The sequence below is a fragment of the Cohnella endophytica genome, assembly GCF_003628305.1.
In the GTDB taxonomy this organism is placed as follows: domain Bacteria; phylum Bacillota; class Bacilli; order Paenibacillales; family Paenibacillaceae; genus Cohnella; species Cohnella endophytica.
The window spans coordinates 115,343-230,685 of record NZ_RBZM01000007.1 but is presented as its reverse complement, the minus strand read 5'-3'; the positions used below and the strand labels follow the sequence as shown (position 1 = coordinate 230,685).

The window sequence follows — 115,343 nt, the reverse complement described above, 5'->3', positions numbered from 1 at the left end:
CGAGCGGCGATAGATGAAAGCACCGCCGGTAGCTTGATAAGCTAGTCCCTTAAGCTGACCGTCCTTGCTACCGATGTCAACCGAGTATTGAGCGATTTCGGCGTCCTTTACCATTTGATCGTCGAGCCCGAGATCGGCGTAATTGGCAGCATAGTCGGATGCGTCGCCTTGCGTGTATTTGAGAACGAAGGCGGATTCAGCCGCGTAAAGATCCGGGGCATCCTTGCCGCCGCTTGCGAGCGCCTGGTCGAGAGCGGGCTGATAAGCGCCGTCCGTGGTCGCGATAATCGTGGTTTTGAACTCCACGTTCGCGTCGGGATGGGTGGCAATATACTTGGTCGTCATGTTCGGAATTTCGTCCGTGAAGCTCCAAAGATTGATGGTGACTTTATCCTTGGGTTTATTGCTCGTCGAAGCCGATGGGCTTGCACTTGCGCCTCCGTTGTTGGATGAGTTCGATTTTCCGCCGCACGCGGCGAGAACGGAAGTCAACATGAGAACTGCAGTGGCCGTAGTTAAAAAACGTTTCATATCTTTATCCTCCCTTTTCTATGCTAACAGTTACTGTGTAACCGCTATCATGATTATAGTGTTTGTAATGTAAGCGCATAAGGAACTGTTCATTGGGAAAAATTCCACTATTATTGGATAAACTAATCACCAACCTAGGGATAAAATATTCCTCATGTGGAAACCTAACGATTGTATGACTTGATAATACGGAGGGAGGCCCCCACATGGCTAACAATCAAGATCAACCCACGAAAGCGGAAGTGCAGTCGACTCCTTTAAACAAATTGCCTGTCCCGGGCGAGAACGATACGGAATTTTCCGCCGAGGAAGCGGCACAAGTATTTGAGCAAAACCAATCCTCGAATCGCGCTTCCGATAGTCAGCGATAAAATCGCACTCTAACGCAAATACCACTCCGGTTAAGGAGTGGTATTTGCTGTTTCAAGGCAATTCTTTATGGACAACAATATGAAGCGGTAACCCAGGGGTTAACGCCTCATTTTGTTTAAATTAGATCCTACGTTGAAAAACCAAAACATTCCGCCTGGATGACACAAGGCGGAACCCGTGTGTCAAAAGACAACGCTCAGCAAAAGTCACACGTCTTCCGATTACCAAAAATCGGTTACAAGGTCTAGCACTGCCGGCTATACGGACGGCTGTGATAATTCTGCGTCCAGTTATTCTGCTACGTCTAAACGCAATGATTACCACATCAGTTCTTATGCAAGCCAAATCAATCACCTCGCTTCTCTATCAGTTACTATAGAGAATGCGAGAGTAACTAGAATGGTAACTGATACATAGCCAGAAGCCATACATCCACTCGGAACCTTAGGAAGATATTGATTCAATCCATTTGGATTGGTTCGAAAGTTTTTTTGATTCTACCTTAACAATGTAAGTATTTCTTTTACAGAATTATCAACAAACACTCGTTCAGGACGAGATTTCATGAACACGGTAAGTCCTATTAACGATATGACTAGTGTCTGCGCTAAACCCTTTGCGTTAATACCGCTATCAAGCTCACCTGAGCGCAAACCTCGTTCAATCGTTTCTTGGAATATTACCGAGAGATACATCTGATGTTCTCTTGTTAGAATTTCAAATTTCTCATCATGAGGCGCAAGTTCCACCATCGAATTGATGCAAAAGCACCCCCAGTTCGGACTTTTTTCATATTCCTTTGCCACCATATTTTCAAAAAAGGCACGGAATGCCTCTTTAACAGAAGAATTGTTTTGAAGATTGGCGCGAACATAGGTAGCATGGGAACTCGTATATTTTCGCAACGCAGCTTCAAATAATTCTTTTTTGTCTCCAAAGGTGGCGTATATGCTTGGACGCTGAATGCCCATTCTTGATGTCAAGTCGCTTAAAGAGGTAGCTTCGAACCCTTTTTCCCAAAATAGTTGCATAGCTGCATCCAATACCTTTTCCTCATCGAATTCGCGTCGTCGAGCCATAGCAACCCCCTCTTTTCATATCGAACGGTATATTATAATTTTATTGTGTGAAGGTTACCCTGTCAATAATATTAAGCTTTTCTTGACAGTCACCTTTTTTTAGAGTTATATTTACCAGGCAATATTTCATACCGATCAGTACTTTATTTTATAAATCTGATAAACCTAAATTTAAGGAGGCGTTATCTTTGGGGAAGTTTGTAGTATCAGAATCAGCGCCCGCATCTTTAATGTCTCGCAATGTTGCACTCTTATTTGCGATCGCTTGCGGATTGGCAGTCGCCAACATATATTACGCGCAACCCTTGCTGGACGCTATTTCAAACGAGTTCGGTATTACTCATTCATCCGTCGGCATTGTTATTACAATCACTCAAGTTTGTTACGCACTTGGACTGCTATTGCTAGTGCCCCTCGGCGATTTATTAAATCGACGTTGGCTGATCGCTGGACAGATGCTAGTATCCGTGTCGGCTTTGATTGTAGTTGGCACCGCCCCCACCAGCATGGTGTTATTCATAGGCATAGCTGCGGTTGGATTGCTTGCCGTAGTGACACAGACGCTCGTTGCGTTCGCGGCAACTTTGGCTGCCCCAGCCGAACGTGGGCGTGCCGTGGGTGTTGTGACAAGTGGAATCGTAATTGGTATTCTGCTGGCGCGAACTTTCGCTGGCGTATTAATGGATTTAGCCGGTTGGCGTTCTGTCTACCTTGTCTCTGCGGTATTAACGCTTATCATGGCATGTGTATTGTTTAGGGTACTGCCGCATTATGAGCACAAAAGAAAATCATTATCCTACCTACAGTTGCTTCGTTCGCTGCTCACGTTGTTCGTACAAGAACGAATCCTGCGAATCCGAGCTGCACTAGCCTTGATGATTTTTACCGCTTTCAGTATATTCTGGACTTCCCTAGTGCTGCCTCTCAGCGCTCCTCCGCTTTCTCTTTCACATACTGCGATTGGAGCGTTTGGTCTCGCTGGAGTTGCTGGAGCGTTAGCAGCAGCGCGAGCAGGTCGTCTTGCCGATCGAGGTTTAGGGCAGAGGACCACAGGCGTGGCATTGATTCTGTTGCTTATTTCATGGTTGCCAATAAGCTATACTCAACATTCGCTTCTCGCATTAATCGTCGGTATTGTCCTTCTTGACCTGGCAGTTCAAGCCGTACATGTCACCAACCAAAGCATGATCCTTGCTTTGCGCCCTGAGGCACGCAGTAGGCTTACTGCTGGTTACATGATTTTCTATTCCATTGGTAGCGCCACCGGGTCAATCGCATCTACCAACATCTATGTTTACTCAGGCTGGAACGGAGTGTGCTTGTTAGGTGCAATTGTCAGTGCTTTGGCTCTTCTATTCTGGGTATTGACCCATCGCCTTAAATAATTAAATTCGGGTGCCTTTACAACTATTTGTAATAAGGTTCACCGTATCACGAATAGGACGAAATTTAAGGGCATCCCGTTGGATGCCCTTTTGGAAGATGATTCTGCAGGTATGACTTAGTCGCTAGAACGTCCTAATAGACGTGTCTCAACGGCAGTGGCTGCAGCAAAGGGGCCGCCCGCTGACGTGAATCCTTCTGATACTCTTCGGGCGCCTTCGGCGCACATCATCGCTTCGCGAACCTTGACACGTAGGCGATCTGGGCTGAGTCGGCTTGCGGGTAGCCGCGTACCTGCTCCGGCTACCTCAACGCGTCGAGCTACCTCCATTTGATCACGTCCGAAAGGCACTGCGCACACAGGTACGCCGTGGGTTAGCGCCTTCTGGGTAGCCCCCATACCGCCATGGGTTATTGCGCACACCGCGCGGTCAAGCACGAGTCCGTGCGGGAGAAATGGGACTAAGCTGGCATTAGCCGATGTTCGGAATGCGGCTGAATCTTGCGAGGGAAGCGTTCCGATGATGTGGACGTTCTCCTTCGAAAGTGCGTCCAGCGCTGCTTCGATGAGGCGACCGTCATTCTGGAATTCTGAGGAAGTTGTGACTAGTACGATTGGACGTTGGATCTCGGCTAACCATTCAGGAGGCTCGGCAGGAGGGTCCCAAGCACAGGGGCCGACCATGACGACGTTTGGCGGCCAATCCGAGCGAGGATACTCGAAAGGCTCGGCTGTAAGGTAGAGTAGCAGCGGCGGGCGACCGAACATATCATCGGCATTGCTTACCGGGGCAAGCCCAAGCCTTTCGCGTACTTTGTTGAGCGGCGGCAGCATAATATGTTCGAAAGTACCTACAAACAGCGGCTTCAGGGCACGATCGCGCATCCTGCCTAGAAGCCCGCGCGCAGGTGGTAACCCGGGGCCAAAGGGCGGCACATCACGCGAGGTCAACGCCAGCGGGTAGGGGCAGAACGTTGCCCACGGGCCGCCCCAAGCCTCGGCAGCCGCGACGGCTCCCCAGCAGTTCACGTCGACGATTACAGCATCGGGGCGAGCGCTCTCGATTGCTTGCTGCAGATCAAAGCCGTCAAATTCGGCACGCGCGCTGAACATGCTTACGGCACGTTGAAGCCCTCCCCGTGCCGAGCGTGCTTTGTAATCATCGTGGGGCATGGCTTCAATCCGATTGTCGATCGGAGCGACGTCGAAGCCATGTGATCGCGCAAGCTCCAGTTGCGAGACCAATGTTCGCAGTACGATGTCGTGACCGCGCTTGTTAAGCTCATCCAGAATCGGAATCAACGGAAACAAGTGCCCGCGAGCGGGCGAGGTATAGGCAAGAATACGAGCCATCTACATACCCCCTTATCGTTCTCCACTCTCCATTGCTATATTTACCATATTAAAGCATATTCTCGGAATTAGTAAATATATGAACCGAAAAATGCAATCACCACCGGCAGAACCGAGGCGATTGCATTTATTTTTGCAATAGTAGCCATAATACAGGTCATTTCCTTCTCCCGTATTGTTCGGCAAAAGAAACAATTCGTCGATACAATCCCTTATCCTTTAAGTTCTTCAGCGGAAAAATTTGAGGCTTCGTATTCACTTCCAGAATCCAGGGCTTTCCTTCGGAATCCAGCGCGACGTCCAAACCTAGTTCTCTGAATCCCTTCGAGTGTCGGTCAAAGCAATGCCCCACGGAGACCCCCAACTGCTTCAGCTTCGCTTCCTTTCGTTGAATGGAGGCTTCATGATAGCCTGCATCCGACAAGGTTGAACGAAAGTAGCCTAGTTTCCCTCCTTGATTATAGTTCGTAGCTACCTTTCCCGGCTGTCCTATTTTCGTGAATAGAGCTGTGCTTACCCACTTGCCTTCGTTTGTTTTTTGAACCATGACACGAATATCGAAGGGCCGTCCGTTTGCCTTGGCTAATGCAATTCCCTTCTGCAACAAGTACGGCCTACGAGCGGAGTACTGCTTCAGATTATCGAACAATTGATCTAGCGTAGGGTAATCGGCTTTGACGGAATTGGATTGCGTTTGATACCCCCGCGACTGCTTATTTATCCTGATAATATTGACCCCGCCCGAACCGGTCGTAGGCTTAAAGTAGACGACGGAATGGGAGGCAAGCATAGTTGTCAGATTGCGTTTATTGAACAACAGGGTTTGAGGAATATGTTTTTGAAAATCTCGCCGTTCTAACAGCCATTTCGTTTTTGTCCATTTACTGCCGACCGTGCTGCTTGTATATCTCATCAAGTCTCACATCTCCCGTCTTTGTTAAGAACCGGCTTAATTGACCTAATGAATATCTTATGCAACGATAAAAATTTGAAGGACGGCTCTTACCCTAAATCAGCTGCTGCCGATAAAAGTAGGCCATCCCTTGCGGGATGGCCTTTGGTCTGAATGATAATATACTCCACTATTTATTCAGCTTTTTATAAAGGTTTGCTAGCTGTGCCCGCTCCTGTTCGGTTAACTTTTCGAATAAATTCGTACGCAGCCTTTGCCCCTCAAGCGATGCTCTGTTAAGGACCTCTGCACCTTTGTCGGTAATGCCCAAATAAACAATTCGACGATCGGACTCATCCACCGTTCTGACGGCTAATTTCTTCGCGACAAGTTTTTCCGATAAGTAACTGAGCGTAGGAGGGGTAAGTCCTAATATTCTTGCAATGTCCGAAGGACGGCTTTTTCCGTGTTGATTTAGATGGCCGAGCACAAGAACATGAGAGATACCGAGGTCCTCGCTAAATGTTTTGTTCCATTGGATAATCAATTGGTTCGTAAACTTATCCATATTGTGTATGAGTTCAAACAGGGTCTGTTCTTCCATAAAATCCTCCCGGGTAAGCAAAAACGCCTTCGGCATCCTTGGATGCTGAAGTAGCTCTGCGTAGGTTATACAGAAATGGATAAACGTGCAACTTAATAATTCTGTATAACTAAAATAAACGACAGCCCTCATTAAAATAAGGGCTGTCATAATCTTACACATTATTGGGCTGAGTATCCACCGTCAATGACTAATTCTGAACCTGTAATGTACGAAGACTCATCGGAAGCCAGGAACAGCGCCGCTTGGGCAATATCGATGGCTTGACCTAAACGCTGCAAAGGCGTTGCCTGGATTAATCGGCCCAGCAGTTCTTTTGAGGTACTTAATGCTTGAGTCATTGGCGTTTCGATGATCCCAGGGAATAGAGCGTTTACCCGAATGCCTTGACGGCCAAAGGTTGTAGCAGCCGCTTTAGATAATGCGCGTACCGCGCCCTTAGATGCCGAGTAGTGATTAAAACCTTGGCCGATCAAAGCGGTGTACGAAGAAATATTGACGATGGAGCCTTTATTTTGGACTGCCATATACGGAGCGACATGCTTCATCCCTGCGAATGGGCCAAATCCGTTAATGGAGAGCATTTTCTGCCAATCCTCAACATTGATTTGCTCAAATGGCTTTTCGGAAGAGATACCTGCGTTGTTGACCAGAATATCAATTTTACCAAACCGATCATTGACCTCCTTGGCCAGCGCCTCCCAGTCCTCATCAGAGGCAACATTCAATTTCATTCCGTAAACATTCTGTTTCCGACTTACGTTCTCAAGCGCTGCCTCATTAATATCTGCGGCAATAACGATGGCGCCTTCTTGCGCGAACAGATCACCCATGCTTTCGCCGATACCCGAAGCTCCTCCGGTAATGATGGCTACTTTATTGTCTAATCTCCCCATAGGACATGCTCCTCACTTGTTTTATCTGTTATTAACGCTGAGCTATTTTCATGAATTGTTCGAAATCAGGGACGGTTGGGTTAGCAATATAATGTCCGCCCTCTACCTGTATCGTCTGTCCGGTAATAAACTTGGCTTCATCCGAAGCCAGGAACAGAACGGTATGTCCGATATCATCCGGTTCTCCGTGATAAGGCAGCGCGTTATATTTCGCGAAGATATCCAATACCTCCGAAGGCATATTATTCTTGGCGGCCGGCGTCAAAATCAATCCAGGCGCGACTGCATTACAACGAATGTTATTCTTTCCATATTGGGCAGCGATATATTTAGTTAGATTTACGACTGCCGCCTTCGAGGCCCCGTATGCAACCCGAACGGCATCTCCGGTAAAGCCCGCCATGGAAGCCGTATTGACGATCGAACCTCCGCCGGTCTCGATCATATGGGGGATCGCGAATCTGCATCCCAACAACACGCTCTTTAAGTTAACGCTCATGAGCCGATCCCACTCTTCAAGATCAACGTTAACGACATCCAGATCCTTCTTTAGGTTTGTCGAGCCTACATTGTTGAACAGGCTCGTAATTTTACCATACTGCTTTACCGTAAATTCAACAGCTTCCTTGATCGAAACTGCATCTCCTGCGTCAAGAAATACGCCTACCGCTTCCCCGCCTTGGGTTTTGATATTCTCGGCGGCTTCTTTTGCTCCGTCCGCATTAAAATCGGCAATGACGACTTTAGCTCCTGCTTTTGCCATTAGATGAGCAGCGGATAAACCTATGCCTGATGCGCCTCCAGTGATAAGCGCCACCTTGTCTTTCATTCTCGCCATTATTCGTAGGCTCCTTTCTTATGGACACCTTTGATCGTTAATACGTCCATCTAGTATTTAGATATCTAACTATTAGACATCTAAATATTATCAAAGTATTCACTCCGATGCAACGGAGGAACTTGGAATATAACCGGTCAGGAGTCTATCGCTAAGGCGATCAATGTATTGGCGACACTACGGGCCGTGACTGCCACGACGGGGTTTCGATCCATGCGAGCGGCGACCATCGCGCCGTCATAAAGCAGGATGAGTTGCTGAGCTAAATTCTCGGGTTCGATGGCTCCTGCCGATTTCGCGAGCTCGACAAAAAGCAACCGAATCGATGCGCGATAGGCATGGGCTGGCTCTTCGATCGAACTGTTGGGCAGCCCCTCGGCGCTGGCGTTCATGAAGGCGCACCCACGGAATCCCGGCATTGCAAACAACTTACCGAGTACGTCGAATACTCCCAGAAGACGTTCCCGAGGAGTCTCATATGCGGCGAGTTGTCCATTCAAATATTCCAACGAGACCATATGCCTTCGCGTAAGGTAAGCTCGGATTAGCTCGTCCTTGCTTCCAAAGGCGCTGTACAGAGTTGCTTTCGCCACCCCGGCACGTTCGATCACGCGATCTATACCGACTATGTGCACACCTTCATCGTAAAATAGCTCATTGGCCGCACGTAAAAGTCGCTCTTTTGCCGATAGTCGATTATCGGATGATAAATTCGTTTTTTTCGTATCCATGTCTTGATCTTATCAAGCGAGATAATAAGGGTCAAGACACTAAAGCACGTCAGGTATGACCTGTGTCTTCGAAGCGATAATGAATCAAGAAAGAATCACTTGACGTTATCGGTTCAACTCCTGTATCTTTAATAAAGAAAAGACAGACAGGTCTGTATAGTTACTGGAGATTTTAAATATAAGGAGGAAACACAATGCCAATGATAGACGTTTATGCGGCAACTAACCTTTTTCCCGTCGGCACGGACCGACAACTTGCCGAAGAGCTAAGTTCGGCGCTGCTTAGAGCCGAAGGCGTGGAGAATCCTGGCCCCGCTCACACGAACAACACAGGAGTCTACATTCACCGGATGGAACCCTCTGCGGTACATACCGCCGCCACTGATTCCGCACGTACGGTACGTATTCAGGTTATTACGCCGCCGGGTGCATTGAATCGGGAAGGCCAAAAACAGCTCGTAAAAGAAGCCACGGAGATCGTTGCCAAGATCTCGAACGACCCCTCGCAGGCCGGGCGTACATGGGTGCTTCTTACCGAAGCTGCCGAAGGCGGCTGGGGCATCACCGGTACGGCATTCGGACGTGCCGAATTCGCTGCGCTTCTTAGCTAACCAAGGATATGTCTAACGAGCTCCCTTACGGGAGCTCTAATTGTCTAATCATCCAATCCCTTTCCATTGAGAATATGCGGCAAATATTTTTCAATCCTTGATTCTCGGGTTTTGGATTGTTTGGCTGCGGAGAAATGAAGCAGGTACCCTCTTTGCCGTCCCGGCGTCAAAGCTTCGAAAGCGGTTTTCAAGTCGGGAATTTCGACGAATTTATTTTGTAATTCCTCGGGAATCGTATATTCCGTCTCCTTTTTAAAACTCACTTGCAAGCCGGATTTTTCGACTTCGATGGCTTCATCGATATAAGTTTTCAAAATAAGCTGCATCTCGTCTATTTGTTCGGCATTGGTGAACCGAATCTGGCGCGCCGCCTGTACGTTCTCCGTTTGTTGGATGAGGATGCCATGGGGATCTTTTAGCAAGGCGCCTTTGTGAAACAGAAGCGCACAGTATTCTTTGAATCCATGGATTATAACGATGTTTTTATTCTCAAACGTGTAACAAGGATGCATCCACTTAAAATCCTCGGTCAGCTCGCAGTCAAGAACGATACTTCGCAACTTCTCGTATTCTTCCTTCCACTTTTTAGCCTTTCTTAGAAATCCATCGACCTTAGGATTCATTCTACTCTCTGTCACCAAGGAACACTCCTCTTCATCGTCCTACTATTGTGCCCTCAAAGTAACATTTTCTTGCTATGCTCGTCTATTACTTTACAGAGAGATTTAGTTAACTGTTTAAATTGAGGAATATGGAGGATTATAAATTGAAGAAAACCCTATGTGCATTATTGGGGATTACGTTGATTACATCCACATTTTTGCCTAGTCACGGTTTTGCAGACAATCAGCCATTCGTTATCCAGGGCAAAGCGGTCCATGGACGCACATTAGTGCCGGTTCGCGCCGTTTCCGCAGGATTAGGCGCCGAAGTCAATTGGAATCAGCAGTCAAAGTCGATAACCGTTCTTAAAGGAGGCACCAAGGTTCTCCTGAAAATCGGTTCCAATAAAGTTATGCTGGACGGCAAAGAAATCACGATCGATGTTCCCGCTCAAATCGAGCACGGCGTCTCCTACGTCCCCATCCGTTTTATCAGTCAGACTCTGGGGGGAACCCTTACCTGGAACGCGTCCAACGGAACGGTTGATGTTTCTTTAGACGGCAAACAAGTTCGGGTGACTACGGAGTCCACTTTTAACCATTCTAATATCCCGCAAAACACCGTTAACACGCTGATCAAACAAGCGAACGAAGCAACCGATCTTTCTTCCTTCCCGCAGATTAGAGCCCATTTTAAGCCTTATTTTACGGACTCGTTCATGAATAAACTCATTCAACAAAAAGGTTTAAAAGTCAACGCCGCATTTACCGAAATCTCCTTTAGTTATTCCGACGATAAGACAGGGTATATTACGCAGACGAGTACAAGCGCGGACAATACCGCATATGCAGTCGAACGAAGGATCGTACTCAAATATTCGCAAAATAAATGGTTGGTCGATGATATCGTCTTCACTCCCTTGTTTCCATAAATGATAAAAATCGCCGTCCGATTCCCGGCAGGGATCGTGAACGGCGATTTTTATTTTAGATATCCCTTTGCCAAGTTAGGAGGCCAATTCCGCCAGCACCTTGCCAAGTCGGTCAAGCTGCTGTTCATTCGCTTCTATTAATCCTCCCCTTCAACTACCTTGCCCAGTGCGTCCAATATGATGTTAGTACCGTGTTCCCGTATTTCCGGCGTATCGTGCCCGTCAAAGAACGCGCCTTGCTCCGTGAAAATCAATTTCGTACCGCCCTCCACCTTAATAAGCTCGACCGTTGTGATCGAGACGGAGAAGCGTACGCCACCCGAATCCAGCGTGTACGTATAGACAATGCGCTGCTCCGGAACAAGCTCCTGGTAGTTGGCGTCGAAGGTAAAGATCGGCCCTCCCGGCGGCCCTCCACTGCTGATCTCGCGCCCGCCAACCTGGAAATCGAAGCTGTCCGCCTTCGAAAACCACTTGGCTTTGGCAATTGGGTCAGCCCATGCGTGATACACCCGCTCCGGCGAAGCGGCATAAGTCCGCTCGACGACAAAAGTTCCATGCTTGACGAATCGTTCGTTCATTGTTTTTCCTCCTTAGGTTTCGGAACTCCGCTCTCCTCGGCAAGAAAGTGTCCCAACAGGTCCAAATGCCGCTCCCAACTCGTTTGCCGCTCGATGATCGGTTTCTCGAATTCCATCTTCATCGCTTGCAGAAGGCTCGTAAAATCTTCAACCGTTAATTCCGCCTTGCCCTGCATAAGCTTGGATACATGCCTGAGCTGCTCCAATAGTTTCTGCCGCAGTTTGATCTGTTCCGCGATTTGGTTGATCTGCAGGTTAACGATCTCAAGCGGACTGATCCGCCCGCCGATTAAGGCCGACTTAATCTCTTCGAGAGTTAACCCCAGCTCCTTAAGCGATAAAATCTGGTGCAATCGCGATAAGTCCGATTCATTGTACAGCCTGTGACCGGATTCCGTTTGTCCCGACGGGGAGAACAATCCGATCTGATCATAGAACCGCAAGGTTCGTACGGTAAGCCCCGTCAGCTTGGCCAGATCCCCGACCTTCCAATGTTTCTTCATGAATCCTCTCCACTCTTTGGCGCTAGCTAGATGTACCGGTAGCTCTATTGTAAAACATTACGTAACGTAAGGTGCAAGCAAAAAACTCGCCTCTCTACCGAATTTTATTGGTTGACTTAAACCCTAGTTTAAGTCGTATCCTATTGTTGTCGACAGCATACAATCCCGTTCGGAGGCCTCCAAATGAAGTATTGTTCCATTAGCGAAGCTTCGGCCAAATTCAATATTTCGGAATCTAAGCTACGCTATTATGAAAAACAAGGACTCCTAACCCGCATCGAGCGCGATAAAGCCGGGAGACGGTTATTTTCGGAAGATCAAATGGCGCTCCTCGAGACCGTTCTTTGTTTGAAAAACACGCACATGCCAATAAGCAGCATTAAGCAATATATGGACTGGATCGAGGAAGGAGAAAACACCGTCGAGCTCAGGCTTGAAATGATGAACAAACACAAGCAAGCCGTGCTCGACGAAATCTCGTCGATGACGGATTCCTTAAAAGGAATCGACTTCAAGATTACGCGATATTCGGAACGTATTCAAAATAGAAAAAACGGAGAAGAGGAACGATAATGAAGCTTTCAGGAAATACGATCCTAATCACGGGCGGAAGCTCCGGAATCGGATTAGCTTTTGCGGAACGCTTTATCAAAGCCGGGAACAAAGTGATCGTTACCGGACGACGCGAGCATGTCCTTCAACAGGCGAAGGAAAAATTCCCCAGCTTGATTACTCGCGTAAGCGATTTGGATATCGAATCCGAACGCGCAGCCTTGTATGATTGGGTAACGGCGAACTATCCGGAAGTGAATGTTCTAGTAAACAATGCCGGCATTCAACAACGATTCAATGTGCTAAAAACAGATGCGAAGAACAATTGGGAAGCTTTGAGCAAAGAGATTACGACAAACATTGAAGCGCCCTTCCATCTCTCGATGATGTTCGCTCCTTATTTCTCGGCAAAGGAAAGGGCCACTATCCTTAACGTCACGTCCGGGCTGGCTTTTACGCCGTTTGCGATCGCTCCGATCTATTCGGCTACGAAAGCCGCGCTCCATTCCTTTACGATGAGCCTGCGGCTCCAACTGTCCGAGACGTCCGTAGAAGTCATCGAATTAGCTCCGCCGGCGGTAAATACGAATTTAGGCGGGTCGGGGCTGCATGTGCACGGAGAACCCTTAGATGCGTTCGCGGACGGCATTTTCAAAGGGCTGGAAGAGGGGCAACAAGAAATCGGATACGGTACTTCCGTGAGCCGCTTGCGTATGTCGCGGGATGAAATCGATGGATATGCGGCAAATATGTATCAGGCCACGAAAAACCTCATTGAATAAGGATTAGTCGGTCACTATGATTTCTCCCACCATGCTCGGATGGGTGGAGCAATAGTACGTGTAAGTTCCCGCCTCCGCAAAGGTATACGAGAATTCGGCATTCGGAAGGATGTTGGGACTATTGAATTTGTCCTGAAGGTCGTATACCGTATGGATTTGCGTATCCTTATTCACCCATCTGACAGTTTGCCCCTTCTTGATCGTCAGCTTCGCAGGCATGAAAGAGGTGGTGATATCGACGGTCAACGGATCGGCGCTCGATGGCTGATCGACGCTGCCCGTGCTGCCGTTCCCGTTGGCCTCATCGCCCGTGGTGGCCTCGTCATGAGCGTGGTGCGACGGAGCAGACGCTGCACTCATCGTACCCGTTAAAATGATCTCTCCCGTCTTGCTATCCTTACTGAGCTTGGCGCCTAAATGGTCGGCAATGAAACGCATAGGCACCATGATCGTACCTTTGATCTCCTTGGGAGGAGCAGACAAGGATACAAGCCGGCCGTTCACCTTCGCCTGGCTGCTGTTCAGCCCTAACTGAATCGTGGTTTTATCCGTTGTATAGAGGACTGACTTCTCCTTTGGAAGCCATTTCACCTCTGCACCGAACGTCTCCCCGATGAACCGAACGGGAATATAGGTTGTTCCGTTCAACACGACCGGCGAATTCGGAAGCAGAATGGACTCGCCGTTCACCGTGGCCGAATTACGACCCGCTTTCAAACGGACGGTCATTAGCATGGACGAAGGATCAGACGTCTTTTCCTTAACATCAATCATCGTGTGCAAGCCGCCAGGATACGTTCCGTTATTCGTATTGTCCACGATATTGTGGCTGTGGAAGGGGAACATCCCCGATTGATCGAAGGTAACGAGAAGATCATACCTCTCGCCGGGACCGATCAGCACGGTATCTTTCGTTAATGGCTCAGGCAACGGCCTGCCATCGGAGGCAATGATCTGGAAGTGATAGCCATGCATATGAAAGCTATGCGATTCGTACCCCGAATTGATCAACCGAATGAGGACGGTCTCTCCGACTACTCCCTCAATATAGCTCGTAGGGTCCGTTTCCGTATCAGGATAAGCTTTGCCGTTGATCGTCCAGTATTTAGGGTGGAAGTCCGTTCTATCGTACGGTTTTCCCCCCTCCACCGCTTGGTGCCATACCGGATCGATTTCGTTTAACAGGAAAACATAGTCTTTATCAAAGGTCGGACCGCCCGTCCAATCTTGATTGATACCATTCTTGGCTTTCACGATGAACGCTCCGTACATCCCCATCTGCAAATGCTCAATCGTATCTACATGGCAATGATAGAAATAAGTACCCGCATGCTTAGCCGTGAACTGGTATTTGAAGCTTTCTCCGACTTGAATGGCCGGCGAGGTGTGCGGGACTCCGTCATTTTGTTGGTCGGTATCCAATCCATGAAAATGAATCGTATGGGCAAGCCGTTTGGTTCCCGATTTCTGGGGGCCTATGTTCGTAAGAACGATCTCGACCTGATCCCCTTCGTTCACCTCCAGTGCAGGGGCGGGAACGGTCGCGCTCCCGGGTTTGTTGGTTAAGCTATACCCCCAAATATACAACTGGACGCCATCGGGCAGCGTCATATAGCCATCGGTCGCATAGAGCTGAAATTTCTTTGTCGTTGCGGGTTCGGCTGCCGAAGAGGACGAGGGAGCTACCCAAGTCATCGTTATGACCAATACCGCCAGTAAAAGCTTCCTGAATCCCAGTAGGCGCAAGGCATGGATATTCATCGTATTCTTCCTCTCGTTAGGTAGAAATGACAAGAAGGGAGTCTTTAGGACTCCCTCCCTTTCTTCATTCATTCGGAAATCATAAGTTTCGCGATTCAGTGCATGTGATCCATAGAAGCGGCTGCAGGTGCAGTGGCTGGAGCGCCGACCGTAACCGTTAAGGATTGGGTTGCTCCATTCCAGGTATAAGTTCCGCCCAGGCCGCGTACGGTATCTTCCGCGGAAACATACGCCGTACCTTTCAGCGTGTATCCGGCCGTTTTGAACGATTTCCCGTTTACTGTGATGGTGTACAGTTTGGATTTTTTATCGAATACAAACTTTCCGCCCAAAGCTTTGGCGAAGGATGCGACTCCCACTTTCAGATCGCCGTCTTTCAATTGCGCGCCTGCGGAATTGGCAACTGCCTTGCCGTTTACGACCAGCTTGATTGCACCCTTCGGAACAACGATTACGGTGGCCCTCATCATGGAACCGGAATGCAGATAACATTCGTAAGTATAGGTTCCCGCCTTCGTAAACTTCAGATTATACGATTGCGCGTTCATGAGTATGCCCGAGTTGGTAAAGGCGGTGCCGTCAAACTCTTTGCCGCCGGCCGGAGGCATTAACTTAGGGTTGAACTCGCCCTTTTCCGTTAACATGTTCAGGTCGGCAGGTTTGTTGAAGGTAACCCAGTGGGGTTCATAAGGGCTGAGATTGGTCCAGGAAATCGAATCTCCTTCGCTTACGATAACCGTCTCGGGGCTCATGCGGTTATGCGAGAACGTGGAGTTCTGCGAGCCAAGATCTACTTTATAGCTCAAAGAGCCATCCTTATTGGTCGCATATTGGGCTGCATGAGGACCTTGCAGCATGCTCTCTTGGACGAGAAGATCATTTTCCTGTGCCTTTGCGGCTGCGGCTTGCTCTACTTTCGATGGGATCGGCTGGCCTTTCGGCAACACGACTACCGTACCTGTCATCATGGGATGCAGTACGCAATAATAGGAATAAGCTCCGCTTGAGGTAAAAGTGACTTCATAGGATTGCTTAGGAAATAGAATGCCAGAATTCAGAAGCGACTTGCCGTCCCAACTTCCGCCGCTCGGAGCGCTCGGAATCGCGTGAGTGGGATCTTGCGGAGTAAGAGGCGGTTGGCCGGCCAGAAACGTTACGGTATGCGGGGTTGCAGTAGCGCCGTTCGTGAAAACGACCTTGTCTCCTTCATGAACAAACACGACTTTCGGGAACATGGAATCGAGCGACGTGGCCGCGGTTTCTTTCCCTACGGATACTTGCCACGTTTCCGGCGTCGTTGCATCGGCGGCAAATACCGAGCTTATTAACAACCACGCCGCAGTAAACGTAAGAATCAATGCAAGAGCTGTTTTTTTCATTTCAATTCTCCTTTAAGGTTTAATAATCATAAATACGAATAATACCAAGTCCAATACTGACGCTACATAATGTATTGAATTAACTCTGGAGAGGATGCAAAATACCTGACATTACCGCAATGGAGACCCCTATTTACCAACCACTTCATTATCCAGCATCCTCCTTTCCGGACTACTTTGATCGCATTACGTTAAGAGTACCCTCTTGCTTACGTGCGTTCTATTACCCGAACGTAGCAAAATGGTCGAAATCGGGTATACTTCCCTTCTCCTTCTGAATAAAAAAAGAAGGCAAGCTTCCTCGAAAGAAGCTTGCCCTATCGTTTTGTCTAACTAATTCCTTGCTCCGAGCCACTTTGGCGTAGTGTAGTTTGACTTAGTCAAACTACACCTCCGATCGAACCTCCATTGATGCGCCGTAGTTGGAGTTAGTCAAACTAATAAGAGAACAGACAGCACGGGGTAAGGGCCGGAATTGTAAATCCCGGCTATCGTCATAGGAAGATGCCATAACCCCCAGATGATCCCGCTGATCAGCAATGCCTGATTGACATGTTAAAAAGAGCCAAGCTCCTCATTAGAGGAACTTGGCTCTTTCGGCGTTGCGGCCTGCCGGGACCCCTCTTTGACTCGCGACGCGCTTGCTGTCGCTATTCGTACCAGTACCCTTTGCTCCTGTTCTCGAGTCTCATCAGCGCTTCCAGGTAGAAATAATCGCCCCAGATCATATAGTCGTCCGGAGACAGACCGGATCGAACGCTGTAGGAGCCCCTCTCGATGAGGCCCTCCGCGTCAGGTCGATGCCGCGTCGAATACCGGTCGACCAGGCCCTTCATCGAACGGAGCACGCCATCCTCCAGATAAGCGCGATTCGGATTATCGCCCGGAAGATGCTCGAGCAGCTCCAAAATGCCGCAAGCCGCTATGGCGGAAGCGGAACTGTCCCGGTTCGTCTCCGGTGTCTCGGGTGCGTCGAAATCCCAATAAACGACGTTGTCCTCGGGCAACCGCTCTAGGAAGTAGCGCGCCATTCGCAAAGACGTCTCTAGGTACGACATGTTATGCGTATACCGGTACGACAGGGCGAATCCGTAAACCCCCCACGCCTGGCCTCTCGTCCATGTAGAGCCGTCCTCGAAGCCTTGATGCGTGCCGCCCCGCACCGCCTCTCCCGTCTCTTGGTTAAAATAGAAGGTATGGTAAGACGAATCGTCTCCTCTGACGAGAAAACGGCGGCTCTTATCCGCTTGCGCTGCGGCCACTTCGCGATAAGCGGGGTTTCCCGTAACCTGCGAAGCCCAATATAACAGCGGCAAATTCATCAGGCAGTCGATGATAATCCGACCCCCGTTCTCGTTGTCGCCCTCCGTTCCCCATGCTTGCAACAGACCCGGGCGGGGACGCCAACGCTTCATCAGCGTCTCGGCAGCCTCCAGCGTTAACGCGCGGGCGGCGCCGTCCTTCTCCAAAATCCATTGGGCCTTGGCCGACAACGAATAGAGGAAGCCGATATCGTGGTGCTCCAGCGCCGTCCCCGCCGTCAACCGATCCCGAAAGCGGTCGGTGGCGCTTCTCGCCGCCTCCCGATAGACATCCTCGCCGCTGTATTCGTAACAAAGCCACAGAATGCCGGACCAGAAGCCGTTCGTCCATTCCGTATTATCGTTCAGCAAGTACTTGCCGTTCTCTCCGACGTGCGGGAAATGATCGCCAAACCGGTCAATATTGCGGCGCGTCTTGTTCAGCGCATCTTCCAGCGCGGATTTCCATATCGTCATATCCGTCGTCTCTCCTCGTCATATTCCGGACAGAAATTGCAGGACTCTGTCAGGGAAGCCGGGGAGCCCCTCGTGACCGTAATCCGGGTAAATGTCCATCTGCTTGGGCGCTTTGATTTTGTTGAAGGCCGCGAACTGCGTGGAAGGCGGGCAGATCGCGTCCATTAAGCCGACACCCATGAGCACCTCTCCGCAAATTCGCGGCGCCAGATGCTGGATATCGATATACCCCAGCCTCGTGAACACTTCCTCTTCCCGCTTATGCAGCGGATCGAACAGGCGAAAGTAAGTGCGCAGCTCCGCGTAAGCATCCTTAGCCATATCCATCTCCCACACCCGCCTGTAATCGCTTAGGAACGGGTAGGTAGAAGCGACTCGCGCAATGCCCGGTTCCAGCGCCGCGCAAGCGAGCGCGAGACCGCCACCCTGCGAGCCTCCCATAGCCGCAACCCGCTGCGGATCGACTTCCGGCATTCGCATCGCAATGCCCGCAAGCTCGGCCGAATCCAGATAAATATGGCGAAACAACATAAGGTCCGGCTCATCGTCCAGGCCGCGGATTATGTGTCCGTGGTGCGTATTCCCCTTTATGCCTCCCGTGTCTTCCGAACGGCCTCCTTGTCCGCGACAGTCCATCACGAACACCGAGAAACCGAGCGCGGCATAGCCCAACTTATCTTGCCAGTCACCCGAATGCATCGTATAGCCGTGGAATTGGACGACGGCCGGATGCGGCTCTGCCGCTGCTCTCGGCCGGATGTATTTCGCATGGATGCGCGCCCCGCGGACACCGGTGAAATACAAGTCGAAGCATTCCGCGAACGGCACCTGGAAAGCGCTCGGTACCAGCTCGACGTCCGGAGAAACATTTCTCATCTCGGTCAAAGCCCGTTCCCAATAAGCGTCGAAGTCATCCGGACGCGGATTGATTCCTTCGTAACTTCTCAATTGCTCGAGCGGTTTGTCTAGTAAAGGCATCTGCTTATCCTCCCTGCAACAGCGAGCGCGCGGTTACGGACCCGCCGCGCCTTGCCTGATCTTGATTGTCCATTCGACGCGCGGGGATCGGCGGGAGAGCTCCATCCGGATCCGGAACAGCCGATCGCCCCACACTGCCCGCAACCGCGAATCGCGAATATCCATCCGCTCCTCCGAAACGGTGAATAGCATCACGTCGTATTCCAGCCGCAGCTCTCGCCCCTCCTTGCCGAGTAGCCGAACGACCCCGTCCATGGACAAGTCCGTCGGCCTGCACGTCATCCAGTTCAGCACGATGGACTCCGGAGTCCCGGCAAACAGACATTGTTCAGTCAGCTCGACGAAGGCGTTCGACCCGCGATGCAACGCGACCGTTCTTCGCCACTCCCGCAAGCCCGCCTCCGGTGGATAAGCTCCCGCCAGATCCAGCGATATCCGCGCTCCGCTCTCGGTAGCTTCGTATGACACCTCGCGAGCCCGAAACGCCTTGCCCGCCTTCTGGTCATACCCGTTTACGGTAGGAAGATTGTGATAACCGGACTGCATGGTCCAGATGTCATAGCGGCCGGGGCCGAACGTCTGCGCGGAATAATTCTCTACGCCCGCATCGATGAGGAAAGGCTCCCCGTCCGCATAGACGACGAACTGTCCGACATCGTTATGGTTGTGGCTTTCCCCGTTATGGCCGCCCTTAACCGCTACGTACAAACCCAAGCGGTCGGAGCGCTCCCGGGCTGTCATGACCTGAATCTGATCCAGCCACCCGTTCAACTCGTATGACGGCTCCGCCTCTAATTCCTGCTCCGCCAGCCCTCGGTCCCGGTCCCGCTCCCGCTCCAGCTCTGCAGCCAGTTCGATTCCGGCGAGTTCGCGGAACAGGAAGAAGATGCGGCCGCTGTCATAGACCGAATCCGACGCTCGTTTCCCGCCCAATCCCAGCGCCGTCATAGACGGGTCGCCGATGCGGCGACCGTACCGATAGATGAGCGCGTAATCAAGTTGGGGCATCGCCGATCCGTCCGCGAAATTGACGTAATAAGCTCCGTGGATCGACATCTTCGATATATATTGGCCCAGCCGGCGGATAAGCGGTCGGTCATACAAACCGATCGCCCCATCGGTCGCCATGTACAGCAGCTCCAGACAGTCGAACAGGCTCCCCGCCGCAACATTCCAATAAGTCGCCCCCTCGTCGCAGCCTCCGTCGGCGTATTGCACGTCGAGATAGCGATCCAAACTGCTCATGATGCGATGCGTCAGCCGAGCCCGACGCTCCTGGTCTTCCTCCAGCAGAAGGACGGCAGCCAGCACATTCGAGTTGCACCAGGGATTCCAGTTGTTCGGCTCGTGCCCGGAGAATCCCATCCACCAGAAGTCGTTTCTCGACTCATAGGGGCCAAGAACTCGCTTCTCGACCTCCTGTCGGATACGGCGGCAGACGAGCGGACTAATGCCGTCCAGCCGATCATGCAGGAGGTACGCGGTTCCTGCGAGAAGCGCGCCGGTATCTGCCGCAAACAGGTCAACGACGGGGTCATCCGAGTCCGCCAGTCCCAGCCCCTCGCCGTCGCGGGACAGGCTCATATGCGCCGGCAGGCACCAGGAAGTCTCCTCGCACAGAACGAAGACGCCGTTCGCGATGTCGTTGAGAAACCGGCCTTTGCCTTCGATGCATTCACACATGACCAGACAACCGAGAACCGACCGGCGCATCAGATGCAGGGAGTCGTAATGACGGCTGCCGGTTCTCGCGAACGCCAGAAAGTCCGATGCCAGCAGCGAAGGCCAGCGATATCCGAGGAAGGCTTCTCCTTCCCGCAGCCAGGACGTCCGCAGCCGTTCCGGGATCGTCTCCCACGCCGAACGGTCTTCCGCCGTCGGAAAGGGCCGGAAGCGCTGCCCGGGCAGAAGCACGGAAAACAGCTCCTCCGGCGTATAGCGTTCGGTCAGCAAGATGTCGCCCCCTTACTGAAGTACAAGCTGCGGTGCATTGCTCGTCGCCTCCCTGCTGTTGAACGCCACCTGGTTCTGTTGGCCGTCGCGAATCCGGGCCTGGCGTCGCCGCCCCCCCAAGTCATCGTAGTCAGCGCCACTATAAGCGACATCAGCCTATAAACCTTGCCTGCCATATCGATAACCTCCGGAATCGAATTGGAATTCCTTTCCGTTTTCTGTCTTTGAATGCCTTTAGTCGGCTACCCTTTCACGGCTCCCAATGTCAGCCCCTGCACGAAGTAGCGCTGAAGGAACGGATACAGCACGACAATCGGAGCCGACGCCAACACGACGGTCGCCATCTGCGTCGAGACCGGCAGCGGAATCACCTCGCCGGAGTCGAGATGGGAATAGATGTCGCTCTGCCCGATCAACACCACTTGCCGGAGCAGAATCTGCAGCGGCCAAAGCGACGAATCGTTCAGATACAAAATGGCCGCGAAGTATTGGTTCCAGTTACCGACCGCATAGAACAGCGTAAAGGTAGCCAACGACGGAACGGAGAGCGGCAGCACGATACGAAAAAAGACGCCTAAATCGTTGCAACCGTCAATTGTGGCGGATTCGATAATGCTCTCGTGAATCGATTCGAAGAACTCCCTCATTACAAGCATGTTGAACGCGGACACGGCGGACGGAACGACGAGCGCCCAGAGCGAATTCATCAGTCCCGTCGCTTTAACGACCAGATACGTCGGAATCATGCCTCCGCTGAACAGCATCGTGAACAGAACCATAAACAGGATCATTCGCCGGCCGCTGAACCGCTGCCGCGAGCAGACGTACGCGAGTAGCGTCGTTACGGCCAAGTTGACGAAGGTTCCGACGGCAGTAATCCAAACGGTGTTCTTGAGAGACGAGAAGAAGACTCCGGTGTTGAAAATATAGCTGTATGCTTTGAAGTCAAGATGCTTCGGCCATAGAATAAACTTGCCCGACACAATGTCCTGCAGCGAGGCCACCGACATCGCGACCACATTCACGATCGGCAGCACGCACAGAAGGGCAAGCATCGCAAGCAGCAACATATTCGCCGAATAGAAGAAATAGCTGGACTTTTTGGATGTATTCACGGCAAATCCACCTTTGCGGGAGACCGGGAAGACAGGGACGCTCCCCGCCCTCCCGTTCGGAATGTAGTATGGTGGCGCCTTACTTTCTGGCTTTCCATGCTTCGTTCATCTCGGTCAAAATCTTGCTTCCGCCCCTGTTCTTCCAATCCTCGAACATTTGATCCAAATAATCGATCGTCTTGTGACCCGTTATGACCATTACGAGGCCATCGACGACGTTCTGCGTCAGTTCGGCCCCCTTCTCCGCGTTCGTAGCGGAATAGAGACCGATGTCCTGAGAGGTGTACGGCTTGCCCTGCATGGCGACCGCGAACGAGTTCTGCTTCAACGCGGTCGTCTCCGGCGTGTCGGCGGAGACCAGAATCCAGTCACCCTCGTTGGCGTGATTTACCATCTGGTACTGGTTCGGCCCCTCGGTCTTGCCGAGATCGGTGACGACCTTCTGGCCGTCCTCGACCTTGTAGTGAACGCCTTCCACGCCCCACTTGAAGAAGGTAGCTCCTTCCTCCCCAAGCTGATCGTCGAGCATATGCAGCACTTTGTCGAGCTTGCCAGGGTCCTTCTCCAGCTCCTTGTTCAGCGCGAAGACGCCGAAGAAGCCCGCCCCTTTCACATAGCCGCCTTCCGAACCGTCCGGCGCCTTCAGCGGCGGAATCGCCACCAATTCAAACTTAGGATCGACCGCTCTCGCCTTCTCGAGGCGATCCTTGTTAAAGGCGGTGTAACCCCAGTTTCCAACGACGCCTGCCTTGCCTAGCAGGAAGTCGTCCTCGATCTGCGCGTCTTTCTTGATCGCGAAATCAGGTGCAATCAGTCCGTCCTTGTAAAGCTTGGCCAAGTAGCCTACCGCCAACTTGTTATTAGGGGCGAATTCGCCGGGAACGATGCCTCCCTGACCGTCTTCGACCCAACCGACGCTAGGGCCGGCATGCATGGCCGCCATCAGCGAGATAAACGGGAAGCCATTGCTGACGCCCGCTGCGAGACCGTAGGTATCCCTCTTGCCGTTGCCGTCCGGATCCTTCTCGCTGAATGCCTTCATGACATCGTACAACTCGTCGTAGGTGGTCGGCACCTGAAGCCCGAGCTTATCCAGCCAGTCCTTGCGAAGCACAAGCGTCGCTCCCGGAATACCGCGCAGCCGGGGAACGCCGTAGATGTGGCCGTTGCTCTTCAACGAGTCCATGACGTCCTTCGGCAACGCGGCTAGGTTCGGGTACTTGGCGCTGTCGCTCATATAAGATTCCAGCGGAAGAAATTGCCCGCTGTTGATCGAACTGAAGTAAACGGCATCCAGATAAGGAAACAACACCGCGTCGGGAACGTCTCCCGAAGCGAGCGTGACGCCCAGCTTGTTGTTATATTCGCCGGAAGCGACAGGAATGTAGTTGTACTCGATATTGTAACGATCCTCGATTGCTTTCTTGCCGGTGCTCTTATCCGGAGGCGCCGCGCCGTACAGAATGGTCATGGCGCTGATCTTGTACTTCTTCTCCGCCGCGGCTGACGACTTGCCGCTCGAATTTCCGGCGCTGTTGTCCGTACCTTTGTCGGCGCACGCCGTCAGCATCGCTCCCGTCAACATCAATGCCGTCGCAATTCTCAATCCTTTTCCGATCTTCATAGTGACCCGCCTCTCGCGATATATGGAACTGGATGAATCAAGTGTTAATAAACGCCTCTCTCGCCGAATGCCCGCGCCAGCCGGTTCGCCGTTACGATCAGCATCATGCCGACCAGCCCTTTCAGCAACCCTACGGCAGTAGTGAAGCTGAAGTCGCCGTTCACGACGCCCATTCGGTACACGTACGTATCCAGCACCTCTCCAACATCCGAGACAGACGCATTCAGCATCAGGTAAATCTGCTCGAAGCCGACGTCCAACACGGAGCCGAGCCGGAGGATAAATAGAATTAAAATCGTGGAGCGGATGCCGGGCAACGTAATATGGTAGATTTGCCGCAACCTCCCGGCTCCGTCCATCTTAGCCGCTTCGTACAGCTCCGGGGGGATCCCCGTTAGGGCCGCTAAATAAATGATCGTGCCCCAACCGGATTCCTTCCAGATGACCTGCAGGACGAGCATCGCCCGGAAATTGTCCTTGTTGGAGAGAATGTTGATCGGATGAAGCCCCCAAGAAACGAGCAAATGATTGATCTGCCCATCGCTTTGGAACAACAGGTAAAAGATTCCGGCGACCACGACCCAGGATAAGAAGTGCGGCAGATACAGAAGCGTCTGCGCGATCTTCTTGAATGCCGCGCTGCGGATCTCATTGAGCATGATCGCAATGACGATCGGCACCGTAAAGGCGAACACGATCTGATAACAGCTGATGATCGCCGTGTTGATGAAGTACTTTTCGATTTCCGGTGTGTCGAAAATGCGCCGGAAGTTGTCCAAGCCTACCCAATCGCTGCGGAGGAAGCCTTGAACGGGTTTGTATTTCTGAAAGGCTATGACGACCCCCATCAGCGGGACGTACTTATAGATGAGAAAATAGAGCAGTCCCGGCAGTGCCATCAGCCATAAATATCGTTCACTAATAAAGCGCCGCCGCCATCCGTCATGTCTTCTATTGATATTTCCGATACGTGCTGCCATCCTGAGTTGGAAGCTCCTTTCCTGTTTGTCATTGCGTCTCCCCCCTTTCGCCCTTATGATAGCCAGCGAATTCCGCCCCCGGCAACCCACCGTTCTTGCAGCAAATAAAGCGTATGAAAAACCGCGCCGTTACGGCGTTTTTCCTGGTCGTACGCTTTTTTTGCAAGCGCCGTCATTTTCGGCAAAAAGGGTTTGTCAATTGTTCTCCTAGAACCGTTCCGGCTTATGTTATACTACAAGCGCCATCATGCGAAGCGAATAAGGAGACTGAGAATGGATCATCATCCATGGCGCCGACTAAGGCGAATGCTGGCCCCTCTGACTTCGGGATGGAAGCTGAAGAATAGGCTTCTTGTCTCCCTCATTCTACTATCCAGCATTCCTGTAGCCATCACGGCCATCGCGTCGTCATTCATCAGCAATCGGATTATCGGCGACCAGACGGACCAAATGCACCAGGTGTTCCTCAATCAGGTCGAGAAAGAAATGAACGAGCAGTTCAAGAAGTTCGACGAGCTTATGCTGCAGTATACTTACGCCAATTCGGCGCTCGACCGGTTTACGCAGGAAGATCTGACCTATCAGAACTTCCGCCTGGTTAATGATTTGTACTCCGTGCTGACGAATTTGCGCAGCGGCATGGAGAATGTAGCGGAGATCGACTTCTACAACATCCCCTACGGCAAAATCGTTACCTCCGGCGGCTCCCTGATGCAACCGAGCGAATTTCTCGACCCGGTCGCACTGCGCACCTCGTTGACGTTAACCCATTACGGCGCCTGGATCGACACGCGCAATGAGCTCAACACGCGGTTAAAACGGCCCGTCATTACCTTTATCCGACCTACCTATCATGCCAGCTCGGAAGGGGTGAAGGGCGTCTTCATCGTTTACTTGGACGCCGCATCGTTAAGCGCCAAGCTCAAAGCGAACGAGATCGATCCCGCAACCTATTTGGTGGTCAACCCGTCCGGCTATGTGGTCATGCACTCCGAGCCGGCCAAGGTGGGCAGCCGAATCGAATCTCCCGAACTGATGGCCAAACTGGCCGAGGGAAGGAACCTGGCCAACCACCGAATTACGTTTAATCTGGACGGCAAGCTTTCGCTGATCAATGCGGTCTATTCCAGCAACCGCGACTGGTACTACGTCTCGATTCTGCCGGTCGCTCTCGTTCATAAAGAGACCTATCAGCTGCGCAATTGGCTGCTCGGGGTCAGCGTAACTTTCATCATCGTGGCCGTTATCATCGCGATCCGGACGTCCCGAACGATCTACCGACCGGTCCATAAGCTTACGCAGCGCGTATTCAAGATGCAAAGCGGAACCGCTCTCAAGGATGAATTCCACTTCATTGCGGATTACATACAAAATGTGGAAGAGAGCAATGATCTTCTGAAGAAAGACGTGGAGATGTATCTATCGCATGCCGAGCACTACAGCTTAATGAGCCTGCTGCTCGGCAACTTCAACGCGAGCAGCAGATCCGTGCAATTGGAGCCCTTCGACCGCAACCCGATCGGCCTGTATCTGATTGAAGTGGATCCGCAGCAGATGGAAAGCCGTTATTCGCGTAAAGATCAGTTCCTGTTCTACTTTGCCGTGGAGAACATCGCGGGAGAAATTATGCGCAAGCAAGGCACCACGCGAATCATGATGATCCAGCCCGGCCTGTTCGCCGTATTGAATCAGCCGGAAGCGACCGCGCCGCCCCTTGCCCGCATCTATGCCGGCGAGCTGCTTCATGCCATTCAAACCTATCTGAAGCTGAATTGCGTCATCTCGGTCAGCTTCTCCGAATCCGGCCTATCAGGCATCCACGAAGCTTTCCTGCAAGCGAGGCATGCCCTTCGGTACAGCTTTACGCTGGGCGCCAACAAGGTAATCATCAGCGATGAGTTGGACCCGGCCGTCTCCGGCCAGGCGGATGCTCTCGTCGAGTTGGAAAACCTTATTCTGCAATCGCTTCAGGACTTCCGGCACGAGGAGGCATTGGAGCGATTCGATCAGTTGATTCAATGGCTGCGCGACGACAGCGCGCTCACTCCCGAAGCTCTCAAAACCTATTGCTCGCAGCTTCTGGGAGCGATGATCCACTCGGTAAATAAGCAGCCGAACGCGCTCATGGAACCGGTCAACCGCCGATACTTGACGATGGAGCTGGAGAAGCAGCGCAATCTGCGAGAGATCGCGACTTTTTTCCGCAGGCACTTCTTCGACAAGCTGACCCCGCCGCAGCCGGAGGCGCATCCGGAGTCGCAACAGGTCGAAGAGGTCGTTGCGTATATCCACGCCCATTACGACGAGGACATCTCGCTGCAGCTGTGCGCCGAGCTCGTCGGACTAAGCGCGTCGCAGCTTAGCCGTGCGTTCAAGAAGACGAAGGACATCAACTTCGTCGACTATGTCATCCAATACCGGATCGGCATCGCCAAAGAGCTTCTGGCCGATCCGAACCGCTCGATTCAAGCCGTCACGGAGAAGCTGCGATATACGTCCGTCAACAGCTTTATCCGCATATTCAAGAAGATTACGGGTACCACGCCCGGACATTACCGAAAGGACATCCGAGAGGACCTGTAGGTCTCATTAAACGATTTAAACATAAGAAAAGCTGTCGAGGCTTTCTCGACAGCTTGAGGGCCATCCTTTTGCAGGATGGCCCTTTCTTTGATCTCGCATTTTTGCAAAATAGAGAAGTGACTTTAATATTGTCCTTTAATTACAAAAAACGAACCCCGAATCGTTCCGGCTAATTTAGACTTCTGCCTAGCGAACTTAAACTTCTCGGCTAACTCCTGTGGTACCTCCATCCCCTCGGAAAGCTTAAAACCAACGGCCCGCTTCTTAGGGTCATCAACCGTGTACATGACATTGACCGAGAGACCATCCTCATAAAAGACGTAGGTAAATTGAATGTTTTCCACTTGAAAACGCGACGTTTCCAAAGGTTTGGCCGCAAACGCAATATCGCGTTCTTTCAAAACACGGTTTACGTAATCCAGGTTCTCCTGACTTTCGCTAGCCGGTACAACCGTAAATTCATGTTTGTATTTGTTCATAAAGTAACGGGATTCATTCGCACGCAAACCGGCAAGCGCTTCTGCTACAGGAGAAGACTCTAAACCAACCGTAGATACATTTGTAAAATCAACAACATACGACATTTCCATCCCTCGTTTTCTCTCGCTATTTGCTAAAACAGAAATTTAACCTTCTTTATCTACCAAATATTATACCAAAAATGATTCAATATAAACGTTTCCCGTTTTGGATAGAAAAAAACCCCGTTGTTTCCCCCCACGGTGTATCACGATCGGTTATACGCTAAGATTACGCTAAAGCAAGTTCCGCCATTTTCATTATCAGTAACAGTAAGCGAACCTTGATGCTTTTTGATAATACTGTCAACAATCGAGAGACCTAAGCCTGCACCTGCTACTTGGCGGGAGCGTGATTGGTCGACACGATAAAAAGGCTCGAATATATGCTTTTTGTTTGTTTCGGGAATGCCGATGCCTGTATCTCTAATCTGAATTGAAACCTGATCCTTACTTAGTCCGTTTACAATAACTTCAACCGTGCCGCCGTCCATATTGTACTTAATTCCGTTTTCCACAAGGTTGTAAAACGCACGATACAATAAGTCGGTGTTTCCAGTAACAATGCTATTATCACAATCTAAGATCAGTGCAACATTTTTCTCTTTAGCTACGTGAGAAAGCTCGGAAATCATATCCTCGAAAATATCCTTTAAACAAATGCTGCTTTGCTCACCGTTATCGTCCATATTCGTCATATCCAACAGATCACCGACGAGTCCTCTCAAGCGATGGGTTTGCTTTTCAATAACGGAAATAAGTGCATCATATTCCTCGTTTGTATGATCTTTTTTCTTCTTAAAGACATCAACCTTTGTTTGTAACACGGCAAGAGGGGTTCTAAGCTCGTGGGCGGCGCTAGCGGAAAATCTTCCTTGCATCATAAAAGCATTATCCAACTTATCCGTCATTTCATTAAATGTTACAGTAAGCTCTGCAATTTCATCCTTTGTAGACGGCACGGATAATGTTTCGGAGAGATTATGCACATTTATGTTTTTCACTTGACCATTTAGCGTATTAAGAGGCTTTAGTGCCTTGCCCGAAATATAGTAGGTTAAGAATCCGCCGCCAACAATAACCGTAATCATATAAACCAGGCTTTCCATTCTAAAATCTGTTCTTGCTCTTTGGGAATCTACAGTTGGAACGGCAGGGATCATGATACTTGCCGGTGATTGAGGGCTTTCAACAGCCCGTCCATCTTCGCCGAACTTTTTCGCCGGCGTTACCAAAGTTGCATCAATCCTTGTAGCCATTGTATCGGCAGAAAAATTAAGTATTAAGGTGAGACCTACGCAACACACGGTCAAAAGCGCAACGGTCATAACCGTGAGTCGCAGTCGAATTGGCATTTTTCTAAGCATGAATATCACTCCCCTTAACTGCAAACAAGTATCCTTCGCCGATTTTCGTTCCAATGGGGTCGTAGTTTAAAACCGCTTTTAACTTCTTTCGGAGAGTTGCAATATGAACCCGAATGGCACCGCTAAAGCTATCCGCATTCTGATCCCAAACATGTTCAATCAGTTCTTCTTGGCTAACCACTCTATCCTTGTTAAGCAAAAAATATTCAAGCAATGCAAATTCTTTTTTTGTAAGCGATATATCATTTTCATTAACAACTGCAATACGCTTTGATAAATCCGCTTTTATTGCGCCGCAGGAAAGCATATTACTTTCTTGCACAAACTTTCGCCTTAACAAATTACGTATTCTTGCTTCCAACTCGGCAAAATCGAATGGCTTCGCCAAATAATCGTTCGCACCTATGTCTAAACCCTTTACTTTGTCATTAACACTACTTCTTGCACTGAGAATAAGTACCTTTAATTCAGGCTTTTCATCTCGTATCTTAGCTAAAACCTCAAGCCCATCCCATTGCGGGAGGTTTAAGTCAAGTACAACCAAGTCGTAATTTACTTCATATAAAAGCTCGTAAGCAGTTTCACCGTTGTCACAGGTATCAACTGCATAACCATCTATTCTAAGCCCGTCTGCAATCGCTTCTTGCAAATCAAGCTCGTCCTCTACAATAAGGATCCTCATGCGCAAATCACCTCTTTTACTATTGTACCTAAGATTAGGTTAAATCAATGTTAAGCATTTGATACAAAGAATATCACTTAACAGGGATTTAACATCGTTTGTTATACGATGGTTCCATCAAGTTTAGGAGGAACAAAACAAATGTTTGAAATCAAGAATGTATCCAAACAATATAACGGCGAATTCGCATTGAATAATATTTCATTTGCCATGGGAAAAGGATTACATTTTATAGTCGGCGCTTCGGGCAGCGGTAAAACGACTCTACTGAAAATCATCAGCGGTATGGAGCAAGATTTCGATGGCGAGGCTTACTTTTGCGGGAAGAGCATTAAAGAATTAACCTCCAATGAAAAAAGCTATTATTACAACAATATTTTCGGATTTATTTGGCAGGACTTTAATTTACTCGAAGATTTATCGGTCTTAGACAATGTGTTGGTACCACGGTATTTAAAAAATAATCAAAATCAAAAGAACGCTGAAACGATTCTAAAAGACCTCAAAATATTTGACCTTGCACATCAAAAAGTGAAATATCTTTCAGGCGGTCAAAAACAGCGCGTTGCCATCGCAAGAGAGCTTATGAAAAATCCACGGGTTATTATTGCTGATGAGCCAACAAGTGCCTTGGATGAAAAAACCGCAAAAACAACAATGGATATTTTGAGAGCTATTTCTAAAAACCGAACAGTTATAGTTGTCACCCATGATGCCAATTTAATTGATAATAAATCAAACATTTTTAACTTGGATAAGGGAGAATTGATTGCGTCGCCACAAGAAATTGTAACTAAAACAGCAGGTCTTAAATACGATGAGCGTCATTCCTTATCTATCAAAAATGCTATTGCACTCACCGAATCGAATGTTAAAAGTAAATTTGGGCGATTTATAATATCAACCCTTGCTCTAATGGTTGCAGGAGTATTATGTCTTACGACTGTAAGCGGGACAATCGGGGGCAGCAGTCAGGGCGAGTTCGACAAGCTGATTGATACGTATGGCGAAGGACTTAAAGATATTAGTATAGTTGGCAGCTTTATGAGTGCGGGAGGAACGGGCGGTAATAAGGAAGAACAGCCGAACGCTAATGTAACGCAGGATATTGGCGGCTTATATGATAAATATGTAGGCGATAAGCGTATTGATTTTACTGCTTTTTTACAAGCGTTTAATGATATAGAAGTAACGGTTAGCGGCAAAGAGTATACAGTACAAAGCACAGGCAGTACTCCTTCAATCAATAAGCTGGTAGCAGGAAAAATGCCTACAGGCAAAGTTAACGAGGTTGTTGTCCCGGAAGGTTTTGTTAAAACATTGGGAATATCAAACGAGCAAGCTATAGGGAAAGAAATTGATTTTAGCAGCAAGATGTACAATTGGGACTCCGGTGAGCCTGTATTAAAAGACGCATCCATAACCGCAACAATAGTAGGCGTTGCAGATACGACTGTCTATTATGAATATGAAGGCAAAATGACAGAGTACACCGTTGATGACTCTTTCTTCTTCAGCAAAGCGGCACTTGATGATATGAGAAAACAAGCAGAAATAAAAAAGAACACAATGAATTTTCTTATTCGAGCCAAGACCCCTGCTGATATGATTTCCATTAAAGACGAGCTTAACGAAGCAGGCATAGTCCCTCTTGGCAGATTTGAACTTGTGGAGGATATTGTTAGATTAAATAAGCAAACGACCGAACAGTCAGGTTCTGCAAGTGTGATCATAGGAATTTTTTCTGTCGTTATGGTTATTGCCATCTTCCTTATCACAGGTTTTATGAGAAAAAGAGAATTTGCAATTTATAAAGTCAGCGGCTTTAATCATGCTCATTTGAACTTGCTTAACTTGTCGGAAAGGATAACAGAAACCCTTACGGCATCTCTGTTAATGCTTATTACATCGCCACTTATCAATATAGCTACCAGAGGCTTGTTCAGCGCAAGTATTCTTAATTCAAAGATGTTGTTAACGGGCGTGCTGTTGATTGCTTTAGTAGCCGTTGTGGCTTACATGACAACAGCTATTGCCATCCTAAAGACCCATACAATCATTGCTTTGAAGACAGGTGACCGATAATGATTCAGATCAATAACCTTAGTAAAAGATATGATCATTCAATAATTCTTGATAATACAAGCATTACCTTGCCAAGCAAAGGACTGATTTGTCTTTTAGGCGCATCGGGCTCTGGTAAAAGCACTCTGCTTAATATGATTGCAGGCTTCGACAGCCAATACAGCGGTGATATTACGGTCTGGGGTACTTCGATCAGCAAACTGAACGCCGATGAACTGTGTTCATATCGCAGAGATCATATCGGATTTATCTTTCAAAACTACCATCTTTTAAGCGGATATACCGTACTAGAAAATATCTTGCTTGCTTGCGAGCTGAATCCTTCAAGCGAAGAGGAAAACGAAAAAAATGCCAAAGAACTGTTAAATAAACTGGGATTATCGCAAAAGAAGGATGCAAAAATCGAAAATCTTTCGGGCGGTCAAAAGCAAAGAGCTGCTATTGCAAGAGCGTTAATTCGCAATCCTCATATTGTGCTGGCTGATGAGCCGACAGGAGCATTAGACCGTAGCAACTCCAATGATATTATGGAGCTCTTAAAAGGAATTTCGAAGGACCGTTTGGTTATTGTCATTACTCACGATCAGAAGATTTGCAGCTTTGCAGATAACGTCATTCATATCGAGAACGGAAAAATGATTGCCAACGCTCTCGATACTCAAACAGATCGTACTGATAATAATGGGCTCAGCTTAAATAAGGCTGTCAAGGGTTCAGCGTTCAAGCGAGGGCTTAAGAACTTCAATGTTCATCTCACACGCTATATAGCTGTCAGTCTGGCCATTTCCATCGGTATCCTTGCATTTATGCTGTCTTTATCTTCGGGGAATATGATGGAGAAGTCGATTTCAGATTTTAAGGATAAGAACACCGCCTTTAACAACGGCTATATCAAAGGTGAGGATGACGGAACCGTCTACGAACTGCTGAATTCCGATAAGCGTATCAAAAATGTTTATTATCAATACAAAATAACCGATGTTACTTTAAGGTTGGGAAATAAAACCGAAGTAATAGCAGAAAAATACCCCCTGCCAAAGGCTACTGAAAATATGTCTTACGGTGTTATGCCAAAAGCAGGCGAACAGGAAATCGCACTTAGTCCGAGCCTTGCCAAAAAATTTGGGAATGATATTCGTAATTTGCTTGGTAAAGAACTTACCTTAAAGTACGGCGAAAAAAAATACACGCTTACGATAAGCGGCATTTATAATGCAGGCTACGATGATTTCTTCGTAAGCTCCGATATTGAACAGGATTTTTACAAAGATAGGGATGGCGATAAATGCTATTCCATTAGTTACGATGTAAAAGACTTTGGAGATATTGTTTCAGTGAGCCAAATGCTTGCCGACAATAAAATCGATAGTAAAACTTCAGCCAAAGAAGTCGGAGCTTTGCAAAGTACGTTCAACAGTCTTAGCCGTTTGTTCTTAATTGTTTCTATTTTAATTCTAGCGATTGGTTTGTTTATAAGTACAGTACTGCTTATCAAGCTGCAAAATTCGAGATATAAGGAAATAGGGCTACTGTCCGCTTTGGGATTCAATAAAGGAACAATAGGAAAAATGATTGTCAGCGAAAATCTGCTTTTATCGGCGATGTCGGCTATCTTTAATGCTGTCCTCGTTGGCTGTACTTATTTTATAAGTAGGGTCGTCCATTTAGAAATCCTCATTACCCCCTTACAAATGTTACTATCCATGTTTTCCACAGGCGTTGTTGTTATTCTAATTAGCATAATAGCCAGCTACAAGTTAATCCGTACAGAACCTGCTGTAGCATTGAGAAAGTGAATCAAAACGACCCTTCTGCTAAAGATGCAGGAGGGTCGTTTTGATTCCATATCTAGACCGTCACCCCACATGAAATGTGGATTTGGTCGTTTCTTTTTTTTCGATTAGTTTTCCATTCTCAAGGTAAAGCACTCGATCGCAAAGCGGCAGTACTCGGTCATCATGCGTAACCATAACCGCGCTCTTTCGCTGATCCTTTACTTGCTTCGCGATCATATTCACGATATCGAGCCCTCGTGAAGCATCTAAGCTTGCTGTTGGTTCATCTGCGAATAAGACAGCTGGGTCATTCATCAAAGCTCTTGCGATAGCTACCCGTTGACGCTCGCCCCCTGAGAGTTTCTCAGGATATGCGTTTCGCCGATGCGACAATCCCATCTTATCGAGCAACTCTTTTGCTCGTTTGGTTGCCTTTGCCTTTTCCATCCCGGCAAGCTTAGTTACCAAAACCAGTTGTTCTTCAACTTTCAAGTATGGAATCAAGTTGGCGCTTTGAAAAATAAACCCGATTTTTTGAAGTCGCAGATCAGAAAGCTCTTGCTTGTTTTTACCGATAATGGATTCTCCATCGAGTAGAACATGCCCGCTCGTTGGTTCAAGAAGTGCTCCTGCGATGGACAAAAATGTACTTTTGCCCGAGCCTGAAGGGCCCATTACCGCGACGAGTTCACCTTCGGCCACCTCAAGGTTTAGCTTATCCAAAATCGTTCTTTCGATACCGCCATCCTCAAATGTCCGTGTAATCTCCTGTAAAATAAGTCTTTTTTTCATGCTGCTGTCCTCCCAATCGCGTCTAAAGCGTCAATTTTGGCGACTTTCCACACCGAAAATAGCGAACCGGCCAATGACATGGTTACAAAGGACACGCAAGTAAGTGCCAGGGTGGAAAAGCCTAATTGAAATGGCATGGAGCTTGGCAATACGGCCTCAAACAATTGAACCAATAGGACGCTAAGGACCAAGCTACCGACCGATAAGACTAACACCTGCAGCGTCACGCTTCTGGCTAAATAGGCAGTACGTGTACCGATGGCTTTCAAAATACCAAATTGACTGGTTTTCTGAATGGTGATGACATAAAAGAATACAGCGAGCACAAAGGCAGAGATAACAAACAAGAAAACAATCATCATCAAAAGCGAGCCTTGCTCTTCTTTGTAACCAGGAATCGCAGAGACTGCCTCGGACTTCTTTATCACTTCCGTATTGGGCAGCGCGGACTGAAGCTCCTTCACTTTTTCTTTCGAAGCTTTAACGGCGATTGCATTATAAACTTTACTGTCCGCCGCTGATCCGGTTCCTTGACTCGTGAGCGTCTGAGCTTGAAGAGTAAGCCAATCCTGCTTATTTAGAAAGACAGCCGGAGTATGACTGAATGACTCGTTTTTTACAAATCCGCTTACGGTCCATTTTATTCCCGATGCTTGATCTTCAATGATTGAGCCAATTTTGACTCCAGAATCAGACAGCTTTTGATCAACAAGAACATGATCTCTTGTCTGATCCGAGATGGGTGAACCTTCTGTTACGGTTGGTGCCAGCCAGCCATCGAGATTAACCGCAAGCAGAGTAACATCAATCTTCTCCGTTTCTCCAGTTGGAACAACCGTTGTCATTTTCACGCCAAGCGACTCTGCATTCTCTTTCCCAACGATTAAGCCAGCCTTTTCTAACTGATTCTGATCGACCTGCGATCTGGTGAAACGGTGATTAGAGTCCTTTTCCAAGACAAAATGCGTTGCAGACATATTCTTAACGGAAGCGGCGTTGTCATACGCAAGCCCCTGTGCAAGCCCGGTTACAAACAGGACAAGAAATGCAACAAGCACCATAATTGTAGCGATTAACGTATACCGAGCCTTTGCAAATCTCATTTCTCGAATTGCCAGATACATTGTGCTTCCCTCCTTCGGAATGACTAAAGTATAGGAAGCGAATATGAACAACTGATGAATAACAGATTACAGTTGGGGTTACGGTAAAGTAATGGGATCCACCTATTAACGCCAAATCGCGAAATTAAAGGCCATCCTTTGCGGATGGCCCTTTTTGATCTCGATATTTTAATAGTCGCCTAAAAGTTTATTTTTGAGAATCAAGAATAAACATCGATGCATCTTGTCCCATGAATATTTTACTGCCATTATAAAAAGTTTTGGATTGAATATTCTTGTACCCTATTTTAGTCATAAGGTCAGTTAACTCATCTTGATTAAATCCGTTATGAACGATATCTGAAATTACTTTTTCATTTTTATCAAAATCTACGATTAGTAAATGTCCTCCTTCATTTAGGACATCAAATAATCTTGATAAAATTAATTCGACATCATCAATATGGAGTAAAACCTGAGCCATAAAAATAGAGTCGGCATGTAAATCCGTTAGACTTGCCTTTTCAAAATCAAAGCATAATGTATTTGCATTGCGAATATTTGAATCGGAAATCTTTTGCTTGATTTGATCAATCATGTTCGGCGAAGTATCCAGAAAAAGCATGGAATTAAAATCGTTTAACAAGTTCATTCCGACAAGACCCGTTCCACATCCAAAATCAATGGCATTCTTACTATTAGCCTCAACTAAATATTCACGAATGGCATCGGATGATACTTTTGCAATTTGGATTCTTTCGGGAGTGTCATACATATTAGCGATCATTTCAAACTTATCCGTATTTCCCATTATGACCTCTCCAATCCGCTAATATCGTCGAAATTCCGCAAAAGGCGCTGCTCTAACCCTTTTTCGTTTGTTTTTAGTTCCTGCATGATCGGAATACTCATATCGGTATTTGGGTTGTATTTGAGGCCCCAATGCATAATGGCAAATATAACCGGAAACAGATCAAGTGCCATCTGTGTTGGTCGGTACATCGTTTGTGAGCGGTTTGAATCGCCTTCTCTCTTGACGAGAAGGCCTGCTTCAACGAGTGATTGAAGCCGTGCGCTCAAAATATTGGTTGAGATGCGCTCACGTGAAGCAAGAAACTCGCGGTAATGCCGCTTGTTATGGATAAGGACGTCACGAAGTATGACTAGACTCCATGGATCGCCCCATATGTCGAGCGCATATACGATTGGACAAACTGTGGAAGATCGCTTTTTCATGAGCATGATTATAATATTCATGCTTGCATTTTGCAAGTTAAGGCTATTTATTTTACCGTACTTGCATTTTGCAAGTACGAATCGTATACTCAGGATGTTAGTCAACAAATAGCGAGAGGAGCTACCCAGCATGAATCACAATTACAGCACTTCTTTTATGGTAGAACAAAGCCCTGAAGAAATCTTTGCCGCCATTAATAACGTCCGCGGATGGTGGTCAGAAGAAATTGAGGGAAGGACCGACGAACTGGGCGAATTTAAGTACCACTACCAAAACATTCACCGTTGCACCATAGAAATCACCGAACTTGTTCCAGGTAACAAGGTTGCTTGGCACATTATTGACAACTACTTTAACTTCGTCATGGACAAGAGCGAGTGGAAAAATACCGACATCGTCTTTGAAATCACCAAGAAGGGCGACAAATCAGAAGTTCGTTTTACGCATGTAGGCCTCGTCCCCTCGTACGAATGCTACAGCGTCTGCTCTGATGCCTGGAACACCTACATCAACGGCAGCCTGCGCAACTTGATTGCCGAGGGTAAAGGCAAGCCCAACCAAAACGAGCAAATTGCAAATAAACACGGCTTAGAAAACGCTTAGACCCTTTTATAGCTAATATCAGGAAGCTGCGAGAGTTCGATCGGGCGGTTAATATAATAGCCTTGCAACCCCCAGCAGTTCATTGCCTTCAGCATGTCAAACTGACTCGCGTTTTCCACTCCTTCTGCGATAACAAGCAGGTCTAGCGCTTTAGCTATCAGCATCATAGCCGACAATAGCGATTCGTTTCTATTCTGAATAAATGAACGATCGATCTTAAGCTTATCGATCGGGAGCAGCGTCAGCATGCTTAGCGAAGAATAGCCTGTACCGAAGTCGTCTAGCGCGATCGTAAAACCAGCGGCTCTTAATTGTTTAAGCTTTTCCTGTACGTCACGAACGTCATGAATAACGATACTTTCCGTAATTTCCAGTTCCATCGCTTGAGGAGTGACGTTCTCGTTCTCCAAAATGCGAATCAGCCGATCGACGAAATCAGGTTCAATTAATTGGATTTTCGAGATATTAACGGATACCTTAAAGGAAGAACCATACTTATTCCTGAATTGATGCCAATCCTGACTAGCTTGGCGGATAACCCAATATCCGATCGGAACGATAAGTCCGGTCGCTTCCGCAACAGGAATGAAGGCGCTCGGCGGAACCACGTCATGATCCGTCCGATTCCAGCGCAACAGCGCTTCAGCCCCGACAGTAGTGTTCGAAATCGGGCAATAGATCAATTGATAGTGCAACGCTAATTCCCCGCGATCAACCGCATGAGATAGCTCAAGTTCGTGAATAAAGTTTTCAACGTGATCGTACTTCGAATTTTCTTCATAGACGTGGTGCCGTTTTCTCCCGTCGCCTTTCGCTCTGTACAGCGCGATGTCCGCCTGCTTTAACAGCATCTGCAATTCTGCTTCTTCCTCTGACCGTACGGCTACCCCGATGCTTACGCTCAAATTCATCGTCCGATCTTTTACAGTAAAGGGTGCCTCGAACGCTTCATTAATTTTGTCGACGGTGAATGCCGGCGAACGGCCTTCCTCGGTTGAAACGACAATGAACTCGTCACCGCCGAGTCTAACAAGTATGTGATCGGAGCCCAGATTACGAATGAGACGCTTCGCCACTTCCACCAGCACGGCATCGCCTGCATCATGTCCAAACGTATCGTTAATATTTTTGAAAAAATCCATGTCAATCAAAAACAACGACACCGGACTAGCGACACATTCAAGCAAGTACCGTCGGTTGTAGAGCTGCGTAAGATCGTCGAGATAAGCCAACTCGCGCAGCTTGTGTTCATATTTTTGGCGCTCGGAAGTGTCCCGCGTCACGCTGAATACGAATTCCACGTTACCATGCTCGTCAAAAATCGGGTTCAAGATGCTCTCCCCACTCACCTTGCCGCTTGGAAGCAGGAAACCTTCCTCGTATCGATTCGTTTGGCGTTCGGTCAATACGCGGGAATACTTCTGCTGCAAGTAGTTCGCCATTTCCAATGTATTGACTTCATAAAAAGTCCGCCCGACTTCATCCATTGTAATGCCGCTGAACTCAGTTGCAGCATGGTTGACGTAATAATATTTGAATTGTCCGTCATCCACCTTCATGACGAATATCGAGTCTTCGATTTCATCCAACATTAACGGAAGCATGAACGGCAACTTAGATGCATTCTGCAAAAGTATCCCACCCTACTCTTTTTTAGGATACAGTTAAGCGTATCACAAGTGAAGCGATCCGGGTCAATGGAATTACAAAACAAGGCTGCTTTGAGTTTGACCTCAAAGCAGCCTTGCTCTCGATTTCTTTACTTGCTCTTTTGCGCCATCATTTTCAACAGCACCGTTACCGCCTCTGCTCTTGTCGTTTTACCTTCGGGAGCAAATCGGTTCGCGCCTTTGCCTTCGATAATCCCCAGCTTTTTCATGACCGCCACTGCGCCTTTTGCCCAGTTCGGAATGTCTTTATCATCCGCGAAGCCAGTTGCCTCAGCCGCTCCGCCGTTCTGACCCAAAGCTTTTGCGATGATCGCAGCCATTTCTGCACGAGTGATTTCGGCATTCGGGCGGAAGGAGCCGTCTTCATAACCGTTAATAACACCCGCGTACACTGCCTGCGCGACGGACTTCTGCGCCCAAGAGCCGATCTTCTCCTTGTCGGTGAACTTCAATTCCGCTCCATCTCCTTGCGGTTTGAGCGCGTTCATTAGCATGACCGCGAACTCCGCGCGCGTCACGGTACGATTCGGCTTGAACGTGCCGTCCGGATAGCCGCTGACGATGCCGGCGCTTACCGCTTGCTTGATTCCGGCTTCGGCCCAGTGTGTGGCAATATCGCTGAAGTTCGCTAGCGGAGTGGCATCGACTGCCGCCAATACGGCGTATTTCGTGAAGTGATTGACATCTACGGTAATGTTGTTGCCGCTCACTGTACCGCCGACTTTCACCCATTCCTTCTTCGCTTCGTCATAGTAGAAGACGACCGGCTTCTCATTTCCCTTCAAGCTATTCGGATCAAATTTGAAAGTGAGCGTGACAGGTTTGTCGAAATTTTCCGTAAAGTTTTTCAGAACTTCGAATACCGAGCTGAGCAGAATTTCCTTATTCGTAATCAGCGTCTGTATGTCGGAGACTTTGTCGATCGTTAATCTCAGCTCTTTGCCGGTAGCATTAGCAGGAATGACGATCTTGATCTCATCGCCTATGCTAACCTCGCCCGATTTGCCGACAGGAAGCGTAAGTTTGCCGTCCGACGAGGTGACTTTATCGCTTATCCCGCCGGTGTTTCCGTTCCCGTCATAGGTCACAAACTTCTGGATCGCACGCAAGTAGGGATATCCGTTATTGCGCGATGAACTTATCCCCCATAGGTTTGTAAAGTCCCAGCTTGAATCTTCATAAGTGCTTTGCATCTTCATCTCTTCAGTTGTTTTGCCATCGCCTTTGTCTGAATCCGATTGTCCCGTCGTACTTTTGTCGTAGAAGCTGTTGCTGATCTCTCCGTCACTGTAGCCAATCAAACCGCCCACATCGTCGCTGCTTCCTGTAACATGTCCCGTGGCATAACTGTTGCTAACCTCTCCATAATGGCTACCGATCAAACCGCCTACGCTGGAGTCGTTTCCTGTTACGCTTCCTGCCGCATAGCTGTTGCTGATCTCTCCATCATTGTCGCCAACCAAACCGCCTACGCTGGATTCGTTTCCTGCTACGCTTCCTGCTGCATAGCTGTTGCTGATCTCTCCATAATTGTAACCAACCAAACCGCCTACACTGGATTCGTTTCCTGTTACGCTTCCTGTTGCATAGCTGTCGCTGATCTCTCCATAATAATTGTAGCCAACCAGCCCGCCTACACTGGAGTCGTTTCCTGTTACGCTTCCTGTTGCAGAGCTGTTGCTGATCTCTCCGCCAACGTTAAGGCCTACCAAGCCGCCTACTTCCTCTTTACCTGTAACATTTACATTTTCCAGTTTCATATTCTTAACGCTCGCATTAAAGCCTATAAAACCAAATAACCCAACATAATAATCATCTGGTCTATTAATCGTCAAGCCTGTGATTTTGTGTCCATTGCCGTCCATATTCCCCTGAAAAGGTTGACCGGAACCCCCGATCGGCAACCATCCTTGGACGTAGCTGCTCAAATCAATATCCGACATCAGCTTAAAATAAAGATCCGAATCCAAATAGTTCCTGACCAAATCAAGCTCCTCGCCGGTTTTAATCTGATAAGGATCGCTTAAAGTACCCGTTCCAATGCTTAAAACCTTCATCCACTGCGCGTACAGCATCACATCGGACGAGATTGTGCCCTCTTCGCCTGCTGCGTAATACGTTCCTTGTCCATTCGCCTGCGTGTTCCAACCTGCGAATGCGTAGCCCGTCTTCACCAGATTACCGGTGTTGCCGTATACCGACACCTTATTGCCGTTATACGAACCGCTGTTGGTCGGAACGTTTCCTCCTGTGCTGCCGTTGCCGTTATACGTCACCGTGTACCTAGAATGTACGGTATAAGACATAACGGACGATTCGCTTGCGTCATGGTTGTCGTCACCCGAGAAGACAGCCGTTATGGAGTGCGAACCGATCGCCAGATCGGACGTCTTAAAGCTGGCGGAGGCCGAGGCGCTTAGGAATTCTCCCAATCCCATCGTAATCGTATAGTTACCTTGACCCCAGAAGGTGATGGTTTGAGCTGTAGCATCCAGCGTAATCTGCCATAAATAACGTGCCCCGTCCTTTCTCCATTGCTGAACAATGTTTCCGGAAGAGTCGTAAGCAACAATGACCATAGCCAAGTCATTAGTCCAATAACTGTAAGCCCGATAGGTGTATTCTCCCCATTGAATAATGGGACATGTAGCACTGGTGAAGGTATCGGGTCCAGCGTAACAAGAAGAAGTCGCACCGTCAGGGATCGTAGCTCTTTTATCGGCCAACGTAATGATCGGTTCAGCCGTAGTTAATGTTGCTGTCATAAGGTTTTGATTACCATCCTTGAGTGTGACCGTACCTCTCGGGGTAGTTCCGCCCATTACTGGGTCGAGAACGGTGGCCGTGAAAGTTACTTCCTCTCCATAAGTTGATATTGAGGAATTTGCCGAAATCTTCGACGTAGCCGTGCCCTGAGCCATGGCGATCCCCGAATAAATCGTTGTGGATACTGCCAAAGCGAGGACAATCATGATCGTCAATTTTTGTTTTACCCTGCCAAAAATGTTGTACACCCCTATTTCTCCTTTGCTTTAATAGTAAAAAACCGAAAGACTGTCATAATACTCCTTACGATATCGTACAGAATTCACCTGAAAACTGAAAAGAAAGCGTTTCATGTCAGATTATGACTATATTTAAGAAATAAAACAACGAATTTTATCATAAAAAAAAGGAGCAAAACAAAAGTTTTGCTCCTTCCGCGATTGGAAATTATTCAATTCTTCCTGAGCGTACCGTTCAATGCTCGATCGTAAACACCGGCCGTTCAAGATCGTTCAAGTAAATATGAAAGCTCCCCGGTTCCACCGTACGCTGCAGATTGGCATCGAGGTACTTCAGATCTTCCAAGGAGAGGCTCATATCGACGTTAACTTCTCCATAAGCCGGTACATCTACGACTTGATAAGCTTTCATCTCGCGCATGGGACGAGCTGCCTTGGATACCAGATCCTCGATATACAAAATTACGATTTCCGAATAGTCGTATCGGCTTGGATTGCGGATCTTGAAGTTCACCTTCAAGTCTTGATTTTCCTTAATGCCGTGACCGGATATCGAGAAGTCCGAATAGGTCGCTCCGGTGTAGGTTAGCCCGTGTCCGAACGGGAACAACGGTCCGATTTCGCAGTCCTGATACCGGCTGCTGTAGCTTGAAGCGTTGGCCGGACGACCTGAGCTGTACTCGTTATAGTGGATAGGCGTTTGTGCCGAATAACGCGGGAAAGACATGGTCAATTTGCCGGACGGAGTCGATTGGCCGACGATGAGCGACGCGACGGCCGCTCCCGCTCTCGTCCCCGGGTACCAACACCACAGCAACGCCGGAATATCGTCAACGATATCCTGCAGCGCAAGCGGGCGACCCGAGAAGCAGACGCACGCATAGGGCACGTCGGTCTGCTTCACGGCGCGGATCAACCGTTTCTGCTCTTCGTCCAATTCGAGATGGACGCTACTGTGCCCTTCTCCGCTTTGTCCCCAATGCTCCCCGATCGTAACGACGAAATAATCGCAACGCTCCAGCACGTCCTTCGGGCAATCTTCCAGCGTTTCGAACGCGGACACCGACAGCGAAGCGTCCGCCAGCCGCATGCCTTCCTCGAGCGTCAAGGCATCCTCGAATTTACCTTTGCACGCCCAGTTGCCGAGCAGTTCCCGCGTACGGGCATACGATCCTAAGAGAATAACGTTCTTATGCTCCTCGCGTAACGGCAGCGCGTCGTTATCGTTCTTTAACAGTACGCAGCTTCTGCGGCCCGCTTCTTCGGCAAACGCCAGAGATCCGGCATTCAAGATGACGGTTTCTTCCGCCGACTCGTCCGCGTAAGGATTGTCGAACAGGCCCAGTTCGTTCTTGAGCTGCAGCACTTTGAGAACGGCCGCATCTACGTCCTGCATCAATGCCGGATTCCGGCTCGCGATGTCCTCGCAATGCTCCAGGTAGAAAGTAGAGACCATCTCGATGTCCACGCCCGCTTCGAGCGCCAATTCCGCCGCTTCTTTACCGTCACGGGCGACGCGGTGTTTCCGTAGCTCTCCAATAGCGCCCCAATCCGAAATCAGCAAATCCTCGAATTGGTACAGGCCCCTCAGGACGTCTTTGAGCATCCACCGGTTAGCCGTCACCGGAACGCCGTTGAACGTGTTGAACGCGGTCATGACGAACTTAGGCTTCTCCTGCAGAGCGATTTCATAAGGCTTGCCGTAGTAATCGAAGAACTCCCGGTGCGACATATCCACGGTATTATAATCTTTGCCGCCGATCCCAGCCCCGTAGGCCGCGAAGTGCTTCAAGCAAGCCGCTACGCCGTCTTGGGAGATGCGTCCTTCCCGGACCTTCTGGTACCCTTTGATCATGGCTTTCCCTAGATTGCCGGACAACAGATGGTCCTCTCCGAACGATTCCATTACCCTGCCCCATCTAGCATCCCGCACCAGATCGACCATCGGCGAGAAATTCACGTGAATGCCGGCAGCCCTCAGCTCGGACGCCGTTTCCTCCGCCGTTTGCCTCAAGATTCGTTCATCCCAGGTACAAGACAATCCCAATGGGATCGGGAATATCGTCTTGTACCCGTGGATGGCGTCGTGCATGAAGAGCAAAGGAATTTTCAGCCTGGATTTGCTTAGATATTCCGATTGAATACGATTGGTCATGACGGCGCTCGAAGCGCCGATGACGCTGCCGATCGTGTATAGCGAGTCGCCTTCTAGCATGTGCCGGGAATAAGCGGGGCCGGTTTCTACCATTTCATCGTCGACTTTGCCGACGTACAGCTCGCCGGTAATTTGCGTGAGCTGCCCGAACTTCTCTTTCAACGTCATCGATTCCAATAATGCTTGTAACTGATGGTTATCCATATTCAAGCCTCTCCAAACGCGTTTCGCCGCCGATTTATTTCCATTCAAGCGCAGGCAGAATGTCCTTCTGAAGCTCGCACATCTCGTCGATCATCGCACATGCCTGATAGTACGTCGGCGCCTGAGGGTCGAGCAGAATCGCCTGCAGAAGCTTCGTTTTGGACTTTTCCACGTAGGCTTCGAGCAGCAACTTGTGGATCGTCCCTTGAATGTGGATCGTCCCGATCACCGCTGTCGGCAGTTCGACCGTCATCGGCTTCAGTTCGATTCCGCGACCGTTCGCGACGGCTTGCGTTTCGACCGCCATATCGTCCGGGAGCCCCTTAATCGCGCCCTTGTTCGGCAAGTTGACGGCGTTGATCTCGATCTCGTCGTCGAAGAAAATCGCTTCGATGATCGGAATGGCGTACTCCTGGCTCGGTTGGACTTTCGTTTTATCGTAAGTGTAAGCTTGTTTGACCCAATCCTCTTGCGACTGCACCTGATCGAACAGCCCTTTGTCCAGACTGTTGCCGTTCGCGCAATAGACGAAATCCGGCGTTCTTGAGCCTTTTTTCCACAGCTGCTCCCGGATAGGGTCATAGCGGTATTGCAGCGACAAGCCCGCGTAGAAATCCGCCGCGTACGAGACGTACTCCCCGCAATGGTTCGTTCCCGGATACGGGTAATAACCGTAAATTTGATACATCGTGCGGGACAACGCAATATGGTCGAACTGCGCTAGACGGTTGGCCTTTTGTTCTTTCTCGCGGAAGAGAGGGTATAAGTCTTTGCCCGTCTTCTTGTCCCACACCTTCGTGAAGAAACCGAAGTGGTTCAGTCCGCCGCCTTCGAAGCCGATTTCTTCCGGTTTCATCTCCAGGAATTCGCAAAGCTGGTGTACGCCCATGTCCAGACCGTGGCATAGTCCTACGATTTTGATGGACGTTAATTTGGAGACGGCCTCTACCAATTTCGCTTCCGGATTCGTGTAGTTGATGAACCAAGCGTCCGGGCATACCTTCTCCATCATGCGGGCGATTTCGAGCATCGGGTCCAGATTGCGCAGCGTATGGAACATCGATCCCGGCCCGCCGTTCTCCCCGTAGATTTGCTTGCTGCCGTAGCGACGCGGGATGTGGAAGTCCTGCGACCAGTAGAAATAACGGTCGACTTCGATTGCGACGATCGCGAAATCGGCGCCGCGCAGCGCCTGCTCCAGATCGGTCGTCTGCCAGATGGAGGCCGAACGGGAGAAGGAATCGAACATTTCCTTCGCATACTCGTAAGTCCGTTTTACGTTGTCCGCATCGATATCCATCAATGCGATCTCGAGCTCGACTTGGGTGTTCAAACGTTGAGACAACGCGATATCTTGCAGGGCACCCAGCGCGAACGACACGCTTCCGGCTCCGATTAAGGCGATTTTCAATTTTTTCATCGTTTAAATACCCCTTTGCATCAGTTGTGATGGCGATTCGATAAGGCCGCTATTCCTTCAAAGCCCCTACCATGGCGCCGGATAAAATATTACGCTGGAAAACGATATACGTAATGGCGGCAGGCAAAGCCGATACGATCGCCGCCGTTGCGATCATCGGATAATTCATCGTGAATTTCGTTTGGAAATAATTTAGGCCTACCGGCAATGTCCGCAAATGATCGTTCTGGATCAAAATCGTCGGAAGCATAAAGTTGTTCCAAGTCCCGATGGCCGTAAATACGATCAGTGACACCAATGGCGCGTATAACATCGGCATAATGATATAGTACAAATTTTTCATTTCGGTCGAGCCGTCCATGCGGGCCGATTCAAGCAGGGCATTCGGAATGTCCTTCATGAAACCCCGCAGCAAAAATATGGCGAACGGAATGCTCATCGCGATTTGAGGCAGGATTAGCGACCAAATCGTATTTAACAACCCCATCGATTTCAAGTTGTTGAACAACGGAATAATGATCAAATCCAGCGGAATCGTCAGTCCCCACAGGACGATAAGAAAGAATATTCCTTTTGCTCTGAATTTCATATAAGCGAACGGATAAGCGCCGAGTAAGGAAAAGACGATGACGAACAACACGACGACCGCGGTAACGATCACGCTGTTCTTATAGTAGGTCAGGAATTTGCCGACCTCCCAAATTCGGGAGTAATTATCCCAATGCACGACATGCGGCAAAGACAACGGTCCGTAAATATTGATTTCATCCGTCGTTTTAAGGGACGTACTAATGATCAACAGGAACGGAGCAATCGTCAGCAATGCCGTACAAGTCATGACGGCATAAACGAGTATACGTCGGATCAACGAAGATCGGGTCATGGTCATAAGCTCATTAGTCCTTTTCCCTGATCAGAATGATGGATCTGGAGACGATCAGTATGAACACGGTCAACAGAATGGAGGCCGCCGCCGCGAATCCCAATCGATTAACGATAAAGCCTTGCGTATAGACGTAATACGAGATGACATAGGAGCTGTATCCCGGACCGCCTTTGGTCGTGGCCATGACGATATCGAACACGCTGAAGGAACCGATAGTCATCAGAATGACGACCGTCGTGATCGTTTGCCGTAACCCAGGAATCGACACATGGCGGAATTGGCCCCATGCCCCGCATCCGTCGATGTTCGCCGCGTCGTACAGTTGCGAATCCACGCCCTGCAGCGCGGCGGTGAAGATCATCGTCGTATAGCCGAAGCTGCCCCAGACGAAAATGACGAACAGCGCAATCATGACCAGATCCGGATTGCCCAACCAGCCTGCGACCGGCCGCGCGATCCCGAGCTTATCCAGAATCGCGGACAGCGGCCCGAAGGTCGGGTCGTAAATCCACTTCCAGATGACGGCCGCGATAACGGACGAAATGATCTGCGGGAAGAAAAAGCCCAGCTGATACCATTTAGTGAACTTGACCTTGCCTCTGACGAGCAGGTTGGCGAAAACAAGGCCGAGCCAGACGGGAACCGTCGCTCCGCCGAGCACCCAAAGCAGCGTATTTTTGATCGCCTTCGCGAACATCGGCTCGTCGGTAAATAGATGAATATAGTTTTGCATCCCGACAAACCGCTTAGGACTGATGCCATCCCAGTTCGTCATGCTGATATAGAATGTTTGCATAGCCGGCCACACCATGAACCAGATCACCATAGCAAACGCGGGAAGCAAGAACAAATAAGCTAGAGGATTGGTCTTCTCCGGGCTTCTGCGTTTAATGATGCGTTTAAGATAAGGAATGGCTTCTTGTTTCACTTACATCGCCTCATCATATAGGATGGATGTCCTCTAACCCGCAAGGGGCTAAAGGACATCGGTTGTCGGTTACTTATTCGGTTGCTTATTGACCTTGCGCCACTAGGACGAGCTTGTTGTATTCTTTCTTGATTTCTTCCCATGCTTGTTCGGGCGTTGTCTTGTGGAACGACATCATTTGCAGTTGTTTGTTTATAATATCCGCGAGACCCGGCACTGCGTTGTCCAAGAAGAAGCCCATTTCCGTCGATTGAATCGATTGATCCACTTCTTTCTTCAGATCGGAAGCATTGGCGCCCGACATGTCCGCCTTAACCGTCGGAGTAGAACCGCCTTCATACCAGAGCTTGACGATTTCCGGATTCATAAACGTATCGATGAAATCCAAAGCCGCTTGTTTTTTCTCGTCGCTCAGGTCCGCGTTGAGTGCCCATCCGCCGTCCGTCGCGTTGACGATCGCATGCGATTGGCTGCTCGCGTCTGCTGCCGGGAAAGCGAACGCGCCCGTCGGCACTTTCGTGCCCTCATAGGTCGGGATGTCCCAGTTGCCGCCTAGAACCATGGCAGACTGTCCTTTGGCGTAGTACGTAGGTACCGCGTTGCCATCGATCGAAGCGTCTTCTTTCCGGAAGTATCCGCTGTTTTGCCAGTCGTTGACTTGTGTCAGAGCGGAAACTATCGCTTTTTCGAATGCAGGCGTGATTCCTTTTTGGAAATAGAACTGTTGAACGTCGTCCTTGGACGTTTGGTTGTAAATCATATTAAACACGGACCACATCTTCGGCGTGTTGGACATTCCGCCGTTTTCCATCGGAACGTAGCCGGCTTCTTTGACTTTCGCCATGATTGAGTTTAACTCGTCCATCGTTTTCGGAGGCGTCAGGTTCAACTTGTTAAAGATGTCTTTGTTGTAGTAAACAACGACGGGAGCCGTCATGAACGGAACGCTGTAGTCTTTGCCCGGAGTCCGCGCGTTCTGGAATTCAATAGCGCCCGGCACTTGTTTGTCGGCCCAGCCCCGGCTATTCACTTCATCGGTGATATCTAACAAATAGTTGTTTTTTTGCAGCATCTGCTGCATCGTGTCGTCCACGTAAACGATATCTTGTCCCGCTCCGGAAGTAAATGCTAGCTTCAGGTTTTGGGCATACTCGGACCATGGGCTCGGATTGTATTCAATCGTTACGTTCGGGTGCGTTTGGTTGAATAGTTTGATCGTTTCGTTCATGATCTCCACCCGCGACTCGTCGGTCATGCTCGAAGTGACGGTAAGCTTGAATTTATTGGAACCGGAAGCGGATGCGGAAGCGTTTCCAGATGCATCCGACGTATTTTTGGAACCGCAACCCACCATGCCGGCGGCCAAGATCGATACTGCGCTTAGGGCTAGACTAGCTTTCCATTTGTTCATTTGAGTGTCCCCTTTGAAATCGGATTTGTTTGCTCTCTCGGATGATGATTTCGATGCGTACATTGAAACCTATCGGCAGTTTCATGGATCAAATGAATGCCGCTGCCGCCTCGTCCAGACAAAAGTGTACGTTCGGATGCCGCTGTAAGACCGTTACCGGAACTTCGTTCGTCACTTCATGATGCAAAGCTTGTCTCATGATTTCCGCTTTCTTTTCTCCATCGACCACGACGATGACATTGCCCGCTTGCAGCACATGTTTGATCCCCAGCGTGATTCCCCGTTGCAGATCTTTCTCCTCTTGAAAATACTTCGAGGAAACTTGTTTGGTCACGGAGTCGAGGTCAATGACGTGCGAGTATAGATCAAAGCTGACTTGGGGCTCGTTAAAGCCCAGGTGGCCGTTCATTCCGACGCCGAGCAGCAATAAATCGATTTTCCCGTGGGATCCGATCAGCTCGTCCATCTTCTTGCATTCCTCTTCCAGGTTGTCGCTTGTTCCGTTAAAGAAATGAACGTTCTCTTCTTTAATGCCGCACGGACCGAAAAAATGAAGGTCCATCGTTTGTCTACAGCTGCCTTCGTCTTTGCCGTTCAATCCGACCCATTCATCCAGGCTGATGAAGCGGCATCGATCGAAGTTCACCTCGCCATTCCGCAAGGCTTCCACTAAACATGAGAACGTGCCGATCGGCGTATTTCCCGCGGCGAAGCAAACCAGGGAATCGGGTTTCTGCTTAATATGTTGAATGATCAATTCGGCAGCCCGCAGAGACATTTCCCGGTAGTCGCGCCCGATGTACGTCTTCATGTTATCTCCCCTTTGTTAGAATTCCTATTTGTTCGAATGCAAGAGCGACCGCTCCGACGGCTCCCGCTTCCTCCCCGATGACAGTCAATTCTATCGTCGTGGGAATCGGCGTCAAACTCGCCACTTTCGAGCGTATAAGCTCCAACACCGGGAACAACGATTGAGAAACCCCGCCGCACAAGATGACCTTCTGCGGGTTAAGCAAACTTACCATATTAGCGATGCCCATCGATAAATCCGCTACGAATCGATGAATGATCGTCACGGATTCTTCATCCCCTCGGACGTATTGTTCGAACAAGGAATGAGGCGAATCGCCATGCTGAGCCAAAGCCATGCCGGATATTTTTTTCTCGAACATTCCGAATTGTCCGAAGACGTTGTCCTCGCGGCCGACTTCGTCTTGTTCCACGACCAAATAGGCGACTTCCCCCGCCATATGGTTACTGCCTTTCACCAACGAACCGTTCGCCATGATCGCGCTTCCGACGCCCGTCCCGATTGCCACGACTATGAAGTCGCTCGTATCCTTCGCCGAGCCTACCCAGCGTTCGCCGAGAGCCGCGCAGTTCACGTCGTTGTCGACGAAGACCGGCTTGTTAAAGTAACGCTGCATTTCGTCGCGGAACGGAACGTGTTTCCAGTTCAAAGCCGGAGCTTCTATGACGGTACCGTCTTCGCTGTTCGTAATTCCCGGAACGCCGAACCCTATGGCGGCCACTTGGTCCAAAGATACGGCGGCATCCCGAAGGCATTCCTTAATTTGCTCGGAGATGGCTTCGAAGTGTTCGGAGGTGTTTACCTTTTTTTTGTACACGACTTCTCCGTCTTGATTGGCAATAAGCATCATGATTTTCGTTCCGCCGATATCGACTCCAAGGCCGTATAATGGCTCGGAACGAGATGGTTGTCCTTCTATATCTCTCGCCATGTAATCCCTCTTTCAGCACTGCAAATCCAGCATTTCTGGTTAGTTTGTTGTCTGTACGTACTAACTAAACCGATTATAAATCGCTTTCACAGTTATGTCAATTACAAAACAAACTAAATAAACACGTCCAGGTTCGTGTGGAACAACCGAACCTGGACGTGTTTATAGGAATGATTATAGGACGTTCTGCTCTTGGTCGAAAGCATGCGCGATAACCCCGAGAACACCGGCTTCCGATCCCATCCTGGTGGTTTCCACTGTCGTCCGAATCGGAGTCATCTTGCCGACGGCAGATTGAATTTCGGCCAGCAACGGCTGCAAATAACCGGAAACCTCGCCGCCGAGAATCACCTTCTCCGGATTCAGCAGGCTGACCATGTTGGAGATTCCGATGGACAGATGCGTGACAAAGCGGTTCATCGTCTGAACGGCTCGGGGATCCCCTTGTTCATAACCCTTAAACAAAGCTTGCACCGAACTCTCGTCCTCGGCGAGCGACTTTCCCGATATTTTTTTCTCGAAAACTCCGAATTGGCCGGCCACGTTAACCTGATTGCGGGATACATCATCTTCCTGAATGAGATACGCGATCTCTCCGGCCATAAAATCTTTGCCAAGCACCAAGTTTCCGTTCGCGACAATCGCGCTGCCTACGCCGGATCCGAGTCCGATGTAGATGTAGATGAAGTCTTCCAAGTCTTTGGCGCCGCCGACCCAACGCTCGCCCAAAGCCGCGCAGTTCACGTCGTTGTTAATATAGACGGGCATGTCCAAATGTTTTTTCATTTCTTCGACGAAACGAACGTCTTTCCAGCCAAATTCCGGCGCGTCCACGACAATGCCTTCCTTGCTGTTCGTTAAGCCGGGGACGCAGAAGCCGACGGCGATTACGGAATCCATCGAGACCGAAGCCTTGCGCAAGCTTGACCGAATGCACTCGTAGATCGTCTTAAAATCCTTGTCGGTTTCCCACTGCTCCTTCCAGGCGACGTTCCCGTCGAGATCCGTAATGCAGATGAAAAGCCCCGTAGCCGTTAGTTCAACGCCAACGCCATAGCCGGACTGCGGGTTGAATCCAAGCTCGATCGCCCTTCTGCCGCCTTCTTTGGTCGAGGACCCCAAGCCCGTTTCGACGACGAATTTCTTCGCGATCAACTCGTCGACGATCGTTGAAACGGTCGATCGGCTGAAGTTCAGTTTCTGTGCGACTTTCGCACGGCTGATCGGCTGGTGGGAACGGATCATTTCCAATACGAGGTCCCGATTTATTTTCTTAAAGAGCTCCAAGTTCCCTTTTCTCAACTCTCATATCTCCCCGCAACCCTTTTGAACTAAATTTAATCCATTCGTCTATGCTCGTCAATTTCAAGATTCCGTATCAGGATTGTCTGGCCATCCTAACGCCTCAAGCTTACCATTCCATCTGTTCGCCTTTATTGTTCACGAACAGCGGACGATCTTCGATTTCGGCTTCGCCAAGGCGAACAATCGTATCCGCGATATAGGTTGCTGCCTGCTTGGAAGTTAATTCGGCCGTCGTATCCAGCGTACCGTTCATGTAAGTCTGCATCCAACCCGGATAGATGACGAGCACTCTTCCTCCCTCTTTCTTCAGATGATTATGAAGAATATTGGATTGAATGTTGAGCGCCGCTTTGGACATGCAATATCCGTACCAGCCTTCCCTCGTAGGCTGACGGATTTGTCCCGCCTCGGAAGAAATGTTGACGATCGTCTTGCTTTCGCTATTCATCAACAGACCGGCTAGCGCTTGGGTCATCCGAAGCGGACCGACCGAGTTGACGTTAAACTCCTTGATCATATGATCGAAATTAAGATCGTCATAGACGGTAACGTCCCTGTCGATCAGAATTCCCGCGTTGTTGATCAGCATATCGAGCTTGTCGGTACGGTCGGCGATAAAAGCTCCGGCCCGTTTGATACTGGCATCGTCCGACACGTCCATCTGAACGGGAACAATCCGATCGCCATATCGCTCCGCAAGCGCGTCAAGCTCGTTCCATTCGGCCAAATATTTGCCCGCGAATACCGTATATCCCCGCTCGAGAAAATTCAACGTCAATTCCAAGCCCAAGCCTCGGTCGGCACCCGTAACGCAAATGGATTTATTCATCTCGTAATCCTCCTGAATAGGCTTTGTATCGCCAAAATGCCGGTGCAATGGACGCGAACAAGCGCTTCATCCCATTTCGGCCTCCTAGCGAATCTATCTCCGAAGCTTGCTCGCTGGCCTGATCCTAGAGTTTGCGGGCAACCCAACGAACGGCTCTTCTCAACGTCTCGCGAACCTCGGGAACGGCATAGGCGTGACGATCGTGACCGAGCAGCGTCTGATATACGCGGGAATTCCGGTAGCCGGACGTCCACGCCAGCGGCTCCTCTTGCTTCGTAAGATTGGATACCGCGGCGTAGAGAGGGTGAATGTCCACGTCGCCTTCTTGCTTGAAATAGAGCTCGTCCTGAATATCGAACGTTGCGATACTTTGAGTAATCGGGTGGGACTCGTCCAGCATCCGCACCGTGAAGGTTCCGTATTCGTCGTGCGCGCTTTCTCCGTGATGATTCCACACCCGGGGAACGATTCGGCGGTATTCCGGCCAATCGGAAGCTCCGGCCTCCGGCAAGGAGAAATTAAACGCCCCGTTGGCGAAATGCAAAATCACGATTCCCTTCCCTTGCTCGGCGAAGCCGATCACGTTCGCTTTCGCCTGCTCGCTAAGCTCCGTCGGATCGTGCCAGTTGCAATAGTTAAACGCAAGAACATCGAACCCGTCCAAATCGCCGGCCAGTACTTCGATATCCAACGATACGGTTACCTCTATATCGTTATCTGATTGAAGCGCTTCCTGAATAAGAGGCGTGTTTTCCTCCCAGTTATGCCATTTATGATTTTCATTTCCCGAGATCAATAAGACCTTCAACGGTTGGTTTGCCATGCGGGCCAGCTCCTTGTTCATTGGATTTGTTTATACTAATATAAGAAACGACCATGCGTTCGGAACAACTTGTCGAAAGGAGCATAGACCGCCAATGACGACAGGCCATGACTTTTCCCATTTGATCGAAAACACGATTTCCCATTTTATTTTTTCCCATGCCAACAACCAAACGGTATCTTCCATCCATTTCGACGAGTGGAGGCTTCTTCCTTATACCGTGATCGTGTGCCCGATCGTCGGGGAATGCTTCTGCGAATACGAAACGAACGAGGTTGTCTCGGCCCGGAGCGGAAGCACGCTAATCGTCCCCCCTAATGTCAAGCACAAGTACAGAATGGATATCGGCAAAGTACACTACGCGCATATTCACTACACTTTTTTGCAAAATATCGATATTTTGGCATTGTTCAACGTGCCGTCTGTCGTTACGGGAGCGGAAAGCGACAGAATCTCTTCCTTGTTAAAGCAACTGTCCGAATCTACCGACAGCAACTCCTCCGACAAAATCTCGATCAAAACCGTCATTCATGCCAGAGCGCTGGCGCTTGAACTGCTGGTCGCCATCCTGGACGCTTCGAAAATCAAGCGGGAAAGCATGGATTTCTTCATTCACTTCTCGAAAATCTCCGCCGTTCTCGAATACATCGACCAGAACATCGACAAGCCGATTACCCGCGAGGAATTAGCGGGTTTACTCGCGGTTTCCCCCACCCGTTTCCATTACATTTTCAATGACATTATGAAAATTTCCCCGATTCTGTACGTTAACAAAATCAGACTACAGAAAGCGCAAACCTTGCTTGCTTCTACAGATATCCCGGTTGGCGAGGTTGCGCTCAGATCCGGATACCCCGACATTCACCATTTCAGCAAGCAATTCAAAAAATGGGTTGGCGTCTCTCCCTCCAAATACAAAGAAAACTCCCGTCTTTCCTTCCTTCATATCGAATAGCCCTGGATCGCCGCGAAGCCGTTCGTCCCCCCTCTTCCTGCCGACAGTGCCATTCTAATCCAACAAACCCGAAGGCGAAAATGGAACATCCGATTCAAGTTTTGTATATTCCTAATGCGTTTTGTGCTTTCATACTCCGGATTTGTGTTCTTGTACTGCGCCGACAATTTTTTTTGGTTATTGGACAAAAATAGGAGGGGTGCGCGGATGCTTCGCGAGAGCCAACAAAACGCGGAACACGAACGCTGAGACGGCTTCACGGCGCAAAATAATCTGTCGTTTGATTCCACAAATGCCGATTCCTATTCGAAATCGTTTGTTCCTATTCTTCATTGGAACCCGTTACCTCGAAAATGAATACACTCTTTGTATTGATATCTGCGGAATTTATGATATTATGTAAATGCGTTGTTGGAAAGCTAGTATCCAAAATATACGGCGATCTTTACAAGCAGATAATTTTTGACCACATCCGCAAGGAAGTCAAGGCCATACGGACAGCCGGGTCAAATGCCGACTGGCAACTTAAGTTGCCTTATTGATTGAGTTAAAAGCTCAAATTTTATAAGTTTGGTTGCTATTCGACCGATGCATAGCATCGCACATCAACTTGTGAAACGATCAATAAGAGTATTAAAGGCGATTATTTGCTATATAGACTCTGATACGTCACCGATATATTTTGAATATTAAAGAGCTTCCTTAGCGAGCTATGTCCCGATGATCGGTGACATTTAATATTCCTGATTATCTTAACAAGTGTGATTACGCGATTATGCGTTATTTCCACTTGTTTTTTTGTGCGAATAAAGCGATGACGCTATCCGAACCCACAACAAACCATGTAGCAAGGGAGATCGAGAAAATGGGAAAAGCGCTAATTATCGGTTGCGGCGGAGTGGCTTCGGTAGCCATCCACAAATGTGTTCAAAACAGTGAGGTTTTCGAAGAAATCTGCATCGCAAGCCGCACCAAGTCCAAATGCGACGATCTGAAAGCAAAACTCGACGGCGGCAAAACGAAAATTACGACCGCGCAGGTAGATGCCGACAACGTGGATGAGCTCATCGCGTTGATCGAGGAAGTCAAACCGGATATCGTCATGAACTTGGCGCTGCCCTACCAGGATTTGACCATCATGGATGCCTGCCTGGCAACCAAGACGCACTATATGGATACCGCTAACTATGAGCCGGAAGATACCGCGAAATTCGAATACAAGTGGCAGTGGGAATACCGCGAGCGCTTTGAGAAAGCCGGCATTACCGCTCTACTGGGCAGCGGATTTGACCCGGGCGTAACGGGCGTATTTTCCGCTTATGCGCTCAAGCATTACTTCGACGAGATTGAATATATCGACATCCTGGACTGCAACGGCGGCGACCATGGCTATCCGTTCGCGACGAATTTCAATCCGGAGATCAATATCCGCGAAGTATCCGCCAACGGCAGATATTGGGAGAATGGCGAATGGATCGAAACCAAGCCGATGCAGATCAAGCGCGAGTATATCTTCGCCGAAGTCGGCCAGAAGGATATGTATTTGCTTTACCACGAAGAGCTGGAATCCCTTGCCGTCAACATGCCGGGACTGAAGCGCATCCGCTTCTTCATGACCTTCGGCCAAAGCTATCTGACCCATCTGAGAGCGCTGGAGAACGTAGGCATGACTTCTATCGAGCCGATCGAATTCGAAGGCAAGAAAATCATTCCTCTGCAATTCCTGAAGGCCGTCCTGCCGGATCCGGCTTCGCTTGGACCGCGTACGGTCGGCAAGACGAACATCGGCTGTATTTTCCAAGGCAAGAAAGACGGCAAGCCGGTATCGTACTACGTGTACAATGTCTGCGATCACCAAGAGTGCTACAAGGAAGTCGGTTCCCAAGCGATCTCTTATACGACCGGCGTTCCGGCCATGATCGGCGCGGCTATGGTGCTGACCGGAAAATGGAACAAACCGGGCGTATTCAACATTGAAGAGTTCGATCCGGATCCGTTCATGGAAGAGTTGAACAAATGGGGACTTCCATGGGTAGAAGACTTTAATCCTGTATTGGTCGATGACGGTCAAGAATCGCCCCAAGCGGCCAAACAACCGGCGTTGGTTCGATAAGATGAGGTTTGAAGAACTGCCTACGCCTTGTTTTGTCGTCGACGAAGCTCTCATTGAGAAAAATCTGAAGATTCTCGGCGGCGTCATGCAGCGAACGGGAGCAAAGATCGTTTTGGCCCAAAAAGCATTCTCCATGACAACCTTTTATCCCCTCATCGGCGAATACTTGAGCGGCACGACCGCAAGCGGCATATTCGAAGCCCGACTTGGCTACGAGGAAATGGGCAAAGAAACGCATGTCTTTGCCCCTGCCTACCGGGAAGACGAGATGGACGAGATTATCTCCATCTGCGATCACATTATCTTTAATTCCTTCTCCCAGCTGGAGAAGTTCAAGGACAAGGCTCTTCAAGCCGGCAGGAAGGTAGGCTTGCGCATCAATCCGGAATGCTCCACGCAAGTCGGGCACGAGATCTACGACCCGTGCTCCACAGGCTCCAGATTCGGCGTCAAGCGCGAGGATTTCCGCCCGGATCTGCTGGATGGCGTAACCGGACTGCACTTCCATACCCTGTGCCAACAAAACTCCGACGATTTGGAGACGACGTTGAACGCGGTCGAAGCAAGGTTCGGAGAGTGGTTGCCGCAAATGGAATGGATCAACTTCGGCGGCGGCCACCATATCACGAGAGACGATTACGATCTCCCCACCCTTGAAGCCTGCATTAAGAGAATGCAGGAGAAATACGGGCTAGAGGTGTATTTGGAGCCGGGGGAAGCCGTTGCGCTCAACGCAGGCTACCTCGTCGCATCCGTACTGGATTTCCATAAGAACGGAATCGAGATTGCGATTCTCGACACCTCCGCGACCTGTCATATGCCGGATGTATTGGAAATGCCGTATCGCCCCCCTCTTCTAGGGGCCGGCGAGCCTGGAGAGAAGCCGTTCACCTATCGGCTTACCGGTCAAACCTGTCTAACCGGAGACGTGATCGGAGATTATTCGTTCGATCAACCGCTCCAGAGCGGCGATCGTCTCGTGTTCGGGGACATGGCGATTTACTCCATGGTGAAGACCAACACGTTTAACGGCACGCCGCTGCCGGCCATTGCCGTTCAAGGCAAAGACGGCGATTGCCGCGTGGTGCGCCAATTCGGTTATCAAGATTTTAAGACGCGACTAGCGTAGAATCGTAGATGCTTCAACAGGCCGACACCGGTATGCAACCGGTGTCGGCCTGTTTTAGTGTATCCCAAACGCGGTATCGTTACTTCCACTCGTCCGCCAGAATCGCATAAACGCAATCGTCATACCATTGGTCATTCAGCCGATAACTTTTGACAAAATGGGCTTCTTTTCTGAACCCCAGATTTTCAAGAAGTTTTATCGACTTCGCATTGTCAGGATCGACCGAACCCGTAATTCTATGTTTGCGGAGCCCAGTGAACAGATAATCGATTACGGCCCTGACCGCCTCGGAGGCATATCCCTTGCCTTGGAATTCGGGAGAAAGGGTATAGCCTATTTCAATCTGATAATCGTCATCCACGAAATGAACGCCGATATCGCCGACAAGCTGTCCATTCTTCAGACAAACAGCCAGTTGTAGCCATGAACCTCCGGTATTCGGCACAACAGCCCTATTCGCCGCGATAAACTTCTCAACTTCGTTAATCTCCTTTGGTCTCCATGATTGATACTTAGAAACCTCAGGCATGGAGCGATATTCGAAAAAAACATCCCTATCTCTCATGTCCAGCGTTCTGATCGCCAAACGATCTGTCGTAATCGTATCGAATTTACTCACTTCGCTTGCCTCCGCTTATATATTCAAGGGCCGTAGTCCCGTATACGCTTTTAAAGTGTTTATTTAAGTGGGTTAGATCAAAAAAACCGCATGCGGCTACCGCTAAATAAATATCCCTATTTTTCTCGATTAACTGCTTTGCGCGTTCTACTTTGCAATTAAGGAAGTATTGGTACGGTGAAATACCCGTATGCGCCTTAAATAATCGGATGAATTGAAATTTCGATAGATCAAGCCCTATACAAATTTCATCGAGCTTGAGGACGTGTTCTAAATTTGCATGAATCATATCCTTGGCTTTTCTTATGATCACGCTATCTTTCTTATCGTTTAACGAAAGTTCCGTTCGAACAAGGCGATCCGACAGGGATAAGAACAATTCGCTGCATAATGCCTCGTCTTTCTCGCTTAGTATGGCTTGGGAAAGGCTCAAAACTCGTTGTCCCAGACTATTATCGTACACGATAGGGGTTGGAAATCGCACAAGATCCTTTTTCCCTATACCCTCTAAGAACATTTCGGGATCAATATACAGCATCACGTAATCAAGGCCCGACTTATCGTGTGCCATACCGTCGTGTACCTGTTCCGGATTGAAGAACATAACGCCGTTTTGATGGGATAATTGTAAGCTGCCATCTATATGATAATGTTGAATGCCGCGCAAGGTTACGCCTATTGCGTACTCTTGGTGTGCGTGCTTTTTATACTTGAATTCCGTCATGCTTGCCGACAATGCAGTAATGCCTGCCGACTTTTTATAAAGAAATTTGTCCATTACAGCACCTCTGCGTAAGCTTAGCTAAATCCAGATCATAATGGCAGCGTAAACTAATAAAATGGCCATCGCAACACTTACAATCCTGTTGTGCTTCTGTATAAGCTCTTTGAAGATCGTACCGAAAAGAACCCACGTCGTAAAAGCTAAAAAGCCAATCAAGGTGATCGCAATAATACTTAGCGTTATGGCAGGGGCCGCACTATAATAGGGCATAATAAAGGTTGGAATCACAGTCAATGTAAACAGTACGACTTTCGGATTTAAAAACTGCATCATGAAGCCGGATAAAAAGGTAGCCGTTTGGTTTACAGTCGGATTTGACGAATTTGTTTTGCAGATTAGATAAGCTAGATAGAGCATATAAATGCTCCCGATAACCTGCATTGCGATTAATATTTTCGGCAGAATCGTAATTAGCAAATTATTCAACAGGGCGGAAAAAACAAGTAATAAGCCAAAACCAACCGTTGCTCCATACGAATACTTCATTGCTTTTTTTGCCCCATAACGATTAACTGTGGACAAAATGACGATATTCGTAGGTCCCGGCGTAAACGTCGCAATCATGCAGTAAATCAAAAAAGAGGTAAGATCCATGAGAACGCTCCTTCCAAGCTGTTCTCCTATCCTACATCTTATAAGATTTGCCATATAGTATATTATTGCTGATCGGACGGACTTGACTTATTGCCTCTCGACTAAATTGTAATGGACTTACATACCCTACTTGATAACATGCCATTTCGCCCCTGATGCGAAAAACATGGGAGCGAACAATCACCGCTTACTAAAATGCGGAATATACAAATGCATAGGCACTTATCCCACGCATGCTTATTCTGATCGATACCCCTGATTCTGTAAACTATGCGAATCGGAATAGGCACAAAGGAGTTTTTCAGGTTGGTGGAACAATCCTCCCATTACTTTGTCCGAGGCAACACTGCGCACGGAGCCCATTTCTTGCATAAATCCGCCTTTGATGGGCTGAACAAGATTTACGTCCTTACGGGTCCCCAGGGTACGGGAAAATCGACGGTCATTCGCAGCTTGGCGAATAGCCTGCTGGATAAAGGCCAGCATGTGCAATGCTTTCACTCTCCTCTCCGTCCCGACGAACTGGATGGCATCATTCTAACGGAATGGAAGGTTGGCATTATCGACGGGCGAGTCTGCGAGGGGATTTCGGAGAACGAGGCCGGCGAAATCGACTTTATCCATTTCGGGGAAGCGCTTGATAACGGTCTTATTTCACCGGAACATTCCAGGGCGATAGAGGATCTTAAAGGTAAGCTTGTTAGTGCTTATTCAAAAGCATATGAAACGTTCTTAACCGCACTGCGGATTCATGACGAATGGGAAAAATATTATATCGAAAGCATGGATTTCGTGAAGGCCGACCGAATTGCGCAGGATTTGATTCAAGAATTATACGCTGGCCATGAAAGTAATACGCCAACCGTTGGGCGTCACTTGTTTTTCGGAGCTGCGACTCCTAAGGGGGCATTCGATTTTATTCAAAGCTTGACCGATCAGCTGCAAAGACGGATTTTTATCAAAGGAAGGCCGGGTTCCGGAAAATCGACGCTGTTAAAAAAGCTTGCCGCCGCTGCCGAAAAGAAAGGAATCGAAGTTCAAGTGTTTCATTGCGGCTTTGATCCGAACAGCCTGGATATGTTGATATTCCCGAAGCTCCGAACAGCTATCTTCGACAGTACCGCCCCACATGAATACTTTCCGGATCGGGACGGGGATGAAATCCTGGATATGTATGGGCTTACTATGGCTCCCGGCACGGATGAAGCCTATGCAGCCGAAATAGCCGCCATTAAAGAACGCTATTCGGCAAACATGACAAAGGCCACCTCCTTTTTGGCGGAAGCCGAGGCCATCGATTCTCAAATTAAGGCCTACTATGTTGCGGCCACGAATTTTACGATCGTAGAGGAGCTCCAACTGCGATTGCAGTCCGAATTGAATGAACGGATCGGGCTCGATGCAGCTTTCATAATTTAGGTTACGGTTCTCCGCGCTATCTGCAACGGCAAGATTAAAGGCCATCCTTATACAGGATGGCCTTTAATCACATCGCCTTTTATGCTCCTTGACTGCTAACCATTAGGCAATGAGACCGTAAAGCGCACCCAGTAAGAAAGCTACATTACGGAGATGAGCAAACGGGGTTATCTAGCTGCACGGCGGACCATCATTTCCTGTCGTACGAAGCCGTACTTCTCATAGAGCCCATGCGCGTCTCGCGTACCGAGATAAATAGACGTATGGCGTATGCGAGGATGGTCGACCAAAACAGCCATCATCCATTTGCCGAGTCCTTTTCCGCGATGGTCCGCGTCGACGATCACGTCGCACAGCCAGGAAAAGGTTGCTCCATCCGTTACCACCCGCATGAAACCTACTTGAAGCCCTGCCGCGCTGTAAACTCCGAGACAAAGCGATTGTTTCCAACTCGTCGTGATGGTTTCTTCCGACCGTTCCGCAGCCCAATAACTGCCTTTCAATAATGCAAGGATCAGATCCGACTGCAGCTCTTCCGCATTGTCGCTGATTCTATAAGGCAGGTAATCATGAATCCACTCCATCTGTACGCCTCCTATCGTTCACGATACGTAATACATTTAGTATAATGGTGACAGTTAGAAGTGAAAAATGAATTATTTATTGTTTATACCCATACAGATTGAGGTGGAAGATCATGAAATACGAGAACGTGAAGGACGATCTGAAACAACGGATTAACAGCGGGTCTATCAAGCCGGGCGGCAAGTTACCGTCCATCCGAGAGCTTAGCATACAATGGGAATGCAGCAAAAACACCGTAATCCGAGCCATCGATGAATTGGAAAAAGAACACCTGATCTACTCGGTACCGAAGAGTGGCCACTACGTAATTGTTCGCTCCTCCAAGTCCGAGGATCGTCCGGAAGGGCGGATTGATTTTACCATGGCTGCTCCGGATCCCGGTATTATCCCCTATGAAGAAATTCAGCACGGTTTGAACCGGGCCGTACAGCAATACGGGGATCGCCTTTTTACATACGGCGATCCTCTCGGATTTCCATCTCTACGCGAGGCGATATCCCGGCACCTCGCAACCTCTCAAATTTTTGCCGGACCCGAACGGATCTGCGTCGTCTCCGGCGCCCAACAAGCTCTTCATTTGCTTGCCTCCATGCCGTTCCCGAATGGGAAATCGGCGATCTTGGTCGAACAGCCCTGCTATGCCGGAATGTTGAAATTAATGAGCCTCCTCGGGGTAACCGCAATCGGAATCGCCCGAACGGAATCAGGCCTTGACCTCGATGATTTGGAACGGCATTTTCGGAACAATTCCATTAAGTTTTTTTATACGGTCCCCCGGTACCACAACCCGCTCGGAACCAGCTTGTCGCGTCGGGAGAAAGAAGCAATCGCGGCAATGGCGGAGAAATATGACGTGTATATCGTGGAGGACGATTATCTCGCAGACTTGGAAACGGACAGCAAATCCGATCCCATCTGCAGCTATGATTATTCGGGCCGCGTCATCTACATCCGAAGCTTCTCCAAAATTATGCTGCCCGGCCTGCGGCTCGGTGTCGTCGTGCTTCCCGAAGCCTTAATCGCTTTATTCCGAATGTACAAATCGTCGAGCGACTTAAGCACGTCCGCCCTTTCGCAAGCCGCTTTGGAGATTCATCTGGGCAGCGGATTGTTTCAACGCCACGCCGCCGTGATGAGGGATCGCTATGGCATTCGAATGAAGGCTCTGCAGGAAGCATGCAGCCGATATTTGAACGAGGGTTTCCGTCTAAGCCAATCAGCCGGCGGCATATTTGCCCAACTCGAGCTGCCCGATCATCTGGGGGCAGAGGAGCTGGCCACGGCCCTTCGTCAGAAGGACGTGCATGTCTTTCCTACGATACATTGCTACCTTCCTAGCGTGGAAAGCGCGAACAGTTGGCGCCTCAGCATTATTCGCGCGAGTGAAGAAGAGATTGAGGACGGTATCCGGATGATCCGCCAGACGGCCGACGAGCTCATGAGCCAAAGAAGCTCAAACAAATTCAAACGATCGGCCATTACTTGGATTTAAAAAGGGAGAATCGAGGCGATTCTCCCTTGGGAAAAGCTTAATATAACCTTCTAGCGGAGGAATAGATTTTCCGGCGCCGGAATTGCCGTTTGGAAAACATAGCCGGAAGTCCCCGACTGGCCATTGCTATAGGACAGGCTCCCGTTTCCTCCTTTGCCTGCGCTGCCGCCTCCGCCGCCGCCCGGATTTGCGGTTGGGTTGGAGCCCGCATAGGCACCGCCGCCGCCTCCGTTTACATTCAGTGAGCCGGTTACAATCGGAGCAGAGGAAGAGATGAGATGAATAATTCCGCCGCCGCCTCCACCGCCGCCTCCTTCTGACAGTCCTGCATTATCGTCGAAACCGGCCGCTCCTGCGCCTCCGTTGGCATTGATGGAGCCGGCCACCTGTACGGAAACTTTCCCGAGAAGGACAACAATACCGCCTCCGCCTCCGCCCGTTCCTACAATTCCTTGGCCGGCTGTCTGCGGGTTGGTCCCGTTGGCACCCGAAGCGTTTATTATACCTGAGTTGACGATTCTGACATTTCCTTTGGCAACCAGGATAAGCGATCCGCCGCCTTCGCCGCCCGCTCCGTTAGACTGCCTGTTTCCTGCCCCTCCCGCCGTTGCCCCGGGTGAAACAATTTGCGCGGCTTGCAGCTTGGACAAGCCTATCCCGCCGTTCGGTTTCCCGGCTGCTCCCAAGGAAATCCCCGGGTGCGGAAAACCTCCGGCGCTGTCTTGCGCGCCCCGGTCTACATTGATATTCCCCGTAACCGTGATATCACCCGAAGAGCGCAGAATCGTGCCGCTAGGCAATACAAGTATTCCGGAAATATTGATGCTGGAGAACTGGAAGTTGTCCTTGCCGGGCAAAGAGTCGAAACCTGCAGCGGTCGTCAAATCCAAAGTTTGACCAGACGGGACGTTAAGCGCTCCGGCCGAGCCATCCCCATAGAGGGCGTCAGTCGAAGACGGTCCTTGCGGGCCTATAGGACCTGACGGACCTGTTGCGCCCGTCGGCCCCTGAGGACCTGTTGCACCAGCCGGTCCATTAGCCCCCGTGTCGCCCTTCGGCCCCTGCGGCCCCGTTGCACCTTCGCCTTGCGGACCCGTAGCTCCCATGTCGCCCTTCGGTCCCTGCGGCCCCGTTTCCCCCGTGTCGCCTTTCGGTCCCTGCGGCCCAGTTGCACCTTCGCCTTGCGGACCCGTGGCCCCTGCAGGCCCGACAGTTCCAGGCTCGCCTGCGTCGCCCTTCGGCCCTTGCGGCCCTGCTGCGCCTGGCGCTCCAGCCGGACCGGCCGGCCCTTGGTCGCCTTTCAGATTCAGCTTGTACATCGTCTCGTTGTTGGCACAGCTGCTTCCCGGAGCGATCAGATTCATTTTCCCGCTGCTACCAACGCAAATGTTTAACGAATTCAATACCGTAGTGGCCGCCCACGCCCCTTGCATATTCATTCCGATCAGCACGATCAACGTGGCCAGCGCCAGTTTGCCCATCCATTTCTTCACCTTTTTCCGCGCCCCTCTCGCCTATATGAATTGAACTAGCTTCAGCATCCGCTTGAGCATCGTAACCGTTTCTGCACGGGTGGAATAGCTGAGCGGTCGGAATATGCCGTCCCCGCCAACGATTCCCGCTTGCTGGGCGTACTGTACGTATTCCCTGGCCCAGCCCGAGATCGCCATCTCGTCGCCGTATGGCCGGTAAGCCGGAAGGCTTCCGGAAGGAAGACCTCCCGCATAGTTCATGGCCCTGACCATCATACCCGCCAGCTCTTGTCTCGTAATCTTCTGCATCGGCCGGAAGGTCCCGTCGATATACCCCGAGATCAATCCGGCTTGATAAGCCGTGTTGACCGCCGCAACGTACCAGCCCGATCCGGTATCGGAGAAAGGGTTCCTCGCGTCCGATTCGTTCAGTCCTAGCGCCCGAACCAGAAGCGCAGCGATTTCCGCCCGCGTAATGTCGGCATCCGGAGCGAAAACCCCTTCCCTGCGCCCTTGCACCACAAGCTTGGATCCCAGCAATTCCACATCCGCCCCGGCCCAATGCTTGGCCGTGTCAGCGAACGTGAGGGGTCGGTCGATGACGGCATAGATGCTGGCTCCCTGCCTCTTCATAACCGCCGTCCATTGGCCCCCGTCCTGCTTGGCGAAATGCGTAGGAACGAATCTCAACTCGTTCCGCTCCGGCACCCACCATACCCCCGTCGCCGTATCCGGAACGGGATCGCCTTGGACGGTCAAAATCCGCGTTACGTATTGGCTGAACGAACTCATCCATACGCTCTTTCCCGTCGAGCCAGTTATCTGAACCTCGAAGGCCAGCGGGTTCGACAACAAGCGTCCCCCCATGTCCGAGACGGAGTCGCGAATTGCCTGCCGCGTCGGCTCGTCCGGCTCTCGAATGGTAATCTCGCAACGAATCGACTCTTCCGGAATTCCGAATTGACGGCTGTAAGGCGATAGATCCAACTCCGATAGAGGAAGATTCATTGAAGCGGCGCCTTCCCTCATGACGATTATCGCTTTCGGATTGAGCGATCTTAACTCTTTCAAGTTCGCCGCAGAGATAGAGATCGTCCCGCCCCCTGAGCCTATTTGCAGCTCGACCCGGCCTTTGAGAACGTCCTCCTTGGACAGGGTCTGCCGACTGCTTCCCCCATCCTTGGACACGATTTCGAAGCTTAAGCCCGGGGAAGCGGGATTTTCGGTCGGAATGACCGGCGAAGAAGGATTCCCCGGAGTCGGCGTGCCGCCCGGATCTTCCGGCGTTGTTCCGTTGCCCGGGTCCTCCGTTACCGTAATGGTCGTCTCCGCCGTGAACCCTTCATAGGTTGCGGTCAGCTTCGTCTGCCCGCTTCTTAAGCCCGTCACCGTGCCGTGAGCATCCACGGTCGTTATTAAAGCATTCTGCACTTCATAGGAAGCGAAAGATGCGACGTTCGCGGTCGATCCGTCCGCTCGGACCGCCTCTAAGGAAGTAGAGTGAGTCCGCCCAGACGTAACCGAATAGGAGGTATGACCGAATCTTAACCCGTTAATCGGGTTTGGCGGACTACCTTCCGTGAATTCCACTTCAACGCTGGATGCCACGGGTAAGCCGTTCAAGCTCGCCGTAATTTGCGCCGTTCCCGCCGACAGAGGCGCCATAAGAACCGCTTGATAGGCTCCGCTACTTTCGTAAGTTGAAGCAATCATGACGGGAATGTCTTCTCCGTTAGGGGCTTCCGGCGGAATGGCTCCCTGTTCGTCATTCAATTCCAAGGGATCATCGACGGGACCGGGCATTCCCGACAACCCTTTCAATGTTCCCAGCTTGCCGTATTTCGCCGAAACAAGACTCGTTTCGTATCGCCCGTTGGTTGCATAGGTTACGCTGCTCAACGCTCCCAATGTCGCGGACAATTCAAACAAACCCGCCTGCTCGGATACGTCGTTTCCGAACTCGTCCTTTAACTGAACCGTTATGATGCTTTGGCTGGAACCGTCCGCAGGGACAGTCAGCCGGCTTGCGGTAATCACGGAACGCGCCGGAGACGGAGGACCGGCGGTAAAGCTCACGCTGGCCATATCCGCAACAGCCTTTCCATCTACGAAGGCACCGATATAAGCAACCCCCGCCGTAGTCGGAGCCGTCAACACGGACGTATATTCCCCCGGGCCGGTGATCGATACCCCTTCCTCCAACCGACCGCTCGTCGAACTGAATCGGATGTCTTCCGGCGGAAGAGATACCGGATTTCCTTGGCCGTCCGCCAGAGACAACGAGACGACTGTCCGGCTAGTCCCGTCGGCCGGAAGCGCCGTTTCCCGGACATCGACCGTGCCGATGACGATTCTCTGATCCTCCGCCGCGTAAGACGGCGCTTGGCCCGAAACAACGCCCGTGAGAAGCGCCATAATCAGGAACGGCGCCATCCATCTTCCCGACGGACCCGCTTTCTTTCGACTTGGATTCAACATCTCCCATCCTGCCTTCCCATTTTTCCGCTGGTTGTTAAACTATTCCTTTCTATTCTATCAGACATGATATTACACCAAACTGAAAGGATAGCGCTTCATGTCAGGTTTTGGCGTAAATTACCTAACGCCAATAAAAAAAGAGAGGCTCTGCGCCCCTCTGTCGGATTACATTCCTGTCACGTTCGCAAGCTCTCCCGCTCCTTTATCACCTGCTCAATCCCCAACAGAATCAGCTTCAATCCGAACTCGAACGCTCCGTCGGTCCCCATCAGCTCGAACAGCCCGTTCTTAAACATCCTCCGGAACAGTCCCGCTTCCGACTCGCTCATGGAGTCCAGAAGCCGAATCATCTCCTCGCCCGGAAGCGCTCCCTGATCCTTAAACATAGCGGAGACATTGCGCTCATGCTGGTAATCGTCTAGGACGAAGTAAAAGACATAGTTCACAAGCGTCGTAACCACTTGCATTTTCTGATCTTGCTCAAGCGGCGTCGCTTCCACGCAGAGCAGCATACGGTTGGTGAACCGGATGATGTCCGGTTCATGGGGCAGCGTCATCATCATGAGCTGCGTGGAGCAGGGATACCGGCTGAGCACACTCCGTACCGTTACCGCAAGCTCCGTCAGTTGCTCCTTCCAGTCCCCCTCGGAGTGGAACTCCTCCAGAATCATTTTCGATATCTGGTTGGCCAGACGCTGGTAGAGATCTTGCTTGCTCTTGAAATACCAGTATAGAGAGGGAGCTTGAATGCCCAGCCGTTCGGCCAATCGTCTCAAGCTGAATTTCTCGATTCCTTCCTCCCTCAGAAGCTCCCACGAGGTTTCCAAAATTTTATCTTCCGAAATCTGAGGCTGCTGCTTTTTCATCGGTATCCGCCCTTTTATCTAACAGTGTAAGTTTATGCTTTACAGGTTTATAAGTTCATGATATCATCTAACACTGTAAGGTTCAATCTAACACCGTTAGATAAACAAAACGAAGAAAGAAGTGATCCGCATGGATGCACAAAACCTCCATTACTTTGAAAAAGCGCCGATCTCAAAAGCCGTAGCTCACTTCGCTGTACCGATGATGCTAGGCACGTCGATGAGCGTCATCTATTCCATCTTGAATGCCTATTTCCTTGGTACGCTTCACAATACGGCCATGTTAACCGCACTCGCGCTAACCTTACCGTTATTCGCGGTTATTATGGCGCTAGGCAACTTGATTGGCATGGGTAGCGGCACATTCATCTCCCGTTTGCTGGGAGAGAAAAAATACGATGATGTAAAGCACGTGTCATCATTCGCTTTTTACAGCAGCTTGGTTCTCGGTCTTATCGTGATGGCCGTCGGCCTCCCGTTGATCGATTCCATCGTACATGGCCTGGGGGCAACCGCTGACTCCTTCGGATTCACGAAGGACTATGTCACGATTATGCTTATCGGTTCGCCATTCGTCGTGTTATTCTTCACGCTGGAGAATATGGTGCGCTCGGAGGGTGCAGCAATCACGTCTATGATCGGTATGATTCTCAGCGTTGTCGTGAATATTATTCTCGATGCGCTAGTCATCTTCGTCTTCCATTGGGGCGTGATCGGCGTTGCGTCCGCTACGGTCATTTCTAACTTGGTTGCGAGCGTATTCTACGCCTTCCACATGGGATATAAGAGCCAATTCTTAACCGTCTCCCTAAAATGGTTCAAGGCTAACAAGGACATTCTGAGCAATGTATTCAAAATCGGAGTTCCCGTCTTTGTTATGAGCATCTTCTTGGGCGCAATGTCGCTCATCTTGAACCATTTTCTTGTCGAATACGGGGATCAGTCCGTAGCGGCTTACGGAATTTCATCGCGCTTATTGCAATTTCCCGAGTTTATTCTGATGGGCTTGTGCGAGGGAGTCGTGCCCTTGATTGCCTTCTCTTTTACAGCGAATAAATTACGCATGAAACAAACCATCGGATTCACGATCAAAGCGATTGTGGCGTTAGCAGTGGTATTCGGCGTCATCGTCTATCTGATTTCCGACCACTTAATTGGATTATTTACGAATGACCCGCAATTAATCGAAATGGGAAGTTACATCCTGCATGTAACGTTCTTATCCTTGTTCATTACGGGAATGACCACGTTGTTTACGGGGATCTTCCAAGCAACGGCGCAAGGAACCGCCGCGTTTATTATGTCGGTTATTCAAGGAATTACTCTTATTCCCGTGCTCTACATCGCCAATCGAATGAACGGCTTTCACGGGGTGGTCTGGTCGCTCGTCATTGCGGATGCCGTCGCGTTCCTTGTCGGTGCCACCATGCTGTACGTTCTGCGGAATAAACTGCAGCCGGATTTGGAGAATTTAGTGCAGTAAACCATCGTCTGTTTGGAAAAATCCTCGCAGAAAAGCGCCGGCACACGATGTTATCATGTAACCGGCGCTTATTCGATTGATTCCACCTATACGTTCGTGTCAACTGCGACGAACCGTTCGCTCTATGCCATCGGCGATGACATTGTACAGCTGGTGCGGCAGGTCGTGTCCCATGCCGTCAATCAACATGAGCTCGGCGCCCGGGATGGCAAAAGCCGTGTCCTCGCCGCAAGCCGGGACGAACAGGGGATCGTCCGTCCCATGAATGACTAGTACAGGTGCTTTTATGGTCGCCAGCCGCGGACGACGGTCACCGGAGACGGCGATCGCAGCAATTTGCCGTCCGACGCTGCCTGGATCGTAAGCTCGCCGGACTTCCTCCAGAATGAGCGCCCGATAAGCGTCCTCTTCAAACGGATAGCCGGTACCGGCGATGCGTTTGGCAAAAGAGAGGCTGTGCGCCAAAAATCCTGCTTCATCCTCAAATGGATTCGGCGCCGGCTTAGTCATCATCGCCATGACATCCGGGGAAGCTTGCGGAAGGGCAGGATTACCGGAACTGGACATAATAGAGGTGAGTGATAAAACCCGTTCAGGGTACTCGCTGGCTGCAATCTGGGCGATCATTCCGCCCATCGACCTGCCAACGAAATGTGCCCGATCAATTGAAAGGGCGTCGAGCAGTCCGATAGCGTCGTTGGACATGTCATCGAGAGTGTAAGGGATGTCCGGTCGCCGTCCCGACATGAGAGCAGTCGCCAGTGCGTCGAAATCCAGCGTCCGATGCTGGTTAAAGTGCGTCGAGCAACCTACGTCGCGATTGTCAAAGCGGATCACGCGAAAGCCTCGCGCTGCTAATATCCGACAAAACGAATCCGTCCATCGGATCATCTGGGTTCCAAGACCGGCGATTAGGATAATCACCTCTTCGTTTTCGTTACCGAAACTGTCATAGGCCAGATCGATGCCGTTGACTTTCAGGATGTTCATGATCATGTTCTCCTCCAATTCGGGCGTGAATCTTCGATCGCTGCAGTCCGATGTCCGATACCGGCCAGGTAGTCAGTTCCCTTCAGAGAATGCATTTGCGGCTAGTCTTTTGATATGGTTTCTGATATCAGGTGCCCAGTCATCGATGAAGTCGTAAAAACGATCCAAATCACCCGCATATAGTTCCCGCAGAGCTTCTTCGTATTGAGGGAAGTTCCCGGCCATAGCTGTCATAAAGTGATATGTTGCTTCTTGTGCCTCTCGTACCTTGCTCTCTTTTCCTCCAGCACGGCGAGCCTCATCAACGAGTTTCCGTAATGTTACCGATGCGCCTCCAGGTTGACCCTTGAGCCAATCCCAATGCCGTGGCAATAACGTAACTTCACCGGATACAACCCCCAGCTTGGGTCGACCAACCCGCCGTGTAGGTTCGTGATCCACTTCCGTATCGGGCAAGTCGCCAAACTGTTCTCCTAATCGTTTGAGCACGTCATCTGTCTGCCCACGTAAATCAACATCTATTTGCTTCCCCGTGGAATCGTCAAATATAAGCAACTGCGTGAGATCTCTGTCATCCAGAGAATCCTTCACTGTAGAAACAACTTGATGTAACGAACCACTGGCGACGGCTCCCACACCCAAAAATGCCGTGCAGTAAAAGCGCGTAAGGTCATTTCTCATGCTGTACCTCCTTCCCTGATTGCTCTCGTTAATTATACCCGGGTAAAAATAAAATATCAATATTACCCGGGTGAAATATATTTCACCATTCGTTATGAAGGGAATAAATGCAAAAAACGCGGCCCAAGAGGAACCGCGCACCATTGTATCACTTTCTTTTCAAACAACACCCTTAGGCCATGAGACCGTGAAGCACACCCAGTAAGGAGAAAATAATCAAATGATCGCCGATCGCAATCATAAAAATGCGCTTCTTGACGAGTCCGAACAATGTATTTTTCAGATACACGATGGAAATCAGAATGCCAATGATCCCGCCAACGGCGAGGCCTTCCCGCCAACCGTCAGCGCCGGTCGCTTGAACGAGCATCGCTACGAGAAAGGAACTAATAAAGGCAACGATCGCCGAGATCACATATTTCAGTGCGCCAGGACTTTGATTTTCCTTCCCGACGAAAATGGAATAATAGATCGCTCCAAAAATCATATACAAGATTCCCCCGGCAACAATCGCAAGGTAATTCAATTCGCTCCAATGAATCGACATCCCGTTCTCTCCTTCATGGTTGTATTCCTACAGATTGTACCATATCCGAACGTTGAACGGCCTGAATGGAATCTAGCTCAAGCCGGACCGTCGGCCTCCTCGAAGAACACCTCGTCCTGAAGATCGTTCACGAACTGCTGGAGCCATTCATAGTAGCCGACGGCGTGCTTCAGTTTGTGCAGATCCTGGAGGCAGAGCTTGCGCTCATCGTCCGGCGTGCCGGCGTCCAGAATCACCTCGGACAGTTCCGGAATGGCGGCCTCGATGGCACCTCTCATCACGTCGACCTCGCGCTGCAGCTTGGCGGCGAAGAAGTTGCGGAACGCCTGGAAGAAGTCCGTCTCGGCTTTATACAGGTCCTTCCGTTCCTCCTTCTCTTTCAGCTTGGTCACCATCTTGGAGTCCAGGAGCGACCGGACTGCGTAGCTCATGTTGCTTTTGCTCATGTTCATGTAGCCCTGCATGTCCTCGAGCGTCATCGGCTTATCCTCGAAGTACATGATTCCGTATAGCTGTCCGAACGTATAATTGGCGCCGTACAAGTCCATCGTCTCCGCGATCGCGTCGATCACCTGATGACGTATCGCTTCGCGAGGCAATGACGGCTCCTTTAAGCTGCTGCTTGCTTTTTTCACGAAAAAGCCTCCTCCGCGCTCTGCCCGGCCCGCGCCTTTCGCGCCGATCTGCCGTATTTTACAAAAATTTAATTCTCTCATGATGGAGCATTAACCATACAAACCGCAATTGAACGTACAATAATTTTTGAACAGACAAGCAATCCAGCTTAAATCTATGCCTATTATAACGAAGATTAAGAGATTTTTGAATCTTATTGAAGGAGGGGCTCAAACCATCCATGAGACGGACAAGGCTCGCCTCGGAGGGGAAAGCGCTGCTGTTCACGCTGCCGGCGATGATTCCGCTCAGTCTATTTTGGTTTTACCCGCTAGGCTATGTCATCTACCTTAGCTTCATGGAATGGGACTTCATGAGTCCGGTCAAAACATCCGTCGGGCTCGACAACTATCGGTACTTGTTCGACAATCCGGAATTCTATCAGACGCTTCGAGTCACGCTGCTCTTCTGCGTCGGCAGCGTGTTGCCGGTTATGGTAGCAGGACTCGGGCTCGCCCTGCTGCTAAGCCGCAAGAGAAAGGGCGGCGCGATCTATCGAACGCTGATCTTCTCCCCGTGGGTGACGCCGACCGTGGCCGTGTCCATCGTCTGGTCCTGGATCTACGAGCCGGACGTCGGGCTCGCGAATAACGTGCTGCATGCCCTCGGTTTGTCCGGGATTCGCTGGCTGGAGGACCCGAATTGGGCGCTCATCAGCGTCCTTATCGTCACCGTCTGGAAATCCGCCGGCTGGAGCATGATCTTCTATTTGGTGGCGATCGGCAACGTCCCGCCGGATTACCTGGAAGCAGCCGAGCTCGACGGCGCGAACGGCTGGGACAAGTTCCGCCATGTCACGCTGCCGCTCATCTCGCCGACGACCTTTTTCTTGTTCGTCGTCCTGACGATCTCGTCGCTGCAGGCTTACGACCAGATCAACGTGCTGACGCAGGGCGGACCGGCGGGCTCAACGCGAACGATGCTCTACTTTTACTACTTGTCGGCCTTCGACGCCTTCCAGATCGGGGAAGCTTCCGCCGTAGCCATTCTTCTTATCGTTGGATGCGTCGCGCTCTCCTTGCTATCGTTCGTGATCGGCCGCCGTACCATTCATTACTCCTGATTCTCGAATCGAAAGGCAGGGATATAGATGCACCAACGCAGCGGCGTCCGTCTGCTCTCGCACCTTTTTCTCGCTACAGTCGCCTTGCTTATGGCCTTTCCGTTCTATTGGACGGCGACGAGCGCGCTGAAGACGAACGATGAAATCTGGCAGTTCCCGCCGACGCTATGGCCGCACGCTCCGCTATGGAGTAATTTCGCAGATGCATGGGCAGCCGCACCGTTCGCCCGGTATATTGGGAACAGCATTCTAGTCGCCTCGGTAATCGTCGTCATCCAGATTATCAATTCAGGGATGATGGCCTATGCCATGACGCATATGTCCTTCCGGCTGAAAAACGCATTTACGGCTCTGATCCTCATCGGCTACATGGTACCGGTCACCGCCGTCTATCTGCCCGGTTATATCGTGCTGAGCAACCTGGGCCTGCTAGACTCGTATGCCGGGATTATTCTCTCGAACTGTGTCAGCATTTTCTCGATCTTCCTCATCCGCCAGGCGTTCCTCCAGGTCTCTCACGAGCTGGTTGAAGCGGGACAGATCGACGGCGCTTCGCACCTGCGCATTTTATGGACCATCGTATTCCCGCTCGCCCGCTCCTCCTTTGCGGTGCTGGCGCTCATCACTTTTATCGAGCAGTACAACAACTACTTCTGGCCGATGCTCATCACCAAGAATCCGGACCTGCAGCTCGTATCGGCCGGCCTAAGAAGCTTCTTCGTGCAAGGGGGTGCATACGGGCTCAAATGGCCGCTGATCATGGCCGCCAGCGCATTCACGATCTTGCCGCTGCTTGTGCTGTTCCTGCTGACGCAGAAGACGATCATGCAGAGCGTGAACCTGTCGGCCGGCGCTAGCAAAGGGTAACGCAATCGAAAGAGAGATTCATAAAGAAACGGATAGGAACCTATATCAAAGAAAAGGTGGAGAAAACGAATTATGCTAACGATGAAGAAGACTACGGCAGGATTGGCACTTGCGGCGATTATGGCTTTGACGGCTTGCGGTTCAAACAATACGGGATCGGGATCGGCAGCACCTTCTTCTGAAGTGCCTTCCTCCGAAGCGCCCGCTTCCGCGTCCGAGACGAGCTCTGCATCGGCGGAGACGCCGAAGGAGCCGGTAACGATCGAGTTCTGGTACGGTCTGGGCGGCAAGCTTGGCGAGAACATGCAGACGCTGATCGACAAGTTCAATGCCTCGCAGCAGGAAGTCATCGTAAAGCCGGTCGTTCAAGGCGACTATTCGGAGACGGGGAAAAAGCTTCAAGCGGCGATCGCTTCCGGCACCGTGCCGGCCGCAGTTCTGTCTTCGAACGTGGATTGGGCGCACAAGGGCTACTACGCTTCCTTGGATGAGTTGATCGCTGCATCCGCCGACTTTAACCAAGGCGACGTAATCCCCACCTTCCTCGAGCAAGGCAAAGTGGACGGCAAGCAATACTTCCTGCCGATGTACGGCACGACGCAGGTGATGTATTACCGCAAGGACGCGCTGGAGAAGGCGGGCCTGAAGCCGGAGGACTTTACGACGTGGGAAGCCTTGGCGAAGGCGGCCGAGAAAATGACCGTCAAAAACGGCGGCAAAACGACGTTCTACGGCTGGGAGCCGATGTGGGGCTACGAGAACATGATGGATGCCGTGCTCGGCAAAGGCGGCAAAGTGCTGAGCGATGACGGCAAAACGGTACTCATCGACTCTCCGGAGTGGGTGGATACGTGGGAGTTGTTCCGCAAATGGATTCATGACGATAAGATCATGCGCATTCATTCCGGCGGACAAGGCTGGGAGTATTGGTATAAGACGATCGACGACGTCATGAAGGGCCAAGCGGCAGGTTACACGGGTTCCAGCGGCGACCAAGGCGATCTGGACTTCAAGGTCGTCGGCGCGATGGAACAGCCGGGCTGGGAAGGCGTCGGCGCCGGCAAGCCGGTCGCTCAGGCGATCATGGCCGGTATCCCGTCGAAGGCGAGCGCGGAACAGCAAGCGGCGGCCTTCAAGTGGTTCCAGTACTTCATGAGCGCGGAAAATACGGCGTTCTGGTCGATGAATACCGGCTATATCGCAGTGCGTCAGTCCGCTCAGCAAGATCCGGCGTTCGTGGAATACAGCAAGACGAATCCGCAGATTACGATTCCGCTGCAGCAGGCGGCGCACGGCTCCTCGCCGTTTATGGACCCAACCGGCGGCAAAATCTCCGATGCGCTCAAGGTAGCGGCGGACAACGTTCAAATCAAGAACATGCCGGCTGCTCAAGCGCTCAAGGCGGCTAAGGAAACCGCGCAGCGCGAGCTGGATCGACTGAACAAATAGGAGGAAGAGCATGGCGGTTCTGCATGCGGCGGGCGCGTCCTATCGGATAGACGGCATTCTATTCGATAAGGACGGGACGCTGCTGGACTTCATCTATACGTGGGGGAACTGGAGCGAGCATCTGCTCGCCCGGTTCTCCGCTTCGCTTCTGGAAAGAAAGCTGCCTCCGTTCCGCGTCGATCTGGACGCGCTGTGGGGCGCTTTCCGTTCTGGAGACGGCGTCGTCGTCGACTACGATCGGAACGGACCTCTGGCCATGGGGACCGTGGACGAGATGCTCGCCATTCTAGCTTGGCACGGCTACCGATCCGGCTTGTCCTGGGCGGAGGCGAAGACGCTCGCAGCAGAAGCCAAGCTTAAGGCGGACGAGCAGCTCGAGGCGACGCGTGCGGCCCGTTTGCTTCCGGGCGTGCTGGATTTCCTCGAGGATTGCCGCCAAGCGGGAATACCGCTCGCCGTCGTGACGGCGGACGAGACGGAAGCCGCCGTAAAGCATTTGACGTGGCTCGGGATTCAAGAGCGATTCGATGCGATTGTCGGGACGGACCAAGTCGAACGGGGCAAGCCGTATCCCGATATGGCTCTGCTCGCATGCGAACGGTTGGGGCTGCGCGGCGGGCGATTCGCGGTTATCGGCGATACCAAAGGCGATATGCGCATGGCCAAGGAGGCCGGAGCAGCCGCGGCGATTCTGATCGCCGAACCCTCCGCACTTGACGATAGCTCGAATTTGAACGGAGCGGATGCGGCAGTCGCAACCCTGCATGAGTTGCACATCACGAAGGAAGACAGCCCCACATGAAAGGTGCGACAACCATGGGATGGCTCTTGCTGAGCTTGGCGATCGTCTTCGAGCTCTCCGGCACGATCTCGATGAAGCTTTCGGAGAGTTTTACGCGTCTCGTTCCATCGCTGCTGATGTTTCTGTTCTACGGCATTAGCTTTACATGCCTGAACTTTGCGCTCGCGTATATGCAGGTTGCGGTCGTATACGCCATCTGGTCCGGCGTCGGCATTGTCTTAATTTCGTTGGCGGGCTACATGATTTTCCAAGAGCGATTGCCGCTTAGCTCGATGCTATGGATCGGCATCATCATCGTCGGCGTCATTGGGTTGAATATCAGCAAAAACGGGCATTGATCAATCGATCGGCAGGGGAGGCAAATTCATGAGTCAGAGCGTCAACAAACCTCTACTCGCGTTTCAAGTCATCACCGATACGCATGTGACGGCGGATCCGAACCACCTCTATAACCGGAATTTCGAGCAGGCCCTGAGGGACATTGCGGCCAACTCGCCGGACAGCGTCGGAATCATGCATGCCGGAGACGTGACCGATCATGGGTTTCCAGGAGAATACGAAGAGCTGCGGCGTATAAGCGAGCTCTATAAGGATAAGCTGCCTCCCCTCTATATGGCGACAGGCAACCACGACGTGGGGCTTGGCTTCTGGAAATCGCGCCTCGGGAACTTTCTGGACGCGACGGGCATGCCGGCCGCCTATCACGAACATTGGCTCGAGGGCTATGCTTTCCTTTTCCTCGGGACCGAGCAAGGCTTGGAGCTATTTTGCGATCTGTCCGAGGCGCAGCTCGGTTGGCTGGACGCTAAGTTAGGAGAGGCGGCATCGTCGGGCATGCCGGCGTTCGTTTTTCTTCACCAACCGTTGAAAAACACGACGGCCGGATCGATGGAAGCGCAGAAATGGTACGGCGTGACGCAGGACGACGAGCTGAAGGCGATCTTGGCGAAGTATCCGCGCACCTTCCTCTTTACTGGACACGGTCATTGGGATATGGAGGCCTTGCGCAATCATGTGGACGGAGAGGGCAAGCTACCGGCCATGTTCAATGCGGCATCCGTTGCCTACCTGTGGACAGACGAGGATAAACGAAAAGAAGGCAGTCAGGGCTACTACGTCGAGGTCTACGAGGATCGCGTGCACGTGAAGGGCAGAGATTTCGCTGCGGAGTCGTGGGTGAAGTCGGCGCAATACGAGGTGTCTCTAAGACCGATCATCTCCGTTAGTGGAGGTTGATATACGACTCTCCGCTCCGTCTGTAACGGCAAGTTTAAGGGCCATCCCATGCGGAATGGCCCTTAAACTTGCTTATTGTTCGACCTATTTCATTAAACGCCTGCGTCCATCATGACAGACGGCTGAGTCGCTTGCTCCTTAGCCGGTCGCTTAAGCGTGAACGCTAGCAACAATCCTACAGCCGCGAGGATGGCGATCAACAGATACGCGTTATGAAACGCGTGCGACATCGCATCCGGAATCGGCGCCTCCCCTTGCTTCGAATAATGATTCGTACGGCTGACGAGCAGCGTCGTCAATCCCGCTATAGCGAACGATCCGACGACCTGCTGAGCGGCACTTGTCAACGAGGTCACCTTGCCGACCAGCTCCTTGGGAGCTGCTTGAATTAAGTGCGTATTCAAGGCGATGAAGGACATTCCCATTCCGAACCCGATCAGCGCACGGGGAGCCAAGAATAACCACGGGCTATCGCTAGGATCGATGAGCGAGAACAAGTAGGCGCCCACCGTAATCAAGGCCAACCCGCTGATTACTAACGGACGAGCGCCTATTCGGTCGAACAAACGTCCGCTGAACGGCATCATGGTCGCGGAGGCTAATGCCTGAGGCAATGTCCATAATCCTGCCTCGAACGCACTCATTCCCATCAGACGCTGCATGAAATACGGGACGGCGAAGATCAGTCCGAACATGGTGAACTGTATTACCCATTGCACAACAATCCCACGAGTAAATTGCATGGACCGGAATACCCTGAGCTCCAACAAAGACTCGCTCTTCCGCCGGAGCTCGACGATGACGAACAAGACCATGGCGACGGCGCCTACGGTTAGACCGGCGATCGTCCTCGCGGAAGACCACCCCTCCCCCGCTTCGCTTAACCCGTACGACAGTCCGCCGAAAGCGAATGGCGCAAGCGCGATACCCGCGTAATCGAGCGGCGCCGACGCTTTTTTCGGGAGATTCGGCAAGTACAGAACGCTCATGATCACGCCGGCGATTCCAACCGGAATATTGATTAGAAATATCCATTTCCAATTAACGTAGTCTACTAGATACCCGGATACGACCGGCCCGAGCGCCGGCGCAAGCAGTACCGGCAATCCCATCATACCCATGATCTTCCCCACCGATTCGGGGGGACTGATCCGGTAGGTCATCGCGAAGGCGATCGGCATAACCATCCCGCCGCCAAGACCTTGCACGATGCGGAAGGCGATTAATTGCTCCGCCGTGCCGGCGAACGCGCAAAGAATCGAACCGATGGTGAATAAGATAATGGATACGATGAACGTCTGCTTCGCCCCGAAGCGATCGGAGAACCATCCCGCCATAGGAATCACGACGGCTTGAGCCAACGAATAGCCCGTGATCGTCCATTGAATGAGGCTTAATGAGCTATGCAGATCATCGGCAAGCACCGGAATCGCGACATTGACCGCCGTCGTATCCAAGATCACCATGAACAGCCCGACGACAATAGCGATCAGCGGCGCAAGGAGCGAACGGACAGGCATAGACTCGTTTGCATGAACTTGTGCGGACATGTAAAACTCCCCCAAACATAATCATTTTCTTGCCATAAAAATAGCATATCTCTGCATACAAAGTAAACTATTTTAATAAAAAAAGTTAAATCAATAAATAAAGTTTATAATGCCCGCAAGATGTTCTATACTTAGAGTTGGTTATTCTGGAGGTGTTGCGAAATGTCGGAAACCGTTTGCGATCCGTTATTCGAGAAACGGGAGAAGCTTGTGATGCGCTTGATGCCCTACGTCCAAAAGAATGGCTTCAGTTCGTTAAAAATGGATGATGCGGCCAAATATATGGATATCAGCAAGCCGACGATGTATAAATATTTCGCGTCGAAAACCGAAATCGCGGAATGTCTCATTGATAAATTCGTCATCTACGTGTCCAATCAAATGTTGGCGGAGGCTCCACCTACGCTGTCGTCGGAGCCGCTCTCGCAGCCGTCCGCCGAAGAGCTGAAGTTCTACAACGAGTCTTTCGCCCAAGCGTTCAAGCTCACGATTAAGCTGTCGTTCTACTTGACGGACGTCCTGCTTCAGGATCTGAATGGGACTTATCCCGACTTGTATGCCAAGCTTGCTCAAGCCGTAGAGCTATGCAAGAACAAGCTCGCCGACTACTTCGTCAGCGGCATTGCGCTTAGTGTTTTCTATCCGATCAATGCGCGCATTTATTTGACCCAAGTGGATCTCGTCTTCCGCAAGCTTTTGGATCCCAAGTGGCTGATGCTGCAGAACATAACGATGAAGCAGGCTTTGATGGACTTCTACAAGACGATGAAACACCAGGTTTTCTACGAGAAATGGTTGGACGAAGACAACTCCGCGATGGGCCTCTATTTCGATAAATTGATCACGGGTATGCGTTCATACGATTGATCCCCCACATCATGCGATATATGCGTTTAAGAGCCTCCTTCTCTACTGAAGGAAGCTCTAGATTTTTCTAAGTTGATTAGTCGCCGGCATTACTTCCACAATTGCACTTACCATGCGATAAGTAACGGTACGAGAATTATTGCAATCAAAGAAATAATATTTATTACTTTTATAGTCCTTCTTTTTAAGATCTTGTACAGAATCATATAAATAACAATTCGCCCTGCATATGATAAGGTTCTCCGTATCATCTATAGAGCGAAATCAAAAGGCACCCGGTTGGGTGCCTTTTTCGCGTCATCCCTTTAGAATTTAGAAACTTTATCAAAATGGAAAGTACGCTTGACATTTCTAACGTTGCACGATATATTTTTCATGTAAAGCTAGCTTTCCATAAAGGCGGTGAACGCGTTGAACAACCGTTTAGAAGAAATCCGCATGCAACGCGGAATTAAGCAAGAGGAATTAGCAAAGGCTCTTGAAGTGACTAGGCAAACGATCAGTTCGCTGGAAAACGGACGATATAACCCATCGATCCTTCTAGCGTTCAAGATTGCTCGCTATTTCGGTATGAGTATTGAAGAAATCTTTATTTACGAGGAGGATCAGGTATGAAAAAACCGATTTCGTCTTATTTTTTCGCCGTTATAGGCGTAGGACTACTGGCTAGCGGTGTGTATTTCATCAAGACAATCGAAGACCCGCAAAGTATACTGCGAGCGTTGCTTTATATATGCGTTGGGCTTGGCTGCGGTATTTTCGGTCACGGTATGGGAGAAATAATCGTCCGAATTGCTATGAAGAATAATCCCGCCGTTGCAAAGCAGCTAGAGATTGTCCAGAAAGATGAGCGTAGTTTAGCAAACGCAAACCGGGCAAAAGCGAAAGCCTTTGACTTGATGATTTTTGTGTTTGGGGCCTTAAATATAACAGTTGCCTTGATGGATATCGATTTAACAGTTGTATTGCTTTTGGTATTTGCCTATTTGTTTATCGTTGGATACTGCACCTATTACCGAATCAAGTACCATAAAGAAATGTAATAAATACAAGAATATCTCTTGTCAGAAATCCGTTGAAGCCATAAGCAAGAGCTCAGGCATCCAAATGCCGAAGGAATTCAAGTACACGCTGCAACAATAGCGTCGTCGCGTCAGCGTCATATGAAGGCAAACTGCTATCTGCGAACAAGTGTTGATCTCCCGGATACAGGAAGAGTTCGGCATGATCGGCGGTCGTCACGAGCTCGCGTGCCGCCTCAATGTCGCCCTCATCAACGAAATAGGGATCCCCGTCCATCCCATGAATCTGCACCGGCAATTCCGCTGGCCAGGGAGACCCGAACATCGAAGTCGGAACGCAAGAATAAAACAACAATGCACCGCGAGATCCTTCACGAGTCTGAGCGAGCTTTTGGGCCGCAACCACACCGAGCGAAAACCCCGCGTAAACAATCTCATGCGGGAACTCACTGGCCACACGAATACCTCGCTCGGTTATCTCTTCGAAGCCGATCTCATTGACATAGGCCATGCCATCTTCGATCGTGGTAAACAAATGACCGTCGAAAAGGTCTGGAACGTGAACAGTATGTCCCGTCCCTCTCAGCTCGTCGGCGAAAGCATGAATACCCTTTGTCAGTCCCAATGCGTGGTGTAATAAAAGTATCTCTGCCATTTCTTTCCCCTTCCAGGAACAGAGTAAAATTTTCTGCAACGCTGCGCTTAATACGATTATTACGATTACCGAACACAAAAACAAGGCTGCTTTGAAATGGACTTCAAAGCAGCCTTGTTTAATTTCCCTTACTTGTCCTTTTGCGCCAACATTCTCAGTAGCACCGTTACCGACTCTGCTCTCGTCGTTTTATCGCCAGGAGCAAATACGTTCACGCCTTTACCTCTGATTATATTTAGCTTTCTCATGGCCCCAACCGCCCCCTTCGCCCAGACCGCAATGTCTTTGTCGTCCGCGAAGTCTGTTGCCGTTGTTGATATAACCGGCTGTCCCAACGCTTTGGCAATCATTACCGCCATTTCCAAACGCGTAATTTCGGCGTCCGGACGGAAAGTGCCGTCTTTATAACCTGTGAGGATGCTCGCTTGTACCACTTGCGCGACCGATTTCTGCGCCCATGACCCGATTTTCCCTTTATCGGTAAACGCCAGTTCGGATCCATCCCCTTGCAGCTTGAGAGCATTCGCCAGCATAACCGCAAATTCCGCGCGGGTTACAATACGGTTCGGATTGAACGTACCGTCCGAATAGCCGCTGACGATGCCGGCGCTCACCGCTTGCTTGATGCTCGCCTCAGCCCAGTGTCCGGAAATATCGTTGAAGTTGATCGGCTGCTTCGTGTCTGTCGTCGAATCCGGATTTTGCCCTTCGCCGAGTACCGCATACTTCGTGAAGTGGTTAACTTTTACGGTGATGGTATTGCCGTTTACCGTACCGCCGACTTTCACCCATACCTTCTTCGCTTCGTCATAGTAGAATACGGAAGGCTGTTGACCTTTGCCCAAGCTTTTCGGATCGAAAGTAAAGGTCAGCGTGATCTCCTTGCCGAAGTTCTCTGGGAAATTCTTCAGAATTTCGAATACCGGGCTGGCCAGAACATCGTTTTTCGTGAGCAACTTTTGAGCGTCCGCCACGATTTGAATCGTTAATTTCAGCTCTTTGCCCAAAGCATCGGCAGGAATCGTGATGTTGATTACATCGCCCAAGCTAACTTTACCCGTTTTGCCGACGGGGAGAGTCAGCGTACCGTCTGTCGAGATCACTGTATCGTTTGAGGACGTAGACGGTGGAGCGCCGCCCGCAGGATTGAGCGTCCACTTCGCGTACAGAGTCTTATTTGTCGTGACCGAAGCGGTGAAATCGAACGGCGTCGCCAACTCGCTGTCGCTGTACCACCCGCCGAACGTATTCCCGCTTTTCGTCGGATCCGTCGGTTTTGTAGCCGTACCGTTATCGTTCACCGTCTGGATGCCCACTGCCGAACCGCCGTTACTGTTGAAAGTAACCGTATGAGTATTGGCCGTCCACTTCGCGTACAGAGTCTTATTTGTCGTGACCGAAGCGGTGAAGTCGAACGGCGTCGTCAACTCGCTGTCGCTGTACCACCCGCCGAACGTATTCCCGCTTTTCGTCGGATCCGCCGGTTTTGTAGCTCTATCGTTATAATCTACCGGCTGGTCGCTAATCGCCGTACCGCCATTACTGTTAAAACTAACCGTGTAAGTGTTGATCGTCCACATCGCATATAGCGTGACGTTGGACGTACTCATGGTGAAAGTCGACCCTGCGGCGTAGCTCGTTCCGCTGCCGTTCGCTGCCGTATTCCAGCCGTTGAACGTGTAACCCGTCTTCGCCAAGGTTCCGATATTCCCGTACACCGTAACCGTATCGCCTTGCGCATAGGGGCTACTGTCGGCCGGCGCGTTGCCGGATGCGCCATTGCCGTTATACGTCACCAAATATGCCGGAACTACGGTTAGGGTATACGTTATTTTCGTGGTTCCATCCCGCCCGGTAACAATGACCTTTTTACCCGTTGCCAAAATTGTAGCTTCGGTTATACCGTCCTCGTCATACACCTTAAATGTTGCATGCTCATCAGTCGGCCTGATCGCTGCCTTGAACTCATCTAACGTTGTGGCATGCGGAATGTCCGTAATGCTTTCATCCGCGGTTCCATCCGTACTTACCGTGCCGATCGTCGAGGTTAACGTTGCGTCCGCGTTCAGCGTTTGAACAGGGAGTTCATCGCTTTGCTCCGATTCGCCGATTGCATTGAATGCGCTCACCGTAAACGTATAAGAGGTATTCGGCGTCAATCCGCTCACCGTATGGGAAGTACCTGTCACAGCGGTAATTGCCGTACTGTCTCCATTCTCGTAGAGATAATAGCCGGTCGCTCCGGTTACGGCATCCCATGACAGCGTAGTCGAATCGAACGTGGTGCTGCCAGCCTGCAGATTCGCAGGCGTTCCGGGAGCGGTTAACTGTACGACACCGTTCACTCCCGCTGCGTACAGCGTTCCGCCGATTTCCAGCAGCGCATGTAGTTGGCTCGGCGATCCGCTTACTTGTTCCCATGTGCCGTTGCTGTACGACCATACGTCGTTGCTGCCGTTATCAGTCCCCGCGAATAGCTTACCATTGACGATTAGCAAAGCATTCACATCATTCGGTGCATTGCTGGTCGTCATTTGCGTCCATTCGGGTGTAGTCGCGCTAGTGTCGTAGGTCCATACGTCATTGCCGCCGTTAAAAGTCCCCGCATAAAGCGTGCCATTGACCTCGAGCAAGGAAGTCACGGTACTCGGCGCATGGCTGGCCGTCATTTGCGTCCATTCGGGCGTAGTCGCGGAAGTATCGTAAGTCCATACGTCATTTTCATCGGGGGTAGCATTCCCCGCATAGATCGTGCCGTTCACATTAAGCAACGTATTCACGTAACCCGGCATATGGCTTGCCGTCATCTGCGTCCATTCGGGCGAAGTCGCGGTAGTATCATATGTCCAAATATCATTGCTGCCGTTATTCGTCCCCGCATACAGCGTACCATCGACATTGAGCAAGGAATATACGTTACTTGGCGCATGGCTTATCGTCATCTGCGTCCATTCGGGAGTCGTCGCGGTCGTGTCATAAGCCCATACGTCATTGTCATTGTCGTCATTACAAGTTCCCGCGTACAGTGTACCGTTCACATCGGTCAAGGCATACACATAGCCCGGCGATCCGCTCATCTGCGTCCATCCGCCTCTAGTCGTATACGCCCAAACGGCATTAGTTTCTTTATTTAGCCCTGCATACAGTGTGCCATTGGCACTGTACAAGGTATTGGTATCGCCTGGCAAAACGCCCATCTGTGTCCACGTGCCGTTACTGAACGTCCATACGTCGTTGCGTCCGGTCTGCGTCCCTGCATACAACGTCCCGTTGTCATCGAGCAAGGCATATACACTGCCCGGTGCGCCGTTCATCTTCGCCCAACCGCCGCCAGTCGTGTACGTCCATACGTCGTCGTAACCGGACCCGGAGGCAGTCCCCGCATACAGCGTGCCGCTCGCGAAGCGCAAGGTTTTCACTCTGGCCGGTGCACCGGTTATTGGCGTCCATGTACTGTTGCTGTTATTGTACGTCCAAACGCTGCGGTTGTCTCCGATTGGAGTCCCCGCCGCATACAGCATGCCGTTTACATTAACCAACGAAGCTACATATTTGGGATTGCTAACGCCGTTGCTTATTTGCGTCCAGCTACCGTTACTGTTCGACCATACGCCGTTGCTTCCAGTCCCTGCATATAGCGTGCCATTAATATACGTCAAGGCTTGTGCATCGCCCGGCGAACCCATCATCTTCGTCCAACCGGCAATAGCCGTATACGTCCATACGTCGTTGCTAGAGCCGTTCGAAGCCCCCGCATAAATCGTGCCGTCTACATCGATCAAGGAATACACATTGCTCGGCGAGCCGGGCATCTCCTTCCATCCATCACTAGCCGTGTACATTGATACGTTGTTGCCGTCACCCCAAGCCCCCGCATAAAGCGTGCCATCCGCATCAACGAGCAAGCTTCGCACTCTGGCCGGCGAGCCGATCATCTGCGTCCAAGTGCCGTCGCGGTTCGACCATACGTCGTCGCTTCCGTTCCCCGTCCCCGCATACAACGTGTCATTCGATTTGAGCAACGTTTGCACGTTCGCCGGCTGTTCGGTTTGTCCCACCGCCGCCCAATCTGAAGAGGTCGCATGGACTGTCTTTCCTGCACCCATGAATGGGGCGAACATGAAGACCAGCAAACATGCCAGAGCTATTTTCCCGGATCGAAAAAAACCTATCTTGAGTCTTGATGCCAATCGTTTCATAAATTGTATACACCTCTTGATTCGTAATAATAATTGCAACCGGCAATTTAGCAAGATGACTGCTAACGACAAATCGCGGTAGGTTCCTAGCCTTGCTTGTCGAACTTTGCTACTTTTGTCCTAATATAAGACGATTTCAACGCAAAAAAAATCCCCCATCTAAGGGGGAGTAACGATAAAATATTGGGGGATATCCCCCTAGCCAATATTTATCGTATAATTACAACCAATTTAACTGTTTTCCTTGCTCCAGTGCCTGTTCTCTGCTGTTCACATGAAGTTTTCTGTACATGCTTTTCAGATGGCTCTTGACCGTTTCGGCCGTGATTTGAAGCTGTTCGGCGATCTGTTTATTCGAGAGCCCCATGTCGATCATCCGTAATATTTTTAATTCCTGCTTCGTGATAAGGGCTCGCACGCTTGCCGTCTCATTCATATGATCCGACATCAACAGAAGCAATTCCCTGGCGTAGAGTAGGCCCGCAGACTTCCGGTTAGGGTTGATCTGCCTTTGCCGGATATATTCGCGCAGCAGTTCTTCCATCTTTGCCCCTTCATCCAAGAAACTGCGGATGTATTTCCCCGGTTCCGCCAACTGGAGTGCCGCTTCCAGCTTCATTACCGCGTTCGACCTATCTCCTTTTCGATAAAAAGCCATGCTTTGCAGGATGGTCACCTTAACCTTATCCCAGGTCCGATCAGCTTTATTGACAAGCAGGTATAACTGTTCCAGCAATTGCAAAGCTTCATCGACATCCCGGCGTTCCATAAGCGTACTTGCCAAAATAAGATATTCTTTAATCGGACCGAGCGGGATCGTATCGGTATGCTTAATACCGCATGTTTGCAGCCAACGCTCATCGGAAGAACCGTTCGCAAGCGACAAATACGCCTTCTCCGCCTCTATCCTCCGCATAAACATGCTTTTATCCACGGAATCGATCTTAGATTTAAGCCCTTCAAGCAAATCAATCGCTTTGGCTGAATCCCCTTTAGCCTGACAGATCCGCGCTGCATTAACGGTAGCGCTCAACTGAATAAGAGCATAAGGCTGCATGCACGTTGACCGCAGTACCCTCTCCGCATATTCTTCGGCCTCATCCAAACGGTTCCATTCATATAACAGCAAACTGTACGTATTGTAGAAAAAGCCGACGTAGGGGTAATTGTCTCTATCTTCCCATACTTTGATCCATTTATTGAAGAATCTCTCCGCATCATGCAAATCATTGAAAAAGCTCAATAAGGTATCGAAATACATCGAATACGAGTTCGCTTCGATCATCTGGACGTAGTTGCCCTCCGGCGAATGCCGATCAAAAATCTCGAAATATTCATTCGCTCGTCGAAAGTCTCTTCGGTAAAAAGAAACGGCCGCTGACAAAAAATGAACGGTTCCTGCGTAAGGTTTCCATTCCGGGTTCGAGAGCTTGTCCTCCATTAGGCGAAGTCTTGTTTGCGCCAACTCCAACTCATTGGTTTCCACCATGACTTTGACATAAAGAAACTGAATTCTCGGCTTTCCGGTAAAACAGGACTCCGGCAGATCGCGCAACCATCGATAAAGCACTCCCCTCTTTGCATGAAGGTTCGGCAGGTGTTTGTCAATTAACGCGCTTGCTTCGAAATGATGCCCGTCCATGAACAGTTGCTCAATCGCTTCTTCCAGAAACCCGTGCTCCTCAAGCCAACGGGCTGCCTTGACATGCAACTCCTTCGATTGTCCCGCATACTTCTTCCGAAAAAGCCTCCGTAAAAACTCGGAAAACAAATGATGATAGCGATACCACTCCCGCTGATCATCCAACGAAACGATGAACAAATGATGCCGTTCCAGCCGTTCCAGCATCTCCTGACAATTCGCTTGTCCGGTAACCGCCTCGCACAACGGGCCGTTTATCCTGTCTACGATCGAAGTTGCCAATAGAAAGGACTGAACCTCGCTCGGCTGGAGACTAAAAACCTCCTGAAACAAATAATCGGATATGTTGCGGTGCTCCCCGCTAAAGGCGCGGATAAAATCAGAATAATTGTCGCTATTTTGCAGCGAAATGGCCGCAAGATACAGTCCGCTGATCCATCCTTCCGTGCGGTCGACCAGCACGGCTATCTTGTCTCCCGATAGGGGTAATCCTAAGCAATCCTGAAAGTAACGAATTCCATCCGCTAGTTGAAATCGCAGCTCCTGAATCGTGATTTTCACCATTTGGCCAGTCGTCTGCAGCCTTGCCGTAGGAAAGGGCATTTCAGCCCGGCTTGTTATATAGAGGTGGATGTGAGCGGGCAAATAAGCAAGAAAATAAGCCGCCGAAGCGTGAATGGAGGCAAGATCGATCGCGTGGTAATCGTCCCAAACCATGACCAATTCATCCGCGTAGCCGTCAAGCTCGCGAATCATGGCCGAGATGAAAGGCTCGAACGCTCCCGTCTTTAAGGATGACAAATACGGGGTGACCGCTTCCGCGAATTGGGGGTTCTTACTATTGACTGCAGCGATCGTATAGCTCCAAAAGGCAATTAGATCATTATCCTGAGGGCCCAAGGAAACCCATACGGCAGGTATGGCGGACTGCTGGAGCCACTGACTCAAAGCCGTTGTTTTGCCGTACCCCCCGGGAGCCGTTAAGGATGTAAGTTTGCTCTTTAATCCTTTATTTAATAGCTCGGTGATCGCCGCTCGCTCGACAAGGTCATCGCGCCGCGTTTGCGGGATATGAAGTTTGGTACTCAGAATCATGGATCCGCACCTCGGATTTGGCTGTTAACATCTATCCTTCATTATATCTGATTTCTAGTGAAGGGTTGCTAAATAAAAAGAGCTCTATTCTCTAGAGTAAAACAACTTCAATATAGAACCATGATAATCCTTAAAATCAATATGTCCCCCTAAAAAATACCCAATCGAAATAAAAATCGCACACCAGCACAGGGCTCCCAAGCCCGAGTAGCGTATATATTTCCGTGGGTTCATTCCGCTCATCCCTGCCAGGTAACAAGTCAGATGGCGGAGCCCTGGAATATAGTAGCCGATGCATATTGCCCAGGGGCCGTAACGCTCGAACCAGCTCTCTGTTTTCTCTATCCTTTTGGGCGTAAGCCTGACCCATTTTCCATACTTCCACAGCAACGGCTTGCCGAACTTCCGCCCAAGAGCGTAACTGCACAGCATGCCACTCATAGCCCCGAGGACGCTGATCACAAGGGATACCGGGAAGTAAAGCAGTCCAATTGAAGAAAGATAGCCAACAATCATCATGAGGATCTCATCAGGCACAGGCAAACCAATAATGCCAAGTGTAAGGCATAGGAAGATGGCAAAATAACCGTATTGGATAACGATATCTTGTATGAAAGCTATGATGTCCACACTCCAGTTCTAATGGTGTTGGGCAAGAGTCGAGCTTGTCCCTGTACGCTGCGAAGCATCTCGTCTCCTGAATGATTCATGCCCTTTCACGTATATTAATGCCTCCCTTGTCAATAAACCTAGTGCCGAATTGTCACATGACGCTTTCAAAGCGGCTCGATGTCATGGATGACGAAATGCAACTTGTTGGTGTGATAACTCCTTTGCCATGCTAAGCTCAGCCGATTGTTAAGCGGCAAATCTAATGGTCAAGGAGACATCATTTATGAAGAAATGGACTCGCACGAATCTCGCAATTCTACTATTAACTGTTCTGCTATTAACTGCTACGATCATTACCGCCATTAGCGCTATTATGAGATCAGGGAACGCACCCAATATCCCGCAGGCTTCTGCGCCAGGCGCCATAATTCTGAAAAAGTAAAAAACGGTCTTTAAAAATCTAAATGGCGGGTGTTCGATCATACGAAGCAGAATCACTCCGTAGGTCGACATCCGCCACCATAATAAATCACTTGGGGGTTATTCCAGAAGCCCAGCCTCCCTGGCTTTTTCCACCGCTTCCTCCCGGTTGCGGACCCCCAGCTTCAAATAAGCCGATGACGCATAGTTTCGAACCGTACCATCGGATAAATACAATTTAGAAGCAATGCTTTTGTATCGCAGCCCCTTGGACACGAACTGTAAAATTTCAAGCTCCCGCGGCGTTAACTCATAGGCCGATGACTCTTGGATTGGCGAAGGATCATCCCCGCTATTGTCCGCTTCCAGTTGGGCAAACAATTTGTGCGACATGACCTGATCGATCAGCGTGCCCCCGCGGTAGACGGTACGTATCGTTTCGGCCAGCTCTAACGGCTGCATGGATTTCAACAAGTATCCGTCCGCCCCGCTTCTCATCGCTTCCAGAGCCTGTCTGGAATCCTCGAACGTGGTGAGAATCAGAATGCGGATGTGGGGCCACGCTTCTTTTATCGTACGGGATGCGGAGATTCCATCCACATTCGGCATTTCCAAATCCATAAGCACCAGCTGCGGCTGAAGCTGCCTGCACAGCTCGATCGCTTGCTCGCCATCCTCTGCCGTCCCGACAACCTGCAAATCCTGCTGCTCCTCCAGCAGAGCCCGCAGGCTTTCACGGATAAAGGGCTGGTCATCGACGACCAACAGGCGAATAACTTCATCCTTAAGATCCGTTTGTCTGGGCAGCGTACAGGTAACGAGAGTGCCTTCTCCCGGCTCCGTATAGACGGCCACATGGCCTTGCAAATTCATCGCCCGCTCCTTCATGGCGCTCAAGCCGAAGCCCTCCCTCCCATGCTCCATCCCGCGGCCGTTATCTTGAATCTCCAGTCTCGTCTGCTGGGGCTCGAATTGCACGGAAACCTTAATCTCTGTCGAGTGTCCATGACGCACGGCATTCGTCAACGACTCTTGCAGGCAGCGATAGAGTGCTGTCTTCGCTTGCTTCATTACAGGGTATTCCTCCCCGTAGGCATGGAAACGAACCGTCACCTTGGCATGCTCCTGAAACTCCTCCGCCAGCTTCCTCAAAGACTGAAGCAGCGGGAGCACCTCATGCGGCGATTCGATTTGATGCACATAACCTCTGACCTGCTCCATGTTTTGTCGGGCCAAGTTCAATAGGGAATCGAGCCTTTCTGTTCCTGTATCCGTTGCCAGCTCAGGACGCATCGTTTCCAATCCCATAATGAGCGAAGTGTAGGCATGACCGACGGTATCATGAAGCTCTTTCGACAGCCGGCTCCGCTCTTCGGCAAGCGTAATGCGCTCGATTTGGGACAGGTACTGCTCCAGCACCGCATTTTGGTCGCGGATAATTTCGCCTTGACGATGATTAAGCACGAGTAAATGGAAGGAGAATCCAAAGACATACGCCAACCCGATGTGAACGGCCATGACCCAGTATTCACTCTGCTCTGCAAGCAGCTTGATTATGGCGGGCATGAGCAATATGGATACAGGCCCTGACCAGAGATAGGCCCTTTGCGCGCTATGGGCAGCAATTAAAAAGGCATACAGCAGGAATGAGAAGTAGGCTTGCGGAAAAAATGAGGCCAGATACAAGCACAACCCGCCCGAGATCACGATTTCGGTAAGCAGGTAGTATTTATAATCGAGCTGCAAGCAAAGCCATGGAACGGAAAAAGCAATCAGCTGCCACAGCAAAAGGACCACAATCGGCAGCGTGAAATGTTCTTGCAGCTCTATGGTCGTAAACACAAGAGAAATGCTGCATGCCAGGCGAATTATGAACATGAGCCAGTCGTACCAGAACCATTGCTTGACCATATCGAACAAAACCATCAACCCCTAAAAACCTTCAGTATGACATTACGTAACTAGTATTGAGTAAACGGCTATAGAGTAAACTATACCATCCGACAACTACGAGGCGAAGCCGGGCATGGCGTCTACCGGTTCACATGCTTGATCATCAGACGCGTGTAGCCGCCTATCAAACGCGCCAAGCGGCCCGCAAGCCTGTAGCTCACCATCATCAAAAAGACCCCTGTGGCCGACACTATCACGGCTTTGGCAACCGTATCTACCGGCACACCCATAAAGGAAAGGTTGATAAACGGATAAAGCAACGGGACCGCAATCAATACAAGCGGCGCCGCGTAGAGCAAGGTCGCACTGATCAGACTTAAAATCCCTACCGGGAATTTCAACAGCAGCCAGCAAATAGCGATCCAGTTGCGTCGGTTCATCAGCTCCTTTTTCGCTTGAAGCCAGTTGGACACATCGGAGTTGCCGGATCTAACACAAGGCTCGGTGGTAATGTCCGTATAGATCTTGGTCTGTACTCGTTCAAATTGCAGGAAGGCGGTCGTCGTCCGCAAAACGTGAGTCAGGAGAGGAATGCCCGCGACGGTAAACGAAAGGCTCAAGCCCAATGTAAGAGCGACCAGATAAAAGCTGAAGTAAAACAATCCGGTGACGAAAGTAAGCAGCAGGAAATAGCCGTTTTGAACAAAGCTGACGACGGTTCTGGCCATCAAAGAGCCCACATCCTTTGCAAGTTGTAGACGTAGTCTACGGCTCTTGATGTCAAATCTGCCAGTGTCATAATGTCATGTGACACAAAATAAACGGAGCTACCGCCAACATACTCTCCATTTCCTCGCCAGTCAGTGGCTGGTCGAGCAAGAAACTTACGTCCTTCGCAAAGCGAAGCGGTCCTGGCTGCTTCGCTTTGGCTACCGCATCAAAATACCAAGCACATCGTACGGGGTATAAGCCGTCGATCGTTTTTTCGCCCTACTTGTGTACGGTTCAGCTTAACGGAGCAATCGGCGAAAAATGCGAAAGGAGCTGACGGCGGCAGCTCCTTTGCTTAAATGAGTTCTGGTGCGCGTATATCATTTTCTGACCCGTTTACCCACTGGAATGCTCTGAGCAAAACGAAACACATTATGAGGATCGTACTTTCGTTTCACCTGCTTCAATCTCCCAAAGTTCACACCATAATACGCCTTGGGCCAGTTTTTAATTTGCAAATCGGGAAAGTTCACATAATCCCCCTTAACAAAGGGACGTAACGCTCTACGAAACCTTTTCACCCACTGAATATTCCGCTGCTGCTCCCCGTTGTTCCTCCAGCGGGCTGACAATTCGTAGATGGTCTCAGCCTTTCGATGAGGATAGGCCGTTGCAGTAGGCGACACTCGACTCACCGCGCTTCCTGCACCACCTAAGCTTTGACTCCACACGGTAGAATGCTTGTTGGGTGCTTTGGATAAAAAGTTACGTATAATTCGTACTCCTTCACGAGGCAAAGGTTGAAACCCGTAAGCACCGCTTATTTTAAATTTCGGCTCCAAATTCAGGTCCGATTCGGCAAAAAACTTGGTTGCTTCAATAAAGGGCACTTTCTTCACCAGCACCTTCACCGGAGTGCCTGCTCGCAAGAGCGGTCTAATCAATCGACGCAGCTCCTCTGCGCTGCCAAGTAATTGCCCGGTAGATACAATAGATCCCACCTGCTTGGCAGCCACCTCAATAGTTGAGGTTAAGCGATTCGTGACAGACGGGGCCCATCGCTGCCACGCCGGTAACACCTTTTCAAGATCACTCCATTTCCAAGTAATACTGTATATAGAAACCGATGAAATGGGTCTAACCCGAAAAGTATAGGCTGTAGCAACGCCAAAGTTCCCTCCCCCGCCGCCTCGCGATGCCCACAACAGATCGGAATGTTTCCTTCTGTTTGCCACAATCGTCTTAGCCCCATACCGCCCCGAAGCTACGACCATCTTCACTTGTTTCAAATTATCGCACGTAAGTCCATATTTGCGGGACAGAAGCCCAATGCCGCCTCCCAAGGTAAGCCCGGCTACGCCTACGTCGGGCGCAGTCCCGGCCGGAAGTGCCAGACGCTTATTCCATAGCTTTTTGTACACACGGGCAAGCGGATTTCCCGTCTGTACAATGGCCACCCTATTTTTTCGATCAACCTTAACCTTATTCATCTCGCTTACATCGATAATAATACCGCCATTAACAGACGAAAAGCCTTCATAGCTATGCCGCCCGCTACGGACTCGCAGCCGTACGCCCCGCTCACGAGCCCATTTGACAGCGTTGATCACATCCTGAGTTCGTCTGCAAAAAACAATGACCTTTGGAAATTTGGAGAAGCGCCTATTGTACTCCATTCTGGCCGCTTTATATGATGGATTACCCGGAAATACGATTCTTCCGGTTAATCGTGCACCTGTCTTTTTCCGGTTTTGTGTCATCCACTTAACACCATCCCTGTTCATGGCATAAGCCTTTCTCATCAGCTTATGTAGGGACACTTGGCCTAGTAGCGGCAAACGCCTTGATGGTATCGTAAAAGTAGTTCGATTCACTAACTAATACGTGATCATTTCTCTCATAAAAAAGAACTAAAAACCCCTAAGACCTAAAGTCTCCGAGGCAATAAGTTCCTTTATGTCACATGCTCTTTCCCATCATCCCATACCCCTATGTTTCACCATCACTTATGGTACGGTTCACCGCATTGTCTGTAACGGCAAGTTTAGCTCACGATTTCGAGCTTATTGACTACAAGGTTCTGCAGCCGAGGAAGAACATTTTCTTTGAAAGAATCAGTCGATTCAGGTGATATGTAAAGGACCATTCCGTCATGATTATCACCGTGCTCTTCGGTATAATTGAGAAAATAGCTGCATTCCTCGACCGGAGTATCTGCATTCAGTATCACGCATTTAAACCACCAGTCAGTGAGCTCGAATGACTCAATAATTTCCTCTTTCGTGCTGACCTTATACCATAATATGTTTTTCAAGTTTACTGGGCGGTCATATGTGAACAGCCAGGTAGAGTTGGTGAACATCAAACGACTGTTCACAAAAGCTTGAGTCGTCTCATTTTGATCTTCAAGAGTGTACACTGAATTCATATCGTGTACGGCAGTTCCAATTTTCAATAACAGTTCTTCATTTAGTTCTTCATAGGCAGCTTCTCTGAATTGAGCAAGAAGTTCATCCATGTAGGTCTGATTATCGTTGGGATCGAGCTCAGGTGCGTAGTGATGCAGCAGTATTTCCTTTACTCTTCGACTTATCGCTTCTTCAGGATCATAAATAACATCAGCATGGAAAGACTTGGTCTCATTTTGTATCATTCTGTCCCTATGTGGAACCAATTTTCTGTCCCAATTTGTATATAAGAAAAGAATATTCTGATCCGGCTCGTGAAAAGCAAGAATAAGTTCTGCCATAGAATCGTAAACGCTTGATCCAAATCCTAATTCGTAGCCTAGCTCCAACCGATAAGGAGAAGTGCTCATTATCAGTTTCATGGCTATTCCCCCTTGAGAGTGATATCTTCTTCTTTCTAGAAAAAACATGCCCTTATTTATGATACGGTTCACCGTATCATCGTAAAGGCGAAATTCCTTACGCCGCGGCAGCCGCATGAAATTTCGCCTCATTTGTGATGCGCTCCAGACCATCGCAGACGAGTTGGATGACGAAGACCCGGTCAGCCGGCCGATTCGCGTCACTTCCTGGATTCAGGGTGGCGCACCGCCGCCGCTACAGCTTTTCCCCTTTCTCCAGCTTGTCGATGAACTCGCGGATTTTGCGCTCTCGCGTCTCCGCTTTTTTGACGTTCTGCAGGCGGAACAAGATGGTGTACTTGCCGGACTTGGTCAGCGACTCGTAGCGTTCCTTCGCCTTCGCGTTAAGCGCCAGCGCAGCGGCCAAATCGTCCGGCACTTCGGCGCTGCTCGCCGGCGCGTACGCCCTGTCCCACTGGCCTCCGGCTTTGGCGATCTCGATCGCGCGAAGGCCGGCCGGCTGCATTTTGCCGCTTGCGATGAGCACCTCCACCTTGTCCACGTTCACCTGCGACCAGATGCTCTTCGCTCCGCGCGGGGTGAAGCGCTGCAAATACGTGCGCTCGTCGAACTTGTCCTTCTGGCTGTCCACCCAGCCATAACACAAAGCAATGTCCAGCGCCTCCTGATAGGTGACGGACACTATCCCCGAGCCCTTCTTCGCAATCTGCAGCCACATGCCCGGGGATGACGCGTGGTTATCGGCCAGCCAAGCTTCCAGATCGTCTTGCGTGGCGAACAGCCGAATCGGCAGCCCGTCTTTTCGCTCCATTCCAATCGCCTCCTCGTTGTTACCTTCATTTCGCCGGCCGAACGGACAATACCTGCCACACACGTGCGAACTGCCGATTTGCCGATTTGCCGATGCGGCACCGTGCTGCGGCCGTCTCCATCACCACCTTCAGCGCGCAAAAAAAGATATGCAGACATAAAAACAAGCTGCCGACAACCTAACTCGTGAAAGTAGGAGCGACTGTGACGACCGGGCTTCGCCAGTCAAAAGCGCCATTTCGCCAAAGGCGCATCCCTCTCTCAATGTCGCCAGCGGCAACCCGATTCCTGCCGATGCCGCCGAGAACAAATCCAGCTTGCCAAGCAGCTTAGCCAATTCAACTTTGGTCAGGTCGCGGAACATCTCAATTTGCTCAAGCGCCTGCCGTAGGGTATCTTTTCCTGGAAGCTGTTACGTATCATTTTTTTCGCCGTCACTTATGATAAGGTTCAGCATAACGGTTCTATCGGCGAAAAATACGAAAGGAGCTTGTCGCGCAAGCTCCTTCGTACTAAGACTTAATCATCAAGTATATGTCCCCTGCCAACGAAATCTCATTTACGATATCCTTACAGGCTCCAGTCTAGCTTCACTTCGCTGCCGGTACGAGAAGACTCGTAGATGGCGTCGATGATCAGGTTACTGCGCAGACCCGTCCGCGCCGATGTCCAAGGCGTCGCGCCCGTGCGGACGCAGTCCAGGAAGTGGCGGCTCAGGCGCACGCGGCCGCCTTCGTCGTCTTCCGGCGCATGCAGCGGGATGTCGACCGTCCGGTCGAAGCGCTCGGTTAGGAACTTGCCTTCGTTGCCGCGAAGTACCGCGCCGCCGTCCGCTCCCATGAGGTGTACGAATGGCGCGTTGTCCGTATCCATATGAACCGCCCAGCTCACGTCGAGCGTCAAGGAGGTGCCGTCTTCCATCTTGATCATTGCGGTCGCGAGATCCTCGACGTCATAGACGCCGTTCCAGTCAGGCTTGCCCCACGCGCCGATGCCTTTTTTACGCGGACCGAATTCCGAATAAGTCGAACCGTATACGGATACCGGCTTCGGCTCGCCCATCAGGAAGAACGCGAGGTCGAGCATGTGTACGCCAATGTCGATCAGCGGACCGCCGCCGGACTTCTCGTATTGCGTGAACCACGTGCCCCAGCCCGGAATGCCCTTGCGGCGGTTCCAGCCCGTCTTGGCAGCGTAGATCTTGCCCAGCTCGCCGCGCTCGATCTGGCTTTTCACTTGCAGCGGCAGCCAGTCCCAACGCATTTGGTGCGCGACCATGAGCGTCTTGCCCGTACGTTGCTGCACGCGGACGATTTCTTTGGCCGCGGCGGTGTTGAGGCCCATCGGCTTCTCGAGCAACACGTGCTTGCCCGCTTCCAATGCTTGAATGGACAATGGCGCGTGCGCGTCGTTCGGCACGGCAATGATGACGGCGTCGACGTCGTCGCGCGCGATCAATGCTTCTGGCGACGGCGACACGTTCGCGATGCCGTATTCCTTCGCTCGTTGCTCCGCGAGCGGCAAGTAGGCGTCGGTGATCGCAACGAATTCGCATACCGCGTTCAGCTTGCTGAATTCCTGTAGATGCACGTTTCCGATGTTGCCCGCGCCAATCAAGCCGATGCGGATTTTAGCTGCTCCACTCATGAGTACGTTACCTCCAACCGGCCCTATCCGGCCGTATTATTTCACTTAAACCGACTAACGGTTCGCTTATGCCCAGCCGCGGTCGCGAAACCACGCCAAATTACGCTTCGCGCTTTCGAGCGACGATACTTCATAGGCTTCCTGCTCTACGATCACGTACTCGACGCCGATTTCCTCGGCTGCCGCAAGCGCGGAGTCCCAATCCACAATTCCGAGGCCGATTGCCGAATCGGCGCCGTCCGCCGTAAAATCTTTCGCATGCACGAGAGATACACGGCCGGCGTATTTCCGCAGGTAAGCCGACGGATCTTGGCCTCCGAGCTTCACCCATCCGAGATCGAATTGGGCGCCCATCCTGGGCAGGCGCTCCATCAGGTGGTCGATGACGGCTTTGCCGTTCACTTGCTTGAACTCGACCGCATGATTATGGTAACCGAATTCGAGGCCCGCCGACGTCACGATGTCCGAAGCTTCGGACAATGTCGCCGCGAATCGCGCCACATCGTCTTCCGTCGGCGCTTCCGCGAGCGGATACCAAGGTACGACGTAACGTTCGATGCCGAGCTCGAGCGCGATTTCCGTTTGGCGTTTCACGTGGTCGCGCACGCCGGACGTTTCTTTTGGATCTTTCAGGTTCAGGCCGAAATGCGCGGAGTTCGCGTTCAGGCCATTGTCCTGAAGCGTCTTGCGGACTTCCTTCGGATCATGACCGAAAATGCCGGCCAGCTCCGCGTTTCGATAGCCGATTTCGGCGATTTGGCGGATCGTGCCGAGGAAATCGTTCTGGCACATATCGCGCACGGAGTAAAGCTGAATGCCGAGTTTTGGTTTAACCATGGATAGAAGCACCGTCCTTGATTAGAAGTTAGGTTGGCGAATAGGCCCGTCTAGCCGCGTAATGGATACGAGATGAACCTCACGCTCTCGTCCGCCTCTATCGTTGCTTTGGCGGCCAATAGAATATCTTCGCTGGTCAGCAGCGAGACGTTGCCTTCAATGCGCCGCATAAAATCCTCGGTAACGGTTAGCGGAATATCCAGCGTCGTCTGAACCCGCGATTTTGCATGCGTGGCGCGAAGAAGTAAAGAACCGTCGCCGCTAGGCATAAACGGATCCCCCGACAATCGCAGCTCGGCGACATCGTCCGTTCCGGTGACGAATATTCTGCCGTCTCCCCACGTCCAGCTTCGTTCGGGCGTGTGCCAATCGGCATAGAGTTGGGCGATTATGCCGTTGTTCATGATCACTTGCAGAGAGGCTGCATCATAGAAGTCCGGATGCTCCGGCAGACCGTGCTTCGAGACGATCCCTTCGATATGAAGGATATCGCCGCCGGTCAACCAGCGAAGCAGATCGAAATCGTGGACGAGAAGATCGATGACGATGCCTCCGTTGCGCTCCTTGGAGAAAAACCACGGCGGCCGGTTCTCTTTACGCAACAAGTGCGGCTTGCGCATCCCGATCGAGATCAGCCGTCCCAATTCCCCTTGATCGATTAACTTTTTCAGGGTATGGATGGCTGGTTGGAAGCGCTCCGTCAGCAGCATGCCGACTTGAATTTCTCCTCGGTCCGCGACGGCTTTCAAGCGTTCGTATCCCGTCCGATTCGTCACGGCCGGTTTGTCGACCATGACGTGCTTGCCGTAACGCTCGCAGCGCTCGATCACATCGATTTTCTCGTTATTGATCGCGGCACAGCCGATAACCTTCACGTCCTCGGCCATCAATCGATCGAGGTCGCCGACGAGAGGAACTCCGTATTGTTCGGCCATGCTCGACGCCAGCCCGACATTGCGAGGTTCATAGATGCCGACGCATGCATGTCCCAATGCCAGCATTTCCTCGATGAATATCCCGATATGACCATGCTCGCAACCGATAATACCGAACGCGATTGGCTTCATGCCATGGCCTCCTTTGTCGTTTGCCCCTATGAACGGGAGCCGTTCATCGCATTCCCGTCGATGAAGCCTTCCGTTCACGGTAATCTCTCGCGAAAGCCGCGCCGTCATAGCCGATCTGCTCGGGCGTTAAGCTTCGCAATGCGACGGGGCGCCCCCCTTGCGCTTTGGACGACTTGGCGGCAATCGCCGCCAGCTCGGTCTCGATCAGAGTTTCCATTGCGACCGGAGCAGGCGCTTCTCCGCACAAGTAAGGCAATACCTGCTCGAGCATCGACTCATACAAGCGGCTGCCGTCCACTTGAATATGCGTCGCTTCCGCTTGGGTAATCATCGTGGCGTAGAAGGGATGGTGCTTAGCCGTCGCGCCTACGTTCACGATCCCGCGCCGACCGTCCGTCCACGTCAATTCGTATTGGTCCTGACCCGAACTCCCCAGGTGCCGCGCGCTTTCGATGCCCGGACCCAACAACCCGTGGAGCATCGTGAAGGCATGAATGCCGTAGTAATAATCGTCGTTCCCGCAGCCGGCAAGCGCATAGACGAACGGATCGGTAGAGGCGGACTTGCCGGCCCACTCCCGCACTTCTTGCGCGTATCGCAATGCGGATCCACCGGTAATCACGGCGCCCCGTTCCGCCCATTCCCGGAAGCGCCGAAGATCGCGAACGTTGCCGGCCAACGGCTTGTCGATAAATACGGATTTCCCCGCTTGGATAAAGGGCAGAGCCCGATCGGCATGGACGTCCCAATCGCAGCTATGGATGAAAGCCAAGTCGACTTGACCGGCCATTTCCTCCAACGACGCGAATACCTTGCCGACCCCATGCTCGGATGCGAACTGCTCCGCATATCCCGGCGGATGGATCTCGCCCTTATCATATACCCCCGTAACCTCGTGACCGAACGCCCGAAGGATCGGCACGAAGCTGCCGGGATGGGAGGTGTCCAAGTCTACCAACCCGATTCGCAACGATTTCATAGCGGCTCACCGTCTTCAGGATGCTTGATGTGCTCCGGTGCGCTTTGCCAAGCCAATGCCCGGGTCAAATAATCATCAAGGAGCTCGATATCGAACTCTTTCATCATATCCCGTATCGTGCATTCATCCGTTTCGCTGGAGATCAAGACAGCGCCCAAATAGCCGGGATCGGCGATTTTGACCTTTGATCCGTGCTTGGATTTCAGCGCGCGCAGCCGTTCCATGTTGTAATCGAGATGCACGACCGCGCAATCCAGATTAACGGTCGTAGTGACGTAATCGAAATAATTCGTGCTCGTCGCGAGAATTTCGCCAACGGGCGAAACAACGGCGCTCGGCTGTCCGCCGCCGACCGCCCCCGCAAAGTGCGCCCGGCAGGAATAGGCCCAATATTGCTGCATAAACGCCCCGTGAAAGATGGAAGAAAAGAGGATCAAATCCGGCTTCGCTGCCGCGTATTGCAATCGCAACCGATCGAAGTTCAGATCGAAACAGACGACGCAAGCGACGCGTCCAAAATCGCATGCGATGATAGGCGCTTCTTTGCCGCATGCCATCCCGTATTCCTCCATCTCCCCCAATGTCAGATGGTTTTTGCTATATTCACCGATCACCGTACCGTTTCGATCCAATAACGTTATCGAATTTTTGGCGGGCTGATTTTCCTGCGCCCAAATCGTAGGATAAGCAATATGGCAGCGGTGCCTTCGCGCAATGTCCGCAAACCAGTTCAGGATGCGTGCTCCGCGAACCCGACAATACGCGAGCGTCTTGGCGGGCGACAAGTAAAGATTAAACGGAATGTCGCTAAATTCGGGTAGAACGATTAAGTCCGGTTGTTCGGGCAACACCTGGCTCAGCTTTTCTTGCAGGTGTCCGATGACCCGTTCCACGATTTCATCCGGCGCAAGTTGCTCGTCCACGGTAAAGTTGCGACTCCCGAGCGTGCTGATTTTGACGTAGTTGCTCATGCGCCCCGCTCCTGTCATGCCTGGGTCCATGCTGGCTGCCCATTAGTTTAATGCGTTAAAACCTGATCATTCCGAATCAGGGATCGGATCGGTTCCGGCTTCCCGCTCTTCAGCGATTCTACCGCCTGCAGGACCATTAGCGTCGCATAGAGCCCGTCCATGTGATTGATTGGCGGTTCCGAATCCGTTCTTAGGCTCTCGATGAATGCTTTGTTCTCTTCCAACATGCCGGTTTCCTTGCCGCGGAAAATAACCGGTTCTTTACCTGCTTCGCTGTAAGTCAGCGTCGTCAACCGGTCCGAGAGCGTAACGGATTTGTTCTCGGCAAAAAGCTGCATATAGAACTTGCTGGTGAAAGGCGGACAGTCGCAGTCGCCTTGTATTAAATTCCCGGAGACGTTGCCGTCGAAGCGGAATAGCGCGGTCAAGTTGTCCGCCACGCCATTGTTCTGATAATAATTTCCGCCGAGCGCGAACACCTCAATCGGGTCCTTGTTCACCATGAATCTCAGTATATCGGCAGAGTGGCATCCTTGGGAGAAGACATTGCCTCCGCCTAATTCCGGATCGTTGGCCCAAATATCCATAGGCCATTTATTGTCCATCATCTGCATACTGACCAGGAGGGGCTGGGGAATGAGTTCCTTCGCTTTCAGCAGCATATCGTAGTAGCGCATCTTAAAGGCCGTCATCACCTTTTTTCCTGTCCGTCTGACGGCATCGTCTATGCGCAAACAATCTTCTACGCTCATCGCCAAAGGCTTCTCGACCATCACATGCTTTCCGGCTTCCAGCGCTCTGATGCAGTAATCCGCATGAGTGTTGTGCAAGGTTGAAATATAAATCGCGTCGATCGTTTCGTCGCCGAACAACCGATCCACATCCCGAGTCGCATATTCGCCTCCGAATTCGTTCAACAATTTCCGGGCGTTATCTTCATCGACGTCGCAAAAAGCAACCATATCCATCCCGTCAAGCTGGCTGACGCATTCCGTATGGACTCTTCCATTCTGACCGCAACCGATAAGCCCCGCTCTGAAGGTTCTCAACTTTGATCTCTCCCATTTTACTGCACTTATTATGAATAGTATGAATCACCGAAGAATTCCCGAGACGGCCTCAGTCGTTACGGAAAGAGGCTTGCCAAGGGCTGTGACTGCGAGCATGAAAAGGAACGTGTTGCCATTCGCTTACCTGCGTACCTGCTGCCGCTTCAAGGCAACGGCTGGTCGAAGCAAATATCGTCCCTCGGAAACCGTCCTCCGCAAGCTCCAGCTCGATATCCACGGGAATCGCGAACGTCAACGATCGGTCCCCTTGGCGAAATGCCCGCGTGCCGAGCAGCGTCAACCTTTGATTCTCCGCTTCCGAAATAACCGCTTCAGCCTGAATTTCACAGCCTGACTGCCCGATGATCCGATGATTGCCAACCTGAAACGTGGCGTTGTCTTTGAACGAGATTACGCCGTCTTCCGCGGCGACTTCGCCGGGATTACTAGTTATGGCGTATAGGAAGTCGCCTTCCCTAACTTGCGACTCATATTCAAGGCGCCAGCGTTTATAATGCGGGAAGCGGCCGAACCGGATATCCTGCTTGTCGTCTTTGCCGTTCAAGCCGTAGATGTAGGTGGGATGCCAAATCGGATCCTCGATCCTAACCGTCTGTCCGTTCAGTCCGTTCAATACCGTGACGAACACTTCGCCCTTCTCTTCATCGCTCAAGCCCTTATCGCCGTCCTTGATGCCCGCGATGAGGTTGGCTTGTCCGCCCGTAAGCCGGAACCGGCCTTCCCCGAGATCCTTGACGGAGCCGGAACAATGCAAGTGCGTGGCGAATAGGAGCGGCTGGTCCCCCTCGAACGAATCGGACACCACGATCGCTCCGGTTCGGAGATCCACGACAACGATCCGTTCGGCGCGCTTCACATGATGTCTGGGATGCAATTCGCTCTTGATGACGGCATGCGCGTAGATGAACCGTTCTCCGATCAGGCACCGGCGTATATACGAGCTTTTTTCCGGTCCGGCGTTCCCGTTCAGATACTGTCCTTGCGTATAGCTGCCCCCATCGTCGAAGCACATCGTATTGCCTAACGAGCTATCCAATCCGTACGAGTTGATTTCCACCAGAACGGGACTGCCGTCCACGCTAAGCTGAATGCCGCCCATGGACGGCGGAAATTCGCGGTTATGCGATTGAATATGGAAACTTACCGAACGGCCCGCTTTTAAGCCGGCAGTGAACGCTCCGGCAATGCCTCCGGACGAAGCGAATGTAACAGAGCCGATGTCTTTAGCAAAAAAGGGAGCACTCGGGAACGGCGCAGGCGCAACATCGAAACGAGGCGCGAAGAGAAAGTCGAATAAGCCGAGATCGACGTCGCCGGCCGAACGGCGTTCCTGATCCACGAAGGTTTCATATATAGATGAAATGCCCGGCGTCGGATGAAACCGATTCAAGAACGACGACAAGTAGCGATGTTCTCGCGTGCGCAATCCACGTTGCAATTCTTGGCTGTTCGGCGCTCGGAAAGAAGCAAGCATCGCGTTGCCGAGCCGATCCAAGAAAGAGCTTTCCTGAAGCTCCGGACGCATCCCGCCGAAGGTATGCGCGGCAGCCAAATAACGAATCAAGTGAAACGGAAAATACGTAACCCAGACGTTCTTGCCGTCTTGCGGGAATACTTGAAGGCTGTCAGTAAACAAGCCATGGAAAAATGGAAGGGCTTTACGGGCCACCTCGAGATCTTCATAGAACGCCATGCAGGCTATTGCCGTACCGTTCCACGTGCCGAGCGAATGCGGATCGGGCGTCGGACAACCCATATAGGCCCGCTGCAGAACGGTGAACTCATACAATTTGCGAATATATTCTTCGACTTTTCCTTTGATGAGCGTTTGCTCGTCCGGTGCAAACAAGCTCGCGCACCAGTCCCAGGCGAGCCCGATCATATACAGCTTCAGGGCAATGCCGCGATCGTTCTCGCCTCCCATTACGAGCGGGTCCGGTTTCCCCGACCAGGTCGGCAGGCGGCAGAGCTCGACGACCTTCGTTCGGATCGTCTCGCCGATGTCGGCGTCTTTCGTCATCAGGTACGCAAAACAGACCAGGTCGAAGTCGACGGTTCCCTGCGCCCCGTTATTAATGCGCTCGATCAATGTTCGGAATGCGAGGCTGTCGGCTAGGTGGTCGCGCGACAGATCTGCTTCTTCCGGATTCATATAGATACGAGGGCGGTGCTTACTGAGAGGCGCGAGCTCGCGGAAAGCACGTTCGTCCTCGCGGATTTCGATGAACTTAACGCGCGGCCAATCGATGCGATCCCGATCGCGTTCCACGAATTCGAGCGTCAATTCGGTTACGCCGGCTTCGGCTTCAAATCCGAAGTCGGCGTTCAACCGGCTTCGCTCGATATCTTCGGGACCGGGCATGTCGAACCACATGCCGCCTACCAATCTGCCGTTCACATAAGTTCTGGCCATGGGCATCGCCATGACGCTGTTGATATGATCGAAATCCCAGGGACCTACGGGATCCAACTTTCCATCGGGCACGCGTACCATCGGCATCATGGCCGTCTCCATGTCAAAAGCGCCGTCTTCCGTTTGCAGTCGGCATCGATAGAGACCGGGCGTTAGAACCGCGCTCAAGCGCAAGGTATACCGATCCGCGCGGATATCCGTGATCCGACCGGTAACGTCGCGCCACTCCAACGCATCGAAAAGACTGGGCGCCGGCTGCAAATACGCGATCAAGTCGCTGTTCAACACCTCAAATCCCCCCTGACTCCTGATGTACGATGACTTCCTGTCCGCTTCGATCGGACTCATATATCGCCCTGACGGCGGATATAACGCTTTTACCGTAATCGCAGGAACATTCGGGATCCGTACCCTGCCGGATACTGTCCAGCAAATCCCTAAACTGAAGGACGAACGGCTTTGCCGCTTCGCTTACTTCCATGCGGCGGTATTCGCCGGATTCGCTGATCCATAGATCTACTCCGGTTCGCAGCTTCAGCATCCCTTTAGTAAAGACCATTTCCGTCTCGTCCCTATTTACGCCGCCGTATCCGCTCTGGCTGATCGTGCAAGGGATTCCCGTGTTCGTTCGGACATAGGCCGTAACGCTGCCCTCAATATCGCCCTTCGTTCCGTAATGGCTGACGGAAGCTTTCACTTGCGCGATCTTGCTATTCGTCAACCACTGGATCTTGTCGATGGCATGCGAGCCCAGGTTCATCGCGATTCCGCCGCCTGATTTGGCACGCTCGAAAAACCAATTCGGCCGGGTATCCGTGTAATAATTCACATAGCGCACGTCATTGATCATCACTAGATCTCCGAGCCGTCCGCTCTGAATAATCGCTTTGGCCAAGATGTTCTCGGCAAAATAATGCTGCGTATGGCATACCATGAGTTTAATCCGATTCTCGCTGACCGCCCTGCTGATCTCGTCGCACTCCGAAGCATCGATCGCCATCGGTTTTTCGAGCATGATATGGCAGCCCTGGGCAGCGCACCAGATGGCAGCGTCTTTATGCAAATAATGCGGCAGCGTAATAACGACGACAGCCGGTCGTTCCGTTTCGATCATTTCCCGGTAATCGGCGTACGCACGAATGCCATGCGCGGCCGCGGCCTGCTTGGCCCTTCCTTCATCGATATCGGCGATGGCGACGGCTTGAATTTCATCGATTTCCCCAATAGCTTGCAAATGCAAGGCAGAGATCGCTCCTGCACCTACTATGGCCGCTTTATACATTTTCTACCTCCGGTAATTCGATCACGCTTCACGGTCTCCGATCGCAGACGGCATATCGCCCCAGGCGACCGTGAGGTCCTTCCAAGGGAAAAAGGGAGGAATGGCCGCAAAAGATTGTTCCATAAAGGGCAATTCCCCGTTTGGCACGCCGTCGATTTCCGCTACGGGCTGTTCGATCCGGCGTCCATTGATCGTCGCGTAACGAGGAGACATGGAACCGGGACTCCAGGAGATCTCGATATCCAGGTTTTCTCTCGCACGCCCCGCTGGCCGTCTGTACCGTGCCCTGCGCGTCGTCCAATAATAGTCCGTGAATCGGGCGGCTTCGAGCTCCTCCGCGAACGCGGCCAGAGAGGCATATTCCGTCACGCTTGCGTGCTCGGCAACGAAACCGCCGAACATTAAGCGCAGCTCATCCCGGGAAAAGCATCGCGGCTCTCCTTCGTACAAACCGACACGAATGAATTGATAGTTCCCGTTGGACTCCAGCGTGATCGAGACCGGCTGTTCGCTTTGCGTGTATGCCATCGGACGGAAAGCCGCGAGTAATCGGCCTGTGCGGCAGACGATCCATTGGCCGCGTTCAACCTTCCCGGACCATTCCTTCCGCGAGATCCCCCCGACGATAATCTCTTCCACATCCCCGCCATGCGCAGAAAGGATGATTTGTTCGTTCAATGCCGTCAACGGTTTCCTCGCCGCTACCTCATCAAAAGACGGATGCGGATGCGTGAGTACCATGGCCGTAGATCCAGACTGTATCGTGAACGTGTTGGCGCAGGAAGGAAGGATATCGGCCTCCCCCGCGTTCGGATAAACCTGGTCCTTATCCTTCGCTTGGACGACCGAGCCGGGGATATCGTCATTCACGGTAAGCTTGGTGAAGATCGTCCCGATATCCCGGAAGGAGCCGACATGATCCTTCCGTTTATAGGTAACGAAGTAGCTGTTATTTTGCTCCATGCTTCCGAACGGCGCGCTGGAGGTCCCGAGCGCATAGTCCGGGAACAGCACGGTTTCGATGCGGCTGGCACGCGCTAAAAAATCGGTGCCGGCGCCGGCGCCCAATTCGCAAGTCGCCACCGCTTTGAACGGATAAGACTTGCCTTCGAACATCCGGTATGCGACGTCCGGGACATGGTAATACCCGCTTGCAAACCAACAAAACTGGGAAACGTTAAACGGAACGTCGCCCATATGGTGAAGGACTAGGTTTTCGGGCAAATCGAACAATAGCATCGGAGACGGATTGACCCGATCGCCTATACAGAACCACAGCAAACTTGAAATGCAACTGGCATGGGCTGCGTTATCCACAGTATAGGCGCGCGAATACGGTCCTGATAGAACGCCCATTTCCGGATGGAAACGGGCCGCCAAATCGATCCACAGCCGTTCTTCGATCCCAAGCGCAAGCGTGCGGGCTTCCTCATCCCGGGCATACGCGGCAATCTCCCCGATCGCGCGGATCGTTAATCCGGAATACGTAGGCGAGTTAAATTCGCTGTTAATCCCGTTGCGAACCAGCATCGCCCTGAGTTGCTTCAGATTCCAAATCCCGTATTCCACCGCATCGCGGTTACCCAGCAATTCTCCGCCCAGTATCAAGCCGGCGGTCGCTTTGGCAGGCATGTTGTCGTTATAGCCATGGAACTGGAAGTCCGGCTGCCGATTGCCCGGCTTGAAAGAGAATCCGTCTCGGACGAGTTCCTCCAGCTTTTGCCGCACGATCGTCGACATCTTGTCGCGATGCGCAACCAACAGGCTGGAAGCGATATTGGTATTGAAAATATTAAACTGAATTTCGCCGTAACGTTCCGTCTCGCCTTTCAGTACGATGGCGTCGGCCCATTCGGCTTCCCCCACCGCATACAACGCGCCCGCTACCCAGTACCTTTCTCTCGTATGGGCAGGCACATAGTCAGCGATCCATTCCCCGTCGCGTCCATACCAGTTGCGGGCGGCACGGGCTGCCGCCTCCATGAACTTGAGGGATCTTTCTCTAAACGCTTGTCCCCTTGCTCCGATGCGGCGTTCGGCCGAATTATTGCTCATCCTATGCATGCCTCCTGAATGCTTATCCTTTGACGGAGCCCAAAGTCGCGCCTTCCATGATCCACCTTTGGAAAAACATAAAAATCAGCACCGAAGGAACCATGGTGATGGCAACGCCGGCGAACATCGTCACCCAGTCGTTCGTATACTGCATCAACATATTGGCATGATAGATATTTACGCCAACCGTATATTTGCTCGAATCGCTCAAATAGATGAAAGGCTGCAAGAACGTGTTATACAGACCGATAAATTTGAAAATGGCGACCGTAACGAGACCGGGCATGGAGAGCGGTAAAATGATGCGAAAGAATATGGTAAAGAGCGATGCGCCGTCGATCGTTCCGCTCTCTTCCAGCTCCCGCGGAAGCGAACGCATGAACCCGCTGAGCAGCATGAGGAAAAAGACGTTCTCCCCCAACACATCCAAAACGATAAGCCCTGTCAAACTATTGGTCATATGCAGATCTCGCATCAGGATATATTGCGGAATGAGCGCATTAATACCCGGCAGGAACAAAGACAGCATAATCATGCCCCAGATCAGCTTCCGGCCTTTAAAGTTCATGCGGGTGAGCGCATAAGCGTTTAGTGCGGTAAGGAAGGTGCCGATCAACAAGCTTGCGCCGACATAATACAACGTATTCACCATTGCATCCAGAAGGTGGTAACCTACCCATGCCTTCCGGTAGTTGCCCCATTGTATCTGTTTCGGGAACGTCCATACGTCCTGAAAGAACGATACGTTCGTTTTCAACGATTCGTACAAATCCCAAACTATCGGAAACAAAATGGTTAACGACCAAGCGATGAGCACTACCCACCAGACCAGGTCGATCACACTACGCCGCTCTTTCATGGTCCACCGCCTTCAATATTCATAACCGCGATCCGGTATTAACTTATCTACTACCAGCTTCGCCCCGACGAGAATGAGGAACAAAAACATACCGATGGCGGAAGCGTAGCCGTAGTTCTGTACCTGTTCTCCGAATGCCATGTTGAACATGTACAATCCGATGACGTCGGTGGAACCGGCCGGCCCCCCTCGCGTTAGAATGAGAACCAGATCGAGGCTCTTCAGCGTCCCGAGCACAAGGAATACGGTGCTCACCCGAATAAGCGGCGAAATCAACGGAATCGTAATGCGGAACAGTCGGGTCATATGGCTGGCTCCTTCCAGAACCGCGCACTCGTACAACGATTTCGGAATCGTCGACATGGCATTCATGAAAATGACGATATAAAAACCGACGCCTGCCCAGACAAGCGGGGGCACGAGCGCGGCCAATGCCGTCCGGGTATCTCCCAACCAATAGAACCCGTTCATGTCGATTCCGATCAGCTTCAGAAACGCGTTCAGCAAGCCGAAGCTCCCGTCATAGATGAATGCCCAGAGCAGGGAAACGACCACCGTGGACAGCACGTTCGGGAAGAAGAACAGCACCTTGAATATCGCCGTTCCCGCATACCCTTTGTTCGTTAGCAAATAAGCAAGCACCAAGGAAATGAAAATGGTGATCAGGGGTACGGTTGCCATATAGAATAAATTGTGGCCAAGCGCCCGCCACACATAATGGTCCATAAACAGGCGGCCGTAATTTTCCAAGCCGATGAACTTCGCTTTGGATATGCCATTCCAATCCAACAACGAGTAATAGACGGACAACAAATTAGGATACAGTCCGAACACCAAGTAACCGCCGAACGTCGGCACCAAGGCGACGAAAAGAAAAAGCAACTTCTGGAAGCTAGCATTCTGCAGCAATTTGCTTCGTTTCTTCTGACTTGCATGTTCCGCATCCGTTCGAAGCATATTCAACGGTCCGTGCTCCTTTCTTGAGGCCGCTATGGAAAAAGGGAGGGGTCGCCCCCCCCTTTTTTCGTGGATCGAGCTATTTTTTTTGCGCCGCGATCGCTTTCTTAAGATACTCCTCTGCTTCCTTTAGTATAGGAAGCGGATCTTGCTTACCGGTCGCGATTTGCGTAATGGCCTCGGATATGACTTTGTTCGCTTGCTCGAAAGCAGGGTCCGTCAATTGAACGTCGGCGGCTCCCGAGTCCATTTTCACTTTGTTGTTTTTCGCGTAATCCAAGAAGGCGCTAGGCAGGCTTTGCAGTTTGGCCAAACGTGCAGGATCGTCGGCGAAGTCCGAACGAAGGGGAATCATCCCGCCCTTCTCGGCGATCTGCTGCTGGTTATCCAAATTCCACAGCCATGCGATAAATTCTTTGGACCATGCCTTCTCCAAATCCGGTTTAGCGGCCCAGATCAAGAAGCCGGATCCCGGCGTAAAGGTCGTCCACTTCGTGCTATCCGGCTGATCTCCGAACGGCACCGTCATATAACCCCATTTGAAATCTTCCGGCGTCGATTGCTTCATTTCGTTCTCGACCCAAGTCCCCGTCGATACCATCGCCGCTTTGCCTTGAACGACTTGCATTTGAGATTGCGTATGATTCATCGCCGCAAGCCCCGCCGGGAAATAGCCTTTTTTGCCCATCTCATAGATGCGGTTCCAGCGTTCGATATTTTCCGGCGCAAGGAAGTAAGGCGTATTGAATTGGTGATAGTCCGTTTGCACCTGATCTAAGGTGTTGTTCGCTTCCGCCAACTCGTATATTTTCGGAACGCCGAACGCGTTCGTAATATAGTCCGCATAGACCCCCGGGAACGTGATTGGCGTAATGCCGGCCGCTTTGATTTCCGCGGAAAGCTTCAAGAAATCGCTCCAGGTTTTCGGGTTCTCATCCCAACCATTTTTCTCGAACAACGCTTTGTTATACATCAGACCGGAGCCGCTTCCCGAGATCGGGAAGGCGTACGTATTTCCCGCAGTCCGAGGAGAGGACTCGAAGCTGCCGTTGAAGGAGAGCTCCTTCAGCGTTTTGCCGTTGCCATCGTAGGCCTTATGATTCCACAGATCCTCTTCCGATTCCAGCTTTCCGGATTCCACATAAGGCGCGATCCCGCCCGGAATGCTGCCCGAGAATAGATTAAACATGCCTTTATCGTCGTTCGCGCCGATTTTCGTTTGCGTGACTTGCGAGATCGTAGGGGAAGAGGTGACATCGAAAGATACGTTAGGGAATTTCGCTTTAAACGACTCCACCGCGACGTCGAACCACTCGCGACCCATGCCCCCTTCGAAAAAACCGACCTTGAGCGTTACTTTTTGATCTGTCGGCAGTCCGTTCTCCGGATAAACCTGAGCTTCCGCCGGTGCCGAAGCGCTGCTTGTCGAACCGGCGGCGCTCGGCGAATTAGCCGCCGTCTGATCGTTGGATGAATTGGCGCTACCGCAAGCCGCAAGGGAAGAAACAACGAACATTAATGCCAACGAAGCTGAAGCCGCTTTCAAATACGATTTCATATAGATCCTCCACGTCATGTTAGTTGTAGTACTCGTTGCATTTACCAAGCCTTCGGAATACATGCCTTTTTGCCGTAAGCGGTGTACCGTTCACCCCCCGCTAAGATCTCCCGTTGAAACGAGTCCTCTAAACTGCTGTTTAATCTGCTGTACATCAAGTTTACTTTCAGGTTCATTCTACGAACGATTGAAGTGAATGTCAAACATTATTTCACCTTATATACAGCAGTTTTAATATTTTTTATCTCGTACACCATTTTTGTAAAGCAGAAAAGGAGGGTTGCCCCTCCTTTAATCGGCAAGCAGTTCGTTTATTTTGTCGCAAAGTTCTTCCTCGCTGATCAGATCCGACCAATATTTCTTCAGCAGCCTCCCCATGACCCGGAAGGCTTCGGCCGAGATATTCAACCGGCTTCGCGAACGGTACGTAGCCAATATTTCGCGATAGAGCGTATAACGCAGCGGACGGTTAATCGGATCCGGTTGTTCCAATCTCGATTCGTTCAGAGATTTGATTGCGGGAATGCTGTTTGACCATTTACGGATCATACCCTGCGCCCTGGGAGAGGACAGATGATCGACCAACAACCGGGCCGCCACGTTTTCTTTGTCCGTTTTGCGCATGGCGGCCCCGATCGTATGCAGCATCGTGCAGGGGTCTTGGATAAAAGGCGCCGGCGAAATGTCGAAATCGAGGTCCGTTTCTTTAAGCTCGTTCAATGCCATGTAACTGGCCAGCATCATCGATACTTTTCCCCCACGGAACTGATCCATCACGTCTTGGCTTTCTTCAACCAGAAAACCGAGGTAATTATCCTGCTCCTTGATGATTCGTTTGCATAATCGAATGCTTTCCAGTATCTTGCTGCCCTTCAGGTCGAACCTGCCGCTTTCATCCAGCCCGAAATCCTCTCCGCTCTGCATGATAAATACGGGCCAACGCAACGCCGATACCATGATGAAATAGAGACCTAGCCGCCCGTCCGCGCGGGATAAAGTTTCCGCGTGCTTCAACGCGTCTTCCCACGTCCAACTTCCATCCGGTTCGGGTACGTTCGCTTCACGGAAGTGAGCCCGGTTATACGCCAGCACGATCGGAGAGAACACGATGGGCTTGGCGTAATGCATCGCCTGATGGCGGAACACTTCGTTCAAGAACGGATAGATCTCCCGATCCTCTTCCAGCGGCTCCAGCATCTCCAGCGCGCCGTTCTCCGCCAGTTCCTGAAAATGAAGGCTGTTCAACGTGAATACATCGATTAAGCCATTTTCCAGATAACTTTCGATCTGTCCCGTGTCATGCGACATCGAGATCGTGACGGTCTTTACTTTAAGATTCGGATGAAGCGCTCTGAAATCATCCAGCAGCTTCGTTAATAGGATGTCCTTTTCAATCGATAAACTGACGCCTAGCGTAACGACCGTGGATTCATGGCCTTTGTCCGTCACTTTGCTTCCGACCCTGTTCACTTTCACGATCAGCCCTTCGGCCACCAATTCGTCAAGCCCTTTCCTGACGGACTTGTTGCTGAGCCCGTATTGCTTGACGAGTTCGGACTCCGACGGGAGAAATTCGCCGGGCTTATACGCGCCGATCAATATCCGCTCCCGCAATTGCTCGATCATATGCTTCAACCGAGAACGGAATTTATTACGACCTGGCTTATGACCGAATTCCATCACTGCCGCTGCCTCCCCAAATTACGTCGGAATTATATTTAACCCGCACTGCTTCAACCTTTCCCCTTAAATTTAAACGAATCCCCCCCTAAAGTAAAGCTATCTGCTGTATAACTGCCTTATTATATCGCTTAAAGATCGATTCTTCATTCAATTAAAGACGACTTAAAGACTTGTCTTAAAAAAGACGGCTTGTTATGCTGAAACCAATTTAGCCGGAAGGGGTTATCAAGCAATGAATACGATCAAGCAATTGGAACAACAGCTAGCGCAGCCATCCGATGCGCTGATTCAGGAAATCGCCCGGTTGGACGGCGATATTATGCTGCTTGGCATCGGCGGCAAGATGGGGCCAAGCTTGGCCCGGCTTGCGATTAACGCGATCAAAGCGGCGGGCGTCGACAAAAAGGTTATCGGCGCATCGCGTTTCTCCGACGTCGAATTGAAACGCGAGCTCGAAGCGGACGGCGTGGAAACTCTCTCCGTGGATTTGTTGAACGAAGCGGAATTACAGCGCCTGCCCGACGTCAAGAACGTGCTGTACATGGCGGGCAACAAGTTCGGCACGTTGGGAAACGAACATTTTACTTGGGCCATGAACGCTTATCTACCGGGTAGAGTCGCCGAGAAGTACAAGGAATCGCGCATCGTCGCCTTCTCGACCGGAAACGTGTATCCCTTCACCCCCGTGAAGCAAGGCGGAGCGATGGAAACTTCGCCGGTTGGACCGGTAGGCGAATACGGCCAATCTTGCTTGGGCCGCGAACGCGTATTCGAACATTTCTCGCACAAATACGATATCCCGATGGCGATCTACCGGTTGAATTATGCGATCGATATGCGTTACGGCGTATTGCTCGAGATCGCCAAATCGGTGCGTGCCGGCAAACCGGTTAATGTGGAGATGGGACATTTCAACTGCATCTGGCAAGGAGATGCCAATGAGATCGCGCTTCGCGCGCTAAGCGTATGCGACACGCCGCCTACGGTCTTGAACGTGACGGGCCCGGAGACGGTCTCCACGCGCTGGGCTGCGACAATGTTCGGCGAACGCTTCGGCGTAACCCCCCAATTTGTCGGCGAAGAATCGGACAACGCTTTGCTGAGCCATTCCGGGAAAGTCATGCAGCTCTTCGGATACCCGCGCGTTTCGCTCGTGCAGATGATCGATTGGATCGCCGCGTGGGTCGAGCAAGACGGCCCTTACTGGAATAAGCCGACCCACTTCCAAGAGCGGGAGGGCAAATATTAATGTCTATCCTGCCCCGCGCCTTGACGCCCGAACAGAAAAAAGCGTTACATGAAGGGCTGGTCATTCCCGCCCACCCTTTGGCACTGAATGCCGACCGCCGTCTGGACGAAAGAAGACAACGCGCGTTAACGCGTTACTACGTGGCTTCCGGAAGCGGCGGCATCGCCGTCGGCGTAC

99 protein-coding genes (2 of these 99 running past the window's edge) are annotated in these 115,343 nt (G+C 50.8%); 27 read left to right on the top strand and 72 right to left on the bottom strand.

All coding sequences use genetic code 11. The features are described from left to right. Positions 1–531: the 5' end (the start) of an ABC transporter substrate-binding protein gene (locus tag D7Z26_RS16995; RefSeq protein ID WP_120978183.1), read on the bottom strand. It extends 852 nt beyond the left edge of the window; only the first 531 of its 1,383 coding nucleotides appear in the window; its start codon is at positions 529–531; its stop codon lies off the left edge, out of view. A gap of 206 nt (positions 532–737) precedes the next feature. Between D7Z26_RS16995 and D7Z26_RS27525 the strand changes: the two genes are divergently transcribed. Then, positions 738–902, top strand: coding sequence for a hypothetical protein (locus tag D7Z26_RS27525; RefSeq protein ID WP_199731728.1), 165 nt, complete (start codon positions 738–740; stop codon positions 900–902). Between the two features lie 498 nt (positions 903–1,400). Here D7Z26_RS27525 and D7Z26_RS16990 read toward each other — a convergent pair whose 3' ends face one another. Further along, positions 1,401–1,982: a TetR/AcrR family transcriptional regulator gene (locus D7Z26_RS16990; protein ID WP_120978182.1), complete on the bottom strand. Its 582-nt coding sequence runs from the start codon at positions 1,980–1,982 to the stop codon at positions 1,401–1,403. Between the two features lie 230 nt (positions 1,983–2,212). Between D7Z26_RS16990 and D7Z26_RS16985 the strand changes: the two genes are divergently transcribed. Then, positions 2,213–3,367 carry an MFS transporter gene (locus tag D7Z26_RS16985; RefSeq protein ID WP_120978447.1) on the top strand — a complete coding sequence of 385 codons (1,155 nt, stop codon included), beginning with the start codon at positions 2,213–2,215 and terminating at the stop codon, positions 3,365–3,367. A gap of 116 nt (positions 3,368–3,483) precedes the next feature. Here D7Z26_RS16985 and D7Z26_RS16980 read toward each other — a convergent pair whose 3' ends face one another. The 6 genes from D7Z26_RS16980 to D7Z26_RS16955 all read right to left on the bottom strand — a co-directional run bounded on the left by D7Z26_RS16980 (position 3,484) and on the right by D7Z26_RS16955 (position 8,680). Further along, complete coding sequence (locus D7Z26_RS16980; RefSeq protein WP_120978181.1) at positions 3,484–4,719, bottom strand: glycosyltransferase; 1,236 nt, start codon at positions 4,717–4,719, stop codon at positions 3,484–3,486. 157 nt (positions 4,720–4,876) lie between these two features. Next, positions 4,877–5,632: a YheC/YheD family protein gene (locus D7Z26_RS16975; protein WP_120978180.1), complete on the bottom strand. Its 756-nt coding sequence runs from the start codon at positions 5,630–5,632 to the stop codon at positions 4,877–4,879. A gap of 169 nt (positions 5,633–5,801) precedes the next feature. Then, a complete protein-coding gene (locus D7Z26_RS16970) occupies positions 5,802–6,215 on the bottom strand; it encodes a MarR family winged helix-turn-helix transcriptional regulator (protein WP_120978446.1) in 414 nt (137 codons plus the stop codon). A 161-nt stretch (positions 6,216–6,376) separates the two neighbouring features. Beyond that, the gene (locus D7Z26_RS16965) at positions 6,377–7,111 is read right to left on the bottom strand and encodes an SDR family NAD(P)-dependent oxidoreductase (protein WP_120978179.1); all 735 of its coding nucleotides are present in this window, start codon (positions 7,109–7,111) and stop codon (positions 6,377–6,379) included. Positions 7,112–7,142: 31 nt separating this feature from the next. Then, positions 7,143–7,949 (bottom strand): SDR family NAD(P)-dependent oxidoreductase, encoded by an 807-nt coding sequence (locus D7Z26_RS16960; protein WP_120978178.1) that lies wholly within the window; start codon positions 7,947–7,949, stop codon positions 7,143–7,145. Between the two features lie 137 nt (positions 7,950–8,086). Then, complete coding sequence (locus D7Z26_RS16955; protein WP_120978177.1) at positions 8,087–8,680, bottom strand: TetR/AcrR family transcriptional regulator; 594 nt, start codon at positions 8,678–8,680, stop codon at positions 8,087–8,089. Between the two features lie 194 nt (positions 8,681–8,874). Here D7Z26_RS16955 and D7Z26_RS16950 point away from each other — a divergent pair, with 194 nt between their 5' ends. Beyond that, positions 8,875–9,291, top strand: coding sequence for a tautomerase family protein (locus tag D7Z26_RS16950; RefSeq protein ID WP_120978176.1), 417 nt, complete (start codon positions 8,875–8,877; stop codon positions 9,289–9,291). Positions 9,292–9,335: 44 nt separating this feature from the next. On the opposite strand, the gene D7Z26_RS16945 is transcribed toward D7Z26_RS16950, so the two are convergent. Beyond that, positions 9,336–9,929, bottom strand: coding sequence for a YdeI/OmpD-associated family protein (locus tag D7Z26_RS16945; protein ID WP_120978445.1), 594 nt, complete (start codon positions 9,927–9,929; stop codon positions 9,336–9,338). Between the two features lie 128 nt (positions 9,930–10,057). Between D7Z26_RS16945 and D7Z26_RS16940 the strand changes: the two genes are divergently transcribed. After that, a complete protein-coding gene (locus tag D7Z26_RS16940; RefSeq protein ID WP_158602358.1) occupies positions 10,058–10,825 on the top strand; it encodes a copper amine oxidase N-terminal domain-containing protein in 768 nt (255 codons plus the stop codon). A 137-nt stretch (positions 10,826–10,962) separates the two neighbouring features. On the opposite strand, the gene D7Z26_RS16935 is transcribed toward D7Z26_RS16940, so the two are convergent. Next, entirely contained in the window at positions 10,963–11,406 is a 444-nt protein-coding gene (locus tag D7Z26_RS16935; protein ID WP_120978174.1) for an SRPBCC family protein, read from the bottom strand. After that, entirely contained in the window at positions 11,403–11,909 is a 507-nt protein-coding gene (locus D7Z26_RS16930; protein ID WP_120978173.1) for a MerR family transcriptional regulator, read from the bottom strand. The genes D7Z26_RS16935 and D7Z26_RS16930 overlap by 4 nt, the downstream gene beginning before the upstream one ends. A 183-nt stretch (positions 11,910–12,092) precedes the next feature. Between D7Z26_RS16930 and D7Z26_RS16925 the strand changes: the two genes are divergently transcribed. Next, positions 12,093–12,482 (top strand): MerR family transcriptional regulator, encoded by a 390-nt coding sequence (locus D7Z26_RS16925; RefSeq protein WP_120978172.1) that lies wholly within the window; start codon positions 12,093–12,095, stop codon positions 12,480–12,482. Further along, positions 12,482–13,243, top strand: a complete 762-nt coding sequence (locus D7Z26_RS16920; RefSeq protein ID WP_120978171.1) for an SDR family oxidoreductase — start codon at positions 12,482–12,484, stop codon at positions 13,241–13,243. Before D7Z26_RS16925 ends, D7Z26_RS16920 begins: the two co-directional genes overlap by 1 nt. Before the next feature lie 3 nt (positions 13,244–13,246). Here the strand turns inward: D7Z26_RS16920 and D7Z26_RS16915 are convergent, their stop codons facing one another. The 8 genes from D7Z26_RS16915 to D7Z26_RS16875 all read right to left on the bottom strand — a co-directional run bounded on the left by D7Z26_RS16915 (position 13,247) and on the right by D7Z26_RS16875 (position 24,730). Next, positions 13,247–15,004, bottom strand: coding sequence for a stalk domain-containing protein (locus D7Z26_RS16915; RefSeq protein ID WP_158602357.1), 1,758 nt, complete (start codon positions 15,002–15,004; stop codon positions 13,247–13,249). A gap of 95 nt (positions 15,005–15,099) precedes the next feature. Beyond that, complete coding sequence (locus tag D7Z26_RS16910) at positions 15,100–16,383, bottom strand: plastocyanin/azurin family copper-binding protein (protein ID WP_120978169.1); 1,284 nt, start codon at positions 16,381–16,383, stop codon at positions 15,100–15,102. A 650-nt stretch (positions 16,384–17,033) separates the two neighbouring features. Then, a complete protein-coding gene (locus tag D7Z26_RS16905) occupies positions 17,034–18,161 on the bottom strand; it encodes a glycoside hydrolase family 88 protein (RefSeq protein ID WP_120978168.1) in 1,128 nt (375 codons plus the stop codon). An 18-nt stretch (positions 18,162–18,179) separates the two neighbouring features. Next, positions 18,180–19,139 carry an acetylxylan esterase gene (locus tag D7Z26_RS16900; protein ID WP_120978167.1) on the bottom strand — a complete coding sequence of 320 codons (960 nt, stop codon included), beginning with the start codon at positions 19,137–19,139 and terminating at the stop codon, positions 18,180–18,182. Between the two features lie 33 nt (positions 19,140–19,172). After that, a complete protein-coding gene (locus D7Z26_RS16895; RefSeq protein ID WP_120978166.1) occupies positions 19,173–21,092 on the bottom strand; it encodes a heparinase II/III domain-containing protein in 1,920 nt (639 codons plus the stop codon). Between the two features lie 242 nt (positions 21,093–21,334). Then, complete coding sequence (locus tag D7Z26_RS16885) at positions 21,335–22,207, bottom strand: carbohydrate ABC transporter permease (protein WP_233566988.1); 873 nt, start codon at positions 22,205–22,207, stop codon at positions 21,335–21,337. Between the two features lie 79 nt (positions 22,208–22,286). Further along, positions 22,287–23,831: an extracellular solute-binding protein gene (locus tag D7Z26_RS16880; RefSeq protein WP_120978164.1), complete on the bottom strand. Its 1,545-nt coding sequence runs from the start codon at positions 23,829–23,831 to the stop codon at positions 22,287–22,289. 44 nt (positions 23,832–23,875) lie between these two features. Then, entirely contained in the window at positions 23,876–24,730 is an 855-nt protein-coding gene (locus D7Z26_RS16875) for an ABC transporter permease (protein WP_233566987.1), read from the bottom strand. 354 nt (positions 24,731–25,084) lie between these two features. Here D7Z26_RS16875 and D7Z26_RS16870 point away from each other — a divergent pair, with 354 nt between their 5' ends. Continuing rightward, positions 25,085–27,394 carry an AraC family transcriptional regulator gene (locus D7Z26_RS16870; protein ID WP_158602356.1) on the top strand — a complete coding sequence of 770 codons (2,310 nt, stop codon included), beginning with the start codon at positions 25,085–25,087 and terminating at the stop codon, positions 27,392–27,394. Between the two features lie 122 nt (positions 27,395–27,516). Here D7Z26_RS16870 and D7Z26_RS16865 read toward each other — a convergent pair whose 3' ends face one another. The 3 genes from D7Z26_RS16865 to D7Z26_RS16855 form a co-directional block, all read right to left on the bottom strand. Then, positions 27,517–27,978 carry a phage tail protein gene (locus D7Z26_RS16865; protein WP_120978161.1) on the bottom strand — a complete coding sequence of 154 codons (462 nt, stop codon included), beginning with the start codon at positions 27,976–27,978 and terminating at the stop codon, positions 27,517–27,519. 143 nt (positions 27,979–28,121) lie between these two features. Continuing rightward, on the bottom strand, positions 28,122–29,279 hold the full coding sequence (locus D7Z26_RS16860; RefSeq protein ID WP_120978160.1) for a sensor histidine kinase: 1,158 nt from the start codon (positions 29,277–29,279) through the stop codon (positions 28,122–28,124). Continuing rightward, positions 29,272–29,961: a response regulator transcription factor gene (locus D7Z26_RS16855; protein ID WP_120978159.1), complete on the bottom strand. Its 690-nt coding sequence runs from the start codon at positions 29,959–29,961 to the stop codon at positions 29,272–29,274. Before D7Z26_RS16855 ends, D7Z26_RS16860 begins: the two co-directional genes overlap by 8 nt. Before the next feature lie 141 nt (positions 29,962–30,102). On the opposite strand from D7Z26_RS16855, the gene D7Z26_RS16850 reads away from it, so the two are divergent. Both D7Z26_RS16850 and D7Z26_RS16845 read left to right on the top strand, forming a co-directional pair. Further along, on the top strand, positions 30,103–32,046 hold the full coding sequence (locus tag D7Z26_RS16850) for an ABC transporter ATP-binding protein/permease (protein WP_120978158.1): 1,944 nt from the start codon (positions 30,103–30,105) through the stop codon (positions 32,044–32,046). Next, entirely contained in the window at positions 32,046–33,842 is a 1,797-nt protein-coding gene (locus tag D7Z26_RS16845; protein WP_120978157.1) for an ABC transporter ATP-binding protein/permease, read from the top strand. The genes D7Z26_RS16850 and D7Z26_RS16845 overlap by 1 nt, the downstream gene beginning before the upstream one ends. Positions 33,843–33,902: 60 nt before the next feature. Here the strand turns inward: D7Z26_RS16845 and D7Z26_RS16840 are convergent, their stop codons facing one another. The 4 genes from D7Z26_RS16840 to D7Z26_RS16825 all read right to left on the bottom strand — a co-directional run bounded on the left by D7Z26_RS16840 (position 33,903) and on the right by D7Z26_RS16825 (position 36,958). Continuing rightward, entirely contained in the window at positions 33,903–34,613 is a 711-nt protein-coding gene (locus D7Z26_RS16840) for an ABC transporter ATP-binding protein (RefSeq protein ID WP_120978156.1), read from the bottom strand. Beyond that, entirely contained in the window at positions 34,610–35,737 is a 1,128-nt protein-coding gene (locus tag D7Z26_RS16835; RefSeq protein ID WP_120978155.1) for an ABC transporter permease, read from the bottom strand. Before D7Z26_RS16835 ends, D7Z26_RS16840 begins: the two co-directional genes overlap by 4 nt. 187 nt (positions 35,738–35,924) lie before the next feature. After that, positions 35,925–36,527 carry a class I SAM-dependent methyltransferase gene (locus D7Z26_RS16830; protein ID WP_120978154.1) on the bottom strand — a complete coding sequence of 201 codons (603 nt, stop codon included), beginning with the start codon at positions 36,525–36,527 and terminating at the stop codon, positions 35,925–35,927. Next, positions 36,527–36,958, bottom strand: a complete 432-nt coding sequence (locus tag D7Z26_RS16825; protein ID WP_158602355.1) for a winged helix-turn-helix transcriptional regulator — start codon at positions 36,956–36,958, stop codon at positions 36,527–36,529. Before D7Z26_RS16825 ends, D7Z26_RS16830 begins: the two co-directional genes overlap by 1 nt. Positions 36,959–37,082: 124 nt before the next feature. On the opposite strand from D7Z26_RS16825, the gene D7Z26_RS16820 reads away from it, so the two are divergent. Then, positions 37,083–37,556: an SRPBCC family protein gene (locus tag D7Z26_RS16820; protein WP_120978152.1), complete on the top strand. Its 474-nt coding sequence runs from the start codon at positions 37,083–37,085 to the stop codon at positions 37,554–37,556. Here D7Z26_RS16820 and D7Z26_RS16815 read toward each other — a convergent pair. From D7Z26_RS16815 to D7Z26_RS16760, 12 genes are all read right to left on the bottom strand, one after another. Continuing rightward, on the bottom strand, positions 37,553–39,187 hold the full coding sequence (locus D7Z26_RS16815) for a putative bifunctional diguanylate cyclase/phosphodiesterase (RefSeq protein WP_120978151.1): 1,635 nt from the start codon (positions 39,185–39,187) through the stop codon (positions 37,553–37,555). The genes D7Z26_RS16820 and D7Z26_RS16815 overlap by 4 nt on opposite strands. Positions 39,188–39,315: 128 nt before the next feature. Continuing rightward, positions 39,316–42,240, bottom strand: a complete 2,925-nt coding sequence (locus D7Z26_RS16810; protein WP_120978150.1) for an S-layer homology domain-containing protein — start codon at positions 42,238–42,240, stop codon at positions 39,316–39,318. A gap of 226 nt (positions 42,241–42,466) precedes the next feature. Beyond that, the gene (locus tag D7Z26_RS16805) at positions 42,467–44,590 is read right to left on the bottom strand and encodes a glycoside hydrolase family 3 N-terminal domain-containing protein (protein WP_120978149.1); all 2,124 of its coding nucleotides are present in this window, start codon (positions 44,588–44,590) and stop codon (positions 42,467–42,469) included. A gap of 34 nt (positions 44,591–44,624) precedes the next feature. After that, on the bottom strand, positions 44,625–46,010 hold the full coding sequence (locus tag D7Z26_RS16800; RefSeq protein ID WP_120978148.1) for a family 4 glycosyl hydrolase: 1,386 nt from the start codon (positions 46,008–46,010) through the stop codon (positions 44,625–44,627). A gap of 49 nt (positions 46,011–46,059) precedes the next feature. Then, a complete protein-coding gene (locus tag D7Z26_RS16795) occupies positions 46,060–46,893 on the bottom strand; it encodes a carbohydrate ABC transporter permease (RefSeq protein WP_158602354.1) in 834 nt (277 codons plus the stop codon). 13 nt (positions 46,894–46,906) lie between these two features. Continuing rightward, complete coding sequence (locus D7Z26_RS16790) at positions 46,907–47,824, bottom strand: carbohydrate ABC transporter permease (RefSeq protein ID WP_120978146.1); 918 nt, start codon at positions 47,822–47,824, stop codon at positions 46,907–46,909. 85 nt (positions 47,825–47,909) lie between these two features. Further along, complete coding sequence (locus D7Z26_RS16785; protein ID WP_158602353.1) at positions 47,910–49,235, bottom strand: ABC transporter substrate-binding protein; 1,326 nt, start codon at positions 49,233–49,235, stop codon at positions 47,910–47,912. 88 nt (positions 49,236–49,323) lie between these two features. Continuing rightward, a complete protein-coding gene (locus D7Z26_RS16780) occupies positions 49,324–50,046 on the bottom strand; it encodes a glucosamine-6-phosphate deaminase (protein WP_120978144.1) in 723 nt (240 codons plus the stop codon). 1 nt (position 50,047) lies between these two features. Next, on the bottom strand, positions 50,048–50,977 hold the full coding sequence (locus D7Z26_RS16775; protein ID WP_120978143.1) for an ROK family protein: 930 nt from the start codon (positions 50,975–50,977) through the stop codon (positions 50,048–50,050). A gap of 174 nt (positions 50,978–51,151) precedes the next feature. After that, complete coding sequence (locus tag D7Z26_RS16770; RefSeq protein WP_120978142.1) at positions 51,152–52,279, bottom strand: ROK family transcriptional regulator; 1,128 nt, start codon at positions 52,277–52,279, stop codon at positions 51,152–51,154. A 109-nt stretch (positions 52,280–52,388) separates the two neighbouring features. Beyond that, complete coding sequence (locus D7Z26_RS16765; RefSeq protein ID WP_120978141.1) at positions 52,389–53,111, bottom strand: SDR family NAD(P)-dependent oxidoreductase; 723 nt, start codon at positions 53,109–53,111, stop codon at positions 52,389–52,391. Between the two features lie 124 nt (positions 53,112–53,235). Then, complete coding sequence (locus D7Z26_RS16760; RefSeq protein ID WP_158602352.1) at positions 53,236–53,934, bottom strand: ThuA domain-containing protein; 699 nt, start codon at positions 53,932–53,934, stop codon at positions 53,236–53,238. Between the two features lie 94 nt (positions 53,935–54,028). Between D7Z26_RS16760 and D7Z26_RS16755 the strand changes: the two genes are divergently transcribed. The 3 genes from D7Z26_RS16755 to nspC all read left to right on the top strand — a co-directional run bounded on the left by D7Z26_RS16755 (position 54,029) and on the right by nspC (position 58,131). After that, positions 54,029–54,889: an AraC family transcriptional regulator gene (locus D7Z26_RS16755; protein ID WP_158602351.1), complete on the top strand. Its 861-nt coding sequence runs from the start codon at positions 54,029–54,031 to the stop codon at positions 54,887–54,889. Positions 54,890–55,754: 865 nt separating this feature from the next. Further along, on the top strand, positions 55,755–57,002 hold the full coding sequence (locus D7Z26_RS16750; RefSeq protein ID WP_120978138.1) for a saccharopine dehydrogenase family protein: 1,248 nt from the start codon (positions 55,755–55,757) through the stop codon (positions 57,000–57,002). 1 nt (position 57,003) lies between these two features. Next, the gene (gene nspC, locus D7Z26_RS16745) at positions 57,004–58,131 is read left to right on the top strand and encodes a carboxynorspermidine decarboxylase (protein ID WP_120978137.1); all 1,128 of its coding nucleotides are present in this window, start codon (positions 57,004–57,006) and stop codon (positions 58,129–58,131) included. A 79-nt stretch (positions 58,132–58,210) separates the two neighbouring features. On the opposite strand, the gene D7Z26_RS16740 is transcribed toward nspC, so the two are convergent. Genes D7Z26_RS16740 through D7Z26_RS16730 form a run of 3 tightly spaced genes read right to left on the bottom strand, consistent with a single transcriptional unit; the run spans position 58,211 to position 60,128 of the window. After that, a complete protein-coding gene (locus D7Z26_RS16740; RefSeq protein ID WP_120978136.1) occupies positions 58,211–58,750 on the bottom strand; it encodes a GNAT family N-acetyltransferase in 540 nt (179 codons plus the stop codon). Beyond that, the gene (locus D7Z26_RS16735; RefSeq protein WP_120978135.1) at positions 58,743–59,528 is read right to left on the bottom strand and encodes an AraC family transcriptional regulator; all 786 of its coding nucleotides are present in this window, start codon (positions 59,526–59,528) and stop codon (positions 58,743–58,745) included. Before D7Z26_RS16735 ends, D7Z26_RS16740 begins: the two co-directional genes overlap by 8 nt. Positions 59,529–59,552: 24 nt before the next feature. Further along, on the bottom strand, positions 59,553–60,128 hold the full coding sequence (locus D7Z26_RS16730; protein ID WP_120978134.1) for a LysE family translocator: 576 nt from the start codon (positions 60,126–60,128) through the stop codon (positions 59,553–59,555). Between the two features lie 366 nt (positions 60,129–60,494). Here D7Z26_RS16730 and D7Z26_RS16725 point away from each other — a divergent pair, with 366 nt between their 5' ends. Then, positions 60,495–61,547: a nucleoside-triphosphatase gene (locus tag D7Z26_RS16725; protein ID WP_233566986.1), complete on the top strand. Its 1,053-nt coding sequence runs from the start codon at positions 60,495–60,497 to the stop codon at positions 61,545–61,547. Between the two features lie 167 nt (positions 61,548–61,714). Here D7Z26_RS16725 and D7Z26_RS16720 read toward each other — a convergent pair whose 3' ends face one another. Next, positions 61,715–62,131, bottom strand: a complete 417-nt coding sequence (locus D7Z26_RS16720) for a GNAT family N-acetyltransferase (protein ID WP_120978132.1) — start codon at positions 62,129–62,131, stop codon at positions 61,715–61,717. 113 nt (positions 62,132–62,244) lie between these two features. Here D7Z26_RS16720 and D7Z26_RS16715 point away from each other — a divergent pair, with 113 nt between their 5' ends. After that, positions 62,245–63,624 (top strand): aminotransferase-like domain-containing protein, encoded by a 1,380-nt coding sequence (locus tag D7Z26_RS16715; protein WP_120978131.1) that lies wholly within the window; start codon positions 62,245–62,247, stop codon positions 63,622–63,624. Positions 63,625–63,674: 50 nt separating this feature from the next. Here the strand turns inward: D7Z26_RS16715 and D7Z26_RS28120 are convergent, their stop codons facing one another. From D7Z26_RS28120 to D7Z26_RS16700, 3 genes are all read right to left on the bottom strand, one after another. Then, positions 63,675–65,117 carry a collagen-like domain-containing protein gene (locus D7Z26_RS28120; protein WP_199731727.1) on the bottom strand — a complete coding sequence of 481 codons (1,443 nt, stop codon included), beginning with the start codon at positions 65,115–65,117 and terminating at the stop codon, positions 63,675–63,677. A 21-nt stretch (positions 65,118–65,138) separates the two neighbouring features. Continuing rightward, the gene (locus tag D7Z26_RS16705; RefSeq protein WP_158602350.1) at positions 65,139–67,571 is read right to left on the bottom strand and encodes an invasin domain 3-containing protein; all 2,433 of its coding nucleotides are present in this window, start codon (positions 67,569–67,571) and stop codon (positions 65,139–65,141) included. A 179-nt stretch (positions 67,572–67,750) separates the two neighbouring features. After that, a complete protein-coding gene (locus tag D7Z26_RS16700) occupies positions 67,751–68,440 on the bottom strand; it encodes a TetR/AcrR family transcriptional regulator (RefSeq protein WP_120978129.1) in 690 nt (229 codons plus the stop codon). A gap of 130 nt (positions 68,441–68,570) precedes the next feature. Here D7Z26_RS16700 and D7Z26_RS16695 point away from each other — a divergent pair, with 130 nt between their 5' ends. Beyond that, positions 68,571–69,923, top strand: coding sequence for an MATE family efflux transporter (locus D7Z26_RS16695; protein ID WP_120978128.1), 1,353 nt, complete (start codon positions 68,571–68,573; stop codon positions 69,921–69,923). Between the two features lie 99 nt (positions 69,924–70,022). Here D7Z26_RS16695 and D7Z26_RS16690 read toward each other — a convergent pair whose 3' ends face one another. The 4 genes from D7Z26_RS16690 to D7Z26_RS16675 form a co-directional block, all read right to left on the bottom strand. Continuing rightward, positions 70,023–70,913: an alpha/beta fold hydrolase gene (locus tag D7Z26_RS16690; RefSeq protein ID WP_120978127.1), complete on the bottom strand. Its 891-nt coding sequence runs from the start codon at positions 70,911–70,913 to the stop codon at positions 70,023–70,025. A 72-nt stretch (positions 70,914–70,985) separates the two neighbouring features. Then, positions 70,986–71,594, bottom strand: coding sequence for a DUF2239 family protein (locus D7Z26_RS16685; RefSeq protein ID WP_120978126.1), 609 nt, complete (start codon positions 71,592–71,594; stop codon positions 70,986–70,988). A gap of 172 nt (positions 71,595–71,766) precedes the next feature. Further along, positions 71,767–72,141: a DUF1761 domain-containing protein gene (locus tag D7Z26_RS16680; RefSeq protein ID WP_120978125.1), complete on the bottom strand. Its 375-nt coding sequence runs from the start codon at positions 72,139–72,141 to the stop codon at positions 71,767–71,769. Positions 72,142–72,218: 77 nt separating this feature from the next. Then, positions 72,219–72,776, bottom strand: a complete 558-nt coding sequence (locus tag D7Z26_RS16675; protein WP_120978124.1) for a GbsR/MarR family transcriptional regulator — start codon at positions 72,774–72,776, stop codon at positions 72,219–72,221. A 221-nt stretch (positions 72,777–72,997) separates the two neighbouring features. Here D7Z26_RS16675 and D7Z26_RS16670 point away from each other — a divergent pair, with 221 nt between their 5' ends. From D7Z26_RS16670 to D7Z26_RS16645, 6 genes are all read left to right on the top strand, one after another. Continuing rightward, positions 72,998–73,879: a carbohydrate ABC transporter permease gene (locus tag D7Z26_RS16670; protein ID WP_120978123.1), complete on the top strand. Its 882-nt coding sequence runs from the start codon at positions 72,998–73,000 to the stop codon at positions 73,877–73,879. Positions 73,880–73,906: 27 nt separating this feature from the next. Beyond that, the gene (locus D7Z26_RS16665) at positions 73,907–74,746 is read left to right on the top strand and encodes a carbohydrate ABC transporter permease (protein WP_120978122.1); all 840 of its coding nucleotides are present in this window, start codon (positions 73,907–73,909) and stop codon (positions 74,744–74,746) included. Positions 74,747–74,818: 72 nt separating this feature from the next. Further along, positions 74,819–76,195, top strand: coding sequence for an ABC transporter substrate-binding protein (locus tag D7Z26_RS16660; RefSeq protein WP_120978121.1), 1,377 nt, complete (start codon positions 74,819–74,821; stop codon positions 76,193–76,195). 10 nt (positions 76,196–76,205) lie between these two features. After that, complete coding sequence (locus D7Z26_RS16655; RefSeq protein WP_120978120.1) at positions 76,206–76,997, top strand: HAD family hydrolase; 792 nt, start codon at positions 76,206–76,208, stop codon at positions 76,995–76,997. Next, entirely contained in the window at positions 76,994–77,335 is a 342-nt protein-coding gene (locus D7Z26_RS16650; RefSeq protein WP_233566985.1) for a DMT family transporter, read from the top strand. The genes D7Z26_RS16655 and D7Z26_RS16650 overlap by 4 nt, the downstream gene beginning before the upstream one ends. A gap of 28 nt (positions 77,336–77,363) precedes the next feature. Beyond that, positions 77,364–78,233, top strand: coding sequence for a metallophosphoesterase family protein (locus tag D7Z26_RS16645; protein WP_120978119.1), 870 nt, complete (start codon positions 77,364–77,366; stop codon positions 78,231–78,233). A 92-nt stretch (positions 78,234–78,325) separates the two neighbouring features. Here D7Z26_RS16645 and D7Z26_RS16640 read toward each other — a convergent pair whose 3' ends face one another. After that, positions 78,326–79,783, bottom strand: a complete 1,458-nt coding sequence (locus tag D7Z26_RS16640; protein ID WP_120978118.1) for a DHA2 family efflux MFS transporter permease subunit — start codon at positions 79,781–79,783, stop codon at positions 78,326–78,328. 162 nt (positions 79,784–79,945) lie between these two features. Here D7Z26_RS16640 and D7Z26_RS16635 point away from each other — a divergent pair, with 162 nt between their 5' ends. From D7Z26_RS16635 to D7Z26_RS16625, 3 genes are all read left to right on the top strand, one after another. Beyond that, positions 79,946–80,650: a TetR/AcrR family transcriptional regulator gene (locus D7Z26_RS16635; protein WP_120978117.1), complete on the top strand. Its 705-nt coding sequence runs from the start codon at positions 79,946–79,948 to the stop codon at positions 80,648–80,650. A 411-nt stretch (positions 80,651–81,061) separates the two neighbouring features. After that, positions 81,062–81,265 carry a helix-turn-helix transcriptional regulator gene (locus tag D7Z26_RS16630; RefSeq protein ID WP_120978116.1) on the top strand — a complete coding sequence of 68 codons (204 nt, stop codon included), beginning with the start codon at positions 81,062–81,064 and terminating at the stop codon, positions 81,263–81,265. Beyond that, complete coding sequence (locus D7Z26_RS16625; RefSeq protein ID WP_120978115.1) at positions 81,262–81,693, top strand: hypothetical protein; 432 nt, start codon at positions 81,262–81,264, stop codon at positions 81,691–81,693. The genes D7Z26_RS16630 and D7Z26_RS16625 overlap by 4 nt, the downstream gene beginning before the upstream one ends. Before the next feature lie 52 nt (positions 81,694–81,745). Here the strand turns inward: D7Z26_RS16625 and D7Z26_RS16620 are convergent, their stop codons facing one another. The 22 genes from D7Z26_RS16620 to D7Z26_RS16515 all read right to left on the bottom strand — a co-directional run bounded on the left by D7Z26_RS16620 (position 81,746) and on the right by D7Z26_RS16515 (position 113,914). After that, positions 81,746–82,327: a dienelactone hydrolase family protein gene (locus D7Z26_RS16620; RefSeq protein ID WP_120978114.1), complete on the bottom strand. Its 582-nt coding sequence runs from the start codon at positions 82,325–82,327 to the stop codon at positions 81,746–81,748. A 128-nt stretch (positions 82,328–82,455) separates the two neighbouring features. Then, positions 82,456–86,526 carry an InlB B-repeat-containing protein gene (locus D7Z26_RS16615; RefSeq protein ID WP_120978113.1) on the bottom strand — a complete coding sequence of 1,357 codons (4,071 nt, stop codon included), beginning with the start codon at positions 86,524–86,526 and terminating at the stop codon, positions 82,456–82,458. 220 nt (positions 86,527–86,746) lie between these two features. Continuing rightward, the gene (locus tag D7Z26_RS16610) at positions 86,747–89,263 is read right to left on the bottom strand and encodes a LuxR C-terminal-related transcriptional regulator (RefSeq protein ID WP_120978112.1); all 2,517 of its coding nucleotides are present in this window, start codon (positions 89,261–89,263) and stop codon (positions 86,747–86,749) included. Positions 89,264–89,347: 84 nt separating this feature from the next. Beyond that, complete coding sequence (locus D7Z26_RS16605) at positions 89,348–89,884, bottom strand: DedA family protein (protein ID WP_120978442.1); 537 nt, start codon at positions 89,882–89,884, stop codon at positions 89,348–89,350. 531 nt (positions 89,885–90,415) lie between these two features. Then, positions 90,416–92,206, bottom strand: coding sequence for a helix-turn-helix transcriptional regulator (locus D7Z26_RS16600; RefSeq protein ID WP_199731733.1), 1,791 nt, complete (start codon positions 92,204–92,206; stop codon positions 90,416–90,418). 122 nt (positions 92,207–92,328) lie between these two features. After that, entirely contained in the window at positions 92,329–92,916 is a 588-nt protein-coding gene (locus tag D7Z26_RS16595; RefSeq protein WP_120978110.1) for a sensor domain-containing protein, read from the bottom strand. Between the two features lie 363 nt (positions 92,917–93,279). Then, positions 93,280–94,659 (bottom strand): FAD-binding oxidoreductase, encoded by a 1,380-nt coding sequence (locus D7Z26_RS16590; RefSeq protein ID WP_120978441.1) that lies wholly within the window; start codon positions 94,657–94,659, stop codon positions 93,280–93,282. 284 nt (positions 94,660–94,943) lie between these two features. Beyond that, on the bottom strand, positions 94,944–95,729 hold the full coding sequence (locus tag D7Z26_RS16585) for a hypothetical protein (RefSeq protein WP_147423870.1): 786 nt from the start codon (positions 95,727–95,729) through the stop codon (positions 94,944–94,946). Positions 95,730–95,964: 235 nt separating this feature from the next. Then, complete coding sequence (locus D7Z26_RS16580) at positions 95,965–96,540, bottom strand: YdeI/OmpD-associated family protein (protein WP_120978108.1); 576 nt, start codon at positions 96,538–96,540, stop codon at positions 95,965–95,967. A gap of 569 nt (positions 96,541–97,109) precedes the next feature. After that, on the bottom strand, positions 97,110–98,186 hold the full coding sequence (locus tag D7Z26_RS16575; RefSeq protein WP_120978107.1) for a Gfo/Idh/MocA family protein: 1,077 nt from the start codon (positions 98,184–98,186) through the stop codon (positions 97,110–97,112). A gap of 66 nt (positions 98,187–98,252) precedes the next feature. After that, the gene (locus D7Z26_RS16570) at positions 98,253–99,023 is read right to left on the bottom strand and encodes a sugar phosphate isomerase/epimerase family protein (RefSeq protein ID WP_120978106.1); all 771 of its coding nucleotides are present in this window, start codon (positions 99,021–99,023) and stop codon (positions 98,253–98,255) included. 50 nt (positions 99,024–99,073) lie between these two features. Beyond that, positions 99,074–100,090 (bottom strand): Gfo/Idh/MocA family protein, encoded by a 1,017-nt coding sequence (locus D7Z26_RS16565; RefSeq protein ID WP_120978105.1) that lies wholly within the window; start codon positions 100,088–100,090, stop codon positions 99,074–99,076. Positions 100,091–100,133: 43 nt separating this feature from the next. Beyond that, the gene (locus D7Z26_RS16560) at positions 100,134–101,069 is read right to left on the bottom strand and encodes a Gfo/Idh/MocA family protein (RefSeq protein ID WP_120978104.1); all 936 of its coding nucleotides are present in this window, start codon (positions 101,067–101,069) and stop codon (positions 100,134–100,136) included. Then, positions 101,066–102,040: a carbon-nitrogen hydrolase family protein gene (locus tag D7Z26_RS16555; protein WP_158602349.1), complete on the bottom strand. Its 975-nt coding sequence runs from the start codon at positions 102,038–102,040 to the stop codon at positions 101,066–101,068. The genes D7Z26_RS16560 and D7Z26_RS16555 overlap by 4 nt, the downstream gene beginning before the upstream one ends. 47 nt (positions 102,041–102,087) lie before the next feature. Then, complete coding sequence (locus D7Z26_RS16550) at positions 102,088–103,089, bottom strand: Gfo/Idh/MocA family protein (protein ID WP_158602348.1); 1,002 nt, start codon at positions 103,087–103,089, stop codon at positions 102,088–102,090. A gap of 70 nt (positions 103,090–103,159) precedes the next feature. Next, complete coding sequence (locus tag D7Z26_RS16545) at positions 103,160–105,811, bottom strand: hypothetical protein (protein ID WP_120978101.1); 2,652 nt, start codon at positions 105,809–105,811, stop codon at positions 103,160–103,162. 1 nt (position 105,812) lies between these two features. Beyond that, on the bottom strand, positions 105,813–106,805 hold the full coding sequence (locus tag D7Z26_RS16540; protein ID WP_120978100.1) for a Gfo/Idh/MocA family protein: 993 nt from the start codon (positions 106,803–106,805) through the stop codon (positions 105,813–105,815). A 21-nt stretch (positions 106,806–106,826) separates the two neighbouring features. Beyond that, a complete protein-coding gene (locus tag D7Z26_RS16535) occupies positions 106,827–108,860 on the bottom strand; it encodes a hypothetical protein (RefSeq protein WP_120978099.1) in 2,034 nt (677 codons plus the stop codon). A gap of 22 nt (positions 108,861–108,882) precedes the next feature. Then, entirely contained in the window at positions 108,883–109,719 is an 837-nt protein-coding gene (locus D7Z26_RS16530) for a carbohydrate ABC transporter permease (protein ID WP_120978098.1), read from the bottom strand. 12 nt (positions 109,720–109,731) lie between these two features. Beyond that, positions 109,732–110,676 (bottom strand): carbohydrate ABC transporter permease, encoded by a 945-nt coding sequence (locus tag D7Z26_RS16525; RefSeq protein ID WP_120978440.1) that lies wholly within the window; start codon positions 110,674–110,676, stop codon positions 109,732–109,734. 79 nt (positions 110,677–110,755) lie between these two features. Beyond that, a complete protein-coding gene (locus D7Z26_RS16520; protein ID WP_158602347.1) occupies positions 110,756–112,234 on the bottom strand; it encodes an extracellular solute-binding protein in 1,479 nt (492 codons plus the stop codon). 291 nt (positions 112,235–112,525) lie between these two features. Then, positions 112,526–113,914, bottom strand: coding sequence for an extracellular solute-binding protein (locus D7Z26_RS16515; RefSeq protein WP_120978096.1), 1,389 nt, complete (start codon positions 113,912–113,914; stop codon positions 112,526–112,528). Positions 113,915–114,149: 235 nt separating this feature from the next. Between D7Z26_RS16515 and D7Z26_RS16510 the strand changes: the two genes are divergently transcribed. Both D7Z26_RS16510 and D7Z26_RS16505 read left to right on the top strand, forming a co-directional pair. After that, positions 114,150–115,166 carry an NAD-dependent epimerase/dehydratase family protein gene (locus D7Z26_RS16510; protein WP_120978095.1) on the top strand — a complete coding sequence of 339 codons (1,017 nt, stop codon included), beginning with the start codon at positions 114,150–114,152 and terminating at the stop codon, positions 115,164–115,166. Next, positions 115,166–115,343 carry the beginning of a dihydrodipicolinate synthase family protein gene (locus D7Z26_RS16505; protein WP_120978094.1) on the top strand. It continues 896 nt past the right edge of the window, so only the first 178 of its 1,074 coding nucleotides appear in the window; it begins with the start codon at positions 115,166–115,168; the stop codon falls past the right edge of the window. The genes D7Z26_RS16510 and D7Z26_RS16505 overlap by 1 nt, the downstream gene beginning before the upstream one ends.

What these genes read in the sequence shown, in the direction of transcription:
- D7Z26_RS16935 (WP_120978174.1), bottom strand. Translation starts at nt 11,406, where the DNA reads ATGAACGAACGATTCGTCAAGCATGGAACTTTTGTCGTCGAGCGGACT.
- D7Z26_RS16910 (WP_120978169.1), bottom strand. Translation starts at nt 16,383, where the DNA reads ATGAAAAAAACAGCTCTTGCATTGATTCTTACGTTTACTGCGGCGTGG.
- D7Z26_RS16795 (WP_158602354.1), bottom strand. Translation starts at nt 46,893, where the DNA reads ATGACCCGATCTTCGTTGATCCGACGTATACTCGTTTATGCCGTCATG.
- D7Z26_RS16870 (WP_158602356.1), top strand. Translation starts at nt 25,085, where the DNA reads ATGGATCATCATCCATGGCGCCGACTAAGGCGAATGCTGGCCCCTCTG.
- D7Z26_RS16625 (WP_120978115.1), top strand. Translation starts at nt 81,262, where the DNA reads ATGAAAAAACCGATTTCGTCTTATTTTTTCGCCGTTATAGGCGTAGGA.
- D7Z26_RS16730 (WP_120978134.1), bottom strand. Translation starts at nt 60,128, where the DNA reads ATGGATCTTACCTCTTTTTTGATTTACTGCATGATTGCGACGTTTACG.
- D7Z26_RS16920 (WP_120978171.1), top strand. Translation starts at nt 12,482, where the DNA reads ATGAAGCTTTCAGGAAATACGATCCTAATCACGGGCGGAAGCTCCGGA.
- D7Z26_RS16575 (WP_120978107.1), bottom strand. Translation starts at nt 98,186, where the DNA reads ATGAGTGGAGCAGCTAAAATCCGCATCGGCTTGATTGGCGCGGGCAAC.
- D7Z26_RS16530 (WP_120978098.1), bottom strand. Translation starts at nt 109,719, where the DNA reads ATGAAAGAGCGGCGTAGTGTGATCGACCTGGTCTGGTGGGTAGTGCTC.
- D7Z26_RS16965 (WP_120978179.1), bottom strand. Translation starts at nt 7,111, where the DNA reads ATGGGGAGATTAGACAATAAAGTAGCCATCATTACCGGAGGAGCTTCG.
- D7Z26_RS16510 (WP_120978095.1), top strand. Translation starts at nt 114,150, where the DNA reads ATGAATACGATCAAGCAATTGGAACAACAGCTAGCGCAGCCATCCGAT.
- D7Z26_RS16635 (WP_120978117.1), top strand. Translation starts at nt 79,946, where the DNA reads ATGTCGGAAACCGTTTGCGATCCGTTATTCGAGAAACGGGAGAAGCTT.
- D7Z26_RS16535 (WP_120978099.1), bottom strand. Translation starts at nt 108,860, where the DNA reads ATGAGCAATAATTCGGCCGAACGCCGCATCGGAGCAAGGGGACAAGCG.
- D7Z26_RS16900 (WP_120978167.1), bottom strand. Translation starts at nt 19,139, where the DNA reads ATGCCTTTACTAGACAAACCGCTCGAGCAATTGAGAAGTTACGAAGGA.
- D7Z26_RS16925 (WP_120978172.1), top strand. Translation starts at nt 12,093, where the DNA reads ATGAAGTATTGTTCCATTAGCGAAGCTTCGGCCAAATTCAATATTTCG.
- D7Z26_RS16805 (WP_120978149.1), bottom strand. Translation starts at nt 44,590, where the DNA reads ATGGATAACCATCAGTTACAAGCATTATTGGAATCGATGACGTTGAAA.
- D7Z26_RS16850 (WP_120978158.1), top strand. Translation starts at nt 30,103, where the DNA reads ATGTTTGAAATCAAGAATGTATCCAAACAATATAACGGCGAATTCGCA.
- D7Z26_RS16590 (WP_120978441.1), bottom strand. Translation starts at nt 94,659, where the DNA reads ATGACACAAAACCGGAAAAAGACAGGTGCACGATTAACCGGAAGAATC.
- D7Z26_RS16970 (WP_120978446.1), bottom strand. Translation starts at nt 6,215, where the DNA reads ATGGAAGAACAGACCCTGTTTGAACTCATACACAATATGGATAAGTTT.
- D7Z26_RS16955 (WP_120978177.1), bottom strand. Translation starts at nt 8,680, where the DNA reads ATGGATACGAAAAAAACGAATTTATCATCCGATAATCGACTATCGGCA.
- D7Z26_RS16865 (WP_120978161.1), bottom strand. Translation starts at nt 27,978, where the DNA reads ATGTCGTATGTTGTTGATTTTACAAATGTATCTACGGTTGGTTTAGAG.
- D7Z26_RS16930 (WP_120978173.1), bottom strand. Translation starts at nt 11,909, where the DNA reads ATGAAGAAACATTGGAAGGTCGGGGATCTGGCCAAGCTGACGGGGCTT.
- D7Z26_RS16665 (WP_120978122.1), top strand. Translation starts at nt 73,907, where the DNA reads ATGCACCAACGCAGCGGCGTCCGTCTGCTCTCGCACCTTTTTCTCGCT.
- D7Z26_RS16855 (WP_120978159.1), bottom strand. Translation starts at nt 29,961, where the DNA reads ATGAGGATCCTTATTGTAGAGGACGAGCTTGATTTGCAAGAAGCGATT.
- D7Z26_RS16620 (WP_120978114.1), bottom strand. Translation starts at nt 82,327, where the DNA reads ATGGCAGAGATACTTTTATTACACCACGCATTGGGACTGACAAAGGGT.
- D7Z26_RS16760 (WP_158602352.1), bottom strand. Translation starts at nt 53,934, where the DNA reads ATGGCAAACCAACCGTTGAAGGTCTTATTGATCTCGGGAAATGAAAAT.
- D7Z26_RS16600 (WP_199731733.1), bottom strand. Translation starts at nt 92,206, where the DNA reads ATGGTCAAGCAATGGTTCTGGTACGACTGGCTCATGTTCATAATTCGC.
- D7Z26_RS16650 (WP_233566985.1), top strand. Translation starts at nt 76,994, where the DNA reads ATGAAAGGTGCGACAACCATGGGATGGCTCTTGCTGAGCTTGGCGATC.
- D7Z26_RS16680 (WP_120978125.1), bottom strand. Translation starts at nt 72,141, where the DNA reads ATGTCGATTCATTGGAGCGAATTGAATTACCTTGCGATTGTTGCCGGG.
- D7Z26_RS16775 (WP_120978143.1), bottom strand. Translation starts at nt 50,977, where the DNA reads ATGGCGAGAGATATAGAAGGACAACCATCTCGTTCCGAGCCATTATAC.
- D7Z26_RS16610 (WP_120978112.1), bottom strand. Translation starts at nt 89,263, where the DNA reads ATGATTCTGAGTACCAAACTTCATATCCCGCAAACGCGGCGCGATGAC.
- D7Z26_RS16690 (WP_120978127.1), bottom strand. Translation starts at nt 70,913, where the DNA reads ATGAACATCCTGAAAGTCAACGGCATCGATCTGGCCTATGACAGTTTC.
- D7Z26_RS16825 (WP_158602355.1), bottom strand. Translation starts at nt 36,958, where the DNA reads ATGCTCATGAAAAAGCGATCTTCCACAGTTTGTCCAATCGTATATGCG.
- D7Z26_RS16960 (WP_120978178.1), bottom strand. Translation starts at nt 7,949, where the DNA reads ATGGCGAGAATGAAAGACAAGGTGGCGCTTATCACTGGAGGCGCATCA.
- D7Z26_RS16765 (WP_120978141.1), bottom strand. Translation starts at nt 53,111, where the DNA reads ATGAATAAATCCATTTGCGTTACGGGTGCCGACCGAGGCTTGGGCTTG.
- D7Z26_RS16685 (WP_120978126.1), bottom strand. Translation starts at nt 71,594, where the DNA reads ATGAGAAATGACCTTACGCGCTTTTACTGCACGGCATTTTTGGGTGTG.
- D7Z26_RS16525 (WP_120978440.1), bottom strand. Translation starts at nt 110,676, where the DNA reads ATGCTTCGAACGGATGCGGAACATGCAAGTCAGAAGAAACGAAGCAAA.
- D7Z26_RS16715 (WP_120978131.1), top strand. Translation starts at nt 62,245, where the DNA reads ATGAAATACGAGAACGTGAAGGACGATCTGAAACAACGGATTAACAGC.
- D7Z26_RS16800 (WP_120978148.1), bottom strand. Translation starts at nt 46,010, where the DNA reads ATGAAAAAATTGAAAATCGCCTTAATCGGAGCCGGAAGCGTGTCGTTC.
- D7Z26_RS16560 (WP_120978104.1), bottom strand. Translation starts at nt 101,069, where the DNA reads ATGAAATCGTTGCGAATCGGGTTGGTAGACTTGGACACCTCCCATCCC.
- D7Z26_RS16950 (WP_120978176.1), top strand. Translation starts at nt 8,875, where the DNA reads ATGCCAATGATAGACGTTTATGCGGCAACTAACCTTTTTCCCGTCGGC.
- D7Z26_RS16660 (WP_120978121.1), top strand. Translation starts at nt 74,819, where the DNA reads ATGCTAACGATGAAGAAGACTACGGCAGGATTGGCACTTGCGGCGATT.
- D7Z26_RS16780 (WP_120978144.1), bottom strand. Translation starts at nt 50,046, where the DNA reads ATGAAGACGTACATCGGGCGCGACTACCGGGAAATGTCTCTGCGGGCT.
- D7Z26_RS16565 (WP_120978105.1), bottom strand. Translation starts at nt 100,090, where the DNA reads ATGAAGCCAATCGCGTTCGGTATTATCGGTTGCGAGCATGGTCATATC.
- D7Z26_RS16555 (WP_158602349.1), bottom strand. Translation starts at nt 102,040, where the DNA reads ATGAGCAACTACGTCAAAATCAGCACGCTCGGGAGTCGCAACTTTACC.
- D7Z26_RS16915 (WP_158602357.1), bottom strand. Translation starts at nt 15,004, where the DNA reads ATGAATATCCATGCCTTGCGCCTACTGGGATTCAGGAAGCTTTTACTG.
- D7Z26_RS16595 (WP_120978110.1), bottom strand. Translation starts at nt 92,916, where the DNA reads ATGGCCAGAACCGTCGTCAGCTTTGTTCAAAACGGCTATTTCCTGCTG.
- nspC (WP_120978137.1), top strand. Translation starts at nt 57,004, where the DNA reads ATGAGGTTTGAAGAACTGCCTACGCCTTGTTTTGTCGTCGACGAAGCT.
- D7Z26_RS16845 (WP_120978157.1), top strand. Translation starts at nt 32,046, where the DNA reads ATGATTCAGATCAATAACCTTAGTAAAAGATATGATCATTCAATAATT.
- D7Z26_RS16835 (WP_120978155.1), bottom strand. Translation starts at nt 35,737, where the DNA reads ATGTATCTGGCAATTCGAGAAATGAGATTTGCAAAGGCTCGGTATACG.
- D7Z26_RS16585 (WP_147423870.1), bottom strand. Translation starts at nt 95,729, where the DNA reads ATGAAACTGATAATGAGCACTTCTCCTTATCGGTTGGAGCTAGGCTAC.
- D7Z26_RS16985 (WP_120978447.1), top strand. Translation starts at nt 2,213, where the DNA reads ATGTCTCGCAATGTTGCACTCTTATTTGCGATCGCTTGCGGATTGGCA.
- D7Z26_RS16990 (WP_120978182.1), bottom strand. Translation starts at nt 1,982, where the DNA reads ATGGCTCGACGACGCGAATTCGATGAGGAAAAGGTATTGGATGCAGCT.
- D7Z26_RS16785 (WP_158602353.1), bottom strand. Translation starts at nt 49,235, where the DNA reads ATGAACAAATGGAAAGCTAGTCTAGCCCTAAGCGCAGTATCGATCTTG.
- D7Z26_RS16860 (WP_120978160.1), bottom strand. Translation starts at nt 29,279, where the DNA reads ATGCTTAGAAAAATGCCAATTCGACTGCGACTCACGGTTATGACCGTT.
- D7Z26_RS16580 (WP_120978108.1), bottom strand. Translation starts at nt 96,540, where the DNA reads ATGGAGCGAAAAGACGGGCTGCCGATTCGGCTGTTCGCCACGCAAGAC.
- D7Z26_RS16655 (WP_120978120.1), top strand. Translation starts at nt 76,206, where the DNA reads ATGGCGGTTCTGCATGCGGCGGGCGCGTCCTATCGGATAGACGGCATT.
- D7Z26_RS16615 (WP_120978113.1), bottom strand. Translation starts at nt 86,526, where the DNA reads ATGAAACGATTGGCATCAAGACTCAAGATAGGTTTTTTTCGATCCGGG.
- D7Z26_RS16840 (WP_120978156.1), bottom strand. Translation starts at nt 34,613, where the DNA reads ATGAAAAAAAGACTTATTTTACAGGAGATTACACGGACATTTGAGGAT.
- D7Z26_RS16905 (WP_120978168.1), bottom strand. Translation starts at nt 18,161, where the DNA reads ATGACGATATGGAAATCCGCGCTGGAAGATGCGCTGAACAAGACGCGC.
- D7Z26_RS16975 (WP_120978180.1), bottom strand. Translation starts at nt 5,632, where the DNA reads ATGAGATATACAAGCAGCACGGTCGGCAGTAAATGGACAAAAACGAAA.
- D7Z26_RS16645 (WP_120978119.1), top strand. Translation starts at nt 77,364, where the DNA reads ATGAGTCAGAGCGTCAACAAACCTCTACTCGCGTTTCAAGTCATCACC.
- D7Z26_RS27525 (WP_199731728.1), top strand. Translation starts at nt 738, where the DNA reads ATGGCTAACAATCAAGATCAACCCACGAAAGCGGAAGTGCAGTCGACT.
- D7Z26_RS16695 (WP_120978128.1), top strand. Translation starts at nt 68,571, where the DNA reads ATGGATGCACAAAACCTCCATTACTTTGAAAAAGCGCCGATCTCAAAA.
- D7Z26_RS16755 (WP_158602351.1), top strand. Translation starts at nt 54,029, where the DNA reads ATGACGACAGGCCATGACTTTTCCCATTTGATCGAAAACACGATTTCC.
- D7Z26_RS16520 (WP_158602347.1), bottom strand. Translation starts at nt 112,234, where the DNA reads ATGAAATCGTATTTGAAAGCGGCTTCAGCTTCGTTGGCATTAATGTTC.
- D7Z26_RS16540 (WP_120978100.1), bottom strand. Translation starts at nt 106,805, where the DNA reads ATGTATAAAGCGGCCATAGTAGGTGCAGGAGCGATCTCTGCCTTGCAT.
- D7Z26_RS16875 (WP_233566987.1), bottom strand. Translation starts at nt 24,730, where the DNA reads ATGGCACTGCCGGGACTGCTCTATTTTCTCATCTATAAGTACGTCCCG.
- D7Z26_RS16640 (WP_120978118.1), bottom strand. Translation starts at nt 79,783, where the DNA reads ATGTCCGCACAAGTTCATGCAAACGAGTCTATGCCTGTCCGTTCGCTC.
- D7Z26_RS16670 (WP_120978123.1), top strand. Translation starts at nt 72,998, where the DNA reads ATGAGACGGACAAGGCTCGCCTCGGAGGGGAAAGCGCTGCTGTTCACG.
- D7Z26_RS16720 (WP_120978132.1), bottom strand. Translation starts at nt 62,131, where the DNA reads ATGGAGTGGATTCATGATTACCTGCCTTATAGAATCAGCGACAATGCG.
- D7Z26_RS16735 (WP_120978135.1), bottom strand. Translation starts at nt 59,528, where the DNA reads ATGGACAAATTTCTTTATAAAAAGTCGGCAGGCATTACTGCATTGTCG.
- D7Z26_RS16820 (WP_120978152.1), top strand. Translation starts at nt 37,083, where the DNA reads ATGAATCACAATTACAGCACTTCTTTTATGGTAGAACAAAGCCCTGAA.
- D7Z26_RS16700 (WP_120978129.1), bottom strand. Translation starts at nt 68,440, where the DNA reads ATGAAAAAGCAGCAGCCTCAGATTTCGGAAGATAAAATTTTGGAAACC.
- D7Z26_RS16980 (WP_120978181.1), bottom strand. Translation starts at nt 4,719, where the DNA reads ATGGCTCGTATTCTTGCCTATACCTCGCCCGCTCGCGGGCACTTGTTT.
- D7Z26_RS16880 (WP_120978164.1), bottom strand. Translation starts at nt 23,831, where the DNA reads ATGAAGATCGGAAAAGGATTGAGAATTGCGACGGCATTGATGTTGACG.
- D7Z26_RS16830 (WP_120978154.1), bottom strand. Translation starts at nt 36,527, where the DNA reads ATGGGAAATACGGATAAGTTTGAAATGATCGCTAATATGTATGACACT.
- D7Z26_RS16750 (WP_120978138.1), top strand. Translation starts at nt 55,755, where the DNA reads ATGGGAAAAGCGCTAATTATCGGTTGCGGCGGAGTGGCTTCGGTAGCC.
- D7Z26_RS16515 (WP_120978096.1), bottom strand. Translation starts at nt 113,914, where the DNA reads ATGGAATTCGGTCATAAGCCAGGTCGTAATAAATTCCGTTCTCGGTTG.
- D7Z26_RS16570 (WP_120978106.1), bottom strand. Translation starts at nt 99,023, where the DNA reads ATGGTTAAACCAAAACTCGGCATTCAGCTTTACTCCGTGCGCGATATG.